Origin of the sequence: Novosphingopyxis iocasae, assembly GCF_014334095.1 — a bacterium.
In the GTDB taxonomy this organism is placed as follows: domain Bacteria; phylum Pseudomonadota; class Alphaproteobacteria; order Sphingomonadales; family Sphingomonadaceae; genus Novosphingopyxis; species Novosphingopyxis iocasae.
This window is the reverse complement of the sequence record NZ_CP060495.1, coordinates 420,895-536,237: the sequence shown is the minus strand read 5'-3', so window position 1 is coordinate 536,237 and position 115,343 is coordinate 420,895. Positions and strand designations below refer to the sequence as shown.

At 62.4% G+C, this 115,343-nt stretch carries 100 protein-coding genes and 3 tRNA genes (2 of these 103 only partly in view); 56 read left to right on the top strand and 47 right to left on the bottom strand.

Going from position 1 to position 115,343, the window contains the following annotated elements:
• The 6 genes from H7X45_RS02590 to H7X45_RS02565 all read left to right on the top strand — a co-directional run.
• On the top strand, positions 1-431 hold the 3' portion of the coding sequence (locus tag H7X45_RS02590) for a 50S ribosomal protein L25/general stress protein Ctc (RefSeq protein WP_187336007.1). 256 nt of this gene lie to the left of the window's left edge; the window shows 431 of its 687 coding nt (coding positions 257-687); its start codon lies off the left edge, out of view; its stop codon occupies positions 429-431.
• Positions 428-835 (top strand): hypothetical protein, encoded by a 408-nt coding sequence (locus H7X45_RS02585; protein WP_187336006.1) that lies wholly within the window; start codon positions 428-430, stop codon positions 833-835. Before H7X45_RS02590 ends, H7X45_RS02585 begins: the two co-directional genes overlap by 4 nt.
• A gap of 42 nt (positions 836-877) precedes the next feature.
• Complete coding sequence (pth, locus tag H7X45_RS02580; protein ID WP_187336005.1) at positions 878-1,447, top strand: aminoacyl-tRNA hydrolase; 570 nt, start codon at positions 878-880, stop codon at positions 1,445-1,447.
• A 117-nt stretch (positions 1,448-1,564) separates the two neighbouring features.
• Positions 1,565-2,665: a redox-regulated ATPase YchF gene (gene ychF, locus H7X45_RS02575; RefSeq protein WP_187336004.1), complete on the top strand. Its 1,101-nt coding sequence runs from the start codon at positions 1,565-1,567 to the stop codon at positions 2,663-2,665.
• Between the two features lie 88 nt (positions 2,666-2,753).
• A complete protein-coding gene (locus H7X45_RS02570) occupies positions 2,754-3,965 on the top strand; it encodes an alkaline phosphatase family protein (RefSeq protein WP_187336003.1) in 1,212 nt (403 codons plus the stop codon).
• Between the two features lie 102 nt (positions 3,966-4,067).
• The gene (locus H7X45_RS02565; protein WP_187336002.1) at positions 4,068-4,526 is read left to right on the top strand and encodes a MaoC family dehydratase; all 459 of its coding nucleotides are present in this window, start codon (positions 4,068-4,070) and stop codon (positions 4,524-4,526) included.
• A gap of 56 nt (positions 4,527-4,582) precedes the next feature.
• Here the strand turns inward: H7X45_RS02565 and H7X45_RS02560 are convergent, their stop codons facing one another.
• The 3 genes from H7X45_RS02560 to H7X45_RS02550 form a co-directional block, all read right to left on the bottom strand.
• Positions 4,583-5,188, bottom strand: coding sequence for a hypothetical protein (locus H7X45_RS02560; protein WP_187336001.1), 606 nt, complete (start codon positions 5,186-5,188; stop codon positions 4,583-4,585).
• Between the two features lie 60 nt (positions 5,189-5,248).
• Positions 5,249-5,740, bottom strand: coding sequence for a hypothetical protein (locus H7X45_RS02555; protein ID WP_187336000.1), 492 nt, complete (start codon positions 5,738-5,740; stop codon positions 5,249-5,251).
• A gap of 251 nt (positions 5,741-5,991) precedes the next feature.
• On the bottom strand, positions 5,992-6,312 hold the full coding sequence (locus H7X45_RS02550) for a PAS domain-containing protein (protein ID WP_246449595.1): 321 nt from the start codon (positions 6,310-6,312) through the stop codon (positions 5,992-5,994).
• 545 nt (positions 6,313-6,857) lie between these two features.
• On the opposite strand from H7X45_RS02550, the gene H7X45_RS02545 reads away from it, so the two are divergent.
• A complete protein-coding gene (locus H7X45_RS02545; protein WP_187335999.1) occupies positions 6,858-7,181 on the top strand; it encodes a hypothetical protein in 324 nt (107 codons plus the stop codon).
• 96 nt (positions 7,182-7,277) lie between these two features.
• On the opposite strand, the gene mutL is transcribed toward H7X45_RS02545, so the two are convergent.
• The gene (gene mutL / locus H7X45_RS02540) at positions 7,278-9,155 is read right to left on the bottom strand and encodes a DNA mismatch repair endonuclease MutL (RefSeq protein ID WP_187335998.1); all 1,878 of its coding nucleotides are present in this window, start codon (positions 9,153-9,155) and stop codon (positions 7,278-7,280) included.
• A 139-nt stretch (positions 9,156-9,294) separates the two neighbouring features.
• Here mutL and H7X45_RS02535 point away from each other — a divergent pair, with 139 nt between their 5' ends.
• From H7X45_RS02535 to H7X45_RS02500, 8 genes are all read left to right on the top strand, one after another.
• Complete coding sequence (locus H7X45_RS02535) at positions 9,295-10,335, top strand: rod shape-determining protein (protein WP_187335997.1); 1,041 nt, start codon at positions 9,295-9,297, stop codon at positions 10,333-10,335.
• 46 nt (positions 10,336-10,381) lie between these two features.
• Entirely contained in the window at positions 10,382-11,290 is a 909-nt protein-coding gene (locus H7X45_RS02530; protein WP_187335996.1) for a rod shape-determining protein MreC, read from the top strand.
• Positions 11,291-11,296: 6 nt separating this feature from the next.
• On the top strand, positions 11,297-11,851 hold the full coding sequence (gene mreD / locus H7X45_RS02525) for a rod shape-determining protein MreD (RefSeq protein ID WP_187335995.1): 555 nt from the start codon (positions 11,297-11,299) through the stop codon (positions 11,849-11,851).
• A complete protein-coding gene (gene mrdA, locus H7X45_RS02520) occupies positions 11,848-13,809 on the top strand; it encodes a penicillin-binding protein 2 (RefSeq protein WP_187335994.1) in 1,962 nt (653 codons plus the stop codon). Before mreD ends, mrdA begins: the two co-directional genes overlap by 4 nt.
• Positions 13,806-14,930, top strand: a complete 1,125-nt coding sequence (gene rodA / locus H7X45_RS02515) for a rod shape-determining protein RodA (protein ID WP_187335993.1) — start codon at positions 13,806-13,808, stop codon at positions 14,928-14,930. The genes mrdA and rodA overlap by 4 nt, the downstream gene beginning before the upstream one ends.
• Before the next feature lie 110 nt (positions 14,931-15,040).
• Positions 15,041-15,116, top strand: a tRNA-Lys gene (locus H7X45_RS02510).
• A gap of 100 nt (positions 15,117-15,216) precedes the next feature.
• Entirely contained in the window at positions 15,217-15,528 is a 312-nt protein-coding gene (locus H7X45_RS02505) for a hypothetical protein (protein WP_187335992.1), read from the top strand.
• Positions 15,529-15,581: 53 nt separating this feature from the next.
• Positions 15,582-15,947, top strand: coding sequence for a lysozyme inhibitor LprI family protein (locus tag H7X45_RS02500; RefSeq protein WP_187335991.1), 366 nt, complete (start codon positions 15,582-15,584; stop codon positions 15,945-15,947).
• A 92-nt stretch (positions 15,948-16,039) separates the two neighbouring features.
• On the opposite strand, the gene H7X45_RS02495 is transcribed toward H7X45_RS02500, so the two are convergent.
• Positions 16,040-16,180: a hypothetical protein gene (locus H7X45_RS02495; protein WP_187335990.1), complete on the bottom strand. Its 141-nt coding sequence runs from the start codon at positions 16,178-16,180 to the stop codon at positions 16,040-16,042.
• On the opposite strand from H7X45_RS02495, the gene H7X45_RS02490 reads away from it, so the two are divergent.
• From H7X45_RS02490 to H7X45_RS02475, 4 genes are all read left to right on the top strand, one after another.
• On the top strand, positions 16,175-16,909 hold the full coding sequence (locus tag H7X45_RS02490; RefSeq protein WP_187335989.1) for an LAPAL motif-containing putative phage structural protein: 735 nt from the start codon (positions 16,175-16,177) through the stop codon (positions 16,907-16,909). The genes H7X45_RS02495 and H7X45_RS02490 overlap by 6 nt on opposite strands.
• Positions 16,910-17,349: 440 nt before the next feature.
• On the top strand, positions 17,350-17,823 hold the full coding sequence (locus H7X45_RS02485) for a hypothetical protein (protein ID WP_187335988.1): 474 nt from the start codon (positions 17,350-17,352) through the stop codon (positions 17,821-17,823).
• A 508-nt stretch (positions 17,824-18,331) separates the two neighbouring features.
• Positions 18,332-19,567 (top strand): HEPN domain-containing protein, encoded by a 1,236-nt coding sequence (locus H7X45_RS02480; protein ID WP_246449592.1) that lies wholly within the window; start codon positions 18,332-18,334, stop codon positions 19,565-19,567.
• A 71-nt stretch (positions 19,568-19,638) separates the two neighbouring features.
• Entirely contained in the window at positions 19,639-20,790 is a 1,152-nt protein-coding gene (locus H7X45_RS02475) for a PIN domain-containing protein (protein WP_187335987.1), read from the top strand.
• A 545-nt stretch (positions 20,791-21,335) separates the two neighbouring features.
• On the opposite strand, the gene H7X45_RS02470 is transcribed toward H7X45_RS02475, so the two are convergent.
• Together H7X45_RS02470 and H7X45_RS02465 are read right to left on the bottom strand one after the other, a co-directional pair.
• Complete coding sequence (locus tag H7X45_RS02470) at positions 21,336-24,032, bottom strand: hypothetical protein (RefSeq protein ID WP_187335986.1); 2,697 nt, start codon at positions 24,030-24,032, stop codon at positions 21,336-21,338.
• Complete coding sequence (locus H7X45_RS02465) at positions 24,029-25,255, bottom strand: hypothetical protein (protein WP_187335985.1); 1,227 nt, start codon at positions 25,253-25,255, stop codon at positions 24,029-24,031. The genes H7X45_RS02470 and H7X45_RS02465 overlap by 4 nt, the downstream gene beginning before the upstream one ends.
• A gap of 299 nt (positions 25,256-25,554) precedes the next feature.
• Between H7X45_RS02465 and H7X45_RS02460 the strand changes: the two genes are divergently transcribed.
• The 5 genes from H7X45_RS02460 to H7X45_RS02440 all read left to right on the top strand — a co-directional run bounded on the left by H7X45_RS02460 (position 25,555) and on the right by H7X45_RS02440 (position 35,618).
• Positions 25,555-28,659, top strand: coding sequence for a PDDEXK family nuclease (locus tag H7X45_RS02460; RefSeq protein ID WP_187335984.1), 3,105 nt, complete (start codon positions 25,555-25,557; stop codon positions 28,657-28,659).
• A gap of 299 nt (positions 28,660-28,958) precedes the next feature.
• A complete protein-coding gene (locus H7X45_RS02455; RefSeq protein WP_187335983.1) occupies positions 28,959-32,987 on the top strand; it encodes a hypothetical protein in 4,029 nt (1,342 codons plus the stop codon).
• 825 nt (positions 32,988-33,812) lie between these two features.
• Positions 33,813-34,412 (top strand): hypothetical protein, encoded by a 600-nt coding sequence (locus H7X45_RS02450; protein WP_187335982.1) that lies wholly within the window; start codon positions 33,813-33,815, stop codon positions 34,410-34,412.
• Positions 34,412-35,038 (top strand): hypothetical protein, encoded by a 627-nt coding sequence (locus H7X45_RS02445; protein WP_187335981.1) that lies wholly within the window; start codon positions 34,412-34,414, stop codon positions 35,036-35,038. The genes H7X45_RS02450 and H7X45_RS02445 overlap by 1 nt, the downstream gene beginning before the upstream one ends.
• A 52-nt stretch (positions 35,039-35,090) precedes the next feature.
• Positions 35,091-35,618, top strand: coding sequence for a hypothetical protein (locus tag H7X45_RS02440; RefSeq protein WP_187335980.1), 528 nt, complete (start codon positions 35,091-35,093; stop codon positions 35,616-35,618).
• A 423-nt stretch (positions 35,619-36,041) separates the two neighbouring features.
• On the opposite strand, the gene H7X45_RS02435 is transcribed toward H7X45_RS02440, so the two are convergent.
• Positions 36,042-36,236, bottom strand: coding sequence for a hypothetical protein (locus H7X45_RS02435; protein WP_187335979.1), 195 nt, complete (start codon positions 36,234-36,236; stop codon positions 36,042-36,044).
• 507 nt (positions 36,237-36,743) lie between these two features.
• Between H7X45_RS02435 and H7X45_RS02430 the strand changes: the two genes are divergently transcribed.
• The 3 genes from H7X45_RS02430 (at position 36,744) to H7X45_RS02415 (ending at position 39,775) form a co-directional block, all read left to right on the top strand.
• Positions 36,744-37,118: a hypothetical protein gene (locus H7X45_RS02430; RefSeq protein WP_187335978.1), complete on the top strand. Its 375-nt coding sequence runs from the start codon at positions 36,744-36,746 to the stop codon at positions 37,116-37,118.
• Positions 37,103-37,915, top strand: coding sequence for a tyrosine-type recombinase/integrase (locus H7X45_RS02425; RefSeq protein WP_187335977.1), 813 nt, complete (start codon positions 37,103-37,105; stop codon positions 37,913-37,915). Before H7X45_RS02430 ends, H7X45_RS02425 begins: the two co-directional genes overlap by 16 nt.
• A gap of 741 nt (positions 37,916-38,656) precedes the next feature.
• Positions 38,657-39,775, top strand: coding sequence for an AI-2E family transporter (locus tag H7X45_RS02415; RefSeq protein ID WP_187335975.1), 1,119 nt, complete (start codon positions 38,657-38,659; stop codon positions 39,773-39,775).
• Between the two features lie 172 nt (positions 39,776-39,947).
• Here the strand turns inward: H7X45_RS02415 and H7X45_RS02410 are convergent, their stop codons facing one another.
• Positions 39,948-40,211, bottom strand: a complete 264-nt coding sequence (locus H7X45_RS02410) for a DksA/TraR family C4-type zinc finger protein (RefSeq protein ID WP_187335974.1) — start codon at positions 40,209-40,211, stop codon at positions 39,948-39,950.
• A 152-nt stretch (positions 40,212-40,363) separates the two neighbouring features.
• Here H7X45_RS02410 and H7X45_RS02405 point away from each other — a divergent pair, with 152 nt between their 5' ends.
• Positions 40,364-41,458 carry an alkene reductase gene (locus tag H7X45_RS02405; RefSeq protein ID WP_187335973.1) on the top strand — a complete coding sequence of 365 codons (1,095 nt, stop codon included), beginning with the start codon at positions 40,364-40,366 and terminating at the stop codon, positions 41,456-41,458.
• A gap of 30 nt (positions 41,459-41,488) precedes the next feature.
• On the opposite strand, the gene H7X45_RS02400 is transcribed toward H7X45_RS02405, so the two are convergent.
• The 5 genes from H7X45_RS02400 to H7X45_RS02380 all read right to left on the bottom strand — a co-directional run bounded on the left by H7X45_RS02400 (position 41,489) and on the right by H7X45_RS02380 (position 49,462).
• Positions 41,489-42,211: a L,D-transpeptidase family protein gene (locus tag H7X45_RS02400; RefSeq protein ID WP_246449588.1), complete on the bottom strand. Its 723-nt coding sequence runs from the start codon at positions 42,209-42,211 to the stop codon at positions 41,489-41,491.
• A 173-nt stretch (positions 42,212-42,384) separates the two neighbouring features.
• The gene (locus H7X45_RS02395) at positions 42,385-45,219 is read right to left on the bottom strand and encodes a TonB-dependent receptor (protein ID WP_187335972.1); all 2,835 of its coding nucleotides are present in this window, start codon (positions 45,217-45,219) and stop codon (positions 42,385-42,387) included.
• Between the two features lie 204 nt (positions 45,220-45,423).
• Positions 45,424-46,506, bottom strand: a complete 1,083-nt coding sequence (locus H7X45_RS02390; protein ID WP_187335971.1) for a sensor histidine kinase — start codon at positions 46,504-46,506, stop codon at positions 45,424-45,426.
• A 142-nt stretch (positions 46,507-46,648) separates the two neighbouring features.
• Complete coding sequence (locus H7X45_RS02385; RefSeq protein ID WP_187335970.1) at positions 46,649-48,022, bottom strand: class II 3-deoxy-7-phosphoheptulonate synthase; 1,374 nt, start codon at positions 48,020-48,022, stop codon at positions 46,649-46,651.
• Between the two features lie 150 nt (positions 48,023-48,172).
• On the bottom strand, positions 48,173-49,462 hold the full coding sequence (locus H7X45_RS02380; protein ID WP_187335969.1) for a DUF2891 domain-containing protein: 1,290 nt from the start codon (positions 49,460-49,462) through the stop codon (positions 48,173-48,175).
• Between the two features lie 217 nt (positions 49,463-49,679).
• On the opposite strand from H7X45_RS02380, the gene H7X45_RS02375 reads away from it, so the two are divergent.
• A complete protein-coding gene (locus H7X45_RS02375; protein ID WP_246449585.1) occupies positions 49,680-50,849 on the top strand; it encodes a cell wall hydrolase in 1,170 nt (389 codons plus the stop codon).
• A 4-nt stretch (positions 50,850-50,853) separates the two neighbouring features.
• On the opposite strand, the gene H7X45_RS02370 is transcribed toward H7X45_RS02375, so the two are convergent.
• Both H7X45_RS02370 and H7X45_RS02365 read right to left on the bottom strand, forming a co-directional pair.
• Entirely contained in the window at positions 50,854-51,318 is a 465-nt protein-coding gene (locus H7X45_RS02370; RefSeq protein WP_187335968.1) for a hypothetical protein, read from the bottom strand.
• Positions 51,319-51,350: 32 nt separating this feature from the next.
• Positions 51,351-51,749, bottom strand: a complete 399-nt coding sequence (locus tag H7X45_RS02365) for a hypothetical protein (protein ID WP_214645513.1) — start codon at positions 51,747-51,749, stop codon at positions 51,351-51,353.
• Positions 51,750-52,099: 350 nt separating this feature from the next.
• On the opposite strand from H7X45_RS02365, the gene uvrA reads away from it, so the two are divergent.
• The 8 genes from uvrA to H7X45_RS02325 all read left to right on the top strand — a co-directional run bounded on the left by uvrA (position 52,100) and on the right by H7X45_RS02325 (position 60,853).
• Positions 52,100-55,030: an excinuclease ABC subunit UvrA gene (uvrA, locus tag H7X45_RS02360; protein ID WP_187335966.1), complete on the top strand. Its 2,931-nt coding sequence runs from the start codon at positions 52,100-52,102 to the stop codon at positions 55,028-55,030.
• A gap of 131 nt (positions 55,031-55,161) precedes the next feature.
• Entirely contained in the window at positions 55,162-55,329 is a 168-nt protein-coding gene (locus tag H7X45_RS02355) for a hypothetical protein (protein WP_187335965.1), read from the top strand.
• A 443-nt stretch (positions 55,330-55,772) separates the two neighbouring features.
• On the top strand, positions 55,773-56,618 hold the full coding sequence (locus tag H7X45_RS02350; RefSeq protein WP_187335964.1) for a ParA family protein: 846 nt from the start codon (positions 55,773-55,775) through the stop codon (positions 56,616-56,618).
• Positions 56,608-57,132 carry a hypothetical protein gene (locus tag H7X45_RS02345; protein ID WP_187335963.1) on the top strand — a complete coding sequence of 175 codons (525 nt, stop codon included), beginning with the start codon at positions 56,608-56,610 and terminating at the stop codon, positions 57,130-57,132. The genes H7X45_RS02350 and H7X45_RS02345 overlap by 11 nt, the downstream gene beginning before the upstream one ends.
• Before the next feature lie 758 nt (positions 57,133-57,890).
• The gene (locus H7X45_RS02340; RefSeq protein ID WP_187335962.1) at positions 57,891-59,000 is read left to right on the top strand and encodes a hypothetical protein; all 1,110 of its coding nucleotides are present in this window, start codon (positions 57,891-57,893) and stop codon (positions 58,998-59,000) included.
• On the top strand, positions 58,927-59,520 hold the full coding sequence (locus tag H7X45_RS02335; RefSeq protein WP_187335961.1) for a carboxymuconolactone decarboxylase family protein: 594 nt from the start codon (positions 58,927-58,929) through the stop codon (positions 59,518-59,520). Before H7X45_RS02340 ends, H7X45_RS02335 begins: the two co-directional genes overlap by 74 nt.
• An 89-nt stretch (positions 59,521-59,609) precedes the next feature.
• Positions 59,610-60,050, top strand: coding sequence for a CHRD domain-containing protein (locus H7X45_RS02330; RefSeq protein WP_187335960.1), 441 nt, complete (start codon positions 59,610-59,612; stop codon positions 60,048-60,050).
• A gap of 53 nt (positions 60,051-60,103) precedes the next feature.
• Positions 60,104-60,853, top strand: a complete 750-nt coding sequence (locus H7X45_RS02325) for an RNA methyltransferase (RefSeq protein ID WP_187335959.1) — start codon at positions 60,104-60,106, stop codon at positions 60,851-60,853.
• On the opposite strand, the gene H7X45_RS02320 is transcribed toward H7X45_RS02325, so the two are convergent.
• Positions 60,850-61,161 (bottom strand): chorismate mutase, encoded by a 312-nt coding sequence (locus H7X45_RS02320; protein ID WP_187335958.1) that lies wholly within the window; start codon positions 61,159-61,161, stop codon positions 60,850-60,852. The genes H7X45_RS02325 and H7X45_RS02320 overlap by 4 nt on opposite strands.
• Before the next feature lie 269 nt (positions 61,162-61,430).
• Here H7X45_RS02320 and rpsD point away from each other — a divergent pair, with 269 nt between their 5' ends.
• From rpsD to H7X45_RS02295, 5 genes are all read left to right on the top strand, one after another.
• Complete coding sequence (gene rpsD / locus H7X45_RS02315; protein WP_187335957.1) at positions 61,431-62,045, top strand: 30S ribosomal protein S4; 615 nt, start codon at positions 61,431-61,433, stop codon at positions 62,043-62,045.
• 182 nt (positions 62,046-62,227) lie between these two features.
• A complete protein-coding gene (locus tag H7X45_RS02310) occupies positions 62,228-63,952 on the top strand; it encodes a M28 family metallopeptidase (protein WP_187335956.1) in 1,725 nt (574 codons plus the stop codon).
• Positions 63,953-64,006: 54 nt separating this feature from the next.
• Positions 64,007-64,996 carry an agmatine deiminase family protein gene (locus tag H7X45_RS02305; RefSeq protein ID WP_187335955.1) on the top strand — a complete coding sequence of 330 codons (990 nt, stop codon included), beginning with the start codon at positions 64,007-64,009 and terminating at the stop codon, positions 64,994-64,996.
• 35 nt (positions 64,997-65,031) lie between these two features.
• A complete protein-coding gene (locus H7X45_RS02300) occupies positions 65,032-65,877 on the top strand; it encodes a class I SAM-dependent methyltransferase (RefSeq protein WP_187335954.1) in 846 nt (281 codons plus the stop codon).
• Between the two features lie 68 nt (positions 65,878-65,945).
• Positions 65,946-67,100 carry a GGDEF domain-containing protein gene (locus H7X45_RS02295; RefSeq protein ID WP_187335953.1) on the top strand — a complete coding sequence of 385 codons (1,155 nt, stop codon included), beginning with the start codon at positions 65,946-65,948 and terminating at the stop codon, positions 67,098-67,100.
• 48 nt (positions 67,101-67,148) lie between these two features.
• Here the strand turns inward: H7X45_RS02295 and H7X45_RS02290 are convergent, their stop codons facing one another.
• Positions 67,149-67,973: an aldose 1-epimerase family protein gene (locus H7X45_RS02290; protein WP_246449582.1), complete on the bottom strand. Its 825-nt coding sequence runs from the start codon at positions 67,971-67,973 to the stop codon at positions 67,149-67,151.
• A gap of 28 nt (positions 67,974-68,001) precedes the next feature.
• Here H7X45_RS02290 and H7X45_RS02285 point away from each other — a divergent pair, with 28 nt between their 5' ends.
• The 3 genes from H7X45_RS02285 (at position 68,002) to aguB (ending at position 69,908) form a co-directional block, all read left to right on the top strand.
• Positions 68,002-68,160, top strand: coding sequence for a hypothetical protein (locus H7X45_RS02285; RefSeq protein ID WP_187337200.1), 159 nt, complete (start codon positions 68,002-68,004; stop codon positions 68,158-68,160).
• A 73-nt stretch (positions 68,161-68,233) separates the two neighbouring features.
• On the top strand, positions 68,234-69,052 hold the full coding sequence (locus H7X45_RS02280) for an SIMPL domain-containing protein (protein ID WP_187335951.1): 819 nt from the start codon (positions 68,234-68,236) through the stop codon (positions 69,050-69,052).
• 7 nt (positions 69,053-69,059) lie between these two features.
• Positions 69,060-69,908 (top strand): N-carbamoylputrescine amidase, encoded by an 849-nt coding sequence (gene aguB, locus H7X45_RS02275; protein ID WP_187335950.1) that lies wholly within the window; start codon positions 69,060-69,062, stop codon positions 69,906-69,908.
• A gap of 105 nt (positions 69,909-70,013) precedes the next feature.
• On the opposite strand, the gene H7X45_RS02270 is transcribed toward aguB, so the two are convergent.
• Both H7X45_RS02270 and H7X45_RS02265 read right to left on the bottom strand, forming a co-directional pair.
• Positions 70,014-70,289, bottom strand: a complete 276-nt coding sequence (locus H7X45_RS02270) for a hypothetical protein (RefSeq protein WP_187335949.1) — start codon at positions 70,287-70,289, stop codon at positions 70,014-70,016.
• Between the two features lie 224 nt (positions 70,290-70,513).
• A complete protein-coding gene (locus H7X45_RS02265; protein ID WP_187335948.1) occupies positions 70,514-71,182 on the bottom strand; it encodes a uracil-DNA glycosylase in 669 nt (222 codons plus the stop codon).
• A 63-nt stretch (positions 71,183-71,245) separates the two neighbouring features.
• On the opposite strand from H7X45_RS02265, the gene folK reads away from it, so the two are divergent.
• Both folK and H7X45_RS02255 read left to right on the top strand, forming a co-directional pair.
• The gene (folK, locus tag H7X45_RS02260; RefSeq protein WP_246449579.1) at positions 71,246-71,782 is read left to right on the top strand and encodes a 2-amino-4-hydroxy-6-hydroxymethyldihydropteridine diphosphokinase; all 537 of its coding nucleotides are present in this window, start codon (positions 71,246-71,248) and stop codon (positions 71,780-71,782) included.
• 14 nt (positions 71,783-71,796) lie between these two features.
• A tRNA-Lys gene (locus H7X45_RS02255) sits at positions 71,797-71,872 on the top strand.
• A 47-nt stretch (positions 71,873-71,919) separates the two neighbouring features.
• Here H7X45_RS02255 and H7X45_RS02250 read toward each other — a convergent pair.
• On the bottom strand, positions 71,920-72,471 hold the full coding sequence (locus tag H7X45_RS02250; protein ID WP_187335946.1) for a DUF1003 domain-containing protein: 552 nt from the start codon (positions 72,469-72,471) through the stop codon (positions 71,920-71,922).
• Positions 72,472-72,622: 151 nt separating this feature from the next.
• Positions 72,623-73,303, bottom strand: a complete 681-nt coding sequence (locus H7X45_RS02245; protein ID WP_187335945.1) for a spermine/spermidine synthase domain-containing protein — start codon at positions 73,301-73,303, stop codon at positions 72,623-72,625.
• A gap of 77 nt (positions 73,304-73,380) precedes the next feature.
• On the opposite strand from H7X45_RS02245, the gene H7X45_RS02240 reads away from it, so the two are divergent.
• Positions 73,381-75,186, top strand: a complete 1,806-nt coding sequence (locus H7X45_RS02240; RefSeq protein ID WP_187335944.1) for an ABC-F family ATP-binding cassette domain-containing protein — start codon at positions 73,381-73,383, stop codon at positions 75,184-75,186.
• A 40-nt stretch (positions 75,187-75,226) separates the two neighbouring features.
• Here the strand turns inward: H7X45_RS02240 and H7X45_RS02235 are convergent, their stop codons facing one another.
• Positions 75,227-75,805 (bottom strand): glutathione binding-like protein, encoded by a 579-nt coding sequence (locus H7X45_RS02235; protein WP_187335943.1) that lies wholly within the window; start codon positions 75,803-75,805, stop codon positions 75,227-75,229.
• Between the two features lie 180 nt (positions 75,806-75,985).
• Positions 75,986-76,492: a DUF6456 domain-containing protein gene (locus H7X45_RS02230; protein ID WP_246449576.1), complete on the bottom strand. Its 507-nt coding sequence runs from the start codon at positions 76,490-76,492 to the stop codon at positions 75,986-75,988.
• Positions 76,493-76,581: 89 nt separating this feature from the next.
• Between H7X45_RS02230 and H7X45_RS02225 the strand changes: the two genes are divergently transcribed.
• Together H7X45_RS02225 and H7X45_RS02220 are read left to right on the top strand one after the other, a co-directional pair.
• The gene (locus H7X45_RS02225) at positions 76,582-77,145 is read left to right on the top strand and encodes a helix-turn-helix domain-containing protein (RefSeq protein WP_187335942.1); all 564 of its coding nucleotides are present in this window, start codon (positions 76,582-76,584) and stop codon (positions 77,143-77,145) included.
• A gap of 193 nt (positions 77,146-77,338) precedes the next feature.
• Positions 77,339-78,517 carry a glycosyltransferase gene (locus H7X45_RS02220; protein WP_187335941.1) on the top strand — a complete coding sequence of 393 codons (1,179 nt, stop codon included), beginning with the start codon at positions 77,339-77,341 and terminating at the stop codon, positions 78,515-78,517.
• Positions 78,518-78,664: 147 nt separating this feature from the next.
• On the opposite strand, the gene H7X45_RS02215 is transcribed toward H7X45_RS02220, so the two are convergent.
• Genes H7X45_RS02215 through yajC form a run of 4 tightly spaced genes read right to left on the bottom strand, consistent with a single transcriptional unit; the run spans position 78,665 to position 82,007 of the window.
• The gene (locus H7X45_RS02215) at positions 78,665-79,033 is read right to left on the bottom strand and encodes an MTH938/NDUFAF3 family protein (RefSeq protein WP_246449810.1); all 369 of its coding nucleotides are present in this window, start codon (positions 79,031-79,033) and stop codon (positions 78,665-78,667) included.
• Positions 79,034-79,043: 10 nt separating this feature from the next.
• Entirely contained in the window at positions 79,044-80,024 is a 981-nt protein-coding gene (gene secF, locus H7X45_RS02210; protein WP_187335939.1) for a protein translocase subunit SecF, read from the bottom strand.
• A 12-nt stretch (positions 80,025-80,036) separates the two neighbouring features.
• Complete coding sequence (gene secD, locus H7X45_RS02205) at positions 80,037-81,626, bottom strand: protein translocase subunit SecD (protein WP_187335938.1); 1,590 nt, start codon at positions 81,624-81,626, stop codon at positions 80,037-80,039.
• A gap of 54 nt (positions 81,627-81,680) precedes the next feature.
• Positions 81,681-82,007, bottom strand: a complete 327-nt coding sequence (yajC, locus tag H7X45_RS02200) for a preprotein translocase subunit YajC (protein WP_425498179.1) — start codon at positions 82,005-82,007, stop codon at positions 81,681-81,683.
• Between the two features lie 193 nt (positions 82,008-82,200).
• Between yajC and H7X45_RS02195 the strand changes: the two genes are divergently transcribed.
• Positions 82,201-82,277, top strand: a tRNA-Pro gene (locus H7X45_RS02195).
• Positions 82,278-82,602: 325 nt separating this feature from the next.
• Here the strand turns inward: H7X45_RS02195 and H7X45_RS02190 are convergent.
• Genes H7X45_RS02190 through H7X45_RS02160 form a run of 7 tightly spaced genes read right to left on the bottom strand, consistent with a single transcriptional unit; the run spans position 82,603 to position 90,328 of the window.
• A complete protein-coding gene (locus tag H7X45_RS02190) occupies positions 82,603-83,190 on the bottom strand; it encodes a 3,4-dihydroxy-2-butanone-4-phosphate synthase (protein ID WP_187335937.1) in 588 nt (195 codons plus the stop codon).
• Positions 83,190-83,765: an NADPH-dependent FMN reductase gene (locus tag H7X45_RS02185; protein WP_187335936.1), complete on the bottom strand. Its 576-nt coding sequence runs from the start codon at positions 83,763-83,765 to the stop codon at positions 83,190-83,192. The genes H7X45_RS02190 and H7X45_RS02185 overlap by 1 nt, the downstream gene beginning before the upstream one ends.
• Complete coding sequence (locus tag H7X45_RS02180; protein ID WP_187335935.1) at positions 83,762-85,279, bottom strand: glycerol-3-phosphate dehydrogenase; 1,518 nt, start codon at positions 85,277-85,279, stop codon at positions 83,762-83,764. The genes H7X45_RS02185 and H7X45_RS02180 overlap by 4 nt, the downstream gene beginning before the upstream one ends.
• An 18-nt stretch (positions 85,280-85,297) precedes the next feature.
• Positions 85,298-86,395, bottom strand: coding sequence for an LLM class flavin-dependent oxidoreductase (locus tag H7X45_RS02175; protein WP_187335934.1), 1,098 nt, complete (start codon positions 86,393-86,395; stop codon positions 85,298-85,300).
• Positions 86,392-87,306: an aldo/keto reductase gene (locus tag H7X45_RS02170; protein WP_187335933.1), complete on the bottom strand. Its 915-nt coding sequence runs from the start codon at positions 87,304-87,306 to the stop codon at positions 86,392-86,394. The genes H7X45_RS02175 and H7X45_RS02170 overlap by 4 nt, the downstream gene beginning before the upstream one ends.
• Complete coding sequence (locus tag H7X45_RS02165; protein ID WP_187335932.1) at positions 87,303-88,319, bottom strand: LacI family DNA-binding transcriptional regulator; 1,017 nt, start codon at positions 88,317-88,319, stop codon at positions 87,303-87,305. The genes H7X45_RS02170 and H7X45_RS02165 overlap by 4 nt, the downstream gene beginning before the upstream one ends.
• Positions 88,316-90,328: an alpha-glucosidase gene (locus H7X45_RS02160; RefSeq protein ID WP_187335931.1), complete on the bottom strand. Its 2,013-nt coding sequence runs from the start codon at positions 90,326-90,328 to the stop codon at positions 88,316-88,318. Before H7X45_RS02160 ends, H7X45_RS02165 begins: the two co-directional genes overlap by 4 nt.
• A 168-nt stretch (positions 90,329-90,496) precedes the next feature.
• Between H7X45_RS02160 and H7X45_RS02155 the strand changes: the two genes are divergently transcribed.
• Positions 90,497-92,857, top strand: a complete 2,361-nt coding sequence (locus H7X45_RS02155; protein WP_187336940.1) for a TonB-dependent receptor — start codon at positions 90,497-90,499, stop codon at positions 92,855-92,857.
• Positions 92,858-93,275: 418 nt separating this feature from the next.
• On the opposite strand, the gene H7X45_RS02150 is transcribed toward H7X45_RS02155, so the two are convergent.
• Complete coding sequence (locus H7X45_RS02150) at positions 93,276-94,520, bottom strand: MFS transporter (protein ID WP_187335930.1); 1,245 nt, start codon at positions 94,518-94,520, stop codon at positions 93,276-93,278.
• A gap of 111 nt (positions 94,521-94,631) precedes the next feature.
• Here H7X45_RS02150 and H7X45_RS02145 point away from each other — a divergent pair, with 111 nt between their 5' ends.
• Complete coding sequence (locus tag H7X45_RS02145) at positions 94,632-95,783, top strand: YeiH family protein (protein WP_187335929.1); 1,152 nt, start codon at positions 94,632-94,634, stop codon at positions 95,781-95,783.
• A gap of 21 nt (positions 95,784-95,804) precedes the next feature.
• On the opposite strand, the gene H7X45_RS02140 is transcribed toward H7X45_RS02145, so the two are convergent.
• Both H7X45_RS02140 and H7X45_RS02135 read right to left on the bottom strand, forming a co-directional pair.
• The gene (locus tag H7X45_RS02140; protein WP_246449573.1) at positions 95,805-96,944 is read right to left on the bottom strand and encodes an MFS transporter; all 1,140 of its coding nucleotides are present in this window, start codon (positions 96,942-96,944) and stop codon (positions 95,805-95,807) included.
• Between the two features lie 164 nt (positions 96,945-97,108).
• Positions 97,109-98,533: a sensor domain-containing diguanylate cyclase gene (locus H7X45_RS02135; RefSeq protein ID WP_187335928.1), complete on the bottom strand. Its 1,425-nt coding sequence runs from the start codon at positions 98,531-98,533 to the stop codon at positions 97,109-97,111.
• 164 nt (positions 98,534-98,697) lie between these two features.
• Between H7X45_RS02135 and H7X45_RS02130 the strand changes: the two genes are divergently transcribed.
• Positions 98,698-99,111, top strand: a complete 414-nt coding sequence (locus H7X45_RS02130; RefSeq protein ID WP_187335927.1) for a holin family protein — start codon at positions 98,698-98,700, stop codon at positions 99,109-99,111.
• A 91-nt stretch (positions 99,112-99,202) separates the two neighbouring features.
• The gene (locus H7X45_RS02125) at positions 99,203-99,472 is read left to right on the top strand and encodes a hypothetical protein (protein WP_214645512.1); all 270 of its coding nucleotides are present in this window, start codon (positions 99,203-99,205) and stop codon (positions 99,470-99,472) included.
• An 87-nt stretch (positions 99,473-99,559) separates the two neighbouring features.
• On the opposite strand, the gene H7X45_RS02120 is transcribed toward H7X45_RS02125, so the two are convergent.
• The 6 genes from H7X45_RS02120 to H7X45_RS02095 form a co-directional block, all read right to left on the bottom strand.
• Positions 99,560-100,858, bottom strand: a complete 1,299-nt coding sequence (locus tag H7X45_RS02120; protein ID WP_187335925.1) for a sugar MFS transporter — start codon at positions 100,856-100,858, stop codon at positions 99,560-99,562.
• A 32-nt stretch (positions 100,859-100,890) separates the two neighbouring features.
• Positions 100,891-101,757 (bottom strand): CE1 family esterase, encoded by an 867-nt coding sequence (locus tag H7X45_RS02115; RefSeq protein WP_187335924.1) that lies wholly within the window; start codon positions 101,755-101,757, stop codon positions 100,891-100,893.
• Positions 101,758-101,804: 47 nt separating this feature from the next.
• Positions 101,805-104,906: a discoidin domain-containing protein gene (locus H7X45_RS02110; protein WP_246449569.1), complete on the bottom strand. Its 3,102-nt coding sequence runs from the start codon at positions 104,904-104,906 to the stop codon at positions 101,805-101,807.
• The gene (locus tag H7X45_RS02105; protein ID WP_187335923.1) at positions 104,903-106,315 is read right to left on the bottom strand and encodes a glucoamylase family protein; all 1,413 of its coding nucleotides are present in this window, start codon (positions 106,313-106,315) and stop codon (positions 104,903-104,905) included. The genes H7X45_RS02110 and H7X45_RS02105 overlap by 4 nt, the downstream gene beginning before the upstream one ends.
• Positions 106,316-106,383: 68 nt before the next feature.
• Complete coding sequence (locus H7X45_RS02100; protein ID WP_187335922.1) at positions 106,384-109,506, bottom strand: TonB-dependent receptor; 3,123 nt, start codon at positions 109,504-109,506, stop codon at positions 106,384-106,386.
• A 5-nt stretch (positions 109,507-109,511) separates the two neighbouring features.
• Positions 109,512-110,549 carry a LacI family DNA-binding transcriptional regulator gene (locus H7X45_RS02095; protein ID WP_187335921.1) on the bottom strand — a complete coding sequence of 346 codons (1,038 nt, stop codon included), beginning with the start codon at positions 110,547-110,549 and terminating at the stop codon, positions 109,512-109,514.
• Between the two features lie 172 nt (positions 110,550-110,721).
• Between H7X45_RS02095 and H7X45_RS02090 the strand changes: the two genes are divergently transcribed.
• Positions 110,722-113,019 (top strand): glycoside hydrolase family 3 N-terminal domain-containing protein, encoded by a 2,298-nt coding sequence (locus H7X45_RS02090; RefSeq protein WP_187335920.1) that lies wholly within the window; start codon positions 110,722-110,724, stop codon positions 113,017-113,019.
• A gap of 13 nt (positions 113,020-113,032) precedes the next feature.
• On the opposite strand, the gene H7X45_RS02085 is transcribed toward H7X45_RS02090, so the two are convergent.
• The 3 genes in view from H7X45_RS02085 to H7X45_RS02075 are tightly spaced (at most 29 nt apart) and all read right to left on the bottom strand, a layout consistent with a single transcriptional unit that may run on beyond the window.
• Positions 113,033-113,956 (bottom strand): SGNH/GDSL hydrolase family protein, encoded by a 924-nt coding sequence (locus H7X45_RS02085; RefSeq protein ID WP_187335919.1) that lies wholly within the window; start codon positions 113,954-113,956, stop codon positions 113,033-113,035.
• Between the two features lie 29 nt (positions 113,957-113,985).
• The gene (locus tag H7X45_RS02080; protein ID WP_187335918.1) at positions 113,986-115,170 is read right to left on the bottom strand and encodes a serine hydrolase domain-containing protein; all 1,185 of its coding nucleotides are present in this window, start codon (positions 115,168-115,170) and stop codon (positions 113,986-113,988) included.
• Positions 115,167-115,343, bottom strand: the 3' end of a protein-coding gene (locus H7X45_RS02075) for an SAM-dependent methyltransferase (protein ID WP_187336937.1). The gene runs 1,119 nt beyond the window's last position; the window shows 177 of its 1,296 coding nt (coding positions 1,120-1,296); the start codon falls outside the window, past its right edge; the stop codon is at positions 115,167-115,169. Before H7X45_RS02075 ends, H7X45_RS02080 begins: the two co-directional genes overlap by 4 nt.

The window sequence follows — 115,343 nt, the reverse complement described above, 5'->3', positions numbered from 1 at the left end:
CCGATCGCCCAATGCATGTCGACTTCCTGCGTCTCGACAAGAACGCGAAGATCGATGTGAACGTCCCCGTGGTGTTCGTGAACGAGGAAGCATCGCCCGGCCTGAAGCGCGGCGGCGTTCTGAACGTCGTGCGTCACGAGCTGGAACTGCTTTGCGCCTCGGACAAGATCCCCGGCGAGATCGAGATCGACGTCACCGGCCTGGAAGTCGGCGATTCGATCCACATCTCGGCGGTCACGCTGCCCGAGGGCTCGGAAAGCGCGATCACCGACCGCGATTTCACCATCGCCACCATCGTCGCTCCGTCGGCGCTGAAGCGCGATGAAGGCGAATCCGGTGAAGACGAGGTCACCGAGACCGAAGTCACCGAACAGCATGCCGAGACCGTCATGGGCGAGCAAGGCGAAGAAGAAGACAAGCCGTCCGAATGATCGGACGCTGTCGCAAGACGTTGATCGGGGCGGCGCTCATTGCCGCCCCCTTCATGCTTGCCCCGGCTGCCGCGCAGCAGCAGCCAACCGCACAGAGCGATTTTTCCTGCTATGCCCTGCTGACGTCGCAGGCGCAGGCGATCGCGATCAATCAGCGCATCCCGCCGGCCCAGAAGGCCGAACGCCTGCGCCAGCTCGACATTCTGATCGCCTTCTTTCAAGGGCGCATCAGCCAGCTTCCCGCCCAAGGCGCGCTTGCCATGCTGAACCGCGGAAAGCAGGTGGTGGTCGTTATGCCGCCGGCCGAACGTGAGGCGCAGTTGACCAATTGCACCGCCGTCTACAGTTCCGTCGATGGCTTTACCCAGCAGCTCGATCAGGGCCTGGATCCCACCGCGCCCTGACGCGCATTCTCATCAGACGCACTCAATCAGGAGGCATCCGTCATGCAGCTCTGGGTCGGCCTCGGCAATCCGGGCCCGCGTTATGCGCTGCACCGGCACAATGTCGGCTTCATGGCGCTGGACGCCATCGCCGAAATGCATGATTTTCCCGCACCGTCGAAGAAATTTGCCGGCTGGCTGGTCGAAGGGCGCTTCGGCAGCGAGAAAATCCTGTGCCTGAAGCCCGCCACCTTCATGAACGAGAGCGGCCAGAGCGTCGGCCAGGCGATGCGCTTCTATAATCTGGAGCCCGCCGACGTCACCGTCTTCCATGACGAGCTGGACCTTCAGGAATTCAAGCTGAAGGTGAAAACGGGCGGCGGCCATGCCGGCCATAATGGCCTGCGATCCATCGACGCGCATATCGGCGCGGACTTCCGCCGCGTGCGCATCGGCATCGGCCACCCGGGCTCCAAGGAACGCGTGAACGGCCATGTCCTTGGCAATTTCGCCAAGACCGAAATGGACGATCTTGCCGATATGCTCGGTGCCATCGGCGCCGAAGCCGAATGGCTGGCGAAGGGCGAGGATGCCCGCTTCATGAATGAGGTCGCGCTGCGGATGCAGAGCTGACGCCCCATCCCTTCAAGCGGGCAGCGCGCGCAGACGCGGTATCGCCCCCCGCGCGCCACTGGAAATCTGCCGCTTGCGGCGCTAGATGCGCTGGCATCACATCAGGACGAGTATTTCATGGGTTTCAAATGCGGGATCGTCGGGCTGCCGAATGTCGGCAAGTCCACGCTGTTCAATGCGCTAACGGAGACGCAGGCGGCGCAGGCGGCCAATTATCCCTTCTGCACGATCGAGCCGAATGTCGGCCAGGTCGCTGTGCCCGATCCGCGGTTGCAGAAGATCGCCGGCATCGCGGGCAGCGCGAAGATCATCGAGACGCAGCTCAGCTTCGTGGACATTGCCGGCCTGGTGCGCGGCGCCTCCACCGGCGAGGGTCTGGGCAACCAGTTCCTAGGCAATATTCGCGAGGTGGACGCGATCGTCCATGTGCTGCGCTGCTTCGAGAATGACGACATCCAGCATGTCGAGAACAAGGTCGATCCCATCGCCGATGCCGAGACGGTGGAGACCGAGCTGATGCTCGCGGACCTCGAAAGTCTCGAAAAGCGCGTGCCGAACCTGCAGAAGCGCGGCGCGAGCGGCGACAAGGAAGCCAAGGCCACCGCCGCGGTGCTGTCCAAGGCGCTCGATCTGCTGCGCGACGGCAAGCCCGCACGGCTCACCGAACCGGCGGACGAGGAAGAGGCGCGTCTATTCGCGCAGGCGCAGCTGCTCACCGCGAAGCCCGTGCTCTATGTCTGCAATGTCGAGGAAGACGCCGCGGCGAACGGCAATGAATATAGCGCGCGCGTATTCGAAAAGGCGAAAGCCGAAGGCGCGGAGGCAGTGATTGTTTCCGCTGCGATCGAGGCGGACCTTGTCGGTATGAGCCAGGAGGAGAAGATGGAATTTCTCTCCGAAATGGGGCTGGAGGAAACTGGCCTCGCGCGCATCATCCGCGCGGGTTACGAGCTCTTGAACCTGCAGACCTTCTTCACCTGCGGCCCCAAGGAAGCGCGCGCCTGGACGGTCCATAAGGGCGCCAAGGCCCCCGAAGCCGCGGGCGAAATCCACAGCGACTTCCAGCGCGGCTTCATCCGCGCCGAAACCATCGCATTCGACGATTATGTCGAATATCAGGGGGAAGCCGGCGCACGCGAGCACGGTCGCCTGCGCCAGGAGGGCAAGGAATATCTGGTGCAGGACGGCGATGTGATGCTGTTCAAATTCAACGTGTGATCGGCGCAGAGCCGTAACATTTCGGCTCTACAATCCACAGGCGGTTGGATGGCTGATGCCCGCCCCGGGTGACGGAGTATAACATAACATGAAGAAACTGGTTCTGCTGATCCTGGCGTTGGTTGCCGCCCCGGCTTTCGCGCAGGAAGCGCCGCCGCCGCAGAATGCGCCCACCCCTGTCATCCTGATCGGCATCGATGGTTTTCGCGCCGATTATCTGAACCGCGGCATCAGCCCGAACATCTCGGCCATCGCGGTGGAGGGCACCAGCGCGCCGATGCGGCCAAGCTTTCCCACCAAGACCTTCCCCAATCACTACACGCTCGTCACCGGCAAGCGGCCCGACAATAACGGCATCGTCGGCAACTCGATGATCGACCCGCGCCGCCCGGGCGTGATGTTCTCGCTGGGCGATCCCAAGCAGTCGCTCGACCCCTTCTGGTGGGACGAGGCCGAGCCGATCTGGGTGACCGCCGAAAAGCAGGGTGTGCGCACCGCCACGATGTTCTGGCCCGGCAGCGAAGTCGCGATCCATGACCAGCGCCCGCAAGACTGGCAGCGCTTCGATCAGGCGGTAACCGGTCGTCAGCGAGTGAACGCGGTACTCGATTGGATGCGGCGTCCGGCTGATATCCGCCCGCGCTTCGTAACGCTGTATTTCGATACGGTGGACACCGCCGGACACCGTTACGGCCCGGACAGCGCGGAAGTGAATGCGGCAATCCAGAACGTCGATGCTGAAATCGGCTATCTACGCGAGGGGCTGCGCGCCATGGGCGTGAACGCGGACATCGTCGTGGTGGCCGATCATGGCATGCGCGCGGTGGATCCGGCGAAGGTGGTTCAGCTTGCCGATCTGCTGCCGCTAGACAGCTTCATCATGGTCGAAGGCGGGCCCTATGCCGCGATCGAACCTGCCGCGGGCACCGACGACATTGTCTATGACGCGCTGTTGAAGGCGCACGACCATATGGATTGCCGGCGCAAAAAGGACCTGCCGGGTCGCTTGGATTACGGCAAGAACCCGCGCGTCGCAGCGATCATCTGCATTGCCGAGCCCGGCTGGACGATCCTGGCAGGCGATCCGCCTTACCCGGTTTCGGGCGGCGCGCATGGCTATGACAATCAGGACCCCGACATGCTTGCGCTGTTCGCCGCCAGCGGCCCGGACATCACCGGGAAGGCCAAGGGCACGTTCGACAATGTCGATATCTATCCCCTGCTCGCCCGCCTGATCGGTATCGAGCCGCTGAAAAGCGACGGCGGCGACAATCTGGCCAAGGCGCTGACACGCAAGTAACGGCGGGCGCCATGAGGAAGGGCGTTCGGCCGGGCCTCACCGCTTCCTGTGAGGCGTCTTAATCGCTTGCCATCTGCCGGGACGTGACCGAAGATTGCGGCCATGCAATTTTACGAAGACCTGATCGTCGGTTCGCAGCGCAAATTCGGTCGCTACGAAGTCACGCGCGAGGAGGTGCTGCAGTTCGCCACCGCCTATGATCCGCAGCCCTTTCATCTTGACGATGCCGCGGCGGCCGAAACCTATTTCGGCAAGCTTTCCGCCAGCGGCTGGCACACTTGCGCCATGACCATGCGGATGATGGTCGATAGTTGGGAGGATGAGGCACAGGCCTCGCTCGGCTCACCCGGCATTGACGAATTGCGTTGGCTGCGCCCGGTTTACCCGGGTGATGTGTTGCGGGTGGAAAGCGAACTGATCGAAAAGCGCCGCTCCGCCTCGCGCCCTGAAATGGGCATTACGAAAACGCGGCAGACCACCTTCAATCAAAAGGACGAACCGGTTCTGTCGATGGTCGCGAACGGCCTCATCCGCGTGCGCGATCCGGAAGCGAACGACTGACCCGCACTCGCAGGTCTAAGCAGAGCTTCCAGGTCGTCAGCTTTCCCGCGCAGCCATCAGATGCCGCAGGTATACACACCTTGCGGATATTGCTGCTCGGCCTGCTCGGTAATGACGGTGAGCGTTGCCGGCCAGCTCTGCGCATTCGCTTCCACTGCACCTGGCACTGGCTCACCATTGGCCGCGTCAGTCGGCACCGTGACCGGGGCAGAGGCGGTATCGTCCCGCACGATCGTGATCGTCAGGCCCTTCTGATTCTGGAAGGCCGGGCCTTCGGTGAGGTAATTATAGCCGCCGCCGCGCATCCCATCCAGGCGCACGACCCCGCCGGGCAGCCGCACCACCGCGCGCGGGCGTTCCATCGCGCCCGCCGGGGAAGCTGCCACCAGCAGCAGTTCGTCTGCCGCAGAGGTGAACGAACAGCTCTGCAAGGGATCGATCGCTCCGCCGAAATCGGCGGCGGTAACGGCCTGCAGATTGAGCGCGGCCTGGCTGCTCTGCGCCGGTTCCGCCTGAGAAGGCGAAGCACCAAGCGATGGGCCGGACGTCGTCTGCGCCAATTCGGCTACGCTGCGATCCGGCTCGAACTCGTCTACGGGAACGGTACGGGCGCAAGATGCCAGAAGGATCGGCGCAGCGGCAAGAAACAGAAAGGCTTTCATGCAGGCGGAGATAGCCCGTTGCTGCCCGTTTTTAAAGGCGCGATGGCGCGCTAAATCGGCTCAGGCGCCGCAGGCCCACAGACCGGCGTCGAAGCGCGCCTCGTTGCCGTCGGCGATCGCCACCGTCAGATCGCCCTGACCTCCGGCGGCCTCGATCACCGCGATGACATTGCCGTCCGAGAAACGACCGCCATTCTGGATCGCCTCGATCCCCCCGGCCGTATCGGCCTGCAGCGTGCGGAAATCGCCGCCCAGCTTCAACAGCCCCTTGCCCTTGGCAGCGCCATTTGCCGGCCCCGCAGCCACGAACAGCTCGCGCCCGTCCGCGCTGGTGAAACGACAGGTCGGGCCGCTGCCAAGCCGCGCCTCATAATCGGCCTGGGTCAGCGCATCGAGCAGGATCGGCCGCTCCTTCGCCGTCGGCGGAGCATCGGCAGGAAGATAGGTGTTGTTTTCCTTAGCGATCTCTTCCTCGCTCTTGCCCGAACAGGCGGCCAGCGCGAGCGGCAGGGCGGCGGTCAAGCTCAGGACGACGGACAGGCGCAGGTGCATAGGGATCTCCCTCGATTCGCATGGATCGACGGGGCGATGCGCTAAGTGCGGTAACGCTGCAATTCAATGCTCTTGCGGCGCATTGCGCCCCCGGTCGCGTCGATTGCGGTCCGATGATGCCGCCGGATCGATTTTCGGAAGTGGCTTTCCGTGCCGTCTGGCGTGCAGCTTCAGCCGGTTACGTCCCGCGATGTGCACAGGACGGAAACCACCTGTCCGGATGCAGCGCATAGCGGCCGCAGATTCACGGACTATCGCCGCAGCGCGCCCTTCGCCGTGGGACAGTCCGCCGCGAACTCGGCTTCCCCGCCTTGCGCAGCGAGACGGAACCGTGCTTCGACGAAAGGACGCGAGGGCTCGGGCCACAAGTCCCACCAGAGGCGGCCGATCACATCGGCGGTATCGTCGATCTCCATAGCAAGGAGGCCGTTGCAGTTCATGAAATCCAGATGGCCGTCGATGCTCAGCAGCTTGACGCAGTCTTTTGACTGTTCGAGCAACCCGACCGCCAGGTCGTTTCCGCTGAGGCCGACCGATCCCGCAATGGTGATGGCTACGGCCTCCGGCGACATATCCCGTTTCTCCTTCATCCAGTATCTCGGCACCACGACCTTTGCCCGTACCTGACATGAGCGACAGCCACCCGTCGATTACCCCTTCGGGTAATGACGGTGTTGGCGGGGTTCCCCGGATAGCGACCCGAAGAAAATTTCGTCTTGTGCTTACGGAGAAATGACGGGGTTAGGCGAAAGCTTCTCAAGACAGTTAGGCGAGAGAAAACAAAACCATCAGAATTCTCCATCGCCTCAAACGGGTGACCATGCGGCAATGCATACAGCATCTAAGCGAGGACGTCTGATAGATATCACTATATGAAGCGTGACGTGATTTGCTTTACTATAGACTTTCCCCATAATAAGTCTGCATTTGATTATTGCTTCTTTAATTATACTGATCTTTATGGTATTTGCGATCAACAGTCAGCTTTTTTTCGTCGAGGTGAGAATCTTTACTTTTCATCCATTTATAGGTGGATATTCAACAGCAATGATGATTTTTGTTTTGTAGTTGCGCTATTTTTCACTACGTTCTCAAAATCGAATCGGGGGATAGGATCGTGAATAAAAGATTTCTCGCTTTGGCGGCGTTGGGGTTGGCGAGTTTGTTAGCAAACTGCACAGAACAGCCTTCTAGCAATTTTGTGGTTTCTACAAAATTGAAGGTGTGGGGTGCGCCCAGCAACGTCAGTCGCTTTGTTGACCTAGACAATCTTAAGTACCCGCCCAAGTTACACCTTTTGATGCACAAGCGTGAAGACGGAAGAGTCGAAGCGACTTTAGCCGTGCCGAACAGTTATTCTAGCGACGAGATTGTGAAGATCACAAAACGCGCGCTGGACATGGATCTCAATTACGAACTCACGTCTAGCAGGACATCTTGATCGCCTAGTCTCTCAAAGCCGCCTCGGCGAAATTAGTCGAGCTGCCCCTAAAAATTCAGAATTGAAAGCCGAGCGTGAAAGCGCCGCCCGAATGAATCACTTCCGCCCGAACAGCTTCTCGATGTCCTTGTGGCCCAGCTTCACCCAGGTCGGGCGGCCGTGGTTGCACTGCCCGGAGCGGGGGGTGGCTTCCATGTCGCGCAATAACTGGTTCATTTCGGCCACGTTGAGCACGCGGCCGGCGCGGACGGAGCCGTGGCAGGCCATGGTGGCGGCGACATGGTCGATGCGTTCTTTCAGGCTCAGTGCCTCGTCATAGGCGGCGAGTTCGTCGGCGAGGTCTTCTACGAGTCCCAGGATGTTGCCGTCGCCCAGCATCGCCGGCACGCTGCGCACCAGCATGGCGCCCGCGCCGAAGCGCTCCAGCTCGAGCCCGAACGCGGCGAGTTCGTCCGCGCGCGCTTCCAGCCGGTCGCAAGCTGTTTCTTCCAGCTCGATCACCTCGGGCATCAGCAGGCGCTGTGCAGGCACCGCCCCCTCGCCCGCCGCGGCGCGCATGCGCTCGAGCACCAGCCGTTCATGCGCGGCATGCTGATCGACGATGACGAGCCCGTCCTCCGCCTCGGCGACGATATAGGTCTTCGCGACCTGCCCGCGCGCAACGCCGAGCGGATGCTCGGCCGCCTGCGGCACCGCTTCGGCTGCAGGCGCAGCGCGACCCATGGGGGCGAAGGGGGTGCGGTCTTCGCGCAGGCTGCTGCCCTCTTGGCCGCTCGGGGCACCGGGCATGGGATAGTCGCCTAAGCTAGAAGCGACGGCGTATTCAGTAGACGGGCCCGTCCCCAGCCCCTCCCGCAGACCAGAGGGTGACGGTGCCCCGCTATCCTGCGACCACAGCATCCGTTCAGGCTCGCGCACCGGTTCCTGCTGCCACAGCTGCTCGCTCGACTGGCTGGGGCGGCTGACCGAGCGGAAGCCTGCTTCCTCCAGCGCGCGCCGCAGCCCCGAGACGATCATGCCGCGGATCATCTGCGGCTCGCGAAAGCGCACCTCGGTCTTGGCGGGGTGGACGTTCACATCGACCGCTTCGGGCGGCACGTCGAGGAACAGCGCCAGAACGGCATGGCGATCGCGCGCAAGCATCTCGGCATAGGCGCCGCGTACCGCGCCGGTCAGCAGCCGATCCTTAACCGGGCGGCCGTTGACGAACAGATATTGGTGGTCGGCCACGCCGCGGTTGAAGGTCGGCAGGCTGGCGACCCCGCCCAGCGTCACACCTTCGCGCTCCAGCTCCACCGCAACGCTGTTTTCGACGAGCCCCGGCGTGGTGAGCGCGGCGACCCGTTCCGGCCCCGTCATGCCCGGCTGCACCGAGAGCGTGCGCCGCCCGTCATGGTCCAGCGTGAAACCGATCTCCGGCCGTGCCATGGCGAGGCGCTTTACCGCATCCAGCGCGGCGGCATATTCGGACCGCGCGCTGCGCAGGAATTTGCGCCGCGCGGGCACCTTGGCGAACAGCTCTTCCACGCGCACCCGCGTGCCCGGCGGAATGGCCGCCGGGCCTTCCTCCGCCAGCAGGCCGTGGTCGACCGTGCGGGACCAGCCCTCGCCCTCTTTCGTGCGGCTCTCGATGGTGAGCCGCGCGACCGAGGCGATCGACGGCAACGCCTCGCCGCGAAAGCCGAGCGTTTCAACCAGTTCCAGCGCTTCGGTTTCGCCCAGCAGGCTCTCGGGCAGCTTGGACGTGGCGTGCCGTTCCAGCGCGAGTTCCATCTCCGCACGCACCATGCCGCAGCCGTCGTCGGTGACTTCGATAAGGCCCAGACCGCCGCTTCCCAGCCGGATCGCGATGCTTTGCGCGCCCGCGTCGATCGCGTTCTCGACGATCTCCTTCAGTGCGCTGGCGGGCCTTTCCACCACCTCTCCGGCGGCGATGCGATTGACCAGGGATTCGGGAAGCCTTCTTATTGACATGGGGGGCGATCTAGCCGAAGCGCACGCATCAGGCGACTCCCCATAGCGCGATAGGATGTTTCGCTGCCGAAACGGCGGCTCGAACCCGCTATAGGATTTGCCAACAGGGACCCGCCCCACCCAAGGCACAGGAATAGTCATGGTTTTCTCTCGTCTCTTCAAGTTCAACTCGCATGACATGGCGATCGACCTCGGCACCGCGAACACGGTGGTCTACGTGCGCGGCCAGGGCATCGTCCTGAACGAGCCTTCGGTGGTGGCGATCGAGACGCTGCAGGGCATCAAGAAGGTGCGCGCCGTGGGCGACGACGCCAAGATGATGATGGGCAAGACGCCCGATTCGATCGAGGCGATCCGCCCGCTTCGCGACGGCGTGATCGCGGACATCGATGTCGCCGAGCAGATGATCAAGCACTTCATCCACAAGGTGCACGGCAAGCGCCGGATGTTCAGCTATCCCGAAATCGTGATTTGCGTGCCGTCGGGCTCCACCAGCGTTGAACGCCGCGCGATCCGCGATGCCGCCAGCAATGCGGGCGCATCGGAAGTGTTCCTGATCGAAGAGCCGATGGCCGCTGCGATCGGCGCCGATATGCCGGTGACCGAACCGATCGGCTCCATGGTGGTGGATATCGGCGGCGGCACGACCGAAGTTGCCGTGCTGTCCCTGCGCGGCCTTGCCTATACCACCTCGGTGCGCACCGGCGGCGACAAGATGGACGAGGCGATCGTCTCCTATGTCCGTCGTCACCACAATCTGCTGATCGGCGAAGCCACGGCGGAGCGGATCAAGAAGGAATATGGCATCGCCCGCGCCCCTGCCGACGGCATCGGCCAGACGATCCACATCAAGGGCCGCGATCTTGTGAACGGCGTGCCCAAGGAAATCGCCATCAATCAGGGCCAGATCGCCGATTCGCTGTCAGAACCGATCGGCACGATCGTGGAAGGCGTGCGCATCGCGCTGGAAAACACCGCGCCGGAACTGGCCGCCGACATTGTCGATCAGGGCATCGTGCTCACCGGCGGCGGCGCCCTGATGGCGGGCCTCGACGAGCAGCTGCGCGACGAGACCGGCCTGCCCGTGACGGTGGCCGAGGATCCGCTCACCTGCGTTGCGATCGGCACCGGCCGCGCAATGGAAGATCCGATCTTCCGCGGGGTTCTGACGACCGCCTGAGCCCGCCCGTTCACCATTCGCCGTCCATCAGGGGGGAGCGACCGACATGGCCACGCCGCCGAGCCGGCGTCCGGGTTTTTCCCGCAAGGCGCAATATGGCATCTTTGCCGGCTATGTGCTGGCGGTGGCCGGTGCGCTGGGCGGACTGCTGCTGCTTGCCATCTCGCTGATCGACCCAACCGGGTTCGCCGCGCTCCGTTCGATCGGGCGGGAGGCGACGGCGCCGGTGGCCGAGGGCGTAGACGGCGGCCGCCGCGCCGTGGGCGGCGCCGGCAGCACCATCGCCGCTTATGTGAACGCCGGACGCAAAAATGCCGAACTGCAGCGGCAGGTGGATGCCTATCGCGCGGAACTGATCAAGGCCCGCTCGCAGGAGCGCGAAATCGAACGCCTGCACCAGATGCTCGGCCTGGTACAGAACACCGCTGAACGCGTCGCAGTAGGCCGCCTCATCAGCACCAGCGCCTCCTCCACGCGCCGCCTCGCGACGCTATCGGTCGGCACGCGGCGCGGCGTGCGCTCGGGTCAGCCGGTGCGCAGCCCCAAAGGGCTGGTCGGCCGCATCCTGAATGCCAGCGCAGGCACCGCGACCATTCTGCTCATCACCGATCCGGAGAATGTCGTGCCGGTGCGCCGCGCAAGCGACGGCCTGCCCGCTTTTTCCACCGGCCTCGCCGACGGCAATGTCGAAATTCGCGCGATCAACGCCGGGCAGAACCCGTTTCGTGCGGGTGATGTGCTGGTGACGAGCGGAAACGGCGGCCTCTACGCGCCGGATATCCCGGTGGCGCAGGTGCTGCGCCTGACGCCGGACGGCGCGGTAGCGCGGCCCTTCGCTCAGCCCGCCGACACCAGCTATGCGATGGTGCAGCGCGTCTTCATACCCGTGCCCCCGCCCAAGGCGCCGGAGGCCCCCGCCTCCGATCTGCCGGCGGATGACGCGGCGGGCGAATAAGCCGCCATGCGCCGTTCCACCGTCACCAATGCCTATCCCGTCGCCAAGCGCCGCCGTTACCGATCAAGGCTGAACCGGCGCGCCTCGCCGCTGAAGGCGAATGCCGTGCCGATCATCTCGGTGCTGGTCGCCTCGCTCGTCACCACCCTGCCCATCCTTACCGCGCTGCCGCTGCTCCCGCCGCTCGGCCTCATGATGTTGATCGCCTGGCGCCAGCTGCGCCCCGGCCTGTGGCCGATCTGGATCGGCTTTCCGCTCGGCCTGTTCGACGATCTGTTCTCCGGCCAGCCGATCGGAAGCGCGGCGTTCCTGTGGTCCGTCGTGGTGATCGCGCTCAGCCTGATCAATGATCGCACCAACTGGCGCGATTACTGGCAGGACTGGCTTGTTGCGGCTTTATGCCTTATATTCGCGATCATTGGGGGCATGCTGATAGTGGGGCTGGTGTATAAGCCAGCCGGGTTGGAGCCGCTGGTGCCGCAAATTCTGCTTTCGATCTTCGGCTTTCCGATTGTGGCGCGCATTGTGTCCGCGCTGGACAGGTGGCGTTTGTCGGCATGATTTCCTTCCGCAGGCGCCGCCGCAGCACCAGCAAACGCTCCAAACCGCCCAAGACGATCAACAGCGCGCAGCAGGACTTCACCTTCACCCGCCGGGCGATGTTCGTCGGCGGCGTGCAAGGCGTGCTGGGCCTCGCCTTGGCCGCGCGCATGACCTACATCTCCGTGGCCGAAAACGAGCGCTACAAGCTGCTTTCCGAAAGCAACCGCGTGAACCTGACGCTGCTGCCTCCGCGCCGCGGCTGGTTCATCGATCGCTATGGCAAGCCGATCGCCGATAACCGCGCCGATTTCCGCGTCGACATTATCCCCGAGCGCCTCGCCAACCGGGAAGGCACCGTGCGCGAACTGGCGACGCTCCTCAACCTCAGCGGTGAGGAAGTGACCCGGATCAACAAGGAACTGGACGAAAAGAGCGGGTTCCAGCCTGTCCAGGTCGCCTCCGGCCTCGATTGGGAGCGCTATGCCGCGGTCTCGGTGCGCTTGCCGGACATGCCCGGCGTGTCGCCGCGCCAGGGTTTCTCGCGCCGCTATCCCGCGGGCGCCGCGGTCGGCCATCTGATCGGCTATGTCGGCACCGCCTCCAAGGAAGAATATGACGAGAGCAAGGACCCCTTGCTCATCACGCCCGGCTTCAAGATCGGCAAGGACGGGCTTGAATCGGCCTTCGAGCAGGATCTGAAGGGCAAGCCCGGCGCCAAGCGCGTCGAGGTGACGGCCAGCGGCAAGATCGTGCAGGAACTCACCACTCGCTCCGACGTGCCGGGCAAGCCGGTGCAACTCGCGCTCGACGTGGATCTACATCACTATGCCGCGCGGCGCCTAGGTCAGGAATCGGGCAGCGTGGTCGTGATCGACTGCGAAACCGGCGGCATCCTGACGATGGCGTCAATGCCCAGCTTCGATCCCAACAGCTTCTCCGACGGCATCGGTGTGAGCGAATATAAGTGGCTTCAGGCGGACGACCATGTTCCCTTGCGCAACAAGGCGCTGAAGGGCCTCTATCCGCCCGGCTCCACCGTGAAGCCCAGCCATGCCATGGCATTCATGGAGAACGGCATCGATCCCGACGAGAGCATCATCTGCGGCGGCGGACGGCGCATCGGCAACCGCTTCTTCCACTGCTGGGGCAATCACGGCGTGGTCGATATGGCCAAGGGCATCTACCAGAGCTGCGACAGCTATTTCTATCACTTCGCCCAGAAGGTCGGCTTCGAAAAGGTCGCGAACTTCGTCGACCAGCTCGGCATGGGGCAGGAATTCCCCCTGCCCGTCACCAGCCAGTTCTACGGCACGGTGCCCAGCCCAAGCTGGAAGGAGAAGAAGTTCGGCAAGCCCTGGCAGACCTATGACACGGTGAACGCCAGCATCGGCCAGGGCTATTATCTCGCCAACCCGCTGCAGCTTGCGGTGATGTGCGCGCGGCTTGCTACCGGCAAAAAGCTGATGCCGCACCTCGTTATGGATCAGCAGGCCCCGCCGCCCGAAAGCCTGGGCTTTCCCGAAGACCATATCGTGCGCGTGCGCAACGCCATGTCGGACGTGGTGAACGGCCCCGGCACCGCGGGCCGTGCGCGCCTGCCGCTCGACAATGTCAAGCTGGCGGGCAAGACCGGCACCGCGCAGGTCGTCAGCCTGTCGCGCGGCGACGGCAAGAACACCATCTGGAAATATCGCGACCACGGCCTCTTCATCGCCTTCGCGCCGTTCGACAACCCGCGCTATGCCTGCGCCACGGTGATCGAACATGGCGGCGGATCCGGCGCGGCCTATCCGGTGGCCCGCGACGTTCTGCTGTATCTCTATGACCGTCAGAAGGCGATGGATTCGCTGCTCGCGCTGGAAAAGCAGTGGGGCGGCGATATCGAACAGCGCATGGCGCGCGATCTCGCCCTGTTCCGCGCCCGCCAAAGCGGTGAAGCGCAATCGGACACAAAGGACGGGGAGCAGACGACATGAGCACGCGCCCCGGCGGCATCGTTCCCGCACCGATTGCGGAGCTTCCCTGGAAGCTGATCCTGACCCTGTTCTGCCTCGCCGGTTTCGGCGGCGTGGTGCTCTACAGCGCGGCGGGCGGCCATCTGATGCCGTGGGCTGCGCCGCATCTCGTGCGCTTCACGGTCGCCCTCGGCCTCGCCATCGTCATTTCACGCTTCTCGCCCGATTTCTGGAAGCGCATGACCTTTCCCATTTACGGCGCGGTGCTTGGCATGCTGCTTCTGGTGGAGCTGCTCGGCCAGATCGGCGGCGGCAGCCAGCGCTGGCTGAACCTGGGCGTTATCACGCTGCAACCGTCCGAGCTGATGAAACCCACGATCGTCCTCGCGGTCGCCCTGTTCTTCGATCGGTTGCCGCCCAGCAAGCTCTACACTTTCGATGCGATCTGGCCGCCGCTGGTGCTGATGGGCTTGCCCAGCGCGCTCGTGCTCCTTCAGCCCGATCTCGGCACCACCATCACCATCGTTGCGGGCGGCGTCACCGTGGCTTTCATGGCCGGCCTGCCGATGCGACTGTTCGTGGGCGCGGGCGCGGCGATCGCGGTGATCGCCCCCCTCGCCTTCTTCTTCGTGCTGCACGATTATCAGCGCGGGCGCGTTACCACCTTCCTCGATCCCTCGGCCGATCCGCTGGGCGCGGGCTATCATATCAGCCAGTCCAAGATCGCGATCGGATCGGGCGGGCTATGGGGCAAGGGATTCCTCAACGGCACGCAGAGCCACCTCAACTACCTGCCCGAAGGCCATACCGACTTCGTGTTCGCCACGATGAGCGAGGAATGGGGCCTGATGGGCGGCATCGCCATCCTGATCGGCTTCGCGCTGCTGTTCCGCTGGGGCTTCGCCGTCGCGTTGCGCGCCAACACGCGCTACGGAAAGCTGGTCGCCGCAGGGCTGACGACCACCATCTTTTTCTACGTCGCGATCAACCTGATGATGGTGATGGGTCTCGCCCCCGTGGTGGGCATTCCGCTGCCGTTCCTGAGCCATGGCGGCAGTTCCATGCTGACCATCATGATCTGCATCGGCCTGATCATGTCAGTCGATCGCAAGCCCGGACGAGGCGGCGGCGCCTTCGCCTGAAGCCCTGCAAACTTTTTGCAGAAAAGGTGCATCGAGGCGCTTGACAATCGGCCGCCCATGAACGAAATGCCCCCTTCCCAAGCGCGCCCCAACAGGCGCCACGGCCATGGGGACGCATAGCTCAGTTGGTAGAGCAGCTGACTCTTAATCAGCGGGTCCTTGGTTCGAGCCCAAGTGCGTCCACCACCCTTCCCCTTGATGTAGCTGTGATTTCGTCACCTTGGTAGAGCATGTCGGTTAGCACTCGGTCGCGCTGATTGCTCCAATGCGTTCCGAGGAGAGGGGCATGGCGGTGCTAACCGCCGGGACCATTTCGCGCCCGTTCGGCGCTATGGAAGATGACGAGAAGAAAACCGATTTCGACGCCTGCCTGATGGGCTGGTCCCTGTGCAACTTGCGTGACGAGAAGGGAGACATATGGCCCGTGATCCTCGCCGAGGTTTGGGATGACAAGCGCGGTCGCTGGGATAACGGAACGCGCATCCGGATCGGGGTGATCAGATCAATGCCGGTTCCGCCGCTCCAGTTCGGTGATATCGTCGAGACGAAGACTTCGTCCCACATTCTCGGAAGACCGAGCGACACCACGATCCAGTAGCGGTTGCCCTCGCCTGCTGCTACTCAACGATAGGAACGACGAGGGGATCACCGATGCTGCTTCACGCTCTGACGATGGCCGCTGCTGCGCTCGGGCAGGCCGACGCGCCGGCCGACAGCTCGGACGCCGAACTGAACCGTTACTACTCCGCCGCCATGGAACGCCTTGCAGACCGGGGCGAAGAATACGCGAAGGCGCGCACCGAGCTCCGTGATGCGCAGCGTGCTTGGATCAAATACCGGGACGCCGAATGCGGCGCTGTCTTCACAAGCTGGTATCCGGGATCGATCGCTCGCACGATGGCCGGCGACTGCGTCGACCGTCTGACAAACGCGCGGACGCACGCGATCTGGGCCCACTGGCTGACCTTCGCGGACTCGACGCCGCCGATCCTTCCAGAACCTCCGATAACCGACTGATCCGTAGCGATGGTCGATCTGACGAAACACGTGCGGACCCGCATCCGCTACGACGGGCCCGCTCTCGTGGGCACGAAATGGACGTGCAAGATCTAGCGCCTGCCCTTCTCGTGATGGCTGAGATCGTCCAGATCGCGAACCGCAAGTTCAATGGCGATGCGGTCGCTATCCGGGTCATGGTCGATGCCGACGTAGAGTAGCAGTGCTTCCAGCTCGACCTCAGCCTCGTGCAATCGGTCCTCGACCAAGCAGCCACCCTGCTCGGTCAGAAAGACGTCGCCACGGCCAAAGAGATCGCCGAATGGATCGGCATCACTGGTGCTCCCAGTCTCGGCCTCTTCGCACTACTTAAGCGCATCTACGGCAAAGGCGATACGCCACCAGCGGTCACATTCACGACAGGCGATCAAACCGGGACAACGACCATCAATATCGCTGGCGATGTTCAAAGCCTTGTCGTTCCGACCGAGACTGCCAAGCTGCTCGTCGACCAGGATGTCCGGAAGAACGTGCGCGGTGTCCTCAAGCCACTCGAACGCGATGGCTACGAGGATCTGACCTTCCTTCACCACGAGCAACCCGTCACGCGCATCGAGAAGGACGAGGTTGCGAATATACGGTCCGCGCCGCCGAACGATCCAGAGGAAGAGCAGACCGAGAGCGCCTCAAGTATCCGTGGCGCTGTTCGCATCAAATCACCTCAATACGAGGGCGGCGTTAAGTGGTCCCTGCTCTACCAAAGGCGCGCCATCGATGCCGAAATCGCGGACGAGGCTACCAAATGGGTCGCGGACTTCCAAGCCAATCGCGTCGCCGCGCCTCCGAACACATTTCTCGAGGTCAGCATGACCGAAACTGTGAGGCTGAACGAGCACGGCCTCGCGGTCAGCAAGCCAGCCTACGTCGTCCACGAGGTCCACTCGGTTACACCGCTGCCGACCCAGCCCGGACTGCCGTTTTAGCCTCCGCCGGCTTGCCGATTCGTTCCGGTTATGTTCTACCCGTATGGTATGACGAATCGGCCCCTCCCCCTGGCCCATGACGAGACGCTACGCGCGATGGCGGCGGCGATATACGCCTCTATCTGATTCGACGACGTGTCCCTGAGCTTCGAACGCGCTGAGCGGCGTAGGACCAGCAAATACCGCCGGGCGGTAGGAGCCGCGCAACAGGCAATGGCGGCCGCGTCGCGAGTGCGCGAGCGGGAAAAGAGGCAGATGCCGCTGCTGTAAGATCAAATCTCCGGGAGTGTAATCTCAAGGAGTATGAAAAATGATCAAGACGAGTTGGATCGAACAGGTAAGGTGGATCAAGCCGAAGCCGAAACGCGAGAGTCCCATCCACGAGGATCGGCCGATGGTGGTGGACCGGGGAGCCTGACAAGGCGTGGGGACTGGAGCAGATGCTCGGCAGCGGCCCGGCACAGGTCGAGAAGGTCGCGAAAACGTGGCTCTTCCGTGATCCGCGCGGCGATTACCACGAAACCATAGGCGAACTCTTCAACACCTTCCGCCTCGGACGTTGCCGGTGTGATCGCATGAGCGATCCGGTCGAAAAGATGCGGCATGTTCTTGAGGCGCTCGACAAGGAACTGCACGTCCGTCAACCGGAAAAGATGGTCGAGAAGACGTTCGACGGTTCACGCGCATACCTTGAGGATTACCTGCAGTATCTGGAGCTGGAGCAGATCGTCACGTGTGAGGGCCGGTCGATCACTGACCTGCGGCTCAGTGCGGAAGGGCAGTCGATCTTGCTTATGCTGCGTCTCAGCGCGCCACGTTCGAACTACGACTGCTCGCCCGGTGCCACGCTCCGTCGCGCCATGGAGGCCCAGCCACATCGCTTTAAGAAAAGCATCGAGGACATCGAATGGTGATCGCTAAGAGCGACCGCCCTTTACCGTGCACCAGTGCTCGGCCGGGTCTAGTCGACATACCCTGGTGCTTGAAGATGCAACTGTCTTCATGGTAATCCAGCCATCGACATGACTCGGACAACGCGGACATATTTCTTTAAGCCCTTTCAATACGCGCTTCGCACTCGTTAGCCTATTACGCATCGAACGTTATCCGGCATCATGGACCGGCCCCTAGGGGCAATGGTGTGCTTTCAGATGTGGAGTTCGAATTTCTGGTCAGCAGGTATGGTGCGTATAGCGCACGGGGCATAAAATGGGCCGGTTTCGGACTGTCCGGGCTTAGTCGCCGAACCGAGCGAAACTGCCATTCGACCGGGCATCTTGTGCGTGATACCAACCTCCTGCTTCTCAGGCGTCGCCAATAAGTGCAGACGAAAGCGTTTGCTCCGAGAGATTCGGCTCGTTTACCTGCGCATGTTCGACCATGTTCACACCCCCGGCGAGATGTAATGATCTTCGCCATTGGGTGAAAGCGGTGTTCGCCAACACCGTATCTTTGATTAAGATGGGAGGGGATTTGACGCACACTCAGGCAATAGAACTGCTCGAAGAAGCTGCGCGCGAACTGGCTGAAATTCATCGCGGCAAGCACTATGCTTTGTGGCGCGATGATAAACGTCATTCCCTTGGCGATGCCCTTCGGCAAGTCTCGCCGTTCGACGCCTATAGCGACAGTTGGATTTTTACTGGCGATGGCGGCGGAGCGACAGCGCAGGGCCGGTTCGGCGATTGGGCGATTGATCGTCTGGTCGAGAAGCTTGAACCCGCGGCAATTCTTGCTGCCTTTGGCGAAGAGATCGCGAGAAATGTTGGACACTATTTCGAACTGAGCGCAATCCTCGGCGTGCAACTAGATGCTAGCGTCGATTTGGGCGGCGGCGTGACACTGGACGCTGAGCCGGATGACACTTTCGAAGGCCTGATGCATCGCATCCCTTTCCAGATGCTGCCCGTGCCGTCAGGAACGAGCGTGCTTCGCCTTCGATACTGCGTCGAGCCCGCATTCGAGCTCCGCACTGGCTCTTCGCTCGGCGAGAGCGTGACGACACCAGCGGCGTCGGCCCGTGATCAGGTGCGCCAACGAGTGCGCCTGGCTTGCCTCCTCGCCAGCACCGGTCCGGTCGAGCTACCATTTTCGCTACTGCAGCCCGATCGCGCGAGCCTGTTCGTCGCTGGAGACGGCAATCAGGCTGGGCGTCCGTTCGCTGCGATGCCTTTGGTCGCTTTTTCGGTTAAGGGCACTGCAGTCGGGCGAGCCTATGATCTCCTCGCAACCTTCCGCGGCGGCGTAAGCATGGCGCGCGCGATCGATCGGCTTGGGCGTTCCCGTCTGGCGATCAACCCGGTAGATCGCGCGCTCGAGCTCGGCATGGCGGCCGAGATTGTGCTGATGCATGACCACAGCCCTAGCAATACCGAAATCGCGTATAAGATTGGCGGCCGTGCGGCATGGCTCCTCGGCCAGACACCTGCCGAGCGGGCGACGATCTTCGCTGACATGAAATCGCTCTACGGAGCGCGGTCACAAGCGGTGCATTCCGGCGTGTTGTCGTCACGATCGACCATAGACCTCGATGCTGCTGATGCGCTTGTCACGCGCATCTTCAATGCGATCATCGCGCGTGGCGCATTTCCCGACTGGTCTAGCCTAATGATGGGCGGAGACGCCTTGCAAGCGGGGGAGGAAGAGGATGGCGAATAAGTTCAATGCGAACCGCGACCTCCAGATATAACGAATAATTTGCCTAGCAATGTGGAAGCAGAATAAGCCCGATGCCCAAGCTCTCCGACGATGACGTGAAGGCGAAAATCGCCGATGGCTCGATCTCGGCCCTTACCATCGATACCAATGTATTCGACAAGTATGGCTGTAATCTTGACTTCGCGATCTTCCGGAGGCTCGATCAATTCACCGGCAGCGCCGTCGCCGTACTGTTTTCGGAAATTATCGTGCGCGAGGTGACACGTCATATCGCAAAGGAGGCCGCCGAAACCCAGCGAGCGCTTAAGAAGGCCCTTTCGGCTCACGGAAAGCGATGGAAGATCGATTCCGCCGAGGTAGCGCCGATAGCAAGTTATCGCGCTGAGGACGACTCAGGCGCTGCGGCAGATGAGCAATTTGAAAGCTTTAGGGATGCAGTGAACGGCGAGGTCGTCCCTGCGCTTGGGGTGAACGATCGCACGGGCGAAATTCTCGATCGATATTTCTCCGTCCTCACTCCCTTCGAGAACAAGGATGCAAAAAAGAGCGAATTTCCCGACGCCTTCGCGCTCATGACGCTCGAAGCCTATGCGCAGCGTGAAGGGATGTCGATCCTCTGCGTGAGCGGCGACAAAGGCTGGGCAAATTTCTGTGCAGGATCTGAGCGCCTTGTCTGCATCGCCGACCTCAATCAAGCGCTCTCGTTCTTCAACGAATCCGGTCGCTTGGTCGCCGAGGCTGCGGTAAACCTACTGAGGGCCGGGCAGACCGAAGAAATCACGGCAGAGATCGAGAGCGCAATAGAATACAGGCTCGATGATGTCGACTTTTACGCGGACGGCTGGTCCAGCGTTGAATTCGAGACCGAGCCGCTCTCGGCAACGCTACAAAGTATCGACTGGGAGGCAGCGGGAGCGCCGGTCGTAATTGCTGTAGATAGTGACGTCGTCACCTTCACGACCCTTGTTGCGGCGCGGGTCTCTTTCGAGGCGAGCTTTCGGTTCGAGGTCCGTGATAGCCCAGATCGCGACTATGTCAGTTTGGGGTCTGAGGACGTTTCGAAGGAGACGAGCGTTGACTTCGAACTTGCGATCACCGTTCCAAAAGACCCCGATGAAGGCATGGAATCGATCGAGGTCGATGTAGCTCGACGTCATATTCAAGTCGACTTTGGAACGGTGGAACCTTTCCAGAACGAAAATCCCCACCATGAACGCTATTGATGCGGCCACTTTGATATTGGATAGGCTGGCGTAGCCGCGGTGGCTCAGGGGTAGGACGCTGCGGCAGACGGCGGTGTATGGCGGACCGGTAAGGATTGGAACTGCCGTTGCATTTGGTCAGTATTAAGAACTAATCGCGTCCGCTTGCAAACACAGTCCAAACTTGCATGAATGCCGATTTGGGGCGCGCAACTGACATGCCTATCCCCAGTCTGGAACGTCCGCTTTCAGGCAATCGGCGGTGGAGGTTCAATGACAGAAATTAGGGCGCACTGCAGACCGGCAGAACGTGGGCCGAGCTAAAAACTGTCCGCTTCAGATTGGTGGTCGGCCAAAGCAGACAACTGGAACAGCCAGCATCTTGCGGCGGGGTGAGGATTTTCGGCGACGCCGATCAACTCATTATATCTTGCGATTTCCGGTGCCGGTGGCGCCAGATCGACAAGACCTTCTATGTCGATGAGCGGTGGGCCAACGAAGAGGTGGCGTCTCTCGCCGCCAGCTAGCTATGCGTTGCGGGCGTGTTCGTAGGGTCAGCCCAGCTGTCACAATGGCGTGTCAGCAAGCGCGCCATTCAGCAGAGGCGACAGGCTGAGCCTTAGCTTCGGATCCTGCCGCAGCTTCGCGGCGTAGGCGGAGACCACTGGGTCGTCCGGATCGAGGCGCTGGTCGAGCCGTCGCGCGGCGGTCAGCAGCGCCGCGTCCTCGCCGCGGGGGCCGAGCGCCATTGCGCGATCGAGAAGGATACGGATGGCCAGTCCGGCCTCCGTCTCGTCAAAAGAATCAAGTCGCGCCAGCCTCTCTCCAAGTGCGGCGTAGAATGCGTCCGCACGCTCCGTCCTCACGACATCGGCGTCGATGCTGCCGGATCTAGTCGAGTGCATCGCTAGTGCCGTCGACATGCCTTCACGCAATGCCTCCTCTTCGAATGCGGTCGCAAGGGGTTCCTCCAGCGCGTCCTGTGTTCCCAGCCATCGGACGAACTCGAGGGTGGCGAAGGTCCAATTGTGGACCGTGACACGGTTGGGGCGAGTCCGGGGCGGGATCGCAAAGTCGGCGAAAAGCGCCGGTCGCGCCGTTGCCGCGCGCCAGAGTGCGGCAAGCGTCTCGCGCAGTCCGCGCGCGCGTTCCAAGAATGCCGACTGGTCACCCAGTTCGGCGGCGATCCGATCGCCGTTTCGCCCGAGCATGAGCACCGCTTCGTAGCCGTTGTAGAGTGATGGCGACGGCCGCTCGCGTGTTGCCGAACAGAGTATCTCTTTGAGACCGGTCAAAGCATCCATGACGCCCTCCTCCCCTACGATGCGCGGGGCGGCGAGCAGCGCATGAATGTTGGCCGTGGCGGCACTCGACGATGTCTCAAGCGCGCGCTTGCGCACACCGTCGATGATCCCGGCCATGCCGGCCGCATTAACATGCGCGGCAACTTCGGTGGGATCTACCTCCTCCATAAGATAGAGAAGCGAGGCGTTCTCGGACTTGGCGTTCAGCGCGAGTTTGACTAGCGCGGTCGATCGCCTTCGGCCGAAGTCTGCGTCCTTGCTAGAAATCCGCGCGGCGGCGTCCGACCCCAAAAGACGGCGAGCCGCGTGAGTTAAGGGCCAGAAGGCGTCGTCCGGCAGCCGGTCCACGACGTCGAGCGTCCGGTCTAGGAGCACCCGCGAAGTCCACGGATCCATGCCTGCCAAGAACTCTGCTGCGGTCTCGATCACCTCTGAGATCGTGATAGCTGCGCGGTTGGCGACAACGTCATCCATAAGTCGGACAAGTTCGTCGCCGATGAGGCTGCTGAAGTCGGGACGTAGCGCACCGACCTGCCGGAGCGACTTGAGCGCGAGCCCTCCCGTGTTGGTGTTGGATACGCCCGTATGCGCCCCCTCGCACGCCGCCGCGGTTAGGCCCGCTAGAAGTTCACGGGCCAACTCCTCGCGGTCGCGCGGCATCGCTATCAGCCACTCGCGCCGCAGAACGGTCGCGACCATAGAGCGGGCGCTCGCGGTGCCAGGACTACGCTGGGCAATCGCACGTAGGGCCTCGATCACGGTGAGATCGACGTATGCCTCAATTAGGGGTTCGTCCCACACCGTTCCCTCGGCGAGGTCGCGCCGCCCGCTCTCGACGAGCAGCCTGACCCCTAGCAAGAAGGAGTCGGGTCGCAGGTCGCCGCCGAGGCCCGATCGCACCTCGTCGATTAGGGACCTTCCGTAGTGCCCCTTAGTCGTCCAGCTCTCCGTTGTCCCTCCAAGCGCCGTCTGCCGTCGCAGTGTGGCCCAAAACCAGCGATGCGCGTCCCTGTATTTGCCAGTTGCTGAGTAGGTGACTGCATTGTCGAGGTGGTGGCTGCTGAGGAGCAGCGGTGCGGCGTAAGTCGTGGACCGGGTCTCGGGCCAGACAGTCGAGAAGGTGCCCTCGGCGAATCTGGCATTCATCAATTCGAACCCGGCGTTTAGCGCAGGCAGCGGCGCCGCATCGATAGAACGCCGTGATACCAGCTGCTCGAGCAGCGCGGCGGCCGCTGCGGGGCCGTTCAAGTGCCACTCGGCCATGGCGACGCATTGGATAGTTACGTCGGCTGCTGCTTCGGTCGCTTCCCGCCAATCCTCTTTGGGGTCGGAGAGCCGGGCGGCCGCGTCGAGATAGCATGCCTTGGCTAGGTCCCACCGGTCGGCATCGGCGAGCAGGTCGCCGAAGTGCTTAGTCAGCAGCGCGGAGAGGAGAGGTGCCCCTCCTTCACTGATGTTGCGCACGGCGTCTAAGAACCCAATATCTACGTGGCTTTCATCTGCGGCCGCCGCCCGCGCTTGCGCCATGGCTAGCGATGCGGGCGATAGGCGCTCGTCGTCAAGCCGCCCTATCGACCCGAGGTCGGCGCAAGAGAGGCGAAACGCGCCGTCCAAGACCCCGATCCAAGCCGCGTCCTCCGTTGCGACCTTCTCGTGCGTCTGCGAAACTGGGTCGTCGCCCCGCCAGACCATTGTAGTAATGTAGCGAGTGAGGAAGTCCGCAAGCGGGTCCGACGTGCCACGCGTGACAATTGACCAAGAGGAGAGCGCCGAATCACCGGCTGGTGCCAGCTCGTCTACGAGGTCTGCAAGCGCCAGCCGGCCACAACTTCCAACGTCGACGATCGCGATTGCAAGTTCGCGAACGAGTTCGGCGGTGAGTAGGTGGTGCACGATGATCCATGGGATAGGCCGAGCCCGGAATTCGGCGACACGGATGTCAGTTGGCCGCTGGATCATGCGGGAACTCCTGGGTTGGTCTCGTTCATCCGGCCGGAACCGGTGTGCAGTTCGGTAATTCGCAGCGATACAATACTGCCCTCGGATCGCCACCGCGATCTCTCTCTTGGGAGCCGATGCAAATCGAAGGCGAAGATGCGCGCGGTAGCGGCAGGATCGACGGCGAATGGATCAAGTCCAGCGACGAAGCCAAGGCTAGACCAGGAGGTCAGCGCGTCATCGTCCGGACCGGACCAAGCGTTGTTAGGCTTCGGCTCTTTCGCGTGACGCCCCCAGCAGGACACCGAGACCGTTGGGATGATCCGCTTGAACACTGGAGGAAGCGGCAGGAACGCTCCGGACAAACCGCCGCCTAGGCCCTTGCCGATCTCGGTGTAGTTGGCGAGGACGAAAGACGACAGGTGGTGCCTCGCGCAGTCGCCATGCTCGGCCGCGTCGCGGAAGGCGTCGAGGAACTGCAGGTGCCATTCCCGAAACCGTGAGCCATCCAACCGTCTGCCTTCCGGCTGGGGTGTGCACGTCGCGACTGAAACGACATCCACGTGGTTGGGCGGGTCCGGGATGCAGTCCGCGTGGCGCGTTATGGCGGCGATCGGCGTTGCCAGTCCCCGGTCGCTGCCGATGCTGAGCGCGTCGGAGCAGATCAGCGGCTGCATAGTAATGGTTCCGAAGCGCGCGTTTCGGGGCTGAAGGGTCACGAGGCAAAGCAGGTTCGCCTCGCTCATGTGGCGCTCGGGAAGCGTATCGACCTCAAACTTCGACCTAATCAGCTTGGGGTGGAGACAGACCCGCAGCTTTGAGTCTGCGTCGACAGCCAGCACGCAGCCGATGTTGAACCAGCCGTCAGGAGGCTGGTCGTCCAGCCATCGCACGAAGCCGTCCAAATCGCCGAGCGCGGAATCCGTAAGCCGGGTGAACCGCTCCACCAGCGAGCGGACCGCGGTTGTATCGAAGAGGTGACCCGAGGACGGTTCATCCGGCCGAAGGCCGAAGTGCAGGCAGCCGCTTGGACCCAGCGGGCTAATTGCCTCCGCTACGGCCAGAACGGCACTCGGCGTGGCAAAGGCCTCCGGGAAGGTCACTAGGTCGTATCGGGTCAGCACCGGGGGAACGGTCGCATCGTCGAACCGGTCGAGCGGCAGGGCGACTGGGCTAATTAACTCCCTCATAACCTCGCTCAGCACGCCCGTGTCGCCGCCAAGGACGAGGTCGCGCGGCTCCACTACCCTTACCGCGAAAGGTTGGGCGTCTCGGTCAATCGGCCATCGTAGATGGACGCCTTGAAATGGCCCTTCGGTCGAATTCATCCGCAGCGGGTGTTGCGGTCTGCGTGCCGCCCGTGTCAACAGACGTAGCGCTGCCGTGGTCACCTCCCAAGGATTTATCCGCACTGAATGCTCCCCGATCATCGAACGGGCTGGACTGTGGAGCGGTGGATAGCTGACGTCAGCTGCTACCGAGCCACATTGCCGCTTCTCATTCAAAAGTTACCACGAGTGGAACGATCCGCTACAAATGAAGCATGGAATTCCTGGACCAGCAAATTAATCCACCCGCCTCATGGGACAAATTTGAGGAATTGTGCCGGTCTCTGTTTTCGGAAATTTGGGACGATCCGACCGCCGTTCGGCACGGCCGCACCGGGCAGGCGCAACACGGTGTCGATATCTACGGACGGCGGCCTTCGATGCCGTCCGAATTGCTGGGCGTTCAATGCAAAGGCAAGCACAGAAACTACAAAGCCAAACCGACAATCAAGGAATTCGATAAGGAACTGGACAAGGCGGAAAAATTCGAGCCCAAGCTTGCCGAATGGACGTTTGCCACCACGGCTTCTGATGATGCGGCATTACAACGGCATGCCCTAACAGTTTCAAGCCAGCGAGTCGCTGTGGGGAATTTCCCTGTAAGGTTCCTCGGCTGGAACTCGCTGCAATCGCTGCTGGCTCAGCACCCGGCAATCATCGAACAGTTCTACCCCGAATTGGGGCCGCAATTCCCGTTGGTCATTGAGCGGCTCAAAGAACTGCCTGGTCAGGTAGTGGCGGCTCTTCACTCTTCGGTCTCCACAACGCGCACAACTGAGTGGTTGCCCGAGACGTTCGATCAGGCGCGCGATCTAGGTCCGGCGCTGATGGGAAAATCCCTTGGCCCCGCAGACGTCAGCGCTTGTCCGGAGCTTCCACAGGTCGAACGCTTGTGGCGAGAGCTAGAGGCCGGTTTCAGTGCGCGTTTGGTAGCCACTGCCGGTGCCGGCAAGTCGGTATGTGCTCTGCAGGTCGCGAAACGCGCGCACGATCAAGGCTGGCATGTTGTTCGGTTAAAGAATCCCGAGGTTTCTTCGCTGCAGTTGATGCTGGACGATCAGCCGACGCTCCACATCGTCGATGACGCTCACCTTACCGATGCCGACCTCCTACGCTTGGCCGAAGAACAAGCCTCATCCAGACGATGGCTGCTGAGCGCGCACACCGTATCGAATGAACGGACGGCAATGCCTGGCAGCATAAGGATTAATCCGGGGCAGGCGGTCGCCGTCATAGCTAGCGGGCTCCGCGCCGATATGGCTGAGACGCAACGGATCGTGCAACGCGTGGATGACCGTGTCCGTGACGGCCCGGGCGATGAGTGGATCGGGCATCGCCTCAATGCGGCAGAGAAGGCGGGTCGGCCATGGCAATTCATGTTCATTCTCGGAGGCGGGTGGCGCCGCGCCACGCAAGCTGCCGAGGATGCACGCAGTGTCGGCGCGGACTTGGTGCTAGCGGGTATCGCCATCCACCAATTAGCATCGCGCGATGCACGCGCAACCGCGGCCACCCTACAGCCTTTGTTTGATGTCGGCGGGGTTGATATTGTTCGCAGCGCAGAGGCGATTGATTGGCTGGTTGCGCACCGGCTCGTGCTGGAACTGGGCGACTTACGCTGTCCGCATCAACGACTCGCCAGCGTTCTCATACGGCGTATTCTCGAGGGACAAACCGAGCATGGCCGTAATGCAATCGGCGCAATGATCAATCATGCCATCGCTGCGCCGACTTACCCCCTTGCAGGCCTGTCTTCGCTGCTCACTGAAATGCGCCTGATGGGGGCTTTCCCGAAGCAGTGGGCGCAGCTCGTCGACAAGGAATTGCTGCCCGCGCTTATTGCGCGCTGTTGGTCTGCCGAATTGCCCGACGATCGCCGCGGCGCAACTTGGCTCTTGTCGGAAATGCAAAGCTACATCGACGACTGGATTACCGCCGCCACGCGTGGATACGAGGAGACCGCCGCTCGCTGGTATAGTGAACCTGCACTCGGGACGGCTTACGGGATTGGACACCTTTTCGGTCAGTTCGCGATGAAGGACGAGGACTTGGCGCGCTCAATAGTGTCGCGCTCGGATCCCCTCAAGGTCGCGGCTGCGGTTAGCCAGGCTGACGCGGTCCTGGCCTGCGAAGTCGCCAGCATGCTCTACTACAGCGCGAGGTGCAGGCCCGAAAAGTGGAAGGAGCGATATCTCGCCGCGGTTGATCGAGAAGCCTGCCTAGCGGCGATGCGGAGTTGGCCACGCAACCACTACCTGTCGGCAGCGGGTGTATTTTGCCAATTGTTTGCTTGGGATGACGAAGCTTTCGGCCTCGATCTGATTGAGACCCTCATTCCGGCTATTGCGGATCGGCTCAGGGCGCAGCCGTTCCCAGAGTTCCACGAACTTCATGACATGGTCTGGCACGCGCTTCGGCTCGATGACGCGCTTGGTATCTACGTCGGAAAGAACGGACCAACAGCTCGCATGCGCAAAATCGGAGGCAAGCTGGCGGAATGCTGGAATCCCGCAGCGCTTGCCGAACAGGTCTCTTCAATGACACGGCGTGACTTCCAGTCAGCCTGGCGGCTACTGAATTTCACCCGCGAGGTTTCAAAGAAGCAATTCGAAGCAACGCTCGCTCACATCGACTGGGCGCGGATCGAGAAAACAATCAGTAAAGCCTGGAGACGGTTCGACCACGATATTGAGGTCTTCCTTCAGGTTTGTTTCCAAGCTGACGTCGCCAAAGACCCGATTCGGTCGATGGTGATAAACTCCCTCGCAGAGACGCCGATTCTGTCGGTGCGCTTAGCGATGCTTGCGCCGGTGGCGGCCGTGGAGCAAATCAATGCCGGCAAACTGGTCGGAGTGGCAACCCACGGACATTTCCATTGGAGGATGAGCGCCGCCGTGATCGCTCAACTCGCCGGCGACCATGGCGCGCTGATCGAGCCCCTGATTGCCCCGCATGAGGCGGTCGCAAGCGAGCAGCTTGGCAGCAGTAACCAGCCCTTCTTTGACGAGCCGCTGCTTTTCCTCCGGCTGATCTGGCAGCTGGCGCCAGCATCGTTCGAACGCATCATCGCGAATGTCGATTCCTCGGGTGCCGAGGCTGGCTGGCGTGACGCGCTGAGCGGGAAAGACGCGGCGCAGCACGCACCGCCTGGCGATCGCGGTCCAAAAGCGGCCGATCGCCAGACGGCCGCGTGGTTGATCGAACGGTGTGTCGACAGGAGCGATGATCTTGGTGCCGCGGCACGGCGTCTTCGCGCGCGATGGCCGAGCCGGTCGCGGCCCCATCCGAAACTTCTGGAGCCATTCGGCTGCACTGCATGATACGTAAGTTTTCGGGAAAACTTTTGCCAAGTTACCCGTCACGCTCGGCGCTGGGCCGGACAAGATCTACGATGTCTAAACTGGCGCCACGTTTGTTGTTTGTTGGAGGATCAGCGGGTCTCAGAGGGCCACCGCCAGAAGGAAGGCATCTAGCCCTAGTAGCCTCCACTTTTAAGTGTCCGGCGAGCGCAACGACGGTGTAAAGTTTTGCAATCCTGTTTGCGGAGGGCGGATGCTGGGATAGAAACATATATGTTTCGCGCTGCGATCTTCTATTGGAATCACGGACGGTCGGCACCATGGCCGGTCTCGTAAGCGACCCCGCGCGGCAAGCGCAGGATACATTTCGCGGTTATATCTACCAGATATTGCGCAGCATCCTGGTTTGGTTAGACCTTGGTGATGACGAGCACCTGTTTCTAGAAGGCGCGGAAGACCTCGATCGGGTCGAGGGCTCCAAAGCGCTAACCGAGCAGGTCAAGGATACCGCTGGCTCGGGCAGTATCACCTTGCGCACGGCATCGGTCGTTGACGCGATCAACAACTTCTGGACGCACCGGACGCGTAATTCCGGCATCGCGATCCGATATCGCTATGTCACCACTTCCGGTATTGGAGTCGAGCAAGGTTCACCGTTCGGTAGCGGTCGGGGTGGGCTAGATCTCTGGAACAGCCTTCGCGCCGCATCCTATGATCCGGCCAACGACGAGCATATCGCCTCAATTGCCCAGTTCCTGCTCAATGAAGGCAAGCTCTCGGCGCCACTGGAGCTGTTGCTTGACCAAGCCAGCCCGGCTGATCTGTTCGCGAAGGTGATCCAGCCAATCGAATGGATGGCCGGCCAACAGGACGGCGATGCGCTAGTGCGTAATATCAAGGACCGGCTCGTCCTGCATGGTGCCGCCAGTTCGATCGCGCCAGCAGATGCCGAACTTGCGTTCGACGCGCTTTACACCGCCGCGTTTGACGCGGCGAAGCAGAAGGATGGTGCTCCGCTCAATCGCGCGCAATTTTTGCGCATCTTCGCCGGCGCGACCGGCTGCCACGTGCCCAAGCAGGATCTGCTTAATCTCATGCGAGCGGCCCTGTCCTCAGAAAGGGGCGATCTGACCGTCCAGGCGCAACCTATAGGCTTGGAAGGTCCGCCGCCGCTGCCCCCGCAATATTTCCAACGCGTGGCGAGCGAACAGGCCGTGAGCGCGGGATTGTCGACCGGCACGGTTCTGCTCCACGGATCGACCGGTTCGGGCAAGACGCTGACCGCCGCTAGCACACTCGTCGGTGACGAGCCGTTGTGGCTGACGCTTCGCGATCTGAGCCCCGGCGAGGCCAAGGCACGGCTGGTTGCAGCAACCGAACAGTTGCGAGCGGGCACGGCCGCCAGAACCTTGGTGGTCGATGATCTGGATACCCTCTCGGATCCCCGCGGGATCGCCGGGCCGCTCGGCGCGCTGTGGCACACACTACAGGCGCTTGGCGGGCGGGTGCTGATAACCTCGGATCGCATATTGCCTGATCGATTGGCGCAGGCAGTCCGGCTCGATCCTGCGCGCGAATTCCGTATGCAGCCCTTCGATGCAGATGAAATCGAGGCGTTTCTGCGAGAAAACGGTTGCCCGGACGACCGCGCCAAGCTCTGGTCCAAACTTCTGGAAGTTTCGACGCGGGGCCATCCGCAGCTGGTCAGCGCACGCGTACGCACGTTGGCGGCAAACGACTTTCCCCAGCCAGATCATTCGGACATGCTTGGGGCGACCAGCGATCTTGACCCCATCAAATTCGAAGCCAGGCGGCTCATATCCGAGCTCCCCGAGGGCGCACGCGAGCTACTTTTGCGGGCGAGCCTGATGACCGGACGCCTGTCGCTCAAGCGCCTGATATCGATTGGAAGGCTGCAGGACGCCATCGCCGAGCCGGGCGCAGCGGTCGACATCATCGCTGGACCTTGGCTTGAAAAAACCGAGGATGGTGAGTATCGTGTATCACCGCTGGCGCGCGGCGCGGCAGACGAACTGCGCGGTCAGGACTGGACCAAAGCGATGCATGGGCAGCTCGCCTGGATCTACCTCCTCGATCGTACCGTCAGCCCTTGGGATATCTCGTCCATCCTGTTGCATTGCTACACCGCAGGCGCGGCCGGACCACTAGTCTATGTCTCGCAAGGGATGTTCTCCGCGAGCGACGAGACTTGGGCTGCGGTTGGCGAAACGTGTGGAATCTACACCGGCCTTGGCCTCGACGCGAGCAACCCACTGCCATTCAGGAGCGCGATCGACGTCTTCGTCTTCCGAATCTTGCAATACCGCATTGCCGCCGAGACCGACCCCGACACCGCGATGCGGATCGCGCTCAAGATCGAGGAGGAATTCGCCGCAGCCCCGATTGACGATGCCCGGCAGTTCTTCCGCTTCCTCTATCTCAGCCAATTCCTGTCGATCCTGAAGGTCCGCTATCCGGTCGCGGTCATCGTCGCTCGATCGCTCGAATTCTTCGACGTCGCCAAGACACTTGAAGCGACCTTTCCGGAACGGCTCGCCGAAGCCGGTCTTGAGGGCGAGGACAGCGTCCCGGCTGGCACATATGTGCAGTTCGCCAGCCTCCGGTTGTTCTCGCAGATTCAAGACATCGACGAATTCACAGCGCTAGTTGCAGCGCTCGACGGCAGATCGATGGAGGATGCCTGCGCCGTGCTGAACTCGATCGGCACACCTGACGATATGGCGTCGGTTTTGATCGAACGCCTGTGGTTGTCGGAATATCAGTCAGGGGCCGTTGGCTGGCCCGCCTTCCGGCAGAAGCTCCGGAGTGCCTTCGATTTTAGCGCCAAGGTTGGCGCCGCGTCCATGGCGAGAGCGATCGCGCCCGTGCTGCTGAGAATGATCAACGAGGATATGGGCGACTCGCAAGGCGCCGTTGTCGAAGCGGGTGATCTCGGCGCTGTCGTAGGAGCAGATCCGATCTACAACTGTGCCTTTGCGAAGGTAATGAGCGATGCTGGCGACTTCCCGAAAGCCAGGGAGATCTGGCGTAAAGCGCTCCCGAAATGGCCTCGCGAGGAAGATGACATCGGTTGCGCCTATGCCCACCGCTCGGCTGCGATCGGCTCCGCGCGGAACGGCGAATGGACCGAGGCTGCGCACTATTTCGATGAGGCCCGAGGGCTGATCGAGGAGGGTTCGCGTCCCACCTTCACCATCGGCCTTAAGATGGACGCCGCCCTTACGCGTTTGATGGGGGGTGATCGCGGCCAGGCACTCCGTGAGTTCGGGCAGGTCGTCGCGGCACTCGAGCCGCTGCAGACTAATTATGAGTGCGATCCCCTGCTTTCGCTCCAGCGTCGCAGCGGCGGAGTCCTGTCCGCGGCGGTAGGATGGATGGCGGGTGAACGCACCGACAAAGAGATGACGAAGCTTGTGGGCATGTGCAGCAACCTCGACCCGTTCGTGACCGATGCCCCTGTTGCGCCACCACTCGACACTCTCCGCTTGGATCTGATCCGGCTCGAGCTTGCCTGCGGCGCATCGGTCGACGGGTCTCTGCAGGAAGCCCCGGCCCTGCGTGCCAGCCCGTTCGTGTCGTTTCGTGCTGGGAGTTGCCCGGTGCTGTTTGAGCTGGCTCGGCGGACGTTGGATTTCAGTGACATCGTGATTGACGGCACCAGGATGCTCGACGCCTTAGCCATGCTGGCGGAACAAATCGCCGCGAATGATCGCGACGTCATGCGCATTGACGATGGCAAGGCCCGGGAATGGTCAGAGGGCGCCGACGAAATTCTGGTAGGACATGTGGTCGTCGCCACGTTTGCTCTGGCCGCCGCGGATCAACTCGATCGACTGCCCATTGCCCGCTGGCGAACGGACGCGGCGGCGCATCCGCAAGGCGGACGTGTGGAGCAATTGATCGATCACCTCGAGGGGCTATTCATTAAGGGTACGGTTGAGGCCTGGGGCACAGTCCTCAAATGCCCAACAAACGATTGGTCCCATCACGCGATCTCCGCTCTCGCCGCGACGCTGCTGGAGCGTCTGGCACCGGACGCCCTGCTCGTCGCGCAATCGCTGTGGGTCCATTATCTCAAGGAACCCCATCGTCGCCAGCTCGCCGAACACTATGTCATCCACCTCGCCTCTAGACAGTGGACCGCGCTCACGAAATTCCCGGAGGTGTTCGGCCCGTCCGAGAGTGCCACCGAACCACTGGCCACGGCCATCGCCGCACCTGGGCAAGGGTGGCCGAAATTGCGAACCATATTGCAGGCGGCTCTCGGCATCGTGCCGCTGGCTGCGGATGACATTGCGCGCATTACGATTGAGGCTATGGAGGCCTGAACGATTGGGTCTCAGCTGACGCTTAGTCCGCTTCTTAAGCTCTAAACTCAGCGGCCAAGCGGCAGATCGGGTCAATCTTGCACCCCAATTCGACTTATCGATCCGTCCGATAGAACGGGCATGGTGCTGCCCTAATCCAGCGTCCGCTTTTAAGTTTGACGCGATAGGTGGCGAACGGCCGACATTAGGGCGCAAAGGTGCCATCTGAACGGCAACCGTATTTGCTTCGCACATGTAGATAAGGGTACGAAGTTCGGCCACGCTCGGACCGCGTTGCGATCAACTCTTCCGCACCACTTTCCTTCTCTTCGTCGAACAACAAGGGTCACTCAAAAGTCCGAAGGCAGGCATCTGAGAGCGCGCACAACAGCGTGGACAAAAGCTCGCGCACGCAAAATTACAGGCACACCCAAAATCCGCGTTGAGAACGCCACGCGCACAGCGCGCTTCTCCGAAATGTCCACACGATCGGCGTCAGTATGCAAGACCCCGAAAACGTAGACAAATTCGTTCTCCCGCCGAAAGAGGCGGGAAAAGAGCGTGGACAAGCAAGCCGAAAGGTCCACGGAATTTTGGTAGGCGCAATACCGTAAAAGTGGGGAACCCACTTTTACATGCTCCTGGACAAATCGGATCGGTCGAGTCTTCGGCTACCTCGGGCCGATCGCCGTTCGGAAGTCGCGCTGTGCCCATACTCTTCTCCCGTTTTATCCATGGTTCGGCGGTCGTCCCGCCTCAGGTCCTCTGTGTGGACAAGTCCTCACTCCGGAAGGCCAGCGCATGTGCGCGCGAGGAAGTGAGATAAGTGAGGATGAAGTGGGCTGAATGAGCCCGGAAAGGATAAGGAAAATCCCGCTGGGCTTGCCGCTGCCAACCGGTTGCGGCTCTCAAAAAAAGGAAGCCCAGATGTTCTTTCGAAATACCACGCCAAGCAGTGCGGGCGCCATCGTCACGGACCGCCTTCTTACCGCACTCGACGCCCGCGATACAGCCCGCGAAGTCACCCTCGAACCCATCGGATTGAAGGGAGTGTTCGAAGACGATCGGGCGACCGCGTTGATCGATCCGGATGCTGCTCAATGCGTGCCGATGGCGAGCCTCGTAGCGATCGCGGAAGATTACTCGCTCGACGTTCTGGTGTTGCGTGAAGTTGCACCTGGCAATTCTTCGGTCAGCATCTGTTGTGATGCGATTTTGGCTTCGCATCCGTGCGACACTCTGACCCTCACAGCTCTCGATCCTTGGATTCAAGAAGGGGTCTTCTGGCTCGTTAGCGAGCGCGCTCGGCACGCGATCCGCGTCGCTGAGAACGGCTGCGAAATCGTGCTCGGCCAGCCATTCTCGACGCGGGGCCAAATGCTGTCCGGGCTTCTTCGAGCACAGTCGTCGATAGCAATTGATATGCCTCACGAGGAGCGTGTCTGATGGCCCGGAAGAAGCCCGTCACCGTCAATCCGGACATCGCTTGGTCGGCGTCCAATCCTCACAGCTGGTTGATCTTGCGCGGCGATGCGCCGGGCACCGAAGCTGTGCCTGGCTGGCGCGTTATGTATGGCAATCTTAGAGCTCGCCATCGTGATCATGACAACTCGCTGACCGCGTTCGCGCAAGCCAAATTGAGACCCGACGGAACGCCCGGGTGGATCCCGACCGCGCATCGCGTTGAAGTGCTGTTGCCAGCTCATGCAGACGACGCGCTATGCGATCCTAAAACGCTGATCGGACGCGCTGAAGCGGAGCTGCCAAACGATCCCAAAGGGCTCGCGACCTACGTCACGCTGACGTGCGCTCCGGATCGCCTTCATTCGCAATTCGAGGTCGCGCGGCAGGTCGCGCGCGACCTCGTCGATCGCTTCGAGGTGGCGGTCCTGATGGTTCAGCATGTGCCGGCAAAGGCGGCCAACGCCAACGCTCCCCACTGCCATTTGGTGATCCCGGGACCGCGCCGACTGACGGCCTGGAGCGGCTTCGGTTCCTATGTCACGCAGCTCTCAAGCGATGCCGGTCGCAACCTGGTCGTGGACGCGCTTCTGACCAAACTTGCGGTCTAGCTTCTTGCAACCGGCGCGTCATGCCGCTGGTCACCCAACCCAAAGGAAAATCATGTTCAACGTTACCCTCAAGGGCGCCGCCGACGCGCGCGCCCGGATCCTTGCCGAAACGCTTTGCGGGGCGGCTCAGCTGCCGCTCCAAACCAATCTCTCCGTGCTCTTTCCGGCATTCCACCAATCGATGCATTTGCCGGAGTCAGACCTCATACTCCTTCCGACAAGTGCCGACCTGCCGTTCGCGCGGCGATGGTCGCAGACGTTAATTCGCGAAGCGCGATGCGACCTACTGCTTGTTTCCTGGCCAGCCGGAACGATGCCCGCGGTTATGCGCGCCACGTGGAGCGTGAAACGGACAGGATGGACCGCGCCGCTCCGCCTCTGGATGTCGATTGTGGATGAGCCATGGTTCGTGACGAGCTGTGGCCCAAATGCCCGCGCCTTCCGGTTGGCAGATGCTCGCCGCTGGCAATCCAGCCCGCCGGCCGGCGGGCGAGCCGAGATGCGGAGTGGCTTTGATCGAGCGGTTTGCTGGATAGAAAATCTCAAACACGATCTCGAGGCGGCGGGGGCTGCCTCATGATCGGCGATCAACGAGAAACCGGCTATGCGATCTTGTGGCCCGCGCAGTTTTCTAGTCGGATTACTCTGTCGAAACCCTTTGGCCGTCTGCCCTCGGCCACAACGCAGTCAAATGAGGCGGTCGTTTGAGATCTATTTTCCGATGCATTCATCAAATAACAGAATTCGTGCCTCATATGACTCGACATTTCTTTTATCAAAACAAGTGAATATTTGCTGCCAACAGCCTGCCACAACGAACGAAACAATATAATTCAAATAACTGTGGACAGGCGTGAAAAAGCCAGACAGGATCAAAAAGAGAACAGATTTCCGGAGCAACTCTGGAGACGAAAATGGAAGACCAGCTGCATGACGCTTCGACCGAACTATCGCCCATACCTCTGGGACTTCGCGAAAGCTGGAAGGGCCTCCACGGGTGTGCTCAGATCAGCGATGAGCAATGGTGGTCCAAGGCAAGCGTATCCTCGTGCGGCGGGCATCCGAGCATGGAGAATGGCGGGATCTGACCGATGATGATCTCATCCAACTGCACGCTGCCGGCTTCATCGCGACCGATGTCTTCGATCGCATGCAAATCCGGATTCTCAAATGATCTCTCGACTTCGGCGGGTGCCACTATGGGCGCGAATGGTCGCCATTGCGCCGTCGGCGTCGTTCCGTCTTGGCCGAGCGTATGCGTCCCAACCACCCGGTCAATTCACCGCGGCGATCCTGAGCGCGGCAACCACGACCTGTCCAGCCGCCCTGCCCTTCTCGAGGTCGATCCGGCCTATCGACGGAGCACGGACGCTGGATCGCATGGCGCTGGCGAAGACCATCGAGGCGATCGACGGTCGACACTGGTGCGGTCGGAAGTCAAGCGCGCGGCAAAATCGGCTATGTTCGCTTTCCCTCCCCGCCAAATGCGATGCCGCGCTGCGGCTCACTACTGCGATCTCTCTGAATCGACCTTCCTCGCACGGGTAGCCTCCGGCGAATATCCACCTGGCGCGAAGGACGGCGGCGCACGGGTCTGGCTTCGAGATGATCTCGACGCGGCAATTGAGGCGCGATTCGGTGTGAAAGCCATTGGCGGACGTATCGATGATGAAGATCCATTCGCGGCGCGGCTGAGCAACTGACTATGCCGTCCGCCCTGCCCTTCACATTCGTCGTTCGGAAGAAGAACACCGGGACACAACTCTGGTATTTCCGGCATTCGTCACTGGCGAAATCCGTCCGCATTCCCGGTCTACCGGGCGAACCCGCGTTTCATCGCGAGCATGCTCGCCTGCTGGCCGAAGCGGTCGAGGAAAAGACAGCTGCCGACCAGCGGAAGGACGAGACGTCAATCCGGTGGTTGACGGAACAGTATCAGGCATCCGACGAATGGAGCCGCCTCAAGCCGTCGACGAAGACGAGCTACAAGCGCGAGATCGGTCGCTTAAATGCCCTTGTCGGCGATCTGCCCTTCGCCAAGCTGACGAAAAGAACGTCGGCCAAATGCGAACGAAAGTGATCGCTGGTGCGGTCGCGGATCGTGAAGCAATGATCGCAAAGCGGAAGGCCAACGACGAGGCGGCGATCGCTGCCGGTCGTCCGGTATCAAAGCGGAAGGTGCCTGAGCCCATTAACGGTCTCCGAACCGGTGATCTGTTCAAGTCGGTGCTCGCGGCCATGTTCTCTTGGGCGACCGACCACGACCACATGGATGCAAACCCAGCTGAGAAAATCAAGAAGCTGCAGCGAAAGAAGGATGTCGGATCCTACGTTCCCTGGTCCGAGGCACAGGTCGCGCACGTTCTGCGACAGGCATCGCCCCGGGTTCGCGATGGCGTGGTCGTCGGTCTTCAAACCGGCCAGAGACTTATCGACTGCATGCTGATGACCAAGGCGAACGCCTTCGGTGGTGAAGTGAGCGTCTTCCAAGAGAAGACCGGAAACTACGTCAACGTGCCGGCCACCGGTCCTCTGGTCGAATTGATCCGGCGCCGCGTCTCGGCGAACGACCCGGAGGACTGCGATCGGCTCGTGGTGCAACCGAAGGGAATTCCGTATTCAGTGCGTGTGTTCAGCAGTCACCTTCGAGATGAACTGGACCGTCTCGGATTTCCAGAGCTGAGCTTTCATGGCCTGAGGTATGCAGCTGCGAGTCGGCTCCTCGAGGCAGGGTGCTCCCTCGCAACCGTTTCGGACATTACGGGGCATTCATCGGTCCAGATGGCAGAGAAGTATGCCACCGCTCGTGAGCGGAAGACTCAGGCAGCAGCGGCGATGGAAGCGGCCGCCGCGAAGATCGAGCAGGGCAAACACTAGGAACGATCAGCCAGTCTCTTACGAGACTGTATCTGAACAAACATCGAAAATGTCAGTAAATAATATAAGGATTACTCTGCGATCCATATCCTACAGGCCATTTTCCAGTAGCTTCGTGGAGTTCGTGCCCCAAAGTTAGATGATGCCTTCGGCAAAGAGGTTGCAGAAATTGGGACTGATTTCGAATAGCCATGACGCCCGGCCCCGGAGATCCATGCGAGGAGCGTCTGTCAATAGTGTGGTGCATGTCTACGGCATATTTGTTGCATGATTTAACGTCGCATCTAGTCCCTCTCGGAATTCTCGCCCAGCGTTTTTTCTTTTTCGGCATGATCCTCTCCTCGTCAGTGACAGCTATGCTATGGAATGAACCTTTCGGATCCATTTATCCCGCATTTCCAAAGACGTAATCTTTCTCGCAGTAACACTGAGTGCTAACCGCGCCGATATTCTGCTAACCGGTCTCAAAAAGCGAAGGCTTTACAGGTTGTTAAGCGTTGCTTTTGCAAAGCCCGCTGACTCTTAATCAGCGGGTCCTAGGTTCGAGCCCTAGTGCGTCCACCATTTTTCATTAATTGATAGCATTTGGCTTATGCCCCTGGCTGCATAAGAATGCGGCTCTTTCGCCTCATGGGACTTAAGCGGATCGCGTAAAGGCGCCAACAGCGTCGGAATGAACGCGTTGGCCGCTAGCCCTCGATCTAGTTCCTATCCTTTCGCAGCCCGAGCTTGCCGACTACGATGTCTGCGGGCGATCTGACGGTACGGGGCGTTGCCGTTATTGCCGAAACACCCATTAGCGTGCAGACGAGCCCGGTGGAGAACCAAAACCCAAATTCCGCGCTACCGCTCACTGTTCGTATCCTTCTGTTCGTACTGCTATTTTTCGCGGCGGCCTGGCTGATTTACCGAACATTCGAGCTACTGCTGCTTGTCTTCGGAGCCATGCTGGTCGGCCTGCTCCTAAGCGTCACAGCGAATGAGCTCTGGCAGCGAATTGGCCTCGCTTACAAATGGGGCGTGTTGCTGGCCACGATCCTACTGATTGCCTTTTTTGGGGGTCTTGGTTGGTTGTTCGGGCATGAGGTAGTGACGCAGATTGGCGATCTGGGGCAGAAGGTGCCCCAGGCTTGGGAACGCTGGTCCCGCAGCCTGTCGCAAAATCCGATGGGCAAGATTTTAGTGGACTCGCTGCAATCTCAAAATACCGTCGTTTTTATCACGAATGAATCCCGCGCCATCGCCGAAGGCAGCGTAACAGTCCTTTTCAATCTGTTGATCGTGATCGCGGGCGGGGTATTTTTCGCGGCGGCGCCACGCCGCTATCGCCATATTTTCATAGCGCTATTTCCACGCCCTGCCCGGCCGCTAGCTGCGAGAACGGCAAGAGATCTCAGCCACAACCTTTCCTACTGGTTGCTGACCCAATCCGCATCGATGGTGATCATGGGGATCATCTTTACGATCGGACTTCATCTCTCCGGAGTGCCAGCCGCGAGCGCCCTGGGTGTTCTGGGTGGGCTGAGCGAGTTCATCCCTTATGTGGGACCGATTCTCGCAATGATCCCCGCGATTGTGCTGGCGTTCGCCGGGCAGGGATCTCTTCTGGGCGTAATTCTCACCTATTTGATTGCCCGGATTGTGCAGGCGAACATCATCACGCCGCTGCTCACCAGCCGGCTCGTATCCGTGCCGCCGGGAATCTACATTTTTCTCATTCTGGGAGCCGGATATGCATTTGGCACCTTCGGCCTGTTCTTCGCAGGACCACTCGCCATTTTCTTTTACACGATTTGGGTTCGCCTTTATCAACGCCATTTTCTGGGAGACCCGGTTTCGCCTACAGCAGGGCAGCTTTAGATTATTTCGTGACGCTGTGGGTTCGATAAAATTTAAGCCCGACGACTTGCTACGCGACACGGATGGCAGCTTACCCTTCTCGGTGAAAAAAGCGGGCGACCTGGTCAGAATGGAGATCGTAGAGTTGTGCGCGATCGAGACGCGGGTGAAGGCGGGATGTTCCCGAAGCACTCTAGCGCAGCTGGCTATCCTTGCTGCCGCGGCGATTGAAGCCACTGGCCCCCCTCGCCTTGTCGCGTTTGGCCTGGCACTCCACGCAGGTGCGCACGCCGGGCAGCGCTACGCGGCGCTTTTCCGGAATATCCTCCCCGCACATATCGCAATATTCTGCGCTTTCGCCCTTGGGCATGCGCGAGCGCGCCTCGGCGACGGCATCGCTCACCGTATCGTCGATCTGATCCTGTACGGCGCCGTCGCGCGCCCATCCACCTGCCATCGCAGCCTCCTGTTACTGCACCGGATATGGGAACGCCGGTGCTGCGGCGCAATCGCCGGGGAAATGCCGCGCCCCGCTGCAACGCAGCGGAACGGGAAACCGCATCGTCTGTTTGGACAGGCAAGTCTCCTGACATTCGAAAGGCCTTCTTGATGACCGACCGCAGCTTGCTGTTCGAACCGCTTCGCATGGGCGATCTTGTCCTGCCCAACCGCGTGCTGATGGCGCCGCTCACCCGCAACCGGTCTCATGGCGACGGCACGCCCAAGGAATGGGCCGAAACCTATTATCGCCAGCGCGCGGCGGCCGGGCTGATCCTCAGCGAAGCCACGCAGATCAGTGCGATGGGCAAAGGGTATCTCGATACGCCCGGCATCTACACCGACAAGCATGTCGAGGGCTGGAAAAAGATCGTGGATGCCGTGCATGCGGGCGGCGGGCGCATCTTCTGTCAGCTTTGGCATGTGGGGCGTATAAGCCATGTCTCCCTGCTGCCGGAGGGCAAGCAGCCGGTTTCCTCCAGCGCGGTGCAGGCCGACGCGCAGACCTACACCGCCAACGGCTTCGAACAGGTGAGCGAACCGGTCGCGCTGGACGAAGAGGGCATAGCGCAGACCATCGAGGATTATCGCAACGCCGCCCATTGCGCGGCGCGCGCGGGGTTCGACGGGATCGAAGTGCACGCCGCCAACGGCTATCTGCTCGATCAGTTTTTGCAGGATGGCGTCAATCGGCGCGATGACAAATATGGCGGATCGATCGAGAACCGCATGCGCCTGCTCGAAGATGTGCTCGACGCCGTCGTGAACGAATTTCCGAAGGAGCGGATCGGCGTGCGGCTGTCCCCGCTTGGGCAGGCCAGCGACATTACGGACAGCGATCCCGAAAAGCTTTTTTCCGCGGTCTACCAGATGTTGTCGGAGCGGGACCTCGCCTACCTTCACGTGGTCGAGGCCTTTCCGGGCAGCGATGGAGACAGCGAGCAGCATGCGCTGATCCGGCGGCTGCGCGAACAATATGACGGCGTGTACATTGCCAATGGCGGCTATGATGCGGACAGCGCGGTTCGGGAAATCGAAGGCTGGAACGCGGACGCGGTCACCTTCGGGCGGCCGTTCATCGCAAACCCCGATCTGCCCGAGCGTTACCGGCGCGATGCGGCGCTGAACGAGCCTGATCCGGACACCTTTTATGGCGGTGCGGAGACGGGCTACACCGACTACCCGTTTCTGGACGAGCCGCGCTGAGGCGGGACGAAATAGTGGCGGGCGCCGGGTTTACCCCCAGCGCTCCGTCCACCCCTTCGTCACGGTGACGATGTCGCCAAGCTTCGCATTGGCAAATAGCTTGGCGGCAAATCCATCCGGCACGCCCACGCAACCATGGGTGGCATAGCGGTTGTCAACTTCGGAGCTGTGTACGGCGACGCCGTCCCAGGTCAGCCGCAGCATATAGGGCATCGGCGCGTCGTACAGGTTCGAGACGTGATCGATGTCCTTTTCCAGGATCGGAAAGGTGCCGAGCGGCGTGGGTTTATGATCCGCTCCATAAATGATCGTCGCGCGGCCAATCTCATATCCGCCGCGATAGGCGTAGATCTGCTCGCTATCGATATCGACGACCAGACGTAGCGGACCGGCAGGCGCGCGCCCTTCATCCCAGATCCATTCGCCGGACTTCAGCGGCGCGGGCAATGTGCGCACGGTGGTGGGCTGAAACTCGCCCTTGTTAGCAGACGGCTTGGCCTTGGCGGGCTTCGCCGCGGGCGCCTGAAGCTGACGCTGCTCGCCGGCATCGGCGGCTTGCTCGTTGATCTGGCGGTTGGCGGGGCGCGGGCGCTGTGCGGGTTGGCCCGCGGTCTCGTGAATGAACCGGTCCCGACCTGCGCGCGTCTGCGCTTCGGCGCTTTCATCGCCCGTCATGCTGACCAGCGCGAATGTCACGCCGAAAAGGATCGGCAGGATAATCAGCATCTGAAGCGCGAACCGGGCAAGTCTCATGATGGCCATTCCGATAATATGACAGTTTGGCACGATCCTGCCAATCGGGCCAGCGCAGCCGTGTCAGGCGGGGACGATAGATCGGAAATCGTTAACGGCGCTTGCCGAGCCCCAAAAAAAAGCGCGCCCGGATGCCCGGGCGCGCCTTGTTTACCCTTCGATTGGGTGGCGGATCAGAAGCTGCCGCGCACCGTGACACCGTAGGTCCGCGGCTCGGCGAGATAAGCCGAGAAAGTCTGCTGGGAGGCCACGAACGGGGTGTTGAAAGCAACCTGCGTGTAATCGGTATTGAACAGGTTCTGCGCCCACAGCTCGATCGAGTAGCGGTTTTCCGGGGCGCGGATACCGATGCGGGCGTTCACGACGGTGAAGCTGTCCTGCTCTTTGCCGTACAGCAGATCCGAACCGGTGTTGTAATCGCTCACCGTGCGGACGTTGGCATAGGCAAGGCCACTCCAGCCGCTGTTGCCGATCGGCGGAGTCCAGCTCGCCGAGGCCGTGGCGGTGATGGCCGGGGCATTGGACAGACGCTCGCCGGGCAGCAGGCGGAGGGCCGGATCCAGCGGCGCGCCATTGTCGTTGCCGATCAGATTGTCCTCATACCGCGTGTCGGCATAGGTCAGGCCGGCAGTGAAGTTCAGATACTGGCTGGGGTTGATCGTGCTTTCCAGCTCGACACCCTGCGCCAGCACACCGAACTTCACATCGTCCGGGCTGCACGCTCCGGTCAGGCCGAAGGCGTCCTCATCCGCGCCGTTCAGATCGCTGCTGCAGGCGTTGATATTCTGCACCAGGAAGACCGAGCCGTTGTACGTGTTCAGCTGGAAGTTCGAGAACTGCTGGCGGAACGCTGCGATACCAAGCGAGAACTCCCGCGTGCCGTATTTCGCACCGATTTCGAAGGCGTTCACGGTTTCCTGCGCGAACTGCAGGTTGGAAGCGTTAGCCAGCGCATTCGGCCCGACAACAACGGAGAGGTTGCTAGCGCCCAGCGTATCCGCGGGCGAGTAGAAGGTGCCGCTGATCGCCGAACGATCGAGGTTGAAACCGCCCGCCTTATAGCCGCGCGAATAGCTGCCGTAGAGCAGCAGATCCTGCGTCGGCTTGTAGCTGACGATGGCAGTGCCGGTCAGTTCCTCTTCGTTGCGGCGATCGTTGAACGTCGCACCGTTAAGCTCGGAAGTGCTGTTGCCCTGACAAGTGAGCGAGATAATGCCACCGGCCAGGCCTGCCAGAGACGGCACGCCCAGAAGGCCGGAAAGCAGTGCGCGGTTCTGCGGACAGATGGTGTTGTCGTTGCCGATCAACGCATCGAAACGCTTCGTTTCATTGGTGTACCGCAGACCCAGCGTCACATCGAGCTTGTCGGTGACGTGAATGATATTGTGCGTGAACGCGGCGAAGCTTTCGCTGTTCTGCTTGTAGATATCACCGGTCGAGCCGAGATCGTTCACACGCGCCAGATTATCGAGGCCCGCCAGGAGGAGCGGTGTTGCCGCACCGAAGGCAGCGGGGCGCCCGGGAACCTGGCCGGCGAGAAGCGCACGTCCGCCAGCGCTGAGGCAGGCGTTGCTGCCGGGCGCCGCAAGTGCCGGGTTGATGGCGTTGATGATACGGCACGGCGCAAACGCACCATATTGCGTGCCGAAGCGCAGATTATCGCGCACCACCAGATCTTCATTGGCGTAGAAGCCGCCGACGAGCCAGTCGAGCTTGTTGTCGAACAGCGAACCCTGGAAGCGCAGTTCCTGCGTAAAGGTGTGGAACTGACGGGCACCGGCATTTTCGTTGGGCGCGCGGTACAGGATATCGACCTGCGTATAGTCGGTGTCCGAACCCTGATAGTTGTTATACTCGCGGTAACCCGTGATCGAGGTCATCTCGACATTGCCGAGATCGTAATTCACCTCGAGCGAAAGGCCGTAATCCTTGGTCTGCCCTTCATAGCTGCGTCCAGGCGTCACATAGATGTCGCGATCGAACGTACCGTTGTTGAGCGCGGCGGGGTTCTGCCCCAGGCCGAGCAGCACCGGAATGATCGGGTTTGCCGTGCTGGTGAGCGGCGGGCTTCCCGGAACAGGACGCACGAAGGAATTGAGGCCGGGGCTGATCCGCGCAAGCGGCGCAAAGTCGGTCTGCACAAAGGTTGCCGCGCAGCAAGCCTCGTTCTTCTCCGAATAGTCGGCGACGAGGCGCGCGGTGAGCAGTTCGCTCGGTTCGAAGAGGAGCTGGCCGCGAACCAGATACCGATCGCGGTTGTTGATGCGCGTATCGTTGACGACGTCGTTATAGAAGCCGTCGCGCTTGAAATAGACGCCATCGACACGGCCAGCCAGCGTATCGCTGAACGGTACGTTGAGGCCTGCCTCTACGCGGATCGCGTCATAATTGCCGTAGGTGAAGGCACCATAGCCGCTCAGATCGAATTCCGGCGGGGCGGTATAGATCGAAATGAGACCGGCCGAGCTGTTACGGCCACCGAGCGTACCCTGCGGACCGCGCAGGATTTCGATACGGTCGATCGGGCCGAGTTCGCTGAGCGCATTGCCCGAACGTGACCGATACACACCGTCGACGAACACCGCGACCGAGCTTTCAAGGCCGGGGTTGTCGCCCACCGTACCGATACCACGAATACGGGCCGAACCGTTCGCCTCGTTACCGGTGGAGGAAACCAGCAGAGACGGCGCCACCTGGTTCAGTTCGCGGATATCGCTGGCGCCGGACTTTTCGAGCTGATCGCCCGACACGGCGTTGACCGCGATCGGAACGTCGTTGAGCGACTGGCTGCGGCCCTGTGCGCGAACGATGATAACACTGCCGTCATCGGCCTGCGCTACGGCAACGCCGTTATCGTCCGGCGCAACATCGGCGCGCTGCGTGACCGTATCCTGCGCCGGCGCAGTCTGTGCAGCCTGAGCGAAAGCGGCACCCGGCAAGGCGAGGCCTGCCAGAGCGGTCGAAACGGTCAGCGCGTGGCGCAAACGAACATAAGGGCGGGTCTGCATGGTGGCATCTCTCCTTCGTAAAGCCGCCGCCTGCATGATTCAGGCGTTCGGTATGTTTCCCTGCGACTAGCCATGAAGCGACCACGACACAAGCCTAAGCCGCAGCCCCGCTCGATTTTCGGACATTCTGTTGCGCAATTGCCATAGCGGTTGGAAAGCCCGCTTCGAAGGTTGGCCATGCCTTAAGCGCGCGAATAGCGCTGCTCAGATGTCGGCGATTCGCTCCGGCCGCGCCGTGACGCTGTACCACATGCCGTTGCCGGTGATTTCCATGTCGGCCGTGCCGCGCATGTCCATCGGCACGATGCGGCGGAGAATATCGGTGCCGAAGCCCTTCCCTTCGACCACGGGTCGATCGCCGCGTTCGAACCGTTCGCGCCATTCGAACACCTGCATCCCGTCATCGGTGCGGTGCCAGGTAAAGTCCACCTCGCCCACATCTGCGCCCAGTGCGCCATGCTTGATGGCATTGGTCGCAAGTTCGCCGATCATCAGCGTCACGATGAAGGCCCCGCGCGGAGACAGCAGAAGGACATCGTCCTGTTGCACCGTGATGCGATGGCTTGGCCGATCGCTGCGATACCCCGCCAGAACGCGCTGGACCAGTTCGGTCAGCGGAACGCTCTTCCACTCCTGATCGGCCAGCAGTTGTTGCATCGCGCCGAAGCTGCTGATCTTTTCCTGCAGCTTGCGGATCAGCGCATCCTTGTCCTTTGCATCCCTCCCGATCAGGGACACGAGCGAGGCGATCTGCGCGTACATGTTGCCCATGCGGTGCTTCAGTTCCGCATTGACGACTTGCAGATCGTCAATCGCCTGCCCCTGCTCTATCTCCACTATCGCACAGGCGGCAAGATCGGCCAGGATCGCACGCTCCCGCTCGCCAAAGCCTGCGCGCGGTTTGTCATCAAGTACGCACAAGGTACCGATGGCATGGCCGCCGCCCGTCACCAGCGGCTGCCCCGCATAAAAGCGCAGTCCCGCTTCTCCGGTGACCAGCGGATTGCTCGCGAACCTCTCGTCTTCGCGCGCGTCGGGCACGATCATCATGTCATTAGGGTTGCGGATGGCGTGATCGCAAAAGGCGATGTCGCGGCTGGTCTGCGCAATGTCGGTGCCGTGCCGCGCCTTGAAATGCTGGGTGTCGCTATCGATCAGCGACACGAAGGCAAGTTTGGCATCAAGCGTGTTGGCAGCCAATCGAGCGATCCGATCGAACCGCTCCTCGGCCCCGCTCTCCAGCAGCCCGGTCGCGTAGAGCGCTTTCAGACGCTGCGTTTCAGCCAAATCAAATTCCCCCGGCGCGCCAATCCCTTAGAACGAAGCGCGCCGCTCCTAGCGATGCAAGAACCTATAGCAAATCACGCGCGCCGCGTACAGCGCGCAAGACTCCGAGCGAATGCCGTCTGTCGCCGCCCGGGCAGCCCGGTCAGGCTGCCTCAGCGCGCCGCTCCGCCATCTCTTCGTTCAGCATTTCTGCGAGCAGGAATGCGAGTTCGAGCGATTGGGAGGCGTTGAGGCGCGGATCGCAATGGGTGCGGTAACGGTCCGCCAGCATGGCATCGGTCACCTCGGCTGCGCCGCCCGTGCATTCGGTCACGTTCTGGCCGGTCATCTCGATATGGATGCCGCCGGCATGCGTGCCTTCCGCGCGGTGAACGTCGAAGAAGCCGCGCACTTCGCCGAGAATACGCTCGAATGGCCGCGTTTTCAGGCCGCTCGGGCTCTTGACGACATTGCCGTGCATCGGATCGCAGGACCACACCACCTTATGCCCCTCGCGCTCCACCGCGCGCACGAGCGGCGGCAGGCCGGATGTCACCGTATCGTGACCAAACCGGCTGATGAGGGTAATGCGCCCCGCCTCACGCTCCGGATTGAGCACGTCTAGCAGGCGAATGAGCGCGTCCGGCTCCAGGCTCGGCCCGCATTTCATGCCGATCGGGTTGGAGAGGCCGCGCATGAATTCGACATGGGCAGAGCCCTCGAACCGGGTCCGGTCGCCGATCCAGAGGAAATGCGCGCTGGTGTCATAATGCGCGCCGCTTCGCTGATCGGCACGGGTCAGCGCCTGCTCATAGGGCAGCAGCAGCGCTTCATGGCTGGTGTAGAAGGGCGTCGATTGCAGCTGCGGAATGCGATCGGGATCGATGCCGCAGGCGGCCATGAAGGCCAGCGCCTCATCGATCCGGTCTGCCATTTCGCCATAAGCCTTGGCCCATTTGCCCTGGCCCATGAAGTCGAGCGTCCACTGGTGCACCTTGGCCAAATTGGCATAGCCACCGCCTGCAAAGGCGCGCAGCAGGTTGAGCGTCGCCGCCGCCTGGCTGTAGGCGGAAAGCATGCGCTGCGGATCGGGCTCGCGCGCGCCTTGCTCGAAATCGATCGCGTTGATGATATCGCCGCGATAGCTCGGCAGTTCGGCATCGCCCTGCACTTCCGTCGGCGCGGAGCGCGGCTTGGCGAACTGGCCGGCCATGCGCCCCACCTTCACCACCGGCAGCTTGCTGGCATAGGTGAGCACCACCGCCATTTGCAGGATGACGCGAAAGCTGTCGCGGATATTGTCCGGGTGGAATTCGGCAAAGCTTTCGGCGCAATCGCCGCCCTGCAGCAGGAACGCCTCGCCCGCCTGCACCTTCGCAAGATCGGCCTTCAGCGCATCGATCTCTCCGGTGAAAACGAGCGGGGGATAGCTGGCCAGCGAGCTTTCGACCGCAGCGAGTGCTGCGCCGTCGCGATAATCGGGCATCTGGATGCCCTCATGCTCGCGCCAGCTGTCCGGTTTCCACTGCGTCGTCATCGTTCATTCCCTATTTCGCGCGTCATCCCGCGCTCTTGGCTGCAATCTATATCATGCCCACGCCCAGGCATAGCGCGCCCGGCGATAGCTTTTCTTTATCACAGAAAGATGCGCAAGCGATCGGCCAGCAGGCGGTAGCGTCCGCTCCTCTTACTGCGCCTTCCCCTTTGCGGCCGGCGCCAGCTTACCGCTCGGCATCGCGGCCGGTGCCTTGTCGACCGGCGTGATCGAGCCGGTTTTCTCCACATCGGTCGCCCCGTCGCGAATGCCGCGTCCGGTGGTGAGATAGGTGGCGAAGCTCGCCAGCCAGTGGCCGCCCGAGTAATTCTTGCCGCTGACATTCTTCAGGCCGGCCTCGGCATGCTTGTTGGCCGTCGCCAGCAGGGCCGCACGGCGCGTGTCGCCCGGCGGCAGCGCGCTTGCGATGCCGCGCAACGCCCACGCGCGCGAGAGGTTGAGCCCGTCCAGATGCACCAGCTTACCGTCGGTGGGATCGCGCACCTCGCCCACTTCCAGCCAGTCGGTCGAACCGTCGCTCGGGATGCCCGGCAGAAACGCGGTCAGCCATACGCGATATTTATCGCGCGGCAGCACGCGGCGCATGAGGTCCGCCTCTTCCAGGCAGGGCGAGAGGAAATCCTCGCCGGACGGTTCATAGCCGATCGGGCAGTTCTCATCGTCGCCGTAGAACTCGATCGCCTTGTCCTTGACCATCTTGGCAAGGCCCGCATCGCCATGTTCCTGCGCGTAATCGAGCATCAGGCTGAAGGCGAACGCGGTCTGATTATGCGTGCCTTCACGGATCGGATAGGCCAGCTTCGGCAGCCAGTCCTTCAGTTTGTTGAGGATGACGGATTCCAGCGGCTTCAGGTTCTGGACCAGCTGCGCGGCCTTTTCCCCCTTGGGGCCACCGCGCGCCGCAATCTCCTCGAGCTCGGCATAGAGCTGCAGGAACCAGGCCATGCCATAGGGCCGTTCAAAGCTGTTACGCCCCTCGCCCATCAGATATTTGGCCTCGGCCTGGATATTCTCCGCCGTCAGGCTGCGCTCCAGCGCGGCTTCCGCATCCGGCCCCATCGCGCCCAGCTTGTCCTGCCCCCACAGCCGCGCGAGCAGCCAGTGGCCGTGAACCGAACTGTGCCAGTCATAGCAGCCGAAGAACGCCGGATGCAGCTGCTGCGGTGACTGCACGTCATTCGGACCGTTCAGGACATGGCTGATCTTGTTGGGATATTGCTTGTTCACGCAATCGAGCGCCAGACGGGCGAAACGCTGCGCCTGATTGTCGGCCTCCATTTTGGTCATGCTGTCCTCCACACGGGGGGATTGCGCCGCGGTCGGCTCATCGGCGGCAGGCTGCGCGCCCTTGTCCTCGCTCGAAAAATTGCATGCCGCCAGGCCCGTCAGCAGCGGCAAGGCGATCAACAACCTGGTCTTCATCTTCAATTTTCCCGTTCGGCGCGTTTTGCAGGACCCTAGCGACCCATGCCCGCAGATTGAAGCGCCGCGGACGACGGAAGCGGTATTTTATCAAAGGCATCTACCTGAAGACGGTATCTTAACGCGGTCCACTGGCTGCGTCCCGCACTGGCACAGCAACAAAATGGCCCGCGCGGGGTGCGAAATTGCCGCCTAGAGAAACATCCAGCAGCATTGGGTGAGTTGGAAAAGCGTGATTCGCATAGCGAAAATCAGACTGACGAAAGCCGGCGCGGGGCCTCGCCAGCCCACCATCGGCGCACGCGAGTTGATCATCGCGCTCATCGCCTTTTCGCTTCTCGCCTTCGTGCCCGGCTTTGCGCAGATGAGCGCGGATGATCAGGCGCTGGTCGCCCCGGCACAACCGCCGCTGGGCGATGTGGAAAAGGCAGCAACCAATTTTCCCGGCTCCGCCTTCTTTTTCATGGATGAGGACAGCATTCCCTCCCCCGCACAGTGGCAGGAAGCCGTCGCGGCCAAGAGCGAAGACACCGCCAGCGATCTGCCGGTTCTGCCCGCCGGAGCCGCCAAGCCCTTCGCCATCAAGGCGGGCACCAGCGATTACAGCCGGGCCCTCCAGTGCATGACGGACGCAATCTATTATGAAGCGGCGCTGGAGCCCGATGCAGGCCAGGAAGCGGTGGCGCAGGTCATCCTCAACCGCGTGCGGCATCCCAGCTATCCCGACACCGTCTGCGGCGTCGTCTATCAGGGATCAGAGCGCTGGACCGGTTGCCAGTTCAGCTACAGCTGCGACGGATCAATGGCGCGCGGCCGGGTGCCGCTCTACTGGAATCGCGCCCGCGCCGTTGCAGCCAAGGCGCTGAACGGATCGGTCTTCGCCCCTGCCGGACTCGCCACACATTATCACACCACCGAGGTGCATCCCTATTGGGCGCCAAGCCTGCATTTCATCGGCACCATCGGCGCACACCGTTTTTATCGCTTCCGCGGCCAGGCGGGCACCGAGGGCGCCTTCCTGCGCCGCTATGCCGGCGGCGAACCGCTGCCCGGCCCGCATACTCGCCTGCCCCGGCCCACGCCGGAAAGCGATCTGCCCGATCCGATCGAACTGCAACGCGATTACGAACGCCAGTTTGCCGCCGCCAAGGAACAAGCCGAACTCCGGGCCCGCAGCCTTGCTTCGGCAAGCGCAGGCAATGGCAGCGCCCTTAATCCCCAAGCGCTGAAACCCCGCAGCTTCGCCGCTCCCGAATATTCGGATGCCGCCAAGGCGCGTGGCGGCGAACAGGCCTTTGCCGCCACGGGTCTTCCCGACAGCCGCATCAAGGCAGAATATCAGGCAAGCGGCAGCTGGAAAGACCCAGCCATGCGCGCAGCCCGCTGAGATATTACACCGGGCAGCGATCGTATCGCCGTGCATCGCCGCCGCGTGAATAGACCATCGAATTGCCGTCGGGATCGACGACCAGCCGGTCCCGCCGCAGCGTGGAGGCACCGCCCCTGGCCGTGATCCTCAGATCGACGATGATGCCATTGTCGCTCAGTTGGAGCACGGAAAGCGGCTCAGCATTGGCATCCGGAAACTGGATCTCCGATGCGCCGATGACGATCCGGTCCAGCCCCGGCCGGCCGCCGCAATCATCAATCTCATGCGCCCAGCGACCAAGGAAAGGCACCGGCAGCACGGGCTGCGCTTCCGGCTCGGCCTCGGCAGCTTCGTTCGTCGCCTCATCGATCGGCGGCCCACCCGGATCGGGCGAGCCAGACGTATCGACATCGGCGGATTGATCTGGCCCGGTGTCGGCGGGCTGGCAGGCCGTCAGAATTGCCAGAAGTAGAAGGCCGTGCCGCATGATCGCGATCCCGTCATGATAAAAAGGGCGGTCTAGCGCGGATCGGGCGCCTCGCAACGGAACATTGTCCGCACCGGCCCCTGGACCGAGCGATATCGTGCAGTGCCGTCCCCGTTCAGCGCTAGAAAGATCGCACGAGCAGCCTCGCGGTCGCCGACTATCTCCTGCAAGGTGATGGCGGCCTTGTCTCCATCGATCCGTATATGCGTCATAGGCCCGCCGGTTTCGAAAAAGCGAACCTCGTGCGCCTTCACATTCACATTCTGAAAGGTGGGATTGTAGTTGTTGTCACCTGCGCAGGCCTTACGGTCGGGCGCATAGAGGCCGCGAAAGCGCTCGGGAACCGTCACCGCGGTTTGCCGGCTGTCGTCATTTTGGTCGGATGACGGCAAGGCCACCGGAGTGTCGGGCGAGGATACGCGATGATCCATCGGCCGCAATCCCGCTCCGCCGGGCTTTGCCGGATCATTCGGAGAAGCGGCGACCGGTCCGGGAACCTGCCGCGACGCAACGCTCGTCGCCCCATCCGAACCACCGGCCCCATCGCCACCCGAACAGGCGGCGAGGATTAGAACAGCAAGCGCGGAAAATGATTTTGGAGCCATGTCGCCTGCAACGGATTGCTGCATTAGCCGGTTCCTCCTACGGCCAGCTTCGCCACTTGCGCATCCCCGCCCTAGCGATCACCGGAACGCGTTCCCATCTTGCGCGCTTCATCATCGGCGCGGGCGCCCGCTCCGCCGGTTGACATTTGCGAACATAAGCGGAACACGCAACTCCCATGGCACTTACCACAATTCAGGTGCGCGGCGCGCGCGAGCATAATCTCAAGGGCGTGGACGTCGATCTTCCGCGCGACAGCCTGATCGTCATCACCGGCCTGTCCGGTTCTGGCAAATCCAGCCTGGCGTTCGACACCATCTATGCCGAAGGGCAGCGGCGCTATGTGGAGAGCCTTTCCGCTTATGCGCGCCAGTTCCTGGAGATGATGCAGAAGCCGGATGTCGAACATATCGAGGGTCTGTCCCCCGCCATCTCGATCGAGCAGAAGACCACGAGCCGCAACCCGCGCTCCACCGTCGCGACGGTAACCGAAATCTACGATTATATGCGCCTGCTCTGGGCGCGCGTGGGTGTGCCCTACAGCCCGGCGACGGGCGAGCCGATCACCGCGCAGACGGTCAGCCAGATGGTCGACCGCGTGATGGCGTTGAAGGATGGCACCCGCTTCTATTTGCTCGCTCCCGTGGTGCGCGGGCGCAAGGGCGAATATCGCAAGGAAATGGCCGAATGGCGCAAGGCCGGCTTCACCCGCGTACGCGTGGACGGCGAATTTTACGATATCGAGGACGCGCCGAGCCTCGACAAGAAATACAAGCACGATATCGAGGTGGTGATCGACCGTCTGGTGGTACGCGAGGGCCAAGAAACGCGGCTGGCGGATTCCTTCGAAACCGCACTGCGGCTGGCCGAGGGGCTGGCCTATGTCGATCTGGCGGACGGCACGGTTGCGGAGGCTCTTGGGCAGAGCGCGAGCCCGGATGCAGATAAAGATGCAGCGCAGACAAAGGGCGGCGCGATGAAGGGTGCCGGCGTGCCGGACAACCGCATCGTCTTCTCCGAAAAGTTCGCCTGCCCCGTCTCCGGCTTCACCATTCCGGAAATCGAGCCACGCCTGTTCAGTTTCAACGCCCCCCAAGGCGCCTGCCCGGCCTGCGACGGGCTGGGCGAACGACAGGAGTTCGATCCGCAGCTCGTGGTGCCCAATGAGCTGCTGACGCTGAAAAAGGGCGCGGTGGTACCCTGGGCGAAGTCCAACCCGCCCAGCCCTTATTATATGCAGGTTCTCGGCAGCCTCGCCAAAGCATACGACTTCGATCTGGAGACGCCCTGGCAGGATCTCAGCCATGAACAGCAGCAGGTGATCCTGCACGGCACCAAGGGCAAGAAGGTGAAGCTCACCTTCAAAGACGGGCGCAAGAGCTACAGCGTCGACAAGCCGTTCGAGGGCGTGATCGGCAATCTCCAGCGCCGCCTGATCCAGACCGAGAGCGCCTGGATGCGCGAGGAATTGTCCAAATTCCAGACCGCGCAGCCCTGTGAGACTTGCCACGGCGCGCGCCTGCGGCCCGAGCCGCTGGCGGTGAAGATCGCGGGCGAGGACATCTCGATCAGCACGCGCCGCAGCGTGGTCGACGCGCTCACATGGTTCGAAGGCCTGCCCGAGTATCTGACCGACCAACAGAACCAGATAGCCAAGGCCATCCTGAAAGAGATCGTCGAGCGGCTGGGCTTCCTCAACAATGTCGGCCTCGACTATCTGAACCTCGACCGCACCTCCGGCACGCTGTCGGGCGGGGAAAGCCAGCGCATCCGCCTCGCCAGCCAGATCGGCAGCGGCCTTTCCGGCGTACTCTACGTGCTGGACGAACCCTCGATCGGCCTGCACCAGCGCGATAACGACCGCCTGCTGGAGACGCTCAAACGCCTGCGCGATCTCGGCAATACCGTCATCGTGGTGGAGCATGACGAGGACGCGATCCGCGCGGCCGATTATATCGTGGACATGGGCCCCGGCGCCGGCGTCCACGGCGGCGCGGTGGTGGCCGAGGGGACGCTGAAGCAGATCCTGAAGGCCAAGGGCTCGCTCACCGCCGATTACCTGACGGGCAAGCGCGAGATCGCGGTTCCGGACAAGCGCCGCAAGGGCAATGGCAAGAAGCTCACCGTCCACGGCGCCACCGCCAACAATCTGAAGGACGTCACCGCCTCCATCCCGCTGGGCACGTTCACCTGCATCACCGGCGTTTCGGGATCGGGCAAGTCCAGCTTCACGATCGACACGCTCTACGCCTCCGTCGCGCGCACGCTGAATGGCGCTCGCGTGATCGCGGGGCCGCACCAGAAGGTCACCGGCCTGCAGCATTGCGACAAGGTGATCGATATCGATCAGTCCCCCATCGGCCGCACCCCGCGCTCCAACCCCGCCACCTATACCGGCGCGTTCACCACGATCCGCGATTGGTTCGCCGGCCTGCCGGAGAGCAAGGCGCGCGGCTATACGCCGGGGCGCTTCAGCTTCAACGTCAAGGGCGGCCGGTGCGAGGCGTGCAAGGGCGACGGCGTCATCAAGATCGAGATGCACTTCCTGCCGGACGTCTATGTCGAGTGCGAAGTGTGCAACGGCAAACGCTACAACCGCGAAACGCTGGAGGTGAAGTTCAAGGGCCACTCCATCGCCGATGTGCTGGACATGACGGTGGAAGACGCGGTCGAGTTCTTCAAGGCCGTGCCGCCGATCCGGGACCGGATGGCGATGCTGTACGAAGTGGGCCTGGGCTATATCAAGGTGGGCCAGCAGGCGACCACGCTTTCGGGCGGCGAGGCGCAGCGCGTGAAGCTCGCCAAGGAACTCGCCCGCCGCTCCACCGGGCAGACGCTGTATATCCTGGACGAGCCGACCACCGGCCTGCATTTCGAGGATGTGCGCAAACTGCTCGAAGTGCTCCACCGCTTGGTGGAACAGGGCAACAGCGTGGTGGTGATCGAGCACAATCTGGACGTCATCAAGACCGCCGACTGGATTATCGACATGGGCCCCCTAGGCGGCGTCAACGGCGGCGAGGTCGTCGCCGAAGGCACGCCCGAACAGGTCGCCAAGGAAGAAGGCAGCTTTACCGGGGCCTATCTGGAGCACATGCTGGGCAAGTAAATTCTCCCTACCAGAGATGGCGGTGCCGAAGGCGTTGCGCAGCAATAGTGGTACGATACTACCTACGAGCTCTACACCCATATTGCGGTGGCCGAGCGCGAGGGGATGGCCGACGCTGGGCTCGCTAGCCTGTGCAGCGGAATCAAGCCTGCGGACCTGACGCGCGAACAGAGCGCGGCCCACAGCGTCGTCTTGCGCTGGCGAACGGTGGCTCCCTGCCCGGCCCGGCCTGGAATCAGGCGGTGGAGCTGTTCGGCCAGCACGGCACCAACGAGCTGATCTATCTGTTCGGCCTCTAAGCGATGGTCTCGATGACGCTAAGCGGCTTTGCGGCGGGTGTGCCCGCGATCATGCCCGCCCCGTCCACAGCGCGACTGCGACCGAGATCAGCAAGCCCCAAAAAAGCTAACAGCGTCGCAACCGCGCGGGTATCCGCAACCGATCGCTCCGACCGATCTGCTAGCTAGATGGCGAACAGCATCCCGGTTGGGCAGGGTTTGGGAGATGCATGAGGTGCTTGCTGATGAGGCTACCTTGGCTCAAAATACGCAATTGACGGGCCACGAACGGACCTTGCTTGCCGAAACGGGCGGTGACCACTTGGCAACAAGTCTTGCATCCTTCATTATTTCTTTCGCAATGATATAGCCGGTGTTCCTAAAAGCATTGTTGCGGTCTAAGGACTTGACCGGTCGCGCTAGATTATTTTACTAAACGGTCTTTTCGGGAGAGGAGAGCTTTAGTGAAAGTAATTGCATTTGTTAATATGAAGGGTGGCGTAGGAAAAACTACGCTCGCCGTGAACGTGGCGCACGCGCTCGCAAAGCGTCACCATAAAAGAGTTCTTATTATAGATGTGGACCCGCAGTTTAATGCTACTCAATGTTTATTCAGCGGTGATGATTATGTAGCAAAACGAGAAGAGGGCGGTCACACGATATTCGACCTTTTCAACGATGGCGCTATTCCAGTTATAAGTCCTGTTAGTGGGACTAGTGAAAAATCACCTCCTGAAATCGAGGATATTGAAGCTTGGAGTTATGGACCGAGACTAGATATCTTGCCCGGCAATCTAGAAATATACCGACTTGATATGGTTCCAGGCTCAGGTCGCGAGCTAAGGCTAAAAAGGTACATGGAGTCATTAGCAGGAAATGATGCCTACGACTATGTAGTAATAGATACTCCACCAACCCCATCAACATTTATGACCAGCGCCATATTGGCCAGCGATTACTATCTAATTCCGGTCAGGCCCGAACCACTATCGCGAGTTGGGATCGACCTACTAACTGGAGTGATCGGGCGAATTATTAAGAACCATGGCCACAAAATCGTCAATGTCGGGGTGGTTTTGACGATGATGGATGCGCGAACCAGCGTTTACTATGAGGCTCTATCCTTTCTCGATTCGGACCCCAAATGGAGCGGGAAACGGTTTAAGACCGTTCTCCCTCAGCGAACCAAAATTGCAAAAAATCAGGGCGACCAGCGTCTCATCCTCGATTCTGGTCAAGAAGATGCTATGAGGGCTGTTGCTGGAATAACGAACGAACTTTTAGAGAGAGTGGACGACGATGGCCTCTGAGCCACTTAGAAAAAAAAGACCTGCTAAGCGTAACGACCCGAAAGTGCTCTCGCGCTTTATGGAGGAGTTCTCATGGCTAATGACCTCATATGACGATGTAGACTTTAGAGCGCTCGGGTCATTAAGCGCAGATCTCGCGTTATTTACACGCAGCAGAGCAAGCGTGTACCGGAATAACAGCAAGTCAGATATCACCCATATGCTGGTGGGTAGCTTACCGAGTTTTTTGGTAGATGAGGAATTGTTTCCGACAAACGAAGATATAGCTGAGTTCGCACTATCAATATTAGATATTCGTATTCCTCGATGGCAAAAGAAATCGAAATATGAACTGATTGGACATATCGTTTGCAATGTAAATGAGGCATCCCCCTCAAAAGTTTCCCGCTTAACTAGCGCCCTGGAAAAGATTTTAGATGAGCGTGGGGAAACTAAGTCAAAAATCGCGAAGGAACGAAAATCAGGGCGCGGATGGAATGAGGTGATTCAAAATTTAACAGGTGGAGATTGGTGACCAAAATAAATGATTCGTTCGAAGAGATAAAGTCTTTCGTTAAAGATTTGTCATTACCATGTCACGGAATTGATCCACTAGATCAGGCTTCCATTAGCCTATATCGCCGCTTTCATGCCCTCCTGGTCTGGCAATTGGTTTTTGACAATAAAGATGATGTAAAGAGTTCGGGTCATTTTGACGAGTTTTTATCAGACATATCGTCATCATATTTTTTGTATATAACTTGTGCCTACAAGGCCTCGCAAGTTTTATTGCGTAGTTCGTTAGAAAATTTTATTCGCGCTATTTTAATAGCTCGCGGGGTGAAAACTACAGAGATTGAAAGCGTGTGGGAGCTCTTTGAAGTCGCAAAAGCTCATTTTAAACAACGTGAAATCGACGCAGTCGTACATAGGATTGGTGCGACGCATTCTAAATACGGCGAACTATGCAAAATCGTTCACTCAGTGGCGTACGAATATATGAGTCTGAGGGTTCCCTTTTCTACAATATTCGAATTCTCGCCCGAGGTTTCGGTTAAGTGCGAAACCAATATGTCTAATCTGTTTAAGATTATGCTCGAGATACTATATTTGTGCCATAATACTGAGCTAGACAAGTTGCATTACAAGTCTGCAGACATCATAAAAGATGCTGTAAGTAGTAGCATCAAAGCGATAGCGCATAGCGCATGATTAATTCCAACACATTAGTGCTGTCCTACACACCCCATCCCGTAATATATGGTTGGTCCCCTAAGATTCGGAGGACCGATCATGTCGTCATTTCCCGCCATCTCAGACACCGCCGCGGGCTCGCCGCTGCCGCACGCTTCGTGCGCGCCGGAATGTGAGGGCGGCGGCGGCTCGGCGGCGCGTCATACCCTTCCCGTGGCACAGGGCGCTGCTGGCTCCGCGCCGGGCACAGCACTAGCCCCCGCGCCGTCGCCGCGCGACATGCGGCTCACTGGCTGGACGCCGCAGGTCAAATGCGGCTTTCTGGAGGCGCTGGCACGGTGCGGGAATGTGCGCAGTGCCGCCGCCTTCGTCTCGATGAGCCGGGAGGGGGCGTATAAGCTTCGGCGGCGGGACCGGGCCTTTGCGCTCGCCTGGGAAGGGGCGCTGGTGCAGGCGCGCGAGCTGGCCGAGGACGTGCTGCAGGACAAGGCGCTGAACGGCATCGTCGAACAGCTGTCCTATCATGGCGAGGTGATCGACACGCGCACGCGGTTCGACGGGCGGCTGTTGCTGGCGCTGCTCGGGCGGCTCGACAAGCGCGCGGAAAGCCGCGCGGCGGCGCTGGGCGCGGAGCGGTTCGACGATTTGCTGCACGCGATCGGCGCGGGCGAGGATGCGGGCGCGCTGCTGGAGGCGCCCGAGGCGGACGCGCGCTCCGCCGGGGCCGGGGTTGCGGCAGGGAATGGCGTTGGCGCGGGTGCTGAGGAAGAGGACCCGCATTTGATCTGGGAGCAGGACGGGGAATGGTGGACCGACTATCCCCCGCCGCCGGACTTCGACGGCTATGAACAGGGCTGCTACGGCGATGAGGATTACAGCCGTTCTCTAAGCGAGGAGGAGCTGGAAGCGATCGGCGACGAGGAGGCGGCGGACGAGCGCCTCGCGCGGGCCGAAGCGCAGCGCCGCGCCGCCTTCGGGCTGGATGCGGGGGATGGTGCTGTGCTTGCCGAGGCGGGCGAGGATGGGCCTCATGAAAAAGCGCCTCTGGACAGTGTGAAGCCGTGTGAAGCGGGCGGGAGCCGTCCGGGCCTCCCGCGCGTTGAAGACGGGCATCCACCCAAAGGAGCCTCTCCCCATGACCGACACCAATGTACGCCTGCCCCTCATCCCCCCGGCCCAGCTCAGCGAGGAGCAGAAGCCGCTCTATGAGGACATGAAGAAGGGTATCTCCAGTGACTTCGCCGCCTTCCAGACGATGGTGCAGGACGGACCGAACGAGGGCGCGCTGATCGGCCCGTGGAACCCCTGGCTGCACGAACCGCGCATCGGCCGCGCGATCTGGGACCTGACCGAGGCGATGACGGCGGAGGCCAGCCTGCCGGAACCGGTGCGGCAGGTCGTCATCCTGGTCGTCGGCGCGCACTTCGATGCGGCATATGAGCTCTACGCCCACATCGCGGTCGCCGAAAAGGTGGGCATGGACGATGCGCGGCTCGCCAGCCTGTGTAGCGGCATCAAGCCCGGCGATCTCAGCAAGGAGGAAAGCGCAGGCTATGACGTCGCCTTCGCGCTGGTGAACGGCGGCACCCTGCCCCGCCCGGCCTGGGACCAGGCGGTGAGCCTGTTCGGCCAGCATGGCGCGAACGAGATGGTCTATCTCGTGGGGCTCTACTGCATGGTCTCGATGACGCTGAACGGCTTTGCGGTGGGTGTGCCTGAAGACGCCTGAGCGGCGCGCGGGAACCGGTGGTGCGGGCGGGCCGTTGCCGATCCGTAACCACCGGCCCCATGCGGGCCACCCAAGCGGGAGATAGCAAGATGACGATCACGACAAAGGGCGCGCTGGCGCTCGGCATTCTGGGCGCAGCAACGGCCCTTGGCGGCTGCGCCACGCTGGCCGATACGGTGGGCGAGAGCTACAACACCGCGCTCGTCGGCCAGCAGGAAGTGCCCGGCCCCGGCGATCCGGACGGCACCGGCACCGCGAAAGTCACCGCGGACGCCACGCTCAATCAGGTCTGCTACGATCTGACCGTTCAGAACATCAGCCGCCCAACGGCGGCGCATATCCACAAGGGCGCACGCGGTGTTTCAGGTCCGCCCGTGTTGACGCTCGATGCGCCCACCAATGGTGCCTCAAGCGGGTGCCTCAAGGTGGACAAGGCTGTCGCGGCATCGATCATCGCCGATCCGTCCATGTACTATGTCAACGTGCACACCGCGGACTATCCCAACGGCGCGATCCGCGGGCAGCTGTGACGCCCGCCGCAATGGTTGTTGGTTGATCGGCGGCTTTGCGCCATAGCGCGCCGATGACCGATACGCCTCGACCGAACCGCCCCGCGCCGCCTGCCATCGTTCTCGTCCGCCCACAGCTGGGCGAGAATATCGGCAAGGCGGCGCGGGCCATGCTGAACTTCGGCCTTACCGACATGCGCCTCGTAGCGCCGCGCGACGGCTGGCCGAACCCCTCCGCCGGCCCGGCGGCGAGCGGGGCCGATGTGGTGCTGGAACGCGCGCAAGTTTTCGACACGGTGGCCGAGGCGGTTGGTGACTGTGCGCATGTCTATGCCACCACTGTGCGCAAGCGCGGCGTCACCAAGCCCGTGCTGACGCCCGAGGCGGCGGCGAAGGAGTGGATCGGCGCCAACGGGGGCAGCGCGATCCTGTTCGGCCCCGAGCGCTCCGGTCTGGAGACCGAGGATCTGGCGCTTGCCCGCGCGATCGTGACGGTGCCGATCAACCCGGAGTTCGGATCGCTCAACCTGGCGCAGGCGGTGATCCTGACGGCCTATGAATGGTCCAAGCATGACGCGTCGTTGGCGCAGCCCACGCGCGTGGAGGACGAGCCCCCTGCACCGCAGGAGGAGCTTGAAGGGCTGATCGCCCATCTCGACGGCTTGTTGGAGGAACGCGGCTATTTCAACCCGGTCGACCGCGCGCCCGCCACGCGGCGGATGCTGCGCACGTTGCTGACCCAGCCGGGCTGGAACAGCGGCCAGGTGCGCTCGATGCGCGGCGTGCTCAGCCGGTTGGAACGACGCCCGATCGAGAGCGATTAACGCGCGTCGAAACGCTTCAATTCATAAGCGATCGAGCTTTCGACCAGCTGATCCCACAGCGCGCGGATCACGTCTTCGGGCAAACCCGCAGCCTCCGCACGCTCCGCTGCCGCGTCGATGACCGCCGCCTTGCGCGATTCGTCTCGTACCGCGCCGCGCTCCGGCTTGATGCGAGCCGCGGCATCCATATAGCCGAAGCGCCGGACGAGTAGGTCCACCAGCGCGCGGTCCACCGCATCCACGCCTTCGCGTACCTCCGTCATAGTGGTGCAGTCCGCAGGGTCGATCGTGCTTTGCGTTTCAGTCATGCGCGCTGCTCTAGCAGCGCCGAAGACGATGTCGAGGGAGCGCGGATGAACTGATATGGACGAAGGCCAAGAGCGTGCGATGATGTCGCTCTTCGTAGTCCTACATCACAAGACCGGAAAACCGCGCTCCGGTTGACTTTGCCGTCCACTCGCTCTATCCGCGCGCCTTCGCAATGGGCTCCGCACCCCGGTGAAGCGGCAGCCGCGTTCTGTTTCTGGCAGGGCGGTGCGATACCGGGACCAACGTCAAAGCATATTGGAGATGCATCATGTCGAAGCGCAAATCTTCGAAGTATAAACTCGATCGCCGTATGGGCGAGAACATCTGGGGCCGTCCGAAGTCCCCGGTCAACCGCCGCGAATATGGCCCCGGCCAGCACGGTCAGCGCCGCAAGGGTAAGCTGAGCGACTTCGGCATCCAGCTGCGCGCCAAGCAGAAGCTCAAGGGCTATTATGGCGACGTGACCGAGAAGCAGTTCAAGCGCGCCTATACCGAGGCGAGCAACATGAAGGGCGATACCGGCCAGAACCTGATCGGCCTGCTCGAGCGTCGCCTCGACATGGTGGTGTACCGCGCCAAGTTCGCCCCCACCATCTTCGCCGCCCGTCAGCTCGTTAGCCACGGCCACATCCGCGTGAATGGCGTGAAGTGCAACATCGCCAGCCGTCAGATCGCCGTCGGTGACGAGATCAGCCTGGGTGACAAGGCCAAGGAAATGGCACTGGTCATCGAAGCGCAGGGCCTCGCCGAGCGCGACGTGCCGGACTATGTCTCGGCCAGCGGCAACGACAAGGTCAGCTTCGTTCGCGTCCCGACGCTGGACGAGGTGCCCTACCCCGTGAAGATGGAACCGAACCTGGTCGTCGAGTTCTACTCGCGCTGATCGGTTCGATCCGACGAATTTAAAAAGGGCGGTCCGCTTGGGCCGCCCTTTTTCGTTTGAGCAAATGCCCGGCGGCGTGCGGCGGTGTGCCGAACGACTTTAGCCCGGCGCGCGCGCCTTGCGCCCCTTCCCGCCCTCTGCCAGATTGGGCGCAAAGCGCTATCGCTCTCGAGAGGAAATCCATGAAAGCCCATCTGCTCGCCGCCGCCGCCGTCACGACGCTTGCCGCCTGCACCCATGTGCCCGATGCCGCCACCGCCAGCCTCGATCAGCTTACCGGCCGCGCCCCGATGGGCGGCGATATGGAGGTTGCGGATGCAGGCACCATCGCACCGCCGCAGCTGTCCGAGCAGACCATGAAGGAGGTGACGCGCCAGCTCGCCTCGGACGAGTTTCAGGGCCGTGCGCCGGGCACGATCGGCGAGGAAAAGACTAAGGCGCTGCTGGTGAAGCGCTTCCGGGAAGCGGGCCTGCAGCCTGGCAACAACGGCAGCTGGTTCCAGGAAGTGCCGCTGGTGGAGATCACCGCGAAACAGTTCTCGCCGCTTACCATCACTGGCGGCAGTCAGGCGATGAGCTTCCAGCACGGCAACGACTTCGTGGCCGGCACCTATCAGGAAAAGCCGCGCATCGACCTGAAGGACAGCGAACTGGTGTTCGTCGGCTACGGCATCAACGCGCCCGAGCGAGGTTGGAACGATTATGCCGGGCTCGATGTGAAGGGCAAGACGGTGGTGATCCTGGTGAACGACCCGGACTTCGGCACGCAGAGTCTGGACGGTCCCTTCGGCGGGCGTGCGATGACCTATTATGGCCGCTGGACCTATAAATATGAGGAGGCTGCCCGTCAGGGCGCGGCGGCAGCGCTGATCATCCACGATACCGCGCCCGCCGCATATGGCTGGAACGTCGTCGAATCCAGCTGGACCGGCCCTCAATATCTCGCTCAGTCGGACAATGGCGGGGCTGACCAGACGATGGTGAACGGCTGGATCCAGAAACCCGTCGCGGAGAAGATTTTGGCAAGTGCGGGCAAGGATCTCGACCAGCTGATGCAGGCGGCGCGGCGCAAGGGCTTCAAGGCCGTGCCGCTAGGCGAGCGAGCCTCGCTCTCCTTCGACAACGACATCACGCGCACCCTGTCCAACAACATCGTCGGCATCCTGCCCGGCGCCACGCGGCCCGACGAATATGTGCTCTACACCGCGCATTGGGACCATCTGGGCATCTGCAAGCCCGCGCCCGACGGCGACGATATCTGCAACGGCGCGGTCGACAACGCCACCGGCACCGCCGCACTGGTCGCGCTAGCCGAGGCGCAGGCGAAGGCCGGTCGCCCGGACCGCTCAATCGTCTTTCTGGCCGTCACCGCCGAGGAATCGGGCCTGCTCGGTTCGCAATATTATGCCGATCACCCGATCTATCCGCTGGCGAAGACGGTGGGCGGCGTGAACATGGACGCCTTCTCGATGGCAGGCCCGGCGAAAAACCTCACAGTTATCGGCATGGGCAAGAGCGACCTCGATCGCTATCTGGCCGCCGCCGCGCAGGCCGAAGGACGCACACCCGAGGCGGAGCCGACGCCGGAGAAGGGCTATTACTACCGATCGGACCATTTCAGCCTCGCCAAGAAAGGCGTGCCGATGGTCTATTTCGAGGGCGGCGAGGATCTGGTGAACGGCGGCCGCGCAGCCGGTGCCGCGGCGGCCACCGATTATGTCGAGAACCGCTATCACGGACCCAAGGACGAATATGATCCCAACTGGAACTGGGCGGGCGTGATGGCGGACCTGCGCCTCTATTACCGCATCGGCCGCGAACTGGCGATGACGAGCGACTGGCCGAACTGGGTTCCGGGAGACGAATTCCGCGCCACCCGCGACGAGACGGCGGACCAGCGAAAATAACGACCCTCGGCGCCGTTCGGGCGTGCGAACAGTAAGTAGAGACCCAATCTGACTATGACCTCCACCTTCCTCCCCCCGGCCGAATGGGCCCCGCATGACGCCGTCTGGATCGGCTTTCCCGGCAATCCGGAAGAATGGCCCGCAGGGCAGGCGGAAGCGCAGAGAAACGTCGCGGCCTTTGCCGATGCCGTCCATGCGGGCGGCAAGGGCGAGCGGGTGGAGCTGATCGCGCGCAGCGATGCCGATGCCGAAACCGCGCAAAAGCTCGTCGGCCCAGGCGTGAACGTCTCCGTCATCCCCTTCGGCGATATCTGGCTGCGCGATACCGGGCCGATTGTGGTCAGCGACGGAACCAGCCTTCGCGCGCGCGGCTTCGGCTTCAACGGCTGGGGCGGCAAATATGTGATGGCGGGCGACGAAATCGTGCCCGAAACGCTCAGCGAACGCGCCGGCCTTCCGTTCGACGCGAACGACTGGATCCTCGAAGGCGGCGCGATCGACGGGGACGGCACCGGCCTTGCCGTCACCACCGCGCAGTGCCTCCTCCATCCCAATCGCAACGCTGGGGTGCTGCAGGAGGATATCGAACGCTGGCTGGCGAGCGACCTCGGCATCGATCGCCTCCTCTGGCTCGGCCAAGGCCTTATGAACGATCATACCGACGGACATGTCGACAATCTCGCGCGCTTCGTTGCGCCGGGCGTGCTCGCCATTCCCGAGCCCGCGGGCAGTTCCGATCCCAACCGCGACGTCTATGCCGATGCCGCCCGCCGCGCCCGCGCTTTCGGTGTAGAGGTGACCAACCTGCCCTCGCCCGGCCGGTTCGAACAGGACGGGGAGATCGTGCCCGCCAGTTACATGAACTTCTACATCGGCAATGCCGCCGTGGTCGTCCCCACCTATGGCCGCCCCAATGACGATGCCGCGGTCCGCGCGATCGGCGCGCTGTTTCCGGACCGCGAAGCCGTGGGCGTCGACGCACAGGGCGTCATTCGCGGCGGCGGCTCCTTTCACTGCTGCAGCCAGCAACTTCCCGCGCTATAGCCTCGGGCGGAGAAGGACAGCCGAGAGGAAAGCCCATGAAGAACTGGATCATCGCCGCGGCGCTCGCCGCCACCCCGCTTGCCGGGGCGCAGGCGCAGGACGCCGTCACCCCCACCATGTCCGCCGAAGCGCGCGATCAGCTCGATCAGGTGCTGCGCGGCGAATGGCGGAGCAAGGACAGCGCGCGCGACGTCTATCGCCACCCGGCTGAAACGCTGGCCTTTTTCGATGTCGAGCCCGACATGACCGTGGTGGAATACGCCCCCGGCGGCGGCTGGTACAGCGACATCCTGGCGCCCTATTTGGCGGAAAAGGGCCGCTTTATCGCAGTGCAGCTTCCCGATGCCGAGGGCGTGCCGGAGGGCTATCGCAAGAACGCCGCTGCGGTCGCCGCCGCTTTCCCGGGCAAACTGGCGGAGCGCACCGGCCTCTCCGCCGAAGGTATCCCGTCCTATGTCGGCGGCGATCTTCCCGAAAGCCTCGACGACGCAGTGGACCGCGTGCTCGTCATCCGCATGATGCACAATCTGATGCGCTGGGGCGTCGCCGACCGCGAACTCGCCGAATGGCGCCGCGTGCTGAAGCCGGGCGGCATGCTCGGAATCGTCCAGCACCGGGCCAAGCCCGATGCCAGCGCAGACTATGCGAACGGCACTAAGGGCTATCTGCGCGAAGAGGACGTGGTCGATTTCGTCCAGTCGCAAGGCTTCGAACTGGTCGGCACAAGCGAGGCTAATGCCAATCCCGCGGATAGCGCGGACTGGGAAAACGGCGTCTGGACGCTGCCCCCTAGCCTCGCGCTGAAGGATCAGGATCGCGCGAAATATGAAGGGATCGGCGAAAGCGATCGCATGACTTTGCTCTTCCGCAAGCGGCCCTGACGCCTACGATAAAATCATATTAACCAGTCGGGATTATCTCCAAGGGCCTGTTTCATGGGGAGCGGCCTTTGGCCCTGACGGTTAGTTTCTTTGATGTCATGACGGCGCTGATTGCCGCGCTCGCGGTGCTCGCCTGCATATGTTTCGCCGTGATGCGAGGTCGCTGGGCGTTGGCTTGGTTGGCCGCGTCACTGGTGATCGGCGCCGCTGAAATGCAGGCGATGAAAATTATAGATTATGGCGCCGTCATCGTCGCCATAATCACCTTTACCGTGCCGATTGCGCATTGGTGTTTCGCCCAGGCTCTGCGTGCGACGGTGAACGCCGGGCTGTCGTGCGGGTGGTTGAACGGCGCGATTGCCGCATTGACCGGCCTGTCGCTGGCAATGTTGGCAGCCGGGGCCGACGCCTTCTGGCAGACCCTGCCCTTTCAGATCGCGGCGGTGATCGCGGTGTGCGACGGCGCGCGCTGCATCGCGCAGCGGCGCAACTCGATCCTCGACGGCGCGATCGTGGTCACACAAATTTGTGTCGCGCTGATGCTCTTGCTGCGCGTCCCGATCCTGTCACCGATCCTTGGCGGACATTCCCACTTCTCTACGGCCACGCAGGATGCGCTTCTCAGCGATATGCTGACCGCCTGGGCAATCCTCGGCCCGATATCCGTCGCGCTGTTGATCGCCAAGGTGGTCGGCGGGATGGTATCCAGTTATCGCAGCCGCGCCGAGCGCGACGACCTTACCGGCTTGCTCAACCGCGCTGCCTTCAACGATCATTTGGAAGCGTGCCAGGATGGCGTGCTTATCCTGTGCGACATCGATCATTTCAAATCGATCAACGACAATTTCGGGCACCCAGTCGGAGACAAGGTCATTTGTCGCCTCTCGCAGATCCTGGCCAGCCAGCGCGGCCCTGCCGCCCGCATTGGTGGAGAGGAATTTGCACTGCTTTTGCCCGGCGCTACCATGGGCGATGCCCTGCATTCCGCCGAGGCAGCGCGAATGGCATTCCGGATCGCTATGCGCTCCGACCTGCCCGAAGCAGGCGCTGTCAGCGCCAGCTTTGGCATCGCGCCAATTAGGAGTGGAACCAGTGTCCAGCAGGTGCTGGCCGAGGCCGATGATGCTCTTTATCGCAGCAAGAAGCAGGGCCGCGACCGCGTTTCAATCTATCAGACCGTCAAACCCCGAAAACCAGCGATCTGGCTGCCTGCCGCGGCCTGAACATGTTGCTTTCTGCCGAACCGGGTCGACGCCGCAGACGCCTGACGTTCAGTCGGCGTCGAAATCGTCCTGCTGGGCAATGCTCATTGTAAAACGGCGATCCGCTCCCGGCGCGAGCAACTGGCTGCCCGGCTTCTCTCGAAAATCACCTTCCCAATTCTGCGGCTCGGAAATTCCGGACCAAGGCTCGATACACAGGAACGGCGCACCCGGTTTTGTCCAGATGCCGAGAACATCCATGTCCGGAAAGGCGACATCCAACGCTGGCTGGCCCGGCGCGCCGTAGCGTACAAAGCGGCTTTCGACGCCGCTGAAAATCATCGCATCCTCTTCGAACTGGCGATCATCCGGGGTCAGGATACTATCAGCGATCGGGGTTGGTAGTGATTCGGGACGCAGAAAACCTTCCGCATCGATGCGGCGCAACGGGACAGTCTCCCCTTTTCCGAAACGGATCCGGTGGGCACTGCGCGGCGCATCGAAAGGCAGCGGCCAGCGAAAAGCAGGGTGAAAGCCGAAGGAGAAGGGCATGGCATCCGCCCCAGTATTTCTCACCGTTGCGGTAATCGACAGCTCCGAGTCTTGAAGGACGAAGTGTACTTCCAGCACGAAGGAGAAGGGATAGAGAGTGCGGGTTTCTGCATCGTCACGCAAGGTAAAGGTGGCGGCACCGGGCTGGTGCTGCGCAACCTCAAACAGCCTGTCGCGCGCGAATCCATGTTTCGGCATGTCATAATGCCGACCGTCCAGCTTATAGCCGCCATTGTGGAGTGTGCCGATTACCGGAAACAAGATCGGCGCTCTGCCTTTCCAGTAACGAGGATCTCCATGCCACAGGAGATCCCGCCCCTCCCCATCGACCAGCGACTGCAACTGCGCTCCGCGCTTGGAGACGGTGGCGGTGAAACCGGACGATGCAAGAGAAATAAGGTTGCGCATGTGCGCCCCTTTTGATGATGACGCGAGTGTAACGTTTTCGCAGCAAAATGGGTCCGTGGCCGAAGAGGAAAAGCTGACGGCAAGTTTTGCGCTGAAGATCCGCTTGAGCGACGCAGATTGACGACAATGAAACCGTGTATCATGCTGAATTGCGGCGTGCGTTCTGCGCTGCGTTTCTGAGGATCGGGTCGATCATGAAAATAGCCAAACCTTTTGACGGGCATCGCCCGGTTCAGGTCCTTGCAGCAGCGCGGCGGCGAATATCTCAATCTTTGGTCAGCCGGGAATGTTGGAAGCTGGCACCCCTCGCCGCGATTGCGCTGCTTGGCAGCCTATCGGCCTGCGCGGAGCGCGAGCCCGATGCGCGCGGTGTAGATCGTGACGAAACGCTGCTGACGGTCTCGGCTACCGGCCGCGCCGAAAATCAGCCGGACGAAGCGCGTTTCACCGCAGGCATCCAGACGATCCGCCCCAGCGCCGCCGCCGCGAACCAAGCCAATACGGAGGCTATGGAGAAGCTGATCGCCGCGCTGAAGGCTCAGGGTGTGGTGGACAAGGACTTGCGGACGCAAACGATCAGCGTAAGCCGCATCGGCTACGGCAAGCAGGAAGGGCAGTATGAAGCCAATAACAGCGTAGAAGTACGCGTGCGCGATATTGCCCGGGCCAGCCAGGTGGTAACGGCAGCCACTGGTGCAGGCGCGAACCTTCTGTCCGGTCCTGATTTGCGCCTGTCCGATCCAGAAGCGGCAAGCATGAGCGCCTATACCAACGCATACAAGGCAGCGCGGGCGCGGGCGGAGGCTTATGCCGGTGCGGCGGGCCTCAAGATCTCACGGGTGCTCGCGATCCGCGACGGCGCGCTGCAGGACGGGCCGATGCCCTATGCGCCGCCGCCGATTGTGCGCCCTGCCTCACCGGTTGCCGAGCAGGCATCCGTGCCGTTGCAGCCTGGTACGACGACGAGCACGGTGACGGTGAGTGTGGACTTCGCGCTAAAGGGCGGCAAATAAGGCGCCCATGACCAAGCTGACCGTCGCCGCCCTGCAACTCGCCCTGAATGCCGATATCGAAACCAATATCGGCGCCGTTTCCGATCTGGTGGAAGAGGCCGCGGGCCGCGGCGCGCAGGTGATCCTGCCGCCCGAACTGTTTGAAGGCCCCTATTTCTGCAAGGTGGAAGAAGAGGCGCTCTTTGCCACCGCTCGCCCCGTTTACGAGCATCCGTGCGTGCTCGCGATGCAGAAGCTGGCGGCCGCGCTGAAGGTGGCGATCCCGACCAGCTTTTTCGAACAAGACGGGCAGCAATATTATAACAGCCTCGCCATGATCGGCCCGGAGGGCGAACTGATGGGCGTCTACCGCAAATCGCATATCCCGGACGGTCCCGGTTATGAGGAAAAATACTATTTCCGCCCTGGCAACACCGGCTTCAAGACGTGGGATATGTTCGGTACGCGCATCGGCGTCGGCATCTGTTGGGACCAATGGTATCCCGAATGCGCGCGGGCGATGGCGCTGATGGGCGCGCAGCTGCTGTTCTATCCCACCGCCATCGGCTCCGAACCATATGACGCGACGCTCGATACGCGCCACATGTGGCGGCGCGCAATGCAGGGGCACTCGGTGTCCAACTGCATGCCGGTGATCGCCGCCAACCGGATCGGCGTGGAAGACGGACAAGCCTTCTACGGCCACAGCTTCATAACGGATGAGTGGGGCGAATTGGTAGAGCGCTTCGATGGCGGGGAAACCGGCATCCTGGTGAGCACGGTCGATCTCGCGCTGGCCGCCAAGCACCGCGCTGGCATGGGCTTCTTCCGTGATCGCCGCCCTGATCTCTACGGCCGTCTTAGTGAGGATCGGTAAGGCGCTCGGACGATCAACCCGGCCGAACGCGACTTACACGAGCGAAGCCCAAAGAAAAACGGCCCCGGATCGCTCCGAGGCCGCTCTTCAAACTGGCTTTGCAGCTTAGTTCTGCGTGTCGCCAACGCCGGTTTCGCTGGGAGCGATTTCGCCGTTGTCATCCATGGCGTTCGCTTTTTCTTCGCCCATTTCCTCGACCTTGTCGGCCTTGTTCTCGAGCGCATCTTCGGTGGCTTCGTTGGTCGCCATGTCGGCCTGCTCGTCGATCGCGTCGGCCTGTGCCTCGGCGTTGTCTTCGACGGCATCAGCTTCCTTGCTCTGGCAAGCAGTGATCAACGTGGCCGAGCTCAGCAGAGCGGTGGCCAGAACCAATTTACGCATTTTAATCTCCCTAGTTGATCGCGGCATGCGCCGCTCGATCGGCGCGCAACTTCGCTATGTGGTCGGCCAGTTGCAAGCGAAAAGCGTCGAATTGTTTCATTACTGTCACGGCTTCTTCGCCCAAAAAACAGACGCCATCGTGAAGATTCAATGGCTTAGTCGTTTCACCTGCAAAAACAGAGGCTGGCACCGCGCACGGATCCGCCCCGCTTTCGCACAATGCCTTACGTTCTGCGCAAGTCCTCCGCCTGCTCAAAGACCGCCTCAAACATCTCGGGCGTCAACCTGCCGGTATTCGTATTGTATCGCGAGCAGTGATAACTATCGATCAGGATGCGCCCGTCAGGCAGCGTATGTCTGCGGTTGTGACCAAAGGGGAAATCCGCCAGCCGCCCGCCACAGTGCCGCACGAAGCTATCATGCGCGATCCGCCCGAGCGCGATGAATATGCGGGCCCTGGGCAGCTCTTCCTCCTGCCGGGAAAGAAATTGCCGGCATTGGTTGATTTCCGCGGAAGTCGGCTTGTTCTGGGGCGGCAGACATTTCACCGCATTGATGATGATGGCCCCGTCCAATTCGAACCCGTCATCCGCCGCAGACCCATAGCTCCCGCGGGCTAGTCCCATCTTTGCCAGCGTCTCGAACAGAAGGTCACCCGCATAATCGCCCGTAAACGGTCTCCCGGTGCGATTCGCACCATGCTTTCCAGGTGCTAGGCCAATGATGGCGAGCCATGCTGCAGGATCGCCCCAAGCCGGAACCGGCGCATTCCACCAGTCCGGATGCTCGGCGCGCAGTTCCTCGCGTAGCGCCACCAGCCGGGGGCAGAGCGGACAGTCGCGGTCCGGTTCAGTCGCGGCAAGCGGGATATCGACAGGTGCGTTTCGTGTCATGCAGACTTGCCTACCGCCCACGCCGCCACCATGCCAGCCTCCAGAACCGACGCAGGAGCGAAAGTGAGCCGACAGCTGCAATCCGCTGGTTTTCAAGGTGCTGAATTTTATTGCATCGCGCTCGGATCGAACCGGAGGAGCGCCGAGCATGGTGATCCGCGCGCCAATGTGCGGGCGGCAATGCTGGCTCTTCAACGCCTCGGATCGCTGGAGCGCGCGTCGGATATCGTCGAAACCGAACCCCTTGGCCCCTCGCGCCGTCGTTTCGCCAACGCAGCGATCCTGCTGCGCTGCGACCTTGATCCACCCAGGCTGCTCGCCGAACTGAAAGCCATCGAGCGGCATTTCGGCCGGCGACGGGGCCGCCGCTGGGGTGAGCGCGTGATCGACCTCGACATTATTCTGTGGTCAGGCGGTGCGTACCGGAACACTACGCTCACGATCCCTCACCCAGACTTCCGCACCCGCTCTTTCGTCCTGAAACCGGCTGCCCAGATCGCGGATGAATGGCGTGATCCGGCCACTGGCCTGTCGGTCCGCCAGCTGCTCTTGCGCCACAATCACCCCAAGCCGCTTGACCGGGCCCCGCGCACTTTATAGGGGACGCGGCGGTGGGGCCCTTAGCTCAGTCGGTAGAGCAACTGACTTTTAATCAGTAGGTCGCTGGTTCGAACCCAGCAGGGCTCACCACCTTTCCCAAGTCCCGGTCATAGCGGCTGAACTGGCCGCACATTCGGTTACGGCAGCCGCTTCTCGATCCGCTCGAGCTGTTTCAGAATCAACTCTTGGCGTTCGAAAATTCGTTCGTGCTGCTCGCCGCGTAGGCGATCGAGTTTTTCCTGCATGCCCAGGATCTCGATTTCTGATCGAAGGTTCACCTCATAATCATGGGCGGCGGCGATCCGGTCCTTTTCGGCCTGCCGGTTCTGGCTCATCATGATGATCGGTGCCTGGATCGCGGCCAGCATCGACAGCATGAGATTAAGGAAAATGTAGGGATAGGGATCGAAGGCGCTGCCTTTGGCCAGAAGAAAGCTGTTCGTTCCGGTCCAGGCCAGAAGGAACAGGAAGAACATGCCGATAAACGGCCAGGAGCCGCCAATACGCGCGACGGAATCGGCCAGGCGATCCCAAAAGCTGTCCTGCGCATCGGCCAAGTCGCCAACGTCCCGGCTGATGGGGGCGCGGCGTTCGATATGATCGACCACGCGCTGCTCTTCAGGGTCAGCCGGGTTCGCGCCGAGCAGCTTCCTCGTCAGTTCCGTCATAACATGTTTGGGATCGATCATATGCGCATGTCCTTCGTTCGGCGCAGTCTTCCGCGGCCAGCCGGGCGCTGCTGACCTTCAGCAATGGCAAGGCGTCGCCTGTTAATCCAGCAGCTCCGGGAGAAGTCTGAACGATACGCGGCTACTTTGCTGCGCGGACATGCTCAGGCCGTCACCGTGTCTTCGAACGGCTCGCCAGCCAGATGGTATGACGTGGACCTTTGCCGTTGCTTCTGGCGCGTACCATCTGCTCCTCCACCGCAAGGCCGCTGGCCTTCAACCGCTTGGTGAAAGCCGGGTCAGGCGCGGCGGACCAATAGGCCACCAACCCTCCCGGCTTGAGCGCGCGCCGGGCGGCAGCGATCCCCGCCGCACCATACAGCCCATCATTGCCGGCACGCACCAGCCCGTCGGGGCCGTTGTCGACATCCAGCAAGATTGCATCATAGCATTCCTGCGCGCCACGAATCGTTTCGCCGACATCGCCGAGGCGCAAGGACAGGCGCGTATCGTCGAGGCACGCGCCTGTCAGCTCCGCCATCGGCCCGCGCGCCCATTCGACGATCTGAGGGACCAGTTCGACCAGATCGACTTTCGCATCTTGTTCCACAAGCCCGAGCGCCCGGCGCAGCGTAAAGCCCATGCCGTAACCGCCGATCAGCCAGCGCTGGCCCTTGCGCCCCGCCAGCCGCTCCGCCGCCAGGCTCGCCAGCGCCTCCTCACTGCCGCTCATCCGGCTGTTCATCAGCTCGTTGCGATCGAGCACGATGATATGATCGCCCCCGCGCCGATAGAGTTTCAGCTCATCGCCGCCCGGTATGGGCGCGGTATCGATCAGTTCGCGCGGGGTCATGGCCTTCGCTATTGCCGCTCCGAACGCGGAAGACCAGCTTGAAGCGCCGCCGGGATCGGCCTACCTCCGCGCGCAACATGGCCGAACCTCCTATCCTCTCCTATGAAGGCCTCGGCCTTGTCCAAGGCGCCGGCTGGCTGTTCCAGGACCTCGACATCCATGTCGGCCCGCGCGACCGGCTGGCACTGATCGGCCGCAACGGCGCGGGCAAGACCACGCTCCTGAAGTTGCTCGACGACCGGATCGAGGCGGACCGTGGCAAGCGCACCATCGTGCCCGGCACCAATGTCGTCTTCCTGGAGCAGAACCCGGACTTCCGGCCATTCGATACGCTGCTCGACTTCGCGGTCCACGGCGCCGACGGGCCGCCCGAGCATGCCGTGCTCGCCATCGCCGACCAGCTGGGCATCGATCTCTCGCGCGAAGCAGCAAGCGCCAGCGGGGGCGAGCGTCGCCGTGCGGCGCTCTGCCGTGCGCTGGGCAGCGAACCCGATCTGCTGCTGCTTGACGAGCCCACCAACCATCTCGATCTCGCCGCGATCGAGTGGCTGGAGGACTGGCTGAACCGCTACAAAGGCGCCTTCCTTGTCATCAGCCATGACCGGACCTTCCTGACGCGGCTGACGCGCGCCACGCTGTGGCTCGACCGCGGAGCGCTGCGGCGCAAGGACGTCGGCTTCGGCGGTTACGAGGCGTGGATGGAGCAGATCGCCGCCGAAGACGCGCGCGCTGCCGACAAGCTGGACGCCAAGCTGAAGCTGGAGGCGCACTGGCTCGAACGCGGCGTCACCGCACGGCGAAAGCGCAACCAGGGGCGGCTGTCCAAGCTCTACGAGATGCGCGCGCAGCGTGCCGCAATGCTGGGGCCGACCGGTCCCGCCAAGCTCGCCATCGCCACCGATGACAGCCGCACCAAGTCGGTGATCGTCGCCGAAGGGGTAACCAAGCGCTTCGCCCAGGCCGCGGACGACGAGCCGCGCACCATCATCCGCGACTTCAGCTTGCGGGTGCAGCGCGGCGACCGGATCGGCATCGTCGGATCGAACGGCGCGGGCAAGACCACGCTGATCAAGCTGCTCACCGGAGAGCTGGAACCGGATGAGGGCTCCATCACGCTGTCCCCTACGCTTTCCGGCGTCGTCATCGATCAGCAGCGCAGCCTGATGCAGCCGGACAAGCGCGTGCGCGACGTGCTGGCCGACGGCAGCGACTGGATCGACGTACGCGGCGTTCGCAAGCATGTGCAGGGCTACCTCAAGGACTTCCTGTTCGATCCGGGCGTGATCGAGACCAAGGTCGGCATCCTGTCGGGCGGGGAGAAGAGCCGCCTTCTGCTGGCCCGCGAGTTCGCACGGGCCTCCAACCTCCTCGTCCTCGACGAGCCGACCAACGACCTCGACCTCGAAACGCTCGACCTCCTGCAGGAGGTGATCGCCGACTATGAGGGCACCGTGCTGCTCGTGAGCCATGACCGCGACTTCCTGGACCGCACCGTCAACCTGACGCTCGGCCTCGACGGATCGGGCCATGTGGACATCGTCGCCGGCGGCTATGCCGACTGGGAGGCGAAGCGCCGTCCGCGCACCGCTCCTTCGTCCGCCGCCAAGCCCGCCCCGCCGCCGCCTGCCCCGCCGCCGCCCAAGGCGCGCAAGCTCAGCTACAAGGACCAACGCGACCTCGACCGGCTGCCCGGACTGATCGAGACGATGGAGGCCGACATCGCGGCGGGTGAGACCGCGCTGTCCGATCCGGACCTCTACACGCGCGATCCGGGCCTGTTCCAGCGGCTGACCAACGCGCTCGACGCCAAGCGCGCCGAGAAGGACGCGGCGGAGGAACGCTGGCTGGAACTGGCCGCCGAGGCCGAGGCGCTCGACGGCTAGCTTCACACTGCTTCACACAGTCCAGAGAGGCTTTTTCTCCTCAGCCGAGCCCCTCTTCCTTCATCGCCTGCTGCACCGCCGGGCGCTCTTTGTGACGCGCGCGATAATCCTGCAGCGTGCGCGGCAAATTCACGCCGAACTTCTCCGCCCAAAGCGTTGTAACGAAGAGGTAATTGTCCGCCGGCGTCGGTTTGTCACCGACCAGCCAGTCGCCGCCGTCCATCAGTTTCTCGGCCAGCTTGAACTTCTCTTCGACGGTCTGCTTGGCCGCTTCCTTTTCGCTGCCCTCCGCGCCGCCGAATAGCGGGCCGTAGGCGCCGTGGATTTCAGTGCCGATGAAGCCGATCCATTCCAGCATCTTGTAGCGATCGCGGCCCTCCGGCGCGGTCCCGAAGCGATCGGCGAGCAGCGTCAGGACCGCCGGATTCTCGGTCAGCAAACCGTCCTCGGTCTCGATCGCGGGCACATAACCGCGCGGGCTGATCTCGTAGAAATCCTTGCCGCTTTCGGTCTTATGTTCGGAAAGATCGACCTTTTCCTTCTGATAATCTTCACCGCTTTCGACGAAGGCGATGTGGCTGGCGAGGCTGCAGGCGCCGGGGGAATAATAGAGTTTCATGATCGGGTTGCTCCGTTTGAGGTTCGTGCAAACCAAGCGCGCGGGCGCTTCGAGCGGTTCCCGCCAAGCATGCCGTCATTGCGAGGCGCCCGAAGGGCAACGAAGCAATCCAGAGCGTATGCAGCACTGCAACGGCCCTAGATTGCCGCGTCGCTTCGCTCCTCGCAATGACGTCGATACTCACCCCGGCAGCCGATAGAACGCGGCCAACCGGTCGAGCGCGATGCGCAGCACCAGCTTGCCTGATCGCGCCGGCCAGCCCAAGCCGCGCTCCGCGCCTGCCATGGTCTGCCCGTCGCAGATGACTCGCCAGGCGATATCGGACAGTTCGCCGCTCAGCGCCGCCAGCGCGCCGTCGAAGCGCTGCTTGGCGGCCAGTTGGCGTTCGCCCGGCTCCATATGATCGGCGGGCCCGCGCCGCCCCTTGCCGCGCGGCTCCGGGTTCCAGCCCATCGTGACGCGGGGTCCAAGCGAGGCGCGTTCATAATCGAAGCGCAGCTTTTCGCCCGCATCGAACTGCCGATCGGTCAGATGCCCGCGGGCGTGTAGCCAGGCGAGCGGGGACTCCGCCTGGTTGACGGTCACGCTGCGAGCGGGGCGCCCCGAAGCGAGCCGCCTCCCGCTCGGAAGACCGCGTTCGGCCAGCGGGCGCGGGTCGTCATGTAGCTTCGGCTGTTTCTTCGCCATGCCATTCTCCCATTTGGTTCTATTTCGAGCTTGCCATGGGTCCGTCGATGTAGGACAGCGGAAAAGGAACCGGACAGGAGATTATTTTCATGCTTCACCGCATCCGTGAGGTTCGCAAGGCCAAGGGGCTGACGCTCGACGAGGTTGCCCGCGCCTGTACGCCGCCCACCACCGCGCAGACCATCGGGCGGCTGGAAACCGGCACGCGCACGCTGTCGCTGGACTGGCTCAACCGGATTGCGGACGCGCTCGGCGTCGAATCCAGCGAGCTGGTGGAGCTGCCCGATCGTACCGACATTCCCGTCGCCGCGCGCCTTACCGCCGAAGGTGCCCGCGCGCTGACTCAAACCGCCACCCTGGCCCCGCCCGCACCCGGCGGATCGACCCAGGCGGTGGTGGTGGAAACCGGCATCGGCGATTATCGCGCGGGCGACGAAATCTGGATCGAGACGCTGGCGCCCGAATCTTATGGCCGCGCGCTCAATCGCGACGTCCTCCTGCCCCGCCCCGCCGGCCGCTTCCTCTTCGGCCGCCTGATCGGCCGCGAAGACGGCAAGCTGCACCTGCTCCCCCTTGGCGCAGGCGGGCGGCAACAGGTGGTGGCCGACCCGCCATGGATCGGCGTGGCGACGAAGCTGGTGCGGGGATTGTAGGTCAGCGCCGCTTTTACCGATCCGTTCGGGCTGAGCTTGTCGAAGCCCCGTCCTGCTTCTCTAGTCCTGAGAAAGATCGCGGGAAGTACGGCCCTTTGACAAGCTCAGGGCGAACGGAGAGCGGGGTTGCCCGCTAACTGATTTTCATAAACCGAGATTACAGCGTCTTGAGGAAGGTTTTAGAAAACACGTTATGACCCTCCGCATCCTCACCCTCGCCACGCTGTTCCCCAACGCCGCCGCGCCCAATTTCGGTGTGTTCGTCGAACGGCAAACGGCGGCGCTGGCCGCGCGGGAGGGCGTGGAGGTGACGGTGGTGAACCCCATCGGCCTGCCGCCCTTCCCGCTCGATCGCCATCCGCGTTACCGGGCATTGCGCGAATTGCCGCGGCATGAGCGGTGGCGGGACCTGGACGTTTATCGCCCGCGCTTCCGTCTGCTGCCGGGCTTGCCGGACCGCAACCTTGCGGCCATCGCCCGCGCGGTGCTGCCACTGGTGCGCGACCTACATGCAAAGCGTCCATTCGATCTGATCGATGCGGAGTTTTTCTATCCCGACGGCCCCGCGGCGCAGGCGATCGCGGGCGCTTTGCACCTGCCCTATACGGTGAAGGCGCGCGGGGCCGATATCCATCTTTGGGGCCGGCGCGAGGGATCACGCGAGGCGGTGCTGGCGGCGGCACGGGGCGCGGCGGGTATGCTGGCGGTGTGCGGGGCGCTGAAGGAGGATATGGCCGCGCTCGGCATGCCTTCTGACGGCATCACGGTGCATTATACCGGCTGCGATCAGACGCGTTTCCGGCCAGTGGATGGCACGGGCCTAAGGGCGCGGCTCGGCATCGACGGGCCGGTGATCGCCACGCTCGGCGCGCTGATCGAGCGCAAGCGGCAGGATCTGGTGATCGAGGCCCTGGCCGCGCTGCCCGGCGTCACGCTGCTGCTGATCGGCAAGGGTGAGCGGGAAGCATCCTATCGCGCGCTGGCGCAGGCGCGCGGGGTGGCGGACCGGGTGCATTTCGCCGGGGCGGTGCCGCATGATGATCTGCCCGAATGGCTGTCAGCGGCGGACGTGCTGGTTTCGCCTTCCGACAGCGAAGGGCTGGCCAATGCCTGGGTCGAAGCACTCGCCTGCGGCACGCCGGTGGTGGTGAGCGAAGCGGGCGGCGCGCGTGAACTGGTGTCGAGTGCGGTGGCGGGCCGCGTGACGGCGCAGGAGCCCGGCGCGATCGCCGATGCGGTGCGCGAATTGCTGGCGGACAAGCCGGATCGCGCAGCGGTGCGTGCGACAGTGGAGCGGTTCAGCTGGGACCGGAATGGCGAGGAACTGGAGGGGTTTTTCCGAACCCTCACAAGCCAACCCCGCTCGGGCTGAGCTTGTCGAAGCCCCGTCCTGTTTTTCCATCCTTGTGCGAGATCGCGAGAAGAACGGCCCTTCGACAAGCTCAGGGCGAACGGAAGATGGCTAGTCCGGCCAAGACGCTCCAAGCTCTGGGCTATGGACGCAGTGAATGAGCCGCACTCAGCCCAGCGGGTACAGCGCCGCGACGACCCAGCGTTCTTCGGCGCGCAGCAGCGCGAGCGTGCGGGCGGCGGCGCGGCTGTCCATTGCCTCGATCCCGATGCCGCGCTCTTCCATCGCGCGGCGAAAGGCGGCGGGCGGCTGAACGAGCTTGGCGCCCGTGCCGAGCAGCAAGAACTCCGGCCTGGGTTCGCTCTCCAGCGCATCACCCAGATCGGCCATCGCCAGCGCATCGATCGCCGGCGGCGTCCAGGTGCGCGCCTCTTCCTGCGTCAGGATCACACCGTCCGGGAAGACGGCATCGCGCACCTTGAAGCCGGTGCCCGAAAAGCCGGTGACCTGCGGCCCCGCGCCCTGTTCCTGACGCATCTCGACCATATCAGCGGGTATAACCCTCGCGGTCCTTCGGCACGGCGCCGGGCTTGTCGCCCACCGGCACGAAGCTGTCCGGGCCGACCTTCAACCACACCAGGATCGGCGCGCCCCAATAGATGGAGCTGTAGGTGCCGACCACGATGCCCAGCGTCATCGCCGCGGTGAAGCCAAAGATGGTTTCGGGGCCGAGCAGCAGCATCGCGACCAGCACGATCACCATCGTCAAGCTGGTCATCACCGTGCGCGACAGCGTTTCGTTGACCGAGAGATTTAGCAGCTCCCCGATCTCCATCTTGCGGTATTTCTTCAGGTTCTCACGGATTCGGTCATAGACCACGATGGTATCGTTCAGCGAATAGCCGATGATGGTCAGCAGCGCGGCGATGATGTTGAGATCAAACTCCAGCTGGGTGAGCGCGAAGAACCCGAAGGTCAGCGTCACGTCGTGCGCCAGCGCAGCCAGCCCCCCAACGCCGAATTGCCATTCGAACCGCACCCAGATGTAGATCGCGATGGCGACCATCGCGGCAAGCAGTGCGATCGATCCCTTCTGGAACAATTCGTCCGATACCTTGCCCGACACGCTGTCCACCCCGTCCACGCGCGCGCCGGGATAATCCTTCTGGATCGCGCCGACGATGGCGTTGGTCATGGCGTTGGCCGCGCCCGTTTTGCCTTCCGCTTCCTGCGGCAGGCGCATGCGGATCGAGACTTCGTTGGGCGCGCCGAAGCGCTGGATCGAGGGCGATCCGTAGCCGAGCGAGCCGACCGTATCGCGCAGCTCTGAAACCGGGGCCTCCGCGGTTTCGGTGAAGGTGACGCGGATCATCTGGCCGCCCACGAAATCGACCCCGAAGTTCAGCCCGCGCGTCGCCACCAGGACGATCGAGATGATCATCAGCAGCACGGACAGGCCGGTGGCGATGTAGCGCCACTTCATGAAGTCGATATTGGTATCGTCCGGAACGAGTTTCAGCAGTCGCATGGGTTTCGATCCTCAGATGTGCAGTTCGGTGGGGCGGTTGCGGCGGACCCAGCCGGCGACCCACATGCGCGTGACGGTGACGGCGGTGAACACCGAGGTGACGATGCCGATAACGAGCACCACGGCAAAGCCGCGGATCGGCCCGCTGCCGAACAGGAACAGCAGCACCGCGGCGATGACGTTGGTGAGGTTCGCGTCGAAAATAGCGCGGCTTGCCTCGCGGTAGCCCACCTCGATCGCCTGGATGACGCGGCGGCCCCTTCGCTGCTCCTCGCGGATGCGCTCATTGATCAGCACGTTCGCGTCCACCGCCGATCCGACTGTGAGCACGAAGCCCGCGATGCCCGGCAGCGTCAACGTGGCGCCGAACAGGCTCATGATCCCCAGGATCAGCAGCAGGTTGATGATCAGCGCGGCGTTGGCATAAAGCCCGAAACGGCCATAGGTCAGCGCCATGAAGGCGAGCACGGCGAAGGTCGCAACCGCTGCGGCAATGCCGCCGGAGCGGATGGAATCAGCACCCAGATCGGGGCCGACGGTGCGTTCCTCCACGATCTTCAGATCGATCGGCAGCGCGCCGGAGCGCAGTGCGATGGCGAGGTTGTTGGCGCTCTCCACCGTGAAATTGCCGGAGATTTGCGACGAGCCGCCCAGGATCGGTTCCTGGATCACGGGCGCGCTGAGCACCTTGTTATCCAGGATGATCGCGAACTGCTTGCCCACATTGGCCTGCGTCAGCTGCGCGAACTTCCGACCGCCCGTCGTGTCGAACTGGATGGTCACGACCGCGCGGTTGTCCTGGTCGTAGCTCTGCTGCGCGCCCGTCAGGCTGTCGCCCGAAATGCCGCCCAGGCGACGCACGGCGACATAGCCGCTGCCATCGTCCATCGGGAAGACCTGGCTGCCAATGCGTGCCTTGCCGGCCTGCGTATCTTCCGGCGGGTTCTGATAATCCACCATCTTGAATTCGAGCTTGGCGGTCTGGCCGAGCAGGTTCTTCAGCGCCTGCGGATTGTCGAGGCCCGGTACCTGCACCACGATGCGATCATCGCCCTGCCGGATGATCGTGGGCTCGCGCGTGCCCAGTTCATCGATACGGCGGCGGATCACGTCGGTGGCGGTGTCCATCGCATCGTTCAGATTGCGCGATATGCCCGCATCGGACGGCGTCATGACGAAACGCGTTCCGTCGAGCACGCGGATCGTCCAGTCGCGCTGGCCGGTCAGCCCTGCCCCGGTGGTGAGGCCCTGCACCGCCTCGCGCGCGGCATCGACCTGGCTCTGGTCCGCCACGGTGAAGCTGAGCTGACCGCCGGTGCGCGAGATTTCACCATAATCGACGCCATTTGCATCCTTCAGCGCGGCGCGGACATTCTCTTCCATCTTCTCCAACTGCTGCTCGCGCACCTGCACAGGGTCCGCCTCCAGCAAGAGATGGCTACCACCGGCCAGATCGAGCCCGAAATTGATGGTCTGCTTGGGCAGAAAGTCCGGAAGCGCGGCCACCGTTTTGGCGGGCAGCAGGCTGGGCAGCGCCAGAATGACGCCTATGATCAGCAGCAGCGTGATGAAGATACGCTTGGGTTGGGTGAATTCGAGCATGGATGGGTGGCCTGATCAGATGTGGGCGCGCGAAGGGATCGGAAAGGCGGCGACTCAGTCGTTCGCCGGCTTGCCCGGGTTCTTCGGCACCACATCGGCCAAGGTGGACTTCACCGCGCGCACCGTCATGCCCTTGGCCAGTTCGATCTCGACATGGTCTTCGGACACCTTGGTCACTTTGCCCATCAGGCCGCCTCCGGTGACCACTTCATCCCCGCGAACCACGCTGGCAACCTTGGCGGCATGCTCTTTGGCGCGCTTCTGCTGGGGCCGGATCAGGAACCAGTAGAACACGATGAAAATCAGAACGAGCGGCAGGATCTGCATGATCGCACCGGCACCGCCGGAAGCGGCCTGGGCGTTGACAAGCATGGAAGTCATCGAATTTCCCTTTAGGAAAGATAAGCGGGCAGCGGTTTTTGGCGACCGCGCGTGCCGCATATAGGATCGGGCGGGCGATTATCACTCCAAGCCCCGCCGCGCAACGCCGATCGAAAAGCCGCGACGGCAATGCAAGATCCTACGCGGAAGGCTTGCACAAGCATTTCGTCCGCCCTATAGGCCGCCGCTCGGTCGGGACGTAGCGCAGTCTGGTAGCGCATCACACTGGGGGTGTGGGGGTCGTAGGTTCGAATCCTATCGTCCCGACCATTTTTTCGGCGACCCGTCAGCGCCGCGGAGCCTCCTCACAGCATGAACGCTCCCCGCCCGCCAGGCTTGCGGACGCGCAGCTGTCTCCTGAATGGGCGCGGTCTTGCTTCGCATACCGATCGACGACCAGCCGATGGCAGCGATTTTTGGAGACATGCATGGCCGATAAGAGCCACGCGCGATCATAGCCGCCTTCTGATCGACACGCTGCACCGCATTAATGACGGCATCACTTCTGCCGAAGCCACGCATGCCGACGCGGAGGCGTGGCCGCTGGAGGAATAGCTCCGGCAGCGCCTCGCCCCGCCCATCGTCTGATCTTGGCCTAGGTTGTGAGGTCCCCGATATTCGCGACCGTGAGGCTGTGCTCGTCGATCATTTCCTCGATATCGTTGAGCCGCGCCATTTCGCCGTCGTCTCGCATGATCGAGCAGATTACCGCTGCATCGCCCACCCCGGCTAGGCGGCACAATTCGATGGAGCCTTCCACGGCAGACATGCGCACGCTGGTGCCCTCGGCTCGGGCGATCAGCGGGAAAACATGGCCCGGGCTCACCAGATCGCCGGCGGTGGCGCCGGGCTTTACGGCCATTTCCACGGTGCGCGCGCGGTCCGCGGCGGAAATGCCGGTCGTGATGCCATCGGTGGCTTCGATCGAATTTCCGAACGGGCGTCCGGTCTGGTTGTGCGCCGTCGGGTTCATAAGCGCTATGCCGAGACTGACGGCGCGCTCCGATGTCATCGTAAGGCAGATCAGCCCGCGGCCATAGCGGGCCATGAAGTTGATCTTGTCCGGCGTAATCGTGCTGGCGGGCGTGCAGAAGTCGATATCGCCGCCGCGAAGTCTGTCGCCGGTGATGACGATGATGTCTCCGCGGCCAAGTGCGTCCAGGGCTGTTTGAAGATCGCCCATCACATCTGCTCCGGAAAACCCTGAAGGGACATGGCACCGTTCAAGGACTGCTCGCCCACCAACCGCAGCTGCATGCGGGCGCGATCGTCCAGGCACTCGCCTTCCGGCGAAAACAGGCCGGGATAGGTCCGCACGGTGGCACCCATCGGCGTCGGCCAGCCGCGAAGGGCATGCACGATGCTGCGCATGGTGAGCAGCGTGCTCATCGATGCCTGGTCACCATAGGCGGTGGCGATCAGACCGACTGAACGACCGTGCAGATAGGGCCGCGAATCCTTAGCCAGATCCTCCAGATAATCGAGCGCGTTTTTGACGAGCCCCGACACCGTGCCGTGATAACCCGGCGCGGCCAGGATCAGGGCGTCGGACTGGCGAACGGCCTCCACCATCTCCCGGCCGGTGTCCTTCGCATGGCCCGGCCCGCGATAAAAAGGCAGATCGCTAAGATATTCCCCGCCGAAGACATCGACGTGAGCTCCCGCCTCGATCGCCGGCTGGGTGGCGGCGCGCAGGGCCATTTCGGTCGAGCTGGGACTGGACACCGTCCCCCCTATGGCCACGATTTTAACGCTCATGCTGCTCTCCGCTCTTCCAGATAGTTTTGTAGCTTTTCCCGGCCGTTGTCGGTCAGACGCAGACCGAGCTTGGTGCGCCGCCAGATGATATCTTCGACCGTGCGTGCCCATTCTCGCGACACCAGATAGTCTACCTCGCGCTGGGTCAGGCCGTGGCCAAAATAGATGCCGCAATCCTGCAGCCTTGCCGCCTCCCCTAAGATAGTAAAGGCATCGGTGCCATAGGCCCGTGCCATGCGCCGACAGGTGAACGGATCCAGAAATGGATAGCGGGCACCCAGCTCGCCGATAATGCGGTCTATTTCTCCAGCCCCGAACTCACCGCCCGGTAAGAGCTTGGTTCCCGTCCAGGGTTTGGGGTTGGGCAGGGAAAGCCGCTCGGCCAGCTGGTTGACGGCGTCCTCCGCGAGGTGGCGATAAACGGTCAGCTTGCCGCCGAACACATTGAGAAGCGGCGCGCCGTCCTGTTCGGCGGAAAGCTCCAGGCTGTAGCCGCGCGTTGCCGCTTCGGGCTTGTCCGCGCCGTTGTCGAGCAGCGGGCGGACGCCGGCATAGCTCCACACGACATCGGACGGAGCGATGGATCGCGCGAAGAAGCGGTTCGCACCCTCACAGATATAGGCGATCTCTTCCTCGCTCGCGGCGACCTGATCCAGCTTGCCGGTGTGATCCGCATCGGTGGTGCCGATCAGCGTGAAATCGTCCTCATAAGGAATGGCGAAGAAAATGCGTCCGTCCGGCAGCTGGAAAAAATAGGAAAAGTCGTGATCGAACAGGCTCGGAACCACGATGTGCGATCCGCGCACGAGGCGCATGCCGCGCTTTTCGTTCACCCCGCCCGCCGCCAGCAGATCGAGCGCGCCCGGCCCAGCGGCGTTCACCAATATGCGGCCCCGAAAACTGCCCTGTTCGGTGTCGGCGCGCCAGAGCTCTTCCTCGCGGCGAAACCCGGTGACGCGGCAGCGTGTGCGCACATCCGCACCGCGATCGGCAGCATCGCGCGCGTTCAGGACGACGAGCCGCGCATCGTCCGCCCAGCAATCCGAATAGACGAAGGCGTCGGAAAATTCGGCCTTGAGCGGCGCGCCGGCCTCATGATTGCGCAGATCGATCGTCTCGGTCGCGGCGAGCTTCTTGCGGCCGCCGATATGGTCATAGAGGAACAGCCCAAGGCGCAGGAGCCAGCGCGGACGCAGGCCTTTTACGTGCGGCAGGACGAAGCGCATCGGGCGGATGATGTGCGGCGCGATGCCCCACAGCCTCTCGCGCTCGTTCAAAGCCTCGCGCACCAGTCCGAATTCGCGATGTTCCAGATAGCGCAGGCCACCGTGGATCAGCTTGGAGGAGGCCGAAGACGTGCCGCTGGCCAGATCCCGCGCTTCGAGCAGCAATACCCGCGCGCCGCGCCCGGCGGCATCGCGCGCGATCCCGCATCCGTTGATGCCTCCACCGACGACGATGATGTCGTAGACGTCCTCGTCGTCGAAAGCGGTTTGCGGGGCGGCTTCAGGCATCGTGGAAACTGGTCCGGCCTAGAACTTCAACGGACCATGTTCGATCTCAGGCAGAACGTGGCGCGCGAAAAGGTCGGCTTCCGCTGCGTGCGGATAGCCCGACAGGATGAACGCTTCGATCCCCTCATCCTGATAGGCGCGCAGCTTGGCCAGCACCTGGTCGGGATTGCCCACAATCGCCGCGCCGCAGCCCGAGCGCGCCCGCCCGATACCGGTCCAGAGATTGTCCTCGACAAAGCCGTCGCCGCCTGCCGCGCCGCGCAGTTCCTGCTGGCGCTGGACGCCGTAATTCTTTGCATCGAGCGATTTTTCGCGGATTGCCCTGCCCTGCTCATCGTCAAGCTTGGACAGGAGCCGATCGGCATAGGCGCGCGCCTCCTCCTCGGTCTCGCGCACGATTACATGGGCGCGGTATCCGAATTTCAGGGTGCGGCCATATTTCGCTGCGCGCTCGGTCAGATCGGCGATGTTCTCGCGCACCTTGTCCATGGTGTCGGGCCACATCAGGTAGACGTCGCAAGCCTCGGCCGCGCATTCGCGCGCCGGATGGCTCAGTCCGCCGAAATAGAAGGGCGGACATTTTCCTGACAGCGTGGTGATCCGCGGCGGCTCAAGCTCCATCTGGTAGAACTCGCCTTTGAAATCGAGATGCTCGCCGTTCAGCAGCGTGCGCACGATCTTCATGATCTCCGTGCCGCGGGCGTAACGCGGTTCGCTTTCCATCTTCTGCCCCGGCATGTCGGAGGAGATGATGTTGACGTTCAGGCGGCCCGCGGTCTTGTCCGCGTTCCAGCCCAGAATACGGTCGAGCGTGGCGATGCGGCGGGCAAGCTGCGGCGGCCAGTCTTCCCCCATGCGCGTTGCCCAGAGCAGCTTCATCCGCTCCAGATAGGGCGCGACCGCGGCGGCGAAGATCGTAGTGTCGACGCCCAGCTGATAGCCCGACGGCAGAAGGATATTATCGAACCCGCCTTCTTCTGCGCGCAGCACGAGATTGCGGCAATGCTCCCAGCTGGAGGCGAGCTGCGCATCGGGGACGCCCAGAAATTCATAGTCGTCATCGCACAGCGCGGAAAACCAGGCGATCTCGCACTGGCGCTTGTCTTGGCTTGTCATGGCAAATCCTCTCCTCTTGCGGCGACGAGCACCGCATACCAATCCTGGCGCGTCCAGCGGACGCCGAGCGCTTCGGCACCTTCGGCGATGCGTTCCGCGCTTTGCGATCCGATGATCGGCACAATCCCGGCGGGATGCGCCATCAGCCAGCTATAGGCGGCGACCGCGCGGCTGACGCCCTGCGCATTCGCGACCGAATCCAGCGCAGCGACGACCTGTTTGTCGCGCTTGCTCTCAGCATTGAGCAGGCGTCCGCCGCCCAGCGGAGACCAGGCCATCGGCGTCAAACCCAGCCGCATCGCCTGATCAAGCTCGCCATTTTCAAAGCAATCGATCCGCAGCGGGCTGATCTCCGGCTGCGTGGTCACGAGCGGGGTATCCAGAAAATGGACCAGCGCCTCGATCTGGCTTTGCGTGAAATTCGACACGCCGAGCGCACGGATCTTGCCGGAGGCCACGGCATCCTCCAGCGCGCGGGCGACTTCCTGGGGATGCGCGAGAATATCGGGGCGATGGATCTGATACAGATCGATCGTCTCCACCTTCAGGCGGCGCAGCGAGGCATCGATCGCCTCGGCCAGATAGGCTGGCGACTGATCATAAGGCAGAGGCGGGCGAATACCGCCCTTGGTGGCGAGCACCATCCGGCCACGCAGTCCCGGCTCTGCCGTAAGCACCTCGCCGAGCAGGCTTTCGGCGTCGCCGAAGCCGCCTTCCCCGTCGAAACCGTAAATGTCGGCGGTATCCAGCAGCGTGATACCGGCGTCGAGCGCGGCATGCACCAGCCGCCCGGCTTCGTCAGCGCTACGGCCATTATCGGCCAGCCGCCACATGCCCCAGGCGATGGGAGAGATGGCGATGTCGCTGGTGCCGAGATGCCGCTCGGCTGCGGGAGGGGTCAGGTCAGTCATTCATGGTCCTTTGAAAAAGGCGGCGCGACGGAGCCGCGCTCGATCAGATCATGCGGAAGGCGCCGATGGGTAATATCGCCCCCGGAAATCAGAATTTCGGTCGCGGCGCGGGCCAGTTCGGCCATCGGCTGATGGATACTGGTCAGCGGCGGCCAGACAGTGCGGGCCAGAGGCGTATCGTCGAACCCGGCAACGGACAGCTGATCCGGCACCTTGATCTCACGCTCATGCGCCACGCTCAGCACACCGGCGGCCATGTCGTCATTGGAAGCGAAGATAGCGGTGGGCGGATCGCGGCGGCCCAGCAATTTGCGTCCGGCGGCGATGCCGCTTTCCACATCGAACTCGCCATTTTCGATCAGGCTCGGTTCGAAAGCGATCCCCGCCCGGTCCAACGCGCGGCGATAGCCGAACAGCCGGTCTTCGCTCGCCATATGGTTCGGATGGCCCTTGATGAAGCCGATCCGGCGGTGGCCGTAGTTGATGAGATGCGTGGTGATGTCATCCGCCGCCTGCGCATCGTCCATGAAGACCGAGCTGGTCAGCGCGTGATTGGTGCCGGGCGAAATACGCACGAAAGGAATGTCGAGCTTGTCGAGCACGTTCAGCACCGCCTCGCAGTCCGTTACCGGAGACGAAAGCACGATGCCGTCGACCTGGGTTTCGGTGATCAGCCCGCGCACCTGCTGACCCACTGCCGGATCGTCCACGTCCACCGGCTGGGCGAGCAGACGGATGCCGTTTTCCTTGCAGAAATTCCAACATCCGGACTGGATCTGAAACATGTAATAGGGACTGTGATTGTCGTAGATCAGCGCGATCTGGTTCGATTTCGCACCCGACAGGATCCGCGCGGCCACACTGGGGCGGAAGTTCAGCTCCTTCATCGCCCGTTCGACCTTTGCGCGGGTTTCGTCGCGCACATAAGGGTGGTCGTTGAGCACGCGGCTCACCGTCTTCACCGCCACACCCGCCCGCTCGGCCACGTCCTTGATATTGGCCCGCTCGCTCATGCGGTCAGCGTCCCGGCCATGTCTGCGAACAGATCGGCATGCTGGCTTTCGCGGCGATAGAATACCGGCGGCCGGCCAATCGGTGCGGAGACCTGCCGCGTGCCGGGCGCATGTTCTTCGCCGGTCCAGCAGCAAATCCACGCTGTGCTTCCGGGAAAGACGACGCTTCGCGCTTCCACCCCTTCTTCGATCACGGGAGCTACGAGCAGGTCCTCCCCGTAAAGATATTGGTCCTGCACATCATAGAGCGACCGGTCGTCCGGATGATGCAGGAACAGCGGGCGCTGCGCGGGTAGGCCGGTGGATTGCGCCTCGCGGCACAATTTCCGGACGTAGGGGGCGAGATGGGCGTGCATGCGACTCCAGCGTGCAAAGCATTGCAGCAGTTCCGGCGTGGAATCATATTGCAAATTGTCGTCCGGACGATTGCCCTCATGCGTGCGCATGACCGGCGCGAAAGCGGCCAGCTCGCACCAGCGCTGCATCAGCTCTTCACTGCGGATATTGCCGTGCAGCGAGGTATAACCGCCGCAATCGGAATGGCTGTAGGCATTGCCGACAAGCCCTGCCGACAGCGCGGCGGTGATGACCGTACCGATTCCGTCATGCCGCGTGAAATCGACCGACTGATCGCCGGCCCAGAGCAGCGGGCAATGCGCCTGAATGCCGCTGAAGCCCGCGCGCATGAAGAACAGCGCGTCGCCGGTCTTTCCGCGGCTGGCGACCGCGCGCGCATTCACCTCGCCCCAGAGCACGGGGTAGCGATTATGCGCTTCCATTGGGTCAGAACCGTCGGCCAAACGCAGATCGGTAGGAAGATACTCGCCGAAATCGGCCATCCAGCCCATGATACCGTTGTCGAGCATCTCCCGGCCGATGATGCGTTCGGCGAACCAAGCTTTCGTTTCCTCGCGCGTGAAATCCAGAACGCCGCAATCGAATTCGCCGAAATCGACGAGATGCGGCTCGTCGCTGTCCAGGGACAGACAGAAATGGCCTCCCGCTTTCGCTTCTGCAAACAGCTCTCCGTCGACGGACAGATAGGGATTAACATAGGCAAGAAAGCGGATGTCGCGCGCGGCAAGCTTGGCGATCCGCTCCTTGAGGCCCGGGAAGCGCTCCTCGCTCCGCCTACCCAGCTGCCAGTCCCAGAACAGACGCCGTCCAAAGCTCGTCTCGCGGATGCCGGCCCAATCCTCACACCACAAACCGGAAACCGCAGCGCCCGCATCGATAAACTGCTCGAGCCGCTCGAAGCTTTGATCACCACCCTTCAGCCCGACAATCGCGCCGCCGATCGCCCAGTCAGGCAGCGGTGGCTGGCGGCCAAAGCGAGTAGAAAGACGCGATACCAGCGCGCGAGGCTCATCCGCCGCAAAAATCTCAAACCGCGCCGAGCCGCGCCAAAGCTCAACGGCATGATGCGCCGGGTCGCTGAAATCGAGCACACTGTAGCAGCTTTGGGCGCAATGCACGGCAAGCCAGCGTGACGTCAGGAAAGTCGGCTGCGGATAATTGGTGTTCCAATAATCACCCCCGGCCATTTCCTCATCCATCAGGCGCGTCAATTCTGTGCTCTTGTCACGGCCCACGCCCGGCTCGCTGGTCCACATCGGGAAGCGCCGTCCATTGAGCGCAAGATAGCTCATCTGCTCACCCCCGCCCCAAACGGATTCCTCGGGTTCGGCGAAAAAGCGCACATGGATGCGATCGAAGGCGGGATCGAGCGACGCGATGGTCAGGCTATTGCCGGAGACGGATATCCGAACATGAGACTGGCCATCGACAAGCAGCTCGACCGAGTCGTTCTGCATCGCGAACTCGGTCGGCTCGATCGGATCGAACGGCGCATCGTCAATGCGGAAGTTACCGCGATACATAGAGATGTCGGGATTGCCGCGCGCGATGACCACCGCAGGACAGTCCCGCCTGTGTCGCAGCACGATCTTCGCGCCAATGCGGATCTCGAAGCCGTCCGGAACGGCATGAAACTGCAATTCTGTGTCCAAAAGTCCACTCCCTGACACGAATAGTGCCTATTCCGACTACATTAGGCAAGCCCGTTATGACAACGCTTGACATAAATGATCCGGTCTCGCATCAAAAGGGACTGCCCGGGCGTGGAGAAGTGCGACAAACGCATTCCGTTTCCCGGCGTGATGACATGGGAGATGGATATGGGGACTTTATACCTTACTCGTATGCGCGCTCTGCGCTGGACCGCCAGCGCGATTGCCCTCAGCTTTTCCGGCACTGCCTATGCCCAAGCCGTCGAATATCCGCAGGAAGCGGAAGAGGAAGTGATCGAAACGCCCGCGGGCATCGACACCATCGTCGTCACGGCGCAGAAGGTGGAACAAGACGTCCAGGACGTGCCCATCGCAATTTCCGCCTTCACCGGCGAACAGCTGCAGGCCAAAGGCGTCGACAGCATAGAAGACCTGGCCGTAATCGCGCCGTCGGTCAGCTTCCGCAAGGGCACCACCAGCGCCAACAGCGCCATCGTGATGCGCGGCGTGGGCACGATCAGCTTCTCCATCGCGGCCGAGCCGAGCGTGTCGACCGTCGTGGACGGCATCGTGCTATCCCGCTCTGGGCAGGCGTTCATGGATCTGGTCGATCTGGAGCGGCTCGAAGTGCTTCGCGGTCCGCAGGGCACTTTGTTCGGCAAGAACGCGTCCGCCGGCCTCGTCAACATCGTCTCGCGCGGCGGCAGCGACACTTTCGAGGGCGAGGTGCGCGCGGAAGCCTATACCGACGAAGAATATCGCTTCCGGGGCACCGTGGCCGGCCCGCTGGCGCCCGATCTCAGCGCGCGTCTAACGGGCTTTTACGGTACCTATGACGGCAACATCACCAACGTCTTCTACGACGAAAAGGTGAACGGCTACGAACATTATGGTGCGCGCGGCATCGTCGATTATCGCGGCCAGATTGCCAATCTTCGGTTCATCGCCGATTATTTCAAGGCGGACGACGATTGCTGCGCGGATGTGCGCGGCGTGAGCGCCGGTCCGGTGATCGATGCCGAGCTCGGCCTGCCCGAAGGCGTGGCGCTTGGCGAAGACCAGCGTTTCGTAAACCACAACCTCATCACCCGCACGCTCGATACGCAGTGGAGCCTCACGCTGTCCGGCGATGTCGAGCTGGACGACAAGCATACGCTCAGCGTGGTGACGGGTTATCGCAACTGGGCCAATGAGGAAATCCGCGAGGGCGACTTCACGCCGCGGCCCCTGGTCTCGCAGTTCCAGCTGCACGACTTCGGCGAGGTGACGACCGAGCAGATGTCGTTCGAAGCACGCGTGGCTTCGGACCCACGGGCGCCGTTCTTCTATCAGGTCGGCGGTTTCCTCTGGCACTCGAACAACACGCAGGATTTCACCCGCAGGGACATCACCTGTGCAACATCGACGCTGCCGATCGATCCGCTGACCGGCGGGCGGCCATGCAACCTGTCCGATCCGGTGAACACCGCCTACCCTACGGCCACATCGAACAGCGACGTCAACTCCAGCAACTATGCGATCTTCGGTCAGGCAACCTGGCAGATCACCGATGCGCTCGGCTTGATCGGCGGGCTTCGCTACACCTGGGATGAGCTGTCCTTCACCCATATTCGCGCGCCCGGCGTTGATGCGCGGACGGGCCGCCCCGCAACCGGCCCCGGCGTGAGCGGCAATCCGGCAGGCGGTACAATCGCGTCCGGTGGCAACGGGACGAATACCTCTAGCGGATCGCAGAACAACGGCAATCTCTCGGGCAAGGCGGTCGTCACGTTCGAGCCGACCGATGATATCCTGCTCTACGGCAGTTATACGCGCGGATATAAGGGCCCCGCCTACAATGTGTTTTTCAACCACACTGCACCCGCCAATGCGGTGCCGGTTTCGGAAGAGACATCCAACGCCTATGAAATCGGTCTGAAGTCCCGCTTCTGGAACAATAAGGTGCAGGCCAACCTCGCCGCCTTCTCGGTGATCTATGACGGTTTCCAGGCGAACAACTTCGTCAATCTGAACGGCACGATCATCACCAACCTGACCAATGCCGGTTCGGTGAAAAGCCAGGGTTTCGAAGCCGATTTGCTCTTCGTGCCCGTCGACGGGCTGACCTTGAATGCCAATGCGGCCTATGCCGATGCGCGGGTAAGGAAGTTCAATCCCAATCCGCTCACCAACGCGCCCGACGCGCGCAACGGCACCCGGCTGCCGCTCGCGCCCGAGTTCACCTATACGCTGGGCGCAGATTATGAAGCGGACCTCGGCAGCTTCATCGGTTATTTCAACACCAATTACCGGCACACTAGCAGCCAATATTCCGATCTTGGCGAGCAAGGGCTGATCGATGCCTATGGCCTATGGAATGCCTCGATCGGCTTTTCGGACCCGGCCGACCAGTATCGGCTGACCTTCCATGCGCGCAACATTCTGGACGATAGCTATGTGCTGCTGAACGTGGGCGCAGGGTCCCGCCTCCAGATCCCGCGCGACGCGGACCGGTATTTCGGCGTCAGCCTGCGGGCCCGCTTCAACTGACCCCCTAGCCTCTCCCAAGGCGACAAGCGGAAAGCCCCCGGTTCACGCCGGGGGCTTTTTTGCATCTACTGTAAGGTTGAAAGGCAGGCGCGCCAGAGCCGCGGCAGGCCGCTCGCCCGAGCGTTCGTTCCAAGGTTGCCAGCAAGGATCGCACGGGCCACGGAAACAGCTTTGGCGAGGGGCAGACCCTCAACCGTAGATGAGGTCCCGGCGATATTTTAGCCAGCCACTGCCAGCGAATGTTGCGTTTCGAGCCGGGCCCGCTCTCTCCGTACCGCCTCCTAAAGACAGAAAAGCCGGCGGGTCTGGGACCAACCGGCGTTTTCTATCGGGACCTCAGGCAGCGACGAGCGCGTCCCAAAGCATTTGAGAACCTACTGGGAGGCGCGCCCCTTTATCGGCGCGCCCGCCCTGCCCTTCAAACCTCTTCGTCGGCCAGTTCGAGACGGGGCAGAATCAGCTGCACCAGACCGAGTGCCGCAAGATAAGCGCCTCCGCAAATCACGAACATCGGCGCATAGCCATGACCGTTCGTCAGCGACCAACCGGCAAATTCGATCATGCCCGTGCCCGAAAGATTTCCGGCGATGGCACCCACCGCAATCACGCTGCCCACGCGGATCGCGGGCACGACATCGGTGGTCAGGCCAAAGATATTGGTCGAGAAGCCCTGATGGGCGAACAGTCCTGCCCCGATGAAGATCGCAGCCAGCCAAGGGCTTCCGGTAATCAGTGCGAACGGCATGATCAGCACCACGAGCGCGAACACCAGCATGGACAGCTTGCGCGCGCCGTTGATCGAAAATCCGCGGCTCAGCAGGATGGGATAGAGCGCGCCCGATGTGATCGCGCCGATCGCCGCCAGCGTGAAGATGATCGCCACCGGCCAGCCGAGTTCCCCCTGCCCCATACCGAATTCCCGGTTGAAGAAATCGGGCATCCAGAAGAGCACGAACCACCAGACGCAGTCGGTCAGGAATTTGGCACCCGCCACCGCCCAGGTGCGCCGATCACTCAGCAGCGCGCCCCAGTTGACGGGCGCGCGTTCCGGCACCTTGGCCACCGGCTTCAGCTTGCGCATCGCCGGAATCCAGAAAATCAGCCAGATAAAACCCAGCGCGCCGGTAACGATGAAAGCCGCACGCCATCCAAAGGCGACGGCAAAGGGCGGGATCAGAAGCGGTGTTATGATCGCGCCGAGGTTAGGCGCGGTGTTGATGGCGCCGATCGCAAGAGACCGTTCGCGCAGCGGGATGTACACCGCGGCGGCCTTCATCGCAGCCGGTGTGTTGACCGCTTCCGCCGCTGCCAGGACCACCCGGGCCGCGACGAATTGCTGCACGCTGGCCGCAAGTGCATGCGCCATTCCCGCGACGCTCCAGATGACGACGGCGAAGCCGTAAGCGAATCGTACGCCGAACCGGTCCACAAACCATCCGACGCCCAAAAGCGCGATGGCCGCGGCCAATTGGAAGGTCGAGCCGAGATGCGCGAATTCCTGATCGCTCCACCCGAACTCCAGCTCCAGCGTCGGCTTCAAAAGGGCCAATACCTGCCGGTCGACATAATTCAGCGCTGTGGCGAAGAAAATCAGGCCCACCAGCAGGATGCGAATTTTCCTGCCGGCGGCATGCGTGTCGAAGATTTCACCCGTAGCCTGCATCTCATCCTCCCTTGGCACCGCCATGTTTCCGGCGGTTGCATCCCGTTTGTCGGTTGACTATCAGTATGACAACGATGGACAGAATAGCAAGCCGTCGCGAAGGAAGCAGCGATGAATTCCACCAAGGGAGGGGGCGACGTGTCAGATCACGTCCAGAATGATCCATCGGATCGATCCGACTGGCACCGCTATTATGCCGGCGATCTTTATGGGGAAATGGAGCTGGCCGAGGCGGAGCGGGATGAACCCCGCTCCTTGCGGAAGGTTCTGACGAATATCGTTCCCGGCCTGCTTCTGTGCGCCACGCTCGCAATTGCAGCGGCCTGGATGAGCGATCATTACGGTCCGCCCACCATCCTGATCGCGCTTTTATTGGGTCTGGCGCTGAACTTTGCGGCAGTCGATCCGCGCACGCATCGCGGGCTCGATCTGGTCGGCCGTGAAGGCCTGCGGATCGGCATCGTTCTCATCGGATTTCAGGTCACGCTGGGGCAGATCGCAGGCATCGGCCTTGTCCCTTTTCTGGCGCTGCTCTGCATCGCCGCCTTCGCCTTTTCGGGTGGCATGCTGGGCGCACGTCTCTCCGGCCAGTCTCGTTTTGCAGGAATTCTCGCGGGCGGAGCGACGGCGATTTGCGGCGCAAGCGCTGCGCTGGCGCTCTACGGCGTGATCGGGCGCGATCGGCTGCCGCAGGCGCAGTTTGCCCTCACCCTGGTTGGCGTCGCCCTGGCGAGTGCGCTTGCAATGGCGAGTTACCCCATTTTGGCAGCGCAGCTCGGCCTCAGCGACCGGGCAGCCGGCTTCCTGATCGGCGCGTCCATTCACGACGTCGCGCAGGCAATCGGCGGCGGTTATTCCTATTCCAACGCCGCCGGTGCCGAGGCGACCATCGTGAAGCTGGCGCGCGTGGCCCTGCTGGCGCCGGTGGTCCTCCTGGTCTCTCTCTGGATCGGTAAGCCGGGTGAAGAAGGCAAGGCGTCCGGCAAGAGACTGTCCATCCGCGGGCTGATGCCGCCTTGGTTCGTTACCGGCTTCGTGATCGCAGTGGCTGTGAACAGCGCGGTGTCGCTGCCGGAGATCGCATCCAATGGCGCGGAATCGGCGGCCAAGGTTCTTCTCGTACTCGCCGTCACGGCAACTGCGCTACGCTCACGCACCGATCTGATCGCGCGCCTTGGCTGGCGTGCGTTCATCCCGGTTCTGGGCGCGACGCTCGCCAGCTTCATCTCGGCGCTGCTCTTCGTCGTGCTGGTGGTCGACTGAAAACCGGGCCAGTCCGATCGCTCAGTCCAATCTCGCTGCCTGCCGCTGGATCGAGGCAAGCAGCGCCACCGCCACAAGGACGAGCGCTGCAAGAACAGTGAACAGGCCGGAAAAGCCGAAGCTCGGGACCAGCGCCAGCGTCAGCCAGGGCATAATCAGCGACGGCACCGTGTTGGCTAGGTTGAAGATGCCCAGATCCCTGCCGCGATTGCGCGGGCGCGGTAGGACGCGCAGAGTCTGGCTGGAATGCAACGCCATAAAGACGGAGGCGGAAAGCCCGAACAGGGCATAGCCTGCCATGGCCGGGTATAGCCCATCCGCGGACGCCATCGCAGCCAGGCCGACGACCGTAAATCCGGCGGCAACGGTCAGTGGCACGATTGGCCGGTCCTGCCGGTCCGACCAGCGACCGACCATCAGGGTTACGGGGATCGCCACGCACAGCACGATCGTGAACAGCGTGGCTGGCACATTTTCGTCGATGCGCGAATCGATCGACAGAAACCAGAAATAGAGAAAGGCAAACAGTGCCGCTTCTGCGATCTGCAGCAGCAGCCGGCTGGTCCACATCCGCACGACCGCCGGCCGTCTTTTCAGCGGAGCCTGTGCCTCAGCTGGCTGTTCCCCCGCTCGGCTGTCTTCCATCAATTGCGGCATTGCGCGTGGACGACCGAACAACAGAACCGGTGCGATGGCGATGATGACCGTTGCGGCAACCAGCAACAACCGGTCCTCAGCATCCGCAAAACCCGGAACCGTGATCAACGCCCCGGTCAGCGCGCCGAGCGCTGGCGTGAACGAGAGCAGGCCGCCCAAGAGCCCCTTCTGCCGGTCCGGCACACAGTCCCCCGCCCAAGCGGTGAGCGGCGCCAGCATCATGTTGAGCACCACCTGCCAGGCCATCACCAGGGCGATCAGCACCGCTAGCTGCGTAACCGCACCGATCGCCAGCAGAAGCGCGGTGGAACAGACAAGGCCCGCGCCGATCCAGAGCGTGCGATTGCCGGTCCGATCGCTCAGAAAGCCGAACAGGATATTGGACAAGCTGGCCGCGATCGCGCCGCCGAAGCTGATCGCGGCCAACCAGCCGAGACTGTCCTCACCCGCCAGCAGATTGACGCGAAGTGGCAGGAGGATGGTGAGCAGCGGGACATAGGCCACCGCGCGGCCGGCATTGGCCAGCGCATAAAGCAGCAGAAAGCGCAGCGATTGCGCGCGTCCATCCGCGTCAGACTGTCTGCTGATAGCGATACCCGCCTCTCCGCACCTCTACTGCCCGAGTGCGATAAGCCCTTGGCGGGGCGCGCGCCAGAGCGTCGACGCGATTATGCGGCGGCGGCCTTGGCCTTGCGGCGGCGCTTGGATGCGTACAAGGCCGCATCCGCCACCGCGAGCGCTTCTTCAAGCGAGTCGCCGGGCGCCGCGCGGTGCATGCCGATACTGGCCGAAACGGTCAGCGTGACGTTGCCGCGATCATCCTGCCCTTCCACATTGTACACCATCGCCAGTTCCAGGCGCCGGAACAAATCCTCGGCGGGCATCGTCAACGCGTCTTCCATCAGGATGACCACAAATTCGTCGCCGCCGAACCGTCCCACGAAGTGCGGCGGCGGCACCGTGGCACGCAGGGTGGTGGCCATCGCCTTGATCACATCGTCACCGGTAAGATGGCCGAGGCGATCGTTCACCTGCTTGAATCCGTCCAGGTCCAGCAGCAGGACGGCAAGCTTTTCGTCCTGCGATCGGTTGGCGACGAAGGCGCGCATGGCATCGCGGTTGCCGAGCCCCGTCAACGTGTCGGTCTGCGCGGCGCGGCGCAATTTTCGCTCGAGTTCGTAACGGTCGGTCACATCGCGGAATACGCCGATCAATGCCACCGCTTGGCCGTCCTGATATTCTACCTCACCGCGCGTGCGCACGCGCTTATGATGCCCTTCGGGCGTTACGATCTCCAGATCGGCCTCATAAGGTTGACCCTCCTCGATCGCCCGGGCCATCAACCCCTCCAATTTGGCGCGTGAGGAGGGCGTGTAGAAACTTAGGGCCAGTTCCAACTGTGGGGTATTGGCCACGGGAAGGTCATGGATCTCGAAGATGCCGTCCGACCAATGGACAAGTTCTGTCGACAGATCGAGCCGCCAGTGGCCCATCTGTGCCATCTGTTCCGCCTGGCGAAACTGCACCTGCTTGCGCACCAGATTGCCGACGAGCTTTTCCTGCATCTCCGCACGCCCGCGCGATCCAGCCAGGCGAACACTGCTTTCGACCATTTTCGAAGCGATCGCCGAAAATTGCCGCAAGCGCTCGATTTCCTGCTCGCTTAAATCCCGCGGTTTGTCATCCACCAGACAGAAGGCGGCTTCAACCGGAGCGGAGTAGAAGTCGGTCTCAAGGTCCAGCGGAAGGCCGGCGTAGAAACGAATACCGTCCTCGGCGGCGACGAACGGATTTTTTTGAAACTCGGAATCTTCGCGCAGATCAGGAATGATTGTAAGTTTATTATCGGCAATAGTGCGCGTGCAAATCGAATCCTGGCGGCCGTTGCTCACCATCTCATGCCCAGCGCTCGACAGAAACCATTGTCGCTCGCCGAGGATCGAGACTGAGGCCGCAAGGCATTGAAAACTTTCTTTGGCGAGCGCCATCAGCGCGTCGAGCGCATCGGAACGCAGCAGCGCGACAAGCCCTTCCGCCGTCTCCCCCCAAAGCGAGGGCGCTTGAAATTCGCCGGAGTTCCAGTGCGTCGTCATCTGCCGCTATCTGCCTGCCGTTGGTTAATTTGAAGTAAGCTTAAATTGGGTGGGCCCCAGCCAGTATCGATATGCCTTTGCGCGCCATTGCGGCGAGAAAAATGATCCTGTCCTACAATGTACCATATAGGTTAGAGCGAATCTTTCACACGGAGGATTTCGTTATGCCCGGTTTCGATACGCTGATTGGTCCCGTCGCCAGCCTGTTGGATAAGCTGATCCCCGACAAGCAGGCACGCGAAAAGGCAAAGCTTGAACTTCTACGTCTTGAGGGCGGGCAGGAATTGGAAGCGATCCGCGTGCGCATGTCCGCGATCATTGCAGAAGCACAGTCGCCCGATCCCTGGACAAGTCGCGCGCGGCCGAGCTTTCTGTACGTCATGTATCTGTTGTTTCTCTGGGCAATCCCCATGGGCCTGATCGCCGCCGTCCGGCCCGAAGCCGCTCAGGCGATCGGTCAGGGAATGACCGGTTATCTCGCCGCCCTGCCGGAGCCGCTCTACGCACTCTTCGGTACGGGTTATCTGGGATACACCGCCGCCCGGCAATGGGGGAAGGTGCGCGGGGTGGAGAGCTGATACCGCTCAACACTCCTTCGCGGGGGCGCTTGTAATTCGATTACGCCCGGCTAAGCCTTCGCATCTTCGAACCCGAACAGACATGGGGACCATGATGAAAGCTTTCACCAAAATCGCCGCCTCCGTCGCCCTTCTGGCGGCCCTGCCCGCGCTTGGCGCCTGCGCCCAGAATGGCACCGATGAAGAGGCGACGGCCAAGGCCAACGCCATGGGCAATGACCTGCAGGATAGCGTTTCCGACATGAGCACCAGCATGGAAAGCAGCGCTACCGAAATGGGCAATGACATGGCCACCACCGCCAGCCAGATGGGCGACGCCGTCGATGGCGAAACCGCGCCCGCGGACGCAGAAGCACAGTAATTCGACGCCGCCTTTACGGCGCATATAAAAGGGGCGGCTTCCATGATGGGAAGCCGCCCCTTTTTTATGAAATTTGGTCTCTGACCGTCAGGCGACCGCGGGCCGCCGCGCATACCAGCCGAAGCAGGCAATGATTGCGTAGCAGATCGCCGGGATCACCAGCGCGATATACAAACTGCCGAGCGTATCGGCGACCACGCCCGTCAGCAGGGGCACAACCGCGCCGCCGAAGATGGCGACGTTGATGATGCCCGAACCGTCCGCCGCGCGGCTGCCCAGCTTTTCGCAGGCCAGGCTGAAGATCGTCGGGAACATGATCGAGTTCATCAGACCGATGGCAAGCAGGCTGTAGCCTGACACCGCGCCAGTCGTGTTGGTCGAGATAAGGAGCAGCGTGATCGCGCCAATCGCGACGAAGGCCAGCACTTTGCCCGGGCTCAGTACCCGCAGGATCGCCGAGCCGATGAACCGCCCGACCATCGCGCCGCCCCAGTAAAGCGCGATCAGCGAACCGGCCTTCTCCTGGCTCAACGCCATCACGCCGGGCTGCTCCAGATAGCTGACGATCAGCGATCCGATCGAAACCTCCGCGCCCACATAAAGGAAGATGCACAGCGCCCCGAAACCGAAGCGTTTGCGCTTCAGAAGATCGAAGCCTGCCAGCCCAGCGCTTGCTTCATGCTTTTCGCCCTTCAGCTTGTTGCGGAACATCCAGACCACGAAGGCGACGACGGCAAGCATGACCGCGATGGCAAGATAGCCGCCGACGATCGCCTGGCTTTCGGAACTGCGATAGGCATCGAGCGCGGGGCCGGTCAGATCGGCCGCGCTGACATCGGCCAGGCTGCCCAGGATCAGCGCTGCACCGGCGATCGGGAAGATTGTGGTGCCGAGCGAGTTGAACGCCTGCGCAAAGGTAAGGCGGCTATGTGCCGTCTCTGGCGGGCCGAGCAGCGAGATGAGAGGGTTCGCCACCACCTGCACGATCACGACGCCGCTGGCGAGGACGAACAGCGCAAAGAGGAACAGCGCATAGGTTGCCGTTTGAGAGGCGGGGATGAACAGCAGACAGCCCACCAGCATGGTGAGCAGACCCGCCACCGCGCCGCGCATATAACCGATCTTCTTTACCAGCTTCGCGCCGGGAATACCGATCACCAAATAGGCGGTGAAAAAGCAGAACTGCACCAGCATCGCCTGCGTATAGTTGAGCGTGAACAGCTCTTTCAGCTTGGGGATGATCACGTCGTTCAAGGACGTGATGCCACCGAAGATCAGGAACAGCGCGAAGACGAACCCCTGCAGGCCCGGCGCGTGGATGTGTTCTCCCGGCAATTCCTTCTTGCGCGGATCGGTGCTGGACGAAACGTCCGGTGCCAGTGCCATTGAAGCTCCCTCTCACTTATTATTGTGAACGTTCATTTGCCACGTCGATGCGCGGAAAGGAACCGCCAAAGTTCGTCATTGTCCACCACCCAGCTATGGCCGCCGTCCACGCTGATCCGACCGACCACATCCGCGCCGTTCCTGCAATCGGAATAACGTTCCTCATAAACGCCCGGCGCCACCCAGAGCGTGACCGGCGCGGCGCGGCAGCGGTTGAGCGCGGCCCAACGCATCTCGGCGGCATGCATGTCATATTGCCAATAGCCTGTGCCGCCGCCGGTGATGGGGTTCGTATTGTCCTTTGCTCCGGCGAACGCGATCACCGGCATGGACTTGTCCGGACGGCAGGTCTTCGGATCGGGCCGCTGCGGCTCGTCGGGATCCGGATTGCCCGCGCGCAGGCCGACCACGGGCGCAATGGCGGCAAATTTGTCCGAGGCCACGCAGCCGAGCCAGCTCGTCATCCGCCCACCGCCCGATAGTCCAGTGGCGTAGACACGGGCGGGGTCAGCGCAGTGCTGGGCGGCCAGCCAGTCGATCGCCGCGCGAAAGAAAGCGACATCGTCGGCATCCTCCGGCCCCGGAATATCGCCGGTGACGGTGGGAACGCCCGGAATGTTCCAGACGAATCCCTCGCCTGCCGGAATGCCCGCATCGGGTGCGGCCAGGATGAAGCCATGCGCATCGGAGGTGGCTTCCAGCCTGGAATCGCGCAGCATGGCGGCGCCGGTCGCCGTGCTGCCATGGAGGAGGAATAGGAGCGGCGCAGGATCGGTGCGATCGAAGCCCGCCGGGATATGGATCAGCATCGAGCGACCGGTTTCCCCGACAGAAATCCGCTGCGTCTGCCCCGCCGTCCCGATGGTGCAGGCGGGTGCGGCAAAAGCGGTGGAGGCCATGACGACACACGCCAACAACAGCGCAAACAGGGACAATAGCGGGCGGATCACTGGATGGCTCCCATATCGGCGATGATGCGGATCGGCTGGCCGGTCGATTGGATCGTCAGTTCGCCATCGATCCAGGCGGCAGGCTTTCCGTTCACGGTGGTATGGCCGGGCGGAACGTCCAGCGGCCAGGTAAGAATGTAACCGGCAGCGGGCCGCGCGCTTCCGCCGATAGTGGCAAGCAGACGCCCCCCGTCCAGCTTCATCGCGAGGTCGATCGTGCCGACGCTGCTGTTCAGGCCCTTTACGTCCACGCCCTTACCTACCAGCCAGTCGCGCGTCATGCCGCCGCCCAGCACCAACGCGCCGTCGCGCCCACGCTCATAGGCGAATAGGTCCAGCGCCGCGCGGATGAAGTCGCTTGCCACCCAGGCATGCGGCATATCGCCGATGAAACGGATTTCGCGTGGGTTCCGCCCCACCACCTCGGCCCAGCCGTTCCACGCGGCGGGACGGCGATCGTCCATGTAGAAATCGAGCAGCGCATTGGCCTGCGCGCGCCGCCCGAGACGCACGAAAGCGGAGACGTTGCGAAGCTCGTAGGGCGTATAGTCCGCCCAGTCCGCGCCCGCATCGTCCCGGAACATCACCCGCTCCCACTGCTTGTCGAATGTGCGCGAAAGAAGCTTAGGGTCCAGCGCCTCCAGTTCGCCCGCGGGGTCCAGTGCCATGGTGGTGGACGTTGCGTCGAAATCGCCCAGGCTGGTCGCGCCGGGAATGAAATCGATGTCGAAGCGCGCCGCCGCCGCGCTGATCGCCTTCTGGATGTCGGCGGCGAACTCCTCGCGCTGCGCCGCGATGGTCGCAGCCTGCGGCTTGCCGAGCACGCGCGCGGCGTAAGCGGCATCCTTATATCCGGTGAGCGCCCAGAAATCGTCCCACAGGCTGTATTGCGGCGCGGAGCTGTACCCTTCATGGCTGATCGAAGGCGGCATCAGGCCATATTTCACGCGATTATCGCCAATCAAGTTTTCCGGCGTCCGCTCGGACTGGCGCTGCTGCTCCATATAGCCCAGCGCGGCCTCGATCTTCGGCCATGCGCGTTCCAGCATCGCGCGATCCCCGGTATAGCGGTAGAGCTGCACCAGCAGATGAATGAACTCGCCCTGCGCGTCGTTCTCGGGCACCGGATCGGGCCCGCGATAGTCGACGCAGCACGGCACCTTGCCATTGTCGAAGAGCTTGGTCGAATACCAGTCGGCGAATCCACGCACGGGCTTAACGACGCCGAGGCGCAGCAGCGTGTCCCCCATCATCGCGCCGTCGCGTATCCAGCTGCGATTGTAAGAGCGCGTGCCCGGCTTCAGCTGCGGCCCGTCCCGGCTCATCAGCACATGGGCGAGCGCCGTGCGCACCGTATCGGCAACCGGCTGCTTGGCCGGCGGCACGACGATCGTGATGCGATCGAGCTTGTCCTTCCACATGGCCGCGGTGGCGGCGACGGAGGCATCGAACGCGGCGCGGCTCATCGGCGCGGCGTTGCCATCGAAAGGGATCGCCATCGGCACATCGATCGCCCCGCCCGGCGCCAGATCGGCTTCCCAAACCAACATGGCGGACGCGAGATCGTGCGGATCACGCACGGAAGCACCGCCAAGAAGCGCCGCCGGATTGCCGAGCGCACCCTGATCGAACGCAGCGGTAGCGACAGCGTCCGGCTGCTCAAGCGGAAGCAGCAAACGCACATCCGCGCCATCGTCGCGCTGGTTGGTCACGCTCAGTCGGCCGTCCTGCCAGTCGATCGCCGAAATCTTCGATATCCCGCCTTGTTGGCTGAGGAATTGCGCGGGCGGGTTCACCTGAAAGGGCCGGACGCCGAGCACCAGCTTCAGCGTCCGCCGCTCCCGCGCATCGTTCACCAGCCGCCAGCGCGCGAGCAGCCGCGGGCTCGTCTCGTCCGCCACCAGCCGCGTCTCGAGATGCCAGTCCGCGCCCAGCCATGTGACGCCGGGCATCGGCAGATAGCCGTCCAGAAGCGACTGACTTTCGGCGACATCGGCCCAATCATTCGTTTCACCGTCCGCGACGACATAGGGCATGATCGAAAAGGCCCCCTTGCCCACCTCGATGCTGCCGTCCTCGTCGATCAGCCCGCTGTTCGCGCCGCCATCGGTGCCCACCAGCGTCCAATAAGGCTGCTCGGTAAAACCGCGGGGAAAGGTGCCGCGCGGCGCGTCCTTGGCGAGAGAGGCGATGAACCCGTTGAGATCGGGCGCCCAGTCGACGGGCTGGATCGCGATTTCGGTCAGCTTCGCGCGTGGGGCTCCTTCCGGCAGCAAGACGCGCAGCCAAGCCGCTTCGCTATCTGGCAGCGGCACGGGATCGCGCCCGCCATCCCCATCAGTAGTGACGTAAGCGGTCCGCCAAGTCTCACCGTCGTCGGACAGTTCTACGCTATAGTTCGGCGCGCCCTGCCCCAATGCCCAGTCGAGCACCGCGCCGCCGAGCAGCCGCTGCCCCCCCAGATCGACGGTAAGCGCCTTCCCGCCTTGGCCCGTCCAGCCCGTCGCCGGATCGCCGTCCCTGGCGCGTGCATCGCTCGCCACCGGCGTACCAGGCTCGGCGACCGATGCCTTTGGCGTCAGCAAGAGATCGTCGAACATGATCCGCCCCACGCCGCCGTCGCGCCCGCGCACGATCACCAGCTCCATTGACGCGGTATCGGGCAGGCTCTTGTCCTCGGTCGGCCCCCAGGCGAATCCGATATCGCGTTTGCGGATGCGCAGGGTCTGCCAGTCGGCCGACGGCGTGAAATCGTTCCGGCGATACCACCAAACATTCTGGCCCGATGCATCGACGAACTTGATCTGCAAATCGTTCGCGCCGTCCGTTCCGCGCACCTTCAGCGTGATCTCGAAATTGTCCGGAAAGGAAATTGGCAGCTTGCGATGCGCATAGGCATAGCCCGCAACCTCTCCGAAATCATAATCGAGCGCCAGCGCCTCGCCGCTCAATCCGGCCACGCTTTCTATGCGCGCCTGCACCCCATCGGAGGCCGATGCCTGCCACGGCGTCAGCGTCTCGAACCCGTCGAGCAGGCGCGGCCCCGGTGTCGCCGCAATCAGCGCGGCGGAGGCAAGCAGGAGGGCGAGGCGTCTCAAGCCAGCCAGCCGCCGGTAAAGCCCGCGCGCATCAGGCCGCGGCGGATGGCGGGGCTCTTGCGCATCGTCCCCCAGATCAGGCCGCTCTTGCGATTTTCGATCATGCAGACGATCGGCCCCTGATCGATGCCGAGATAATCGTTATCCACCCAGCCGATGCCGGGCACCAGCTGCCCCTTGCTGATCGGCGCGTTCGTGCCTTCCAGCGTGGGGTTGAAGCTGTCGAGAAAGCCGTAGCGCTGGTAAAGCGCGCTGCCGTAACGATCGACCATGGCGCGCGCGGTCGGTTCCACGATCTCCGGCGCGAAGGCGATCGAGCCGAGCGCGGCGGTGGGCGCGATGGTGCCGTCATCGCGTTCGAACGGCCCGCGCGCGGAATAACCGCGAAACTCCCGCTCGCGCCCGTTCACCACCAGCTTGAAATGGCCTGGGCCGTCGCAGGCGGTGAGGCCCCAGACGTTTTCGCCATAGCCGCTCCAGCCTTCCGGATTTTCGATTGCGTAAAGCTGCTGCGCCAGCGTGGCCCGGCGGCTGTTCTCGAAATAATCGATGCCTTTGGCGCGCATGAAGCGGTCCTGGATGCCGCGAAAATCGACCCAGACATGGCTGTACTGGTGCCCGAACAAAGGCGGAAAATCGATGCGCGGCGGGCCGTTCTCGGTGGTCCAGTTCGCCTCGAAAGCGCTGGTCCAGCGATCCCAGGTTTCCGGCGGCAGGGCATGCGTGGGCGATCCCAGCGCCAGCACATAGAGCAGCAGGCTTTCATTGTAGCGGTTCCAGTCGCTCGGGATGAAGCCGCTTTCGGGCCGCCAGCCCATTGTCACCACCGGATCGTTCGGGACAAAGGCGGTCCATTCCACCGCGCTGTAGAGCCGATCGGCCAGCGCACGAATGCGCGCCTCGTCCGGATGATTGCCGTCGAACCATTGCGCAGCGAACAGCACGCCGCCCAGCAGCAACGTGGTATCGATGGTCGATAGCTCGCTGTTCCGGAAGCGGTGCCCGGTCTTCATGTCCAGGAAGTGGTAGAAGAAGCCTTTGTAACCGCTCGTGCCGGTTTCCGCGTCGCCCATCGGCGCATTGGCGAAGGAGTCGAGCGTCGCCAGCGTGCGTTCGCGCGCCTGCGCCCGGCTGATCCAGCCGCGCGTCACGCCGATCGGATAGGCGGTGAGCGCGAAGCCCACCGCGGCGATCGAGGCGAAGCTGGGCGTCGGCCAGCGATCGGGCGCCAGACCGGTCTTGGGATCGGTGGTTTCCCAGAAAAAGCGGAACGTGCGCTCCTGAATATCGTCGATCAGACCGGCCTTGCCCGCAGGCGAAGCGGCGATGCCTGCCATCGGTGCGCAACCACCCAGCAGGCCTGCTAGGGCAACACCGCCGGTTCCAAGAAGCGTGCGCCGGTCGATCATGAAAGAACCTCGTTTACTCAAAAAAACAGGGGCCGGGCGGTATGAAACCGCCCGGCCCTTCGATGCGATCAGAAGCTGAAACCAGCCGACAGCTTCAACGTACGCGGCGGGCTGCTGACGCCATAGCCGACGCGCTCACCGAAGATGGTGGGCGAGTTGGGCGTGCGGGTATTGTCCGTCGCGCTGCCGTTGAAGCTGCTGTAATTGCGATCGTTGAAAGCATTGATCACGTCCGCGCGCAGGCGGACTTTTGCCCCATCATAGAGGAAGGGCAGGCTGATATATTTGGTCACCGCGAAATCGAACTGGCGGCGGCCCCAGCGATCGCCGTTCGGCTCGGCCTCGATCCCAACGATATCCCGCTCGAACGGCACGGCCGTTGAGAAGAAGCCCTTGAGGTATACGGGCGACTGATAGGTGAACTTGCCCGACAGCGTCACGCCGATCGGCACGTCCACACTGCCCGCCATGACGATGCGATGCCGAGGCACGCCGGACGAACGAAGCACCGGATAATCCGCAATCGACGGATAATCGAGCGAGAAGGTCTCGCCGAACGCCCGGTTTTCGGTCGCATCGGTATAGGTGTAGGTCGCGTCCAGGCTCCACGGGGAGACCAGCGTGTAGCGCTTGGTGAACTTCACATAGCCGGAGTCCGACGTGGTCTCCAGACCATTGGTGCCAAGCAGGATCGAACCATAGCCAGGAGGTGTGAAGCCGAAGGGGGAAGATGGCGTATCGGTCGTGCTGGCTGGGTTGTCGAAGAAGAACGAACCGTCCGTACGCCGGTTGCCGAGCAGATAGGCAAAGCCGTCCTTGCTCTCGACATGGTTGTAACCGACTTCCAGATTGAAGCCCTGGAAGCGCCCGCGTACGCCCAGACTGAACTGATCGGCATACGGCACCTTCAGATCATTATTGATGAAACGCAGTTCGCGGCCACCCCCCGGCGAGCTGTTGGCAAGCTGCTGACGACCTTCCGGCGTCAGGTAGATCGGTTTGAAGGGGATACAGGTGGGGCTGGGGTTGCAGTTCGCGTTCGGGATGGAATTGTTGCCCTGAAAGTTGAACGTGCGCACCTGGAATGAGCCGACGCTGATTTCCTGCTGAAGGAAATCGAACTGGTTGCGATCATAAGATCGACCATAGCCGCCGAACAGCGTGAAGCGTCCGGCGTCGTCGAACTGCCAGTCGAAGCCCAGGCGTGGCTGGAATGCACCCGTGAACGCTTTGCGCTGCGTGCCATCGGTAATATAATCGTTGATATCGTAATTGGCGTTCTGAAGGTTCGGATAATTCGCTGCCGACACGGCATTGATATTTTCCTGCGGCGTCACGAAATCCAGGAACGCCGGCGTCCGCTCATAATCCCAGCGCAGGCCGAGGAATAGCGTGAGGCGGGACGTTACCTGCCATTCGTCCTGAGCATAGACACCTAGCTGGAAGTTGTCCGATTCCACGACCGAATTGCCCGGCCCTGACGCCGCACCGAACTGAACGCGGTAAGGGATCTGATCGTTGAAGCCGGTCTGGCTGAACAGATTGACGTCATAGGTATAAAGCGGGTTGAAGAAGTTCTGCTGCAGCGTGTTCAACGTCACCCAGGCCGTCTTGAACCCCACCTTGAACGTGTGACTGTCGAGGCCGGTATAGGTGAAATCGTTCTGAACCGTGGTGCCCTTCTGCCCCTTGTCCTGAAAGTTCGTGCCGCCGCCGATACGCAGCAGATCGAACTGGTTGAACGTGGTGGCTCCGGTGGCCGAAGTGCCCTGAATGGTTGCGCGAAAAACCTGCCCGATTTCAAAGTTCTGCGGCTGCGGTGACCAGGAAACGTCCGCATAGCTGACGCGCAGATCGTTGATCCAGTTGTCCGCCGTATGTTGCCAGCGACCGAGCAGGCGCAGCTCGTCCACTTCGGTGAGCGTCTGCGTTTCCTGAACCGCAACGCCGCCGCCGCCGCTACGGCCGGTTTCGTCGCGATATTTTGCGGTCACCTCGAACAGGTCGTTATTGGTCGGGACCAAATCGATCTTGCCGAAATACAGGTTCTCGTTGAACTCCGAATTGAACAGGCCGAAACCGTCCTGATATTGCTGCGGCAGTGCCGAAGGCTGGATGCCGCCGCCAGGGAACACGTCGATCGGACGCTGAATACGCTTGCCTTCGTAGCTGACGAAGAAATGCATCAGATCCTTGACGATGGGTCCGCCCAGCGCGCCGCCGAACTGCATCGTCTTGGTCTTGACCTTGTCCTGTTTGTTGAAAATTTCCGTGGGAAATTTCTGACGCAAATTCTGGTCGGTGTAATCGAAAAAGCCTTCGCCGTGGAACTCGTTGGTGCCCGATTTTGTCACCGCGGTGATCGCGACGGAACTGACCTGATCGAATTCGGCCTGATAGTTGGAGCTGATGACGCGATATTCGCCGACCGCGAGCTGCGGGAACGGGTTGCCTTCCGAGCTGTCTTGGCCGGTGATACCGTTTTTGAGGACGAAATCCTTCTGGCTCACACCGTCGATGAAGACGTTGACCGTGCGGCTGTCCTGCGCCCCGCCCTGAATGCGCGATTGGCCGGAGGTGGCACCTTCGATGAACTGCACACCCGGTGCGAGGTCCGCGAAAGCAAGGAAGTTACGGTTGTTCTGCGGCAACTGCTCGATCAGCCGCTGGCTGATATCGGTGCCGACCTCACCGCCCTGAAGCGAAACGATACGATTGGCCGTCACCACGATCTCATTGCCGCCGGTGGCGGCGTCCTGAGTAGCCGAAACTTCAGCGGTAGGCGCTCCGTCGAGCGGGCGGACGGGCTCCGTCGTTGCTGTGGCAGCCGTCGTCAGATCGATGTCGAGACCGGCATTCTGGGCAACGGTAAGCTGAAACGTATCGGTCTTGCGCGTGCCGTTGGCGAGCGTGATTTCCAGCTGATAAAAGGCCGGACGCAGCGACGCGAAATTATAGCCGCCATTGGCATCAATCTCCGATGTGCGTCGATAGCCGGTATTCACGTCGACCGCCGTTACCTGTACCGGCGGATTATCCGGCGTAGATGTGATCGTGCCGCGCAGCGAGGCAGTCTCCTGCGCATAGGCTGGCGCCGCGATCGCGATGGTGGCCGATGCGGTGGCCAGAAGCGCTGCAAGACGGGTTATCCGACCGCGCAGCGCAGGCGTGGCTTTTGTCAGGCTGGTCATTTTGCTCACTTTTCCCTGTTCCGGCCATGTTGGGTGTTTGACGGAGCGGGGCCGGGCGCTCCTGAGCACGTTTCGCGTATGACAAGCCGGGGCGATGCCATCTCCACGCGCTGATCCTCGCCGCCATCGATGATGGCGCAGAGCCGTTCGATCGCGCGCGCGCCGAGCGCGGCGATGTCGACACTCATGGTGGTGACCGATGGCGACACGAGCCGCGTCAGCGGAATATCGTCAAAGCCGGTCACGGCGATATCGCCGGGCACTGCCAGGCCGCCGCGCCGCAGAGCCACCAGCGCGCCGATCGCCATGCCGTCATTGGCCGCGAACAGCGCATCGGGCCGCTGCTCGGTCGCCAAAATCTGCTCGGCGGCGCGCGTGCCCGAAGTCTCCAGAAAGTCGCCGGCCATGACGTGCGGCTCCAGATCATGGGCGCGCATCACATCTTCATAACCGCGGCGTCGCTCACGCGCTTCGCTGTTGTCCTGCGGGCCTGCGAGATGCGCGATGCGGCGGCGGCCGGTCGCGATCAGATGTTCCGTCATCGCCACCGCGCCGGCGTGATTGTCGATGCGCAGCTCGGCATGGTCATGCTCGTCTGTGCCGCAGTTCAGGAGAAGCACTGGCAGCGATGACGGCAGCTGCGCAAACAGCAGTTCCGGGTCGATATGCGGTGCCATGACGACCAGACCATCGACGCGCCCACGCATGGTGCGCAGCGCTGCGACCGCCGGGCTCGGTTCGGAATGGACGTTGGACAGCAGCAGCTGAAAATCGCGCGTCGATGCCGCACCGTCCATTCCGCGCACGAGTTCCGAAAAGAACTCACCATGCAAGTCCGGAAGAACCACGCCGATACTGCCGGTTCGCGACAGGCTGAGATTGCGAGCACCGGCATGGGGCGTGAAGCCCAAAGCGAGCGCTGCCGCTTCCACCTTCGCACGCATTTCGGGACGGACGTTGCTGTGTCCGTTGATCACACGCGAAACGGAGGCGACCGAAACGGCAGCCTCGCGCGCAACATCGCGGATCGTCGGACTGGACATCGCCCCTTCACCTCTCCTGTGCCGAACCATTTTGTCCGGCGGCCCGGCCTCTGCTGCCGAGTCTCTCTTGACTTCATGTAACCGGTTACATCAAATGCCGCGCATGATCAATAGATGCGCTGCGCCAGGCTAGCTGCTAGCGACGGACGCACTCACGGGAGGATATGACGGGATGAACGATCTGCAGATTTCGCGGCGCGCGTTGATGATGGGCGCGGCTGCAACAACGGCCTGGCTGGCAAGCCCCGTGCGTGCGCTGACGCAGTCGGCGGGTCCCTCACTTACCCTTCCTGCCTCGATCGAGCGGCTGATCGGGCAGATGACGCTGGAGGAGAAAGCGGGTCAGCTCACGCTGCTCGCCGCGGCCTGGTCCGGCGGCGCGGCGACCACGCTGAACCCGGCAGGCGCCAGCAGCAATTTCGAGGCGCAGCTCGAACAGGCGCGGGCCGGCCGCCTAACCGGCGTCTTCAACGGGAATGGTGCGGAAATGGCGCGCCAGATGCAAAAGGCGGTGATGGAGGGCTCACGGCTCAAGATCCCGCTGATCTTCGCATCCGATGTCATCCACGGCTTCCGAACCGTCTTTCCAGTGCCGCTTGGCGAATCCGCCAGCTTCGAGCCGGAGCTTGCGCGGCGCACTGCGCGCGCGGCGGCGATCGAGGCCTCCGCCGCGGGCATCGACTGGACCTTTGCGCCGATGGTCGACATCGCACGCGACGCGCGCTGGGGCCGCGGCGTCGAAGGGTCCGGCGAGGATGTGCTGCTGGGCGAGCTGATGGCCGCGGCCCGCGTACGCGGTTTCCAGGGCGACGACCTGACCGGCGATCGCAATCTCCTGGCTTGCGCCAAGCATTTCGCCGCTTACGGCGCGGCCGAAGCGGGGCTCGATTACAACACGGTCGACATATCCGAACGCACGCTGGGCGATGTCTATTTCCCGCCGTTCGAGGCCGCGTTCGATGCCGGGGCGCTGAGCGTGATGGCTTCGTTCAACGAACTGTCCGGCGTGCCGGCCACCGCCAATCACTGGCTGCTCACCGATGTGCTGCGCGGCGAATGGAAGTTCCCCGGCTTCGTCGTGTCCGACTATACCGGCGACGAAGAGCTGATCGCCCACGGCTTTGCCGCCGATGCACGCGATGCCACGAAGCTGGCCTTCCTCGCGGGCTGCGACATGAGCATGCAGAGCAGTTTCTATATCGATCACCTCCCCTCGCTGGTCGAGGAAGGCGAGGTTCCGATGGCGATGGTAGACGAATCCGTGCGGCGCGTGCTCGCGGTGAAGCACAAGCTCGGTTTGTTCGACGATCCCTATCGCCGCATCGATCCGCGCCGCGAAACAACGCGCATTCGTACCAAAGAGATGCTTTCGCTGGCTCGCGAGGCCGGAAGGCGCTCGATCGTCATGCTGAAGAATGATGGCGACCTGCTGCCGCTACCCAAAAGCGGGCAGCGCATTGCGATCATCGGGCCTTTCGCCAGCGGCCAACATGACCTCGTCGGCCCGTGGAACGTCTATGGCACCGATGCCGATGCGGTCGATCTCGCCACCGGCGTGCGCGCGGCGGTGAACGATTCGTCGATGGTAAGCGTCACCGAGGGTTGCAAGGTCGACGAGCCGATCGAAGGCGGCATCCCTGCCGCCGTCGCCGCAGCCAGTGCCGCCGATGTCGTGCTCCTCGCCATTGGTGAGAGCACGAACATGTCGGGCGAGGCGCAATCGCGCGTCAGCATCACTGTGCCCGATGCGCAGCTGGCACTGGCCGATGCGGTGGCGGCGACCGGCAAGCCGGTGGTGGTGATCCTGAAGAACGGCCGCGCCATGGTGCTCGACGGGCCGGTGCGCGATGCGCGCGCGATCCTGGTCACCTGGTTCCTGGGAAGCGAGAGCGGCCCCGCCACCGCCGATATCCTGTTCGGGGATGAAAGCCCCTCGGCGCGCCTGCCGGTCAGCTTTCCGTTCGCGACCGGTCAGGAACCTTATTATTATGCGCACAAGACCACCGGCAGACCCAATCCGGAAGGCGAGCTGCAGCCCTATAAGGCGCATTACCGGAAATATCCCAACAAGGCGCTATTCCCCTTCGGGCACGGCCTCACCTACGGTGATATCGCTTATTCGAACCTGAAACTGGGTTCCGACCGGATGTCTTGGAATGGCAAGATCGCCATGGAGGCGACCGTCACCAACAGCGGCAAGCGCGCTGCCGAAGAGGTGGTCCAGCTCTACATCCACGATGCCGCGGCCAGCATCACGCAGCCGGTGCGCGAGCTGAAGGCGTTCAAGAAGGTGAAGCTGGCTCCGGGCGAGAGCAAGACGGTGAATTTCGAGCTCAGCCGCGCCGATCTGGATTTCGTCGGACAGCAGCTGGGCCCCACGGTGGAACCGGGGCTGTTCCGTATCTGGATCGCCCCGTCGGCTCAGGCGGACGGCGTGTCCGGCAGCTTCATGCTGATGGCCGAGGGCTGAGCGGGAAAGCGCTTCAGCTCGGCTGCTCGAACGGCGCGTCGCACGGCGAGCCGTTCAGCGTTCGCGCTGCGATGGCCTGTAGCTTCACGGCAACTTCGGGTGACAGGCCGAGCTCGCTTGCGGCTTCTTCCTCGCCGCCGAGCAGGCGTGGGTCTTTGCCGGTGATCGAACCGAGCAGCACCAGCGCCTCCAGATAATAGCCATAGGCGCTGCCGTGATAATGATCGAACGTCCACAGATCGATCTGACCGAAGGAAGTGCCGTCATAGGGGTTGGCATCGGCCACACCCGCCGCGATCGCGCAGTTGAACGCCTCGCCCACCGGATTCACGCGATCCACCGCCTTGTTCGCAGCTTTGGCTGCGTCGTAGCCACGGCGCACGTCCAGCGCCATCTGGTAGATTGAGCGCCCCGTCCATGGCTTGCCCGGACGATAGGTAAGATCGGGACGCGACCAGGTGGACGTCAGCCCGATATCGACCTTCGGGTTGCGCGCCTCGAACATCGCACCGAACTTCTTGGAATAGGTGATGAGGTTCGCCGGATCGGCCGGCTTGTCCGGATTGAGCGTGCTGTAATCCTGCAGCGTCACATGGTCCCACGCCCGGTCCAGCAGCGGTGCCTTGTTCTGCCAGTGCCACTCGAGCGACTTGCCCGGCGAAGTTTCCAGATAGACGTCGTAATTCAGGCCCAATTCTTCGGTGAACAGCTTGAACAGCGCGGGTACCCCGCCAACGCCCTCCCCGTTCAGATCGGTCACCGTGTCAGCGCGATAATGCCAGACCGGCGACAGCGCGCCGTAGGTGAAGCTGTTGCCGACGAACAGAACCGTCTGCGCAGGCGCCGCTGTGTCTGAAACAGCGGCTTCCGACTGGGCCGAAACGGCCACGGACTGCCCGGCGAGTAGCAGTGACGCGAAGATCAGCTTAAGATGCATGGTGGAAACTCCTTCCGGGGGCGAAGGCGCTATTGCGCGGCTTCGGCGAGCTTCTGGAAAAACTGCAGCCGCTCGGTCGTGAGCTTGCGCGAGGAGGCGACCGGCCAGTTGGAGACCACCGCGAACACGATGCGCTGCTTGGGCATGATCGTTATGCCCTGCCCGAATATGCCTTGCGCGCCATAAGCACCGCCCGGATAGGTCCACCACTGATAGCCATAACCGAAGCCCGGTACGCCGATATCGGCATGACTCGTCCCGGCCTTGGCAAACCAGTCAGCAGGCACCTGCCCCTTGCCGCCCTCCAGCGCAAAGAGGCCCATGCGCGCATAGTCGGACAAGCGCAGCATGATGCAGCATCCGCCGGTATTGCCGCCGCCGGTATCGATCTGCCAGAACAGGTCTCCGGCAAAGCCCGCCGGATCGACGATCTTGCGCTTTGCGTAATCGCTCAGCCGCTCACCGGTCGCGCGCCGCACGAGCACGCCGATCAGGTTCGTTTCGCCGGTTTTATATTCCCACTTCTGCCCCGGCGCATATGCGCGCTTGAGCTGACGCATATAAGCGACCGTCGGATCGACGCCTGCGGGCACCGGATCGCTGAACAGGCGCACCACGTCGCTGGTAGGATCGGTATAGTCCTCATTCCACGTCACGCCCGACGTCATCGTCAGGAGCTGTTCGACGGTGACGCCGTCATAACCGCTGCCCTTCAGCTCCGGGATGTAGCGCGTGACGGGATCGGACAGCGAACCGATCTTGCCGTCCGCGATCGCCGCGCCCACCAGTGTGGACGTAAAGCTCTTGGCGACCGAAAAGCTTGTCCAGCGATCGTCCGGCGTCATGCCCAGGCCGTAGCGCTCCAAGCGCACCTTGCCGTCCTGGATCATCATCAGCCCGGCGACGTTCTGATCCTTCATGAACGCATCGATCGCCGCCTCGTCGAACGGCAACGGCGCGCCCTTGGGCAGTGCGCGCGGGCTCGGCGATGCCTCGGCGGTGGTGCCAGGGAACAAAGCGTCCATGCGCCGGAAATTGGCGGAACGGGTATCCTGGTCCCAGAACAAGACCTGTGCGCTTGCCTTGCGCAGTTCGACCAGTTCGTCCGGCGACATCTGCGTCGTCTCTGCGGCAGCTTTGGTCGGTGCCGGAACCGGCGCGGGCGAACAGGCGGCCGCAGCAAGCGCCATGGCGAGGGGAAGAAATCGTTTCATGGCCGTTCCTTGATGAGCGTGACCTGCGCGACATCGATCCCGCCGCCGCGGAATCCACCTTCGCAATACATCAGATAGTAGCGCCACAGCCGCACGAATCGATCGTCGAAGCCTAGCGGCAACTGGCCCGCTTCCACCGCAGCATCGAACCGTTCGCGCCACAGTTTCAGAGT

What these genes read in the sequence shown, in the direction of transcription:
- H7X45_RS02585 (WP_187336006.1), top strand. Translation starts at nt 428, where the DNA reads ATGATCGGACGCTGTCGCAAGACGTTGATCGGGGCGGCGCTCATTGCC.
- pth (WP_187336005.1), top strand. Translation starts at nt 878, where the DNA reads ATGCAGCTCTGGGTCGGCCTCGGCAATCCGGGCCCGCGTTATGCGCTG.
- ychF (WP_187336004.1), top strand. Translation starts at nt 1,565, where the DNA reads ATGGGTTTCAAATGCGGGATCGTCGGGCTGCCGAATGTCGGCAAGTCC.
- H7X45_RS02570 (WP_187336003.1), top strand. Translation starts at nt 2,754, where the DNA reads ATGAAGAAACTGGTTCTGCTGATCCTGGCGTTGGTTGCCGCCCCGGCT.
- H7X45_RS02565 (WP_187336002.1), top strand. Translation starts at nt 4,068, where the DNA reads ATGCAATTTTACGAAGACCTGATCGTCGGTTCGCAGCGCAAATTCGGT.
- H7X45_RS02560 (WP_187336001.1), bottom strand. Translation starts at nt 5,188, where the DNA reads ATGAAAGCCTTTCTGTTTCTTGCCGCTGCGCCGATCCTTCTGGCATCT.
- H7X45_RS02555 (WP_187336000.1), bottom strand. Translation starts at nt 5,740, where the DNA reads ATGCACCTGCGCCTGTCCGTCGTCCTGAGCTTGACCGCCGCCCTGCCG.
- H7X45_RS02550 (WP_246449595.1), bottom strand. Translation starts at nt 6,312, where the DNA reads ATGTCGCCGGAGGCCGTAGCCATCACCATTGCGGGATCGGTCGGCCTC.
- mutL (WP_187335998.1), bottom strand. Translation starts at nt 9,155, where the DNA reads ATGTCAATAAGAAGGCTTCCCGAATCCCTGGTCAATCGCATCGCCGCC.
- H7X45_RS02535 (WP_187335997.1), top strand. Translation starts at nt 9,295, where the DNA reads ATGGTTTTCTCTCGTCTCTTCAAGTTCAACTCGCATGACATGGCGATC.
- H7X45_RS02530 (WP_187335996.1), top strand. Translation starts at nt 10,382, where the DNA reads ATGGCCACGCCGCCGAGCCGGCGTCCGGGTTTTTCCCGCAAGGCGCAA.
- mreD (WP_187335995.1), top strand. Translation starts at nt 11,297, where the DNA reads ATGCGCCGTTCCACCGTCACCAATGCCTATCCCGTCGCCAAGCGCCGC.
- mrdA (WP_187335994.1), top strand. Translation starts at nt 11,848, where the DNA reads ATGATTTCCTTCCGCAGGCGCCGCCGCAGCACCAGCAAACGCTCCAAA.
- rodA (WP_187335993.1), top strand. Translation starts at nt 13,806, where the DNA reads ATGAGCACGCGCCCCGGCGGCATCGTTCCCGCACCGATTGCGGAGCTT.
- H7X45_RS02505 (WP_187335992.1), top strand. Translation starts at nt 15,217, where the DNA reads ATGGCGGTGCTAACCGCCGGGACCATTTCGCGCCCGTTCGGCGCTATG.
- H7X45_RS02500 (WP_187335991.1), top strand. Translation starts at nt 15,582, where the DNA reads ATGCTGCTTCACGCTCTGACGATGGCCGCTGCTGCGCTCGGGCAGGCC.
- H7X45_RS02485 (WP_187335988.1), top strand. Translation starts at nt 17,350, where the DNA reads ATGCTCGGCAGCGGCCCGGCACAGGTCGAGAAGGTCGCGAAAACGTGG.
- H7X45_RS02475 (WP_187335987.1), top strand. Translation starts at nt 19,639, where the DNA reads ATGCCCAAGCTCTCCGACGATGACGTGAAGGCGAAAATCGCCGATGGC.
- H7X45_RS02470 (WP_187335986.1), bottom strand. Translation starts at nt 24,032, where the DNA reads ATGATCCAGCGGCCAACTGACATCCGTGTCGCCGAATTCCGGGCTCGG.
- H7X45_RS02460 (WP_187335984.1), top strand. Translation starts at nt 25,555, where the DNA reads ATGGAATTCCTGGACCAGCAAATTAATCCACCCGCCTCATGGGACAAA.
- H7X45_RS02455 (WP_187335983.1), top strand. Translation starts at nt 28,959, where the DNA reads ATGGCCGGTCTCGTAAGCGACCCCGCGCGGCAAGCGCAGGATACATTT.
- H7X45_RS02450 (WP_187335982.1), top strand. Translation starts at nt 33,813, where the DNA reads ATGAGCCCGGAAAGGATAAGGAAAATCCCGCTGGGCTTGCCGCTGCCA.
- H7X45_RS02445 (WP_187335981.1), top strand. Translation starts at nt 34,412, where the DNA reads ATGGCCCGGAAGAAGCCCGTCACCGTCAATCCGGACATCGCTTGGTCG.
- H7X45_RS02440 (WP_187335980.1), top strand. Translation starts at nt 35,091, where the DNA reads ATGTTCAACGTTACCCTCAAGGGCGCCGCCGACGCGCGCGCCCGGATC.
- H7X45_RS02430 (WP_187335978.1), top strand. Translation starts at nt 36,744, where the DNA reads ATGCCGTCCGCCCTGCCCTTCACATTCGTCGTTCGGAAGAAGAACACC.
- H7X45_RS02425 (WP_187335977.1), top strand. Translation starts at nt 37,103, where the DNA reads ATGCGAACGAAAGTGATCGCTGGTGCGGTCGCGGATCGTGAAGCAATG.
- H7X45_RS02415 (WP_187335975.1), top strand. Translation starts at nt 38,657, where the DNA reads ATGTCTGCGGGCGATCTGACGGTACGGGGCGTTGCCGTTATTGCCGAA.
- H7X45_RS02410 (WP_187335974.1), bottom strand. Translation starts at nt 40,211, where the DNA reads ATGGCAGGTGGATGGGCGCGCGACGGCGCCGTACAGGATCAGATCGAC.
- H7X45_RS02405 (WP_187335973.1), top strand. Translation starts at nt 40,364, where the DNA reads ATGACCGACCGCAGCTTGCTGTTCGAACCGCTTCGCATGGGCGATCTT.
- H7X45_RS02400 (WP_246449588.1), bottom strand. Translation starts at nt 42,211, where the DNA reads ATGAGACTTGCCCGGTTCGCGCTTCAGATGCTGATTATCCTGCCGATC.
- H7X45_RS02395 (WP_187335972.1), bottom strand. Translation starts at nt 45,219, where the DNA reads ATGCAGACCCGCCCTTATGTTCGTTTGCGCCACGCGCTGACCGTTTCG.
- H7X45_RS02385 (WP_187335970.1), bottom strand. Translation starts at nt 48,022, where the DNA reads ATGACGACGCAGTGGAAACCGGACAGCTGGCGCGAGCATGAGGGCATC.
- H7X45_RS02380 (WP_187335969.1), bottom strand. Translation starts at nt 49,462, where the DNA reads ATGAAGACCAGGTTGTTGATCGCCTTGCCGCTGCTGACGGGCCTGGCG.
- H7X45_RS02370 (WP_187335968.1), bottom strand. Translation starts at nt 51,318, where the DNA reads ATGCGGCACGGCCTTCTACTTCTGGCAATTCTGACGGCCTGCCAGCCC.
- H7X45_RS02365 (WP_214645513.1), bottom strand. Translation starts at nt 51,749, where the DNA reads ATGGATCATCGCGTATCCTCGCCCGACACTCCGGTGGCCTTGCCGTCA.
- uvrA (WP_187335966.1), top strand. Translation starts at nt 52,100, where the DNA reads ATGGCACTTACCACAATTCAGGTGCGCGGCGCGCGCGAGCATAATCTC.
- H7X45_RS02345 (WP_187335963.1), top strand. Translation starts at nt 56,608, where the DNA reads ATGGCCTCTGAGCCACTTAGAAAAAAAAGACCTGCTAAGCGTAACGAC.
- H7X45_RS02340 (WP_187335962.1), top strand. Translation starts at nt 57,891, where the DNA reads ATGTCGTCATTTCCCGCCATCTCAGACACCGCCGCGGGCTCGCCGCTG.
- H7X45_RS02335 (WP_187335961.1), top strand. Translation starts at nt 58,927, where the DNA reads ATGACCGACACCAATGTACGCCTGCCCCTCATCCCCCCGGCCCAGCTC.
- H7X45_RS02330 (WP_187335960.1), top strand. Translation starts at nt 59,610, where the DNA reads ATGACGATCACGACAAAGGGCGCGCTGGCGCTCGGCATTCTGGGCGCA.
- H7X45_RS02325 (WP_187335959.1), top strand. Translation starts at nt 60,104, where the DNA reads ATGACCGATACGCCTCGACCGAACCGCCCCGCGCCGCCTGCCATCGTT.
- H7X45_RS02320 (WP_187335958.1), bottom strand. Translation starts at nt 61,161, where the DNA reads ATGACTGAAACGCAAAGCACGATCGACCCTGCGGACTGCACCACTATG.
- rpsD (WP_187335957.1), top strand. Translation starts at nt 61,431, where the DNA reads ATGTCGAAGCGCAAATCTTCGAAGTATAAACTCGATCGCCGTATGGGC.
- H7X45_RS02310 (WP_187335956.1), top strand. Translation starts at nt 62,228, where the DNA reads ATGAAAGCCCATCTGCTCGCCGCCGCCGCCGTCACGACGCTTGCCGCC.
- H7X45_RS02305 (WP_187335955.1), top strand. Translation starts at nt 64,007, where the DNA reads ATGACCTCCACCTTCCTCCCCCCGGCCGAATGGGCCCCGCATGACGCC.
- H7X45_RS02300 (WP_187335954.1), top strand. Translation starts at nt 65,032, where the DNA reads ATGAAGAACTGGATCATCGCCGCGGCGCTCGCCGCCACCCCGCTTGCC.
- H7X45_RS02280 (WP_187335951.1), top strand. Translation starts at nt 68,234, where the DNA reads ATGAAAATAGCCAAACCTTTTGACGGGCATCGCCCGGTTCAGGTCCTT.
- aguB (WP_187335950.1), top strand. Translation starts at nt 69,060, where the DNA reads ATGACCAAGCTGACCGTCGCCGCCCTGCAACTCGCCCTGAATGCCGAT.
- H7X45_RS02270 (WP_187335949.1), bottom strand. Translation starts at nt 70,289, where the DNA reads ATGCGTAAATTGGTTCTGGCCACCGCTCTGCTGAGCTCGGCCACGTTG.
- H7X45_RS02265 (WP_187335948.1), bottom strand. Translation starts at nt 71,182, where the DNA reads ATGACACGAAACGCACCTGTCGATATCCCGCTTGCCGCGACTGAACCG.
- H7X45_RS02250 (WP_187335946.1), bottom strand. Translation starts at nt 72,471, where the DNA reads ATGATCGATCCCAAACATGTTATGACGGAACTGACGAGGAAGCTGCTC.
- H7X45_RS02245 (WP_187335945.1), bottom strand. Translation starts at nt 73,303, where the DNA reads ATGACCCCGCGCGAACTGATCGATACCGCGCCCATACCGGGCGGCGAT.
- H7X45_RS02240 (WP_187335944.1), top strand. Translation starts at nt 73,381, where the DNA reads ATGGCCGAACCTCCTATCCTCTCCTATGAAGGCCTCGGCCTTGTCCAA.
- H7X45_RS02235 (WP_187335943.1), bottom strand. Translation starts at nt 75,805, where the DNA reads ATGAAACTCTATTATTCCCCCGGCGCCTGCAGCCTCGCCAGCCACATC.
- H7X45_RS02230 (WP_246449576.1), bottom strand. Translation starts at nt 76,492, where the DNA reads ATGGCGAAGAAACAGCCGAAGCTACATGACGACCCGCGCCCGCTGGCC.
- H7X45_RS02225 (WP_187335942.1), top strand. Translation starts at nt 76,582, where the DNA reads ATGCTTCACCGCATCCGTGAGGTTCGCAAGGCCAAGGGGCTGACGCTC.
- H7X45_RS02220 (WP_187335941.1), top strand. Translation starts at nt 77,339, where the DNA reads ATGACCCTCCGCATCCTCACCCTCGCCACGCTGTTCCCCAACGCCGCC.
- H7X45_RS02215 (WP_246449810.1), bottom strand. Translation starts at nt 79,033, where the DNA reads ATGCGTCAGGAACAGGGCGCGGGGCCGCAGGTCACCGGCTTTTCGGGC.
- secF (WP_187335939.1), bottom strand. Translation starts at nt 80,024, where the DNA reads ATGCGACTGCTGAAACTCGTTCCGGACGATACCAATATCGACTTCATG.
- secD (WP_187335938.1), bottom strand. Translation starts at nt 81,626, where the DNA reads ATGCTCGAATTCACCCAACCCAAGCGTATCTTCATCACGCTGCTGCTG.
- yajC (WP_425498179.1), bottom strand. Translation starts at nt 82,007, where the DNA reads ATGACTTCCATGCTTGTCAACGCCCAGGCCGCTTCCGGCGGTGCCGGT.
- H7X45_RS02190 (WP_187335937.1), bottom strand. Translation starts at nt 83,190, where the DNA reads ATGGGCGATCTTCAAACAGCCCTGGACGCACTTGGCCGCGGAGACATC.
- H7X45_RS02185 (WP_187335936.1), bottom strand. Translation starts at nt 83,765, where the DNA reads ATGAGCGTTAAAATCGTGGCCATAGGGGGGACGGTGTCCAGTCCCAGC.
- H7X45_RS02180 (WP_187335935.1), bottom strand. Translation starts at nt 85,279, where the DNA reads ATGCCTGAAGCCGCCCCGCAAACCGCTTTCGACGACGAGGACGTCTAC.
- H7X45_RS02175 (WP_187335934.1), bottom strand. Translation starts at nt 86,395, where the DNA reads ATGACAAGCCAAGACAAGCGCCAGTGCGAGATCGCCTGGTTTTCCGCG.
- H7X45_RS02170 (WP_187335933.1), bottom strand. Translation starts at nt 87,306, where the DNA reads ATGACTGACCTGACCCCTCCCGCAGCCGAGCGGCATCTCGGCACCAGC.
- H7X45_RS02165 (WP_187335932.1), bottom strand. Translation starts at nt 88,319, where the DNA reads ATGAGCGAGCGGGCCAATATCAAGGACGTGGCCGAGCGGGCGGGTGTG.
- H7X45_RS02155 (WP_187336940.1), top strand. Translation starts at nt 90,497, where the DNA reads ATGGGGACTTTATACCTTACTCGTATGCGCGCTCTGCGCTGGACCGCC.
- H7X45_RS02150 (WP_187335930.1), bottom strand. Translation starts at nt 94,520, where the DNA reads ATGCAGGCTACGGGTGAAATCTTCGACACGCATGCCGCCGGCAGGAAA.
- H7X45_RS02145 (WP_187335929.1), top strand. Translation starts at nt 94,632, where the DNA reads ATGAATTCCACCAAGGGAGGGGGCGACGTGTCAGATCACGTCCAGAAT.
- H7X45_RS02135 (WP_187335928.1), bottom strand. Translation starts at nt 98,533, where the DNA reads ATGACGACGCACTGGAACTCCGGCGAATTTCAAGCGCCCTCGCTTTGG.
- H7X45_RS02130 (WP_187335927.1), top strand. Translation starts at nt 98,698, where the DNA reads ATGCCCGGTTTCGATACGCTGATTGGTCCCGTCGCCAGCCTGTTGGAT.
- H7X45_RS02125 (WP_214645512.1), top strand. Translation starts at nt 99,203, where the DNA reads ATGATGAAAGCTTTCACCAAAATCGCCGCCTCCGTCGCCCTTCTGGCG.
- H7X45_RS02120 (WP_187335925.1), bottom strand. Translation starts at nt 100,858, where the DNA reads ATGGCACTGGCACCGGACGTTTCGTCCAGCACCGATCCGCGCAAGAAG.
- H7X45_RS02115 (WP_187335924.1), bottom strand. Translation starts at nt 101,757, where the DNA reads ATGGCCTCCACCGCTTTTGCCGCACCCGCCTGCACCATCGGGACGGCG.
- H7X45_RS02105 (WP_187335923.1), bottom strand. Translation starts at nt 106,315, where the DNA reads ATGATCGACCGGCGCACGCTTCTTGGAACCGGCGGTGTTGCCCTAGCA.
- H7X45_RS02100 (WP_187335922.1), bottom strand. Translation starts at nt 109,506, where the DNA reads ATGACCAGCCTGACAAAAGCCACGCCTGCGCTGCGCGGTCGGATAACC.
- H7X45_RS02095 (WP_187335921.1), bottom strand. Translation starts at nt 110,549, where the DNA reads ATGTCCAGTCCGACGATCCGCGATGTTGCGCGCGAGGCTGCCGTTTCG.
- H7X45_RS02090 (WP_187335920.1), top strand. Translation starts at nt 110,722, where the DNA reads ATGAACGATCTGCAGATTTCGCGGCGCGCGTTGATGATGGGCGCGGCT.
- H7X45_RS02085 (WP_187335919.1), bottom strand. Translation starts at nt 113,956, where the DNA reads ATGCATCTTAAGCTGATCTTCGCGTCACTGCTACTCGCCGGGCAGTCC.
- H7X45_RS02080 (WP_187335918.1), bottom strand. Translation starts at nt 115,170, where the DNA reads ATGAAACGATTTCTTCCCCTCGCCATGGCGCTTGCTGCGGCCGCCTGT.